Source organism: Pseudomonas sp. SIMBA_068, assembly GCF_046534705.1.
Taxonomy (GTDB): Bacteria; Pseudomonadota; Gammaproteobacteria; order Pseudomonadales; family Pseudomonadaceae; genus Aquipseudomonas; species Aquipseudomonas putida.
Window position 1 is genome coordinate 114,499 of the sequence record NZ_JAWRYI010000008.1, and the last position, 115,343, is coordinate 229,841.

104 protein-coding genes, 1 tRNA gene and 2 pseudogenes (2 of these 107 only partly in view) are annotated in these 115,343 nt (G+C 60.7%); 43 read left to right on the plus strand and 64 right to left on the minus strand.

What is annotated here, in order from left to right:
- Positions 1-510: the 5' portion of a spermidine synthase gene (locus SB756_RS18905; RefSeq protein ID WP_341797919.1), read on the minus strand. Its footprint begins 246 nt before the window's first position; only the first 510 of its 756 coding nucleotides appear in the window; its start codon is at positions 508-510; its stop codon lies beyond the left edge, outside the window.
- Positions 511-626: 116 nt separating this feature from the next.
- On the opposite strand from SB756_RS18905, the gene SB756_RS18910 reads away from it, so the two are divergent.
- Complete coding sequence (locus tag SB756_RS18910; RefSeq protein ID WP_341797918.1) at positions 627-1,973, plus strand: class II 3-deoxy-7-phosphoheptulonate synthase; 1,347 nt, start codon at positions 627-629, stop codon at positions 1,971-1,973.
- Positions 1,974-2,017: 44 nt separating this feature from the next.
- Here the strand turns inward: SB756_RS18910 and SB756_RS18915 are convergent, their stop codons facing one another.
- Positions 2,018-2,236: a DUF1127 domain-containing protein gene (locus tag SB756_RS18915; RefSeq protein ID WP_410911391.1), complete on the minus strand. Its 219-nt coding sequence runs from the start codon at positions 2,234-2,236 to the stop codon at positions 2,018-2,020.
- Between the two features lie 97 nt (positions 2,237-2,333).
- Between SB756_RS18915 and SB756_RS18920 the strand changes: the two genes are divergently transcribed.
- Positions 2,334-3,185, plus strand: coding sequence for a LysR substrate-binding domain-containing protein (locus SB756_RS18920; RefSeq protein ID WP_016500935.1), 852 nt, complete (start codon positions 2,334-2,336; stop codon positions 3,183-3,185).
- A gap of 54 nt (positions 3,186-3,239) precedes the next feature.
- Here the strand turns inward: SB756_RS18920 and SB756_RS18925 are convergent, their stop codons facing one another.
- Positions 3,240-3,989 carry a sulfite exporter TauE/SafE family protein gene (locus SB756_RS18925; protein ID WP_410911392.1) on the minus strand — a complete coding sequence of 250 codons (750 nt, stop codon included), beginning with the start codon at positions 3,987-3,989 and terminating at the stop codon, positions 3,240-3,242.
- A 112-nt stretch (positions 3,990-4,101) separates the two neighbouring features.
- Here SB756_RS18925 and SB756_RS18930 point away from each other — a divergent pair, with 112 nt between their 5' ends.
- The 3 genes from SB756_RS18930 (at position 4,102) to SB756_RS18940 (ending at position 6,138) form a co-directional block, all read left to right on the plus strand.
- Complete coding sequence (locus SB756_RS18930) at positions 4,102-5,055, plus strand: LysR family transcriptional regulator (RefSeq protein ID WP_341797916.1); 954 nt, start codon at positions 4,102-4,104, stop codon at positions 5,053-5,055.
- A gap of 58 nt (positions 5,056-5,113) precedes the next feature.
- On the plus strand, positions 5,114-5,569 hold the full coding sequence (locus SB756_RS18935; protein ID WP_341797915.1) for a MarR family winged helix-turn-helix transcriptional regulator: 456 nt from the start codon (positions 5,114-5,116) through the stop codon (positions 5,567-5,569).
- 140 nt (positions 5,570-5,709) lie between these two features.
- Entirely contained in the window at positions 5,710-6,138 is a 429-nt protein-coding gene (locus SB756_RS18940; RefSeq protein WP_410911394.1) for an organic hydroperoxide resistance protein, read from the plus strand.
- A 254-nt stretch (positions 6,139-6,392) separates the two neighbouring features.
- Here the strand turns inward: SB756_RS18940 and SB756_RS18945 are convergent, their stop codons facing one another.
- Positions 6,393-6,965, minus strand: a complete 573-nt coding sequence (locus tag SB756_RS18945) for an elongation factor P (protein ID WP_172222905.1) — start codon at positions 6,963-6,965, stop codon at positions 6,393-6,395.
- A 48-nt stretch (positions 6,966-7,013) separates the two neighbouring features.
- A complete protein-coding gene (gene earP / locus SB756_RS18950) occupies positions 7,014-8,147 on the minus strand; it encodes an elongation factor P maturation arginine rhamnosyltransferase EarP (protein ID WP_410911396.1) in 1,134 nt (377 codons plus the stop codon).
- Positions 8,148-8,276: 129 nt separating this feature from the next.
- Between earP and SB756_RS18955 the strand changes: the two genes are divergently transcribed.
- A complete protein-coding gene (locus SB756_RS18955) occupies positions 8,277-8,675 on the plus strand; it encodes a hypothetical protein (RefSeq protein ID WP_410911397.1) in 399 nt (132 codons plus the stop codon).
- 2 nt (positions 8,676-8,677) lie between these two features.
- Entirely contained in the window at positions 8,678-9,148 is a 471-nt protein-coding gene (locus SB756_RS18960; RefSeq protein WP_410911398.1) for a GreA/GreB family elongation factor, read from the plus strand.
- Positions 9,149-9,262: 114 nt separating this feature from the next.
- On the opposite strand, the gene SB756_RS18965 is transcribed toward SB756_RS18960, so the two are convergent.
- On the minus strand, positions 9,263-10,201 hold the full coding sequence (locus SB756_RS18965) for a LysR family transcriptional regulator (RefSeq protein ID WP_410911399.1): 939 nt from the start codon (positions 10,199-10,201) through the stop codon (positions 9,263-9,265).
- A 118-nt stretch (positions 10,202-10,319) separates the two neighbouring features.
- On the opposite strand from SB756_RS18965, the gene SB756_RS18970 reads away from it, so the two are divergent.
- The 4 genes from SB756_RS18970 (at position 10,320) to SB756_RS18985 (ending at position 15,124) form a co-directional block, all read left to right on the plus strand.
- Entirely contained in the window at positions 10,320-11,069 is a 750-nt protein-coding gene (locus tag SB756_RS18970) for a 3-oxoacyl-ACP reductase family protein (protein WP_410911400.1), read from the plus strand.
- A gap of 168 nt (positions 11,070-11,237) precedes the next feature.
- Positions 11,238-12,410, plus strand: coding sequence for an MFS transporter (locus SB756_RS18975; RefSeq protein WP_341797909.1), 1,173 nt, complete (start codon positions 11,238-11,240; stop codon positions 12,408-12,410).
- A 113-nt stretch (positions 12,411-12,523) separates the two neighbouring features.
- Positions 12,524-12,904, plus strand: coding sequence for a hypothetical protein (locus tag SB756_RS18980; protein WP_341797908.1), 381 nt, complete (start codon positions 12,524-12,526; stop codon positions 12,902-12,904).
- Positions 12,905-12,991: 87 nt separating this feature from the next.
- Positions 12,992-15,124 carry a TonB-dependent siderophore receptor gene (locus SB756_RS18985; protein WP_410911402.1) on the plus strand — a complete coding sequence of 711 codons (2,133 nt, stop codon included), beginning with the start codon at positions 12,992-12,994 and terminating at the stop codon, positions 15,122-15,124.
- 188 nt (positions 15,125-15,312) lie between these two features.
- On the opposite strand, the gene SB756_RS18990 is transcribed toward SB756_RS18985, so the two are convergent.
- Positions 15,313-15,402: transfer RNA gene (locus tag SB756_RS18990), tRNA-Ser, on the minus strand.
- Positions 15,403-15,600: 198 nt separating this feature from the next.
- On the opposite strand from SB756_RS18990, the gene SB756_RS18995 reads away from it, so the two are divergent.
- From SB756_RS18995 to SB756_RS19005, 3 genes are all read left to right on the plus strand, one after another.
- A complete protein-coding gene (locus SB756_RS18995; RefSeq protein WP_341797906.1) occupies positions 15,601-16,290 on the plus strand; it encodes a crotonase/enoyl-CoA hydratase family protein in 690 nt (229 codons plus the stop codon).
- A gap of 115 nt (positions 16,291-16,405) precedes the next feature.
- Complete coding sequence (locus tag SB756_RS19000; protein WP_341797905.1) at positions 16,406-17,119, plus strand: lysophospholipid acyltransferase family protein; 714 nt, start codon at positions 16,406-16,408, stop codon at positions 17,117-17,119.
- Positions 17,120-17,188: 69 nt separating this feature from the next.
- On the plus strand, positions 17,189-18,160 hold the full coding sequence (locus SB756_RS19005; protein ID WP_024717731.1) for a magnesium and cobalt transport protein CorA: 972 nt from the start codon (positions 17,189-17,191) through the stop codon (positions 18,158-18,160).
- Between the two features lie 116 nt (positions 18,161-18,276).
- Here SB756_RS19005 and SB756_RS19010 read toward each other — a convergent pair whose 3' ends face one another.
- Positions 18,277-19,008 (minus strand): amidotransferase, encoded by a 732-nt coding sequence (locus SB756_RS19010; protein ID WP_341797904.1) that lies wholly within the window; start codon positions 19,006-19,008, stop codon positions 18,277-18,279.
- A 528-nt stretch (positions 19,009-19,536) separates the two neighbouring features.
- Between SB756_RS19010 and SB756_RS19015 the strand changes: the two genes are divergently transcribed.
- Positions 19,537-20,337, plus strand: coding sequence for a c-type cytochrome (locus tag SB756_RS19015; protein ID WP_410911404.1), 801 nt, complete (start codon positions 19,537-19,539; stop codon positions 20,335-20,337).
- A 107-nt stretch (positions 20,338-20,444) separates the two neighbouring features.
- Here SB756_RS19015 and SB756_RS19020 read toward each other — a convergent pair whose 3' ends face one another.
- The 4 genes from SB756_RS19020 to SB756_RS19035 form a co-directional block, all read right to left on the minus strand.
- Complete coding sequence (locus tag SB756_RS19020) at positions 20,445-20,777, minus strand: ribonuclease E inhibitor RraB (RefSeq protein ID WP_016500954.1); 333 nt, start codon at positions 20,775-20,777, stop codon at positions 20,445-20,447.
- A 180-nt stretch (positions 20,778-20,957) separates the two neighbouring features.
- Complete coding sequence (locus tag SB756_RS19025) at positions 20,958-21,194, minus strand: hypothetical protein (protein ID WP_016500955.1); 237 nt, start codon at positions 21,192-21,194, stop codon at positions 20,958-20,960.
- A 193-nt stretch (positions 21,195-21,387) separates the two neighbouring features.
- On the minus strand, positions 21,388-23,445 hold the full coding sequence (locus SB756_RS19030; RefSeq protein ID WP_410911406.1) for an LTA synthase family protein: 2,058 nt from the start codon (positions 23,443-23,445) through the stop codon (positions 21,388-21,390).
- 169 nt (positions 23,446-23,614) lie between these two features.
- Positions 23,615-23,806: a PLD nuclease N-terminal domain-containing protein gene (locus SB756_RS19035; protein ID WP_258655678.1), complete on the minus strand. Its 192-nt coding sequence runs from the start codon at positions 23,804-23,806 to the stop codon at positions 23,615-23,617.
- A gap of 127 nt (positions 23,807-23,933) precedes the next feature.
- Between SB756_RS19035 and SB756_RS19040 the strand changes: the two genes are divergently transcribed.
- Positions 23,934-24,872 carry a ZIP family metal transporter gene (locus tag SB756_RS19040; protein WP_410911408.1) on the plus strand — a complete coding sequence of 313 codons (939 nt, stop codon included), beginning with the start codon at positions 23,934-23,936 and terminating at the stop codon, positions 24,870-24,872.
- Between the two features lie 63 nt (positions 24,873-24,935).
- Here the strand turns inward: SB756_RS19040 and SB756_RS19045 are convergent, their stop codons facing one another.
- Entirely contained in the window at positions 24,936-25,466 is a 531-nt protein-coding gene (locus tag SB756_RS19045) for a hypothetical protein (protein ID WP_410911409.1), read from the minus strand.
- 60 nt (positions 25,467-25,526) lie between these two features.
- Positions 25,527-26,051, minus strand: a complete 525-nt coding sequence (locus SB756_RS19050; protein ID WP_341797901.1) for an ankyrin repeat domain-containing protein — start codon at positions 26,049-26,051, stop codon at positions 25,527-25,529.
- 265 nt (positions 26,052-26,316) lie between these two features.
- On the opposite strand from SB756_RS19050, the gene SB756_RS19055 reads away from it, so the two are divergent.
- Positions 26,317-26,589 (plus strand): DUF3509 domain-containing protein, encoded by a 273-nt coding sequence (locus tag SB756_RS19055; RefSeq protein ID WP_016500960.1) that lies wholly within the window; start codon positions 26,317-26,319, stop codon positions 26,587-26,589.
- Positions 26,590-26,713: 124 nt separating this feature from the next.
- Here SB756_RS19055 and SB756_RS19060 read toward each other — a convergent pair whose 3' ends face one another.
- The 3 genes from SB756_RS19060 to aroC all read right to left on the minus strand — a co-directional run bounded on the left by SB756_RS19060 (position 26,714) and on the right by aroC (position 29,646).
- A complete protein-coding gene (locus SB756_RS19060) occupies positions 26,714-27,250 on the minus strand; it encodes an oxidase (RefSeq protein ID WP_410911411.1) in 537 nt (178 codons plus the stop codon).
- The gene (locus SB756_RS19065) at positions 27,250-28,404 is read right to left on the minus strand and encodes an MFS transporter (protein WP_341797899.1); all 1,155 of its coding nucleotides are present in this window, start codon (positions 28,402-28,404) and stop codon (positions 27,250-27,252) included. Before SB756_RS19065 ends, SB756_RS19060 begins: the two co-directional genes overlap by 1 nt.
- Before the next feature lie 150 nt (positions 28,405-28,554).
- Positions 28,555-29,646, minus strand: a complete 1,092-nt coding sequence (gene aroC, locus SB756_RS19070; protein WP_016500963.1) for a chorismate synthase — start codon at positions 29,644-29,646, stop codon at positions 28,555-28,557.
- Between the two features lie 236 nt (positions 29,647-29,882).
- Between aroC and SB756_RS19075 the strand changes: the two genes are divergently transcribed.
- Both SB756_RS19075 and SB756_RS19080 read left to right on the plus strand, forming a co-directional pair.
- Positions 29,883-30,845: an alpha/beta hydrolase gene (locus tag SB756_RS19075; RefSeq protein ID WP_341797898.1), complete on the plus strand. Its 963-nt coding sequence runs from the start codon at positions 29,883-29,885 to the stop codon at positions 30,843-30,845.
- A 62-nt stretch (positions 30,846-30,907) separates the two neighbouring features.
- A complete protein-coding gene (locus SB756_RS19080; protein WP_341797897.1) occupies positions 30,908-31,690 on the plus strand; it encodes a hypothetical protein in 783 nt (260 codons plus the stop codon).
- Positions 31,691-31,739: 49 nt separating this feature from the next.
- Here the strand turns inward: SB756_RS19080 and prmB are convergent, their stop codons facing one another.
- Positions 31,740-32,648: a 50S ribosomal protein L3 N(5)-glutamine methyltransferase gene (prmB, locus tag SB756_RS19085; RefSeq protein ID WP_016500966.1), complete on the minus strand. Its 909-nt coding sequence runs from the start codon at positions 32,646-32,648 to the stop codon at positions 31,740-31,742.
- Between the two features lie 179 nt (positions 32,649-32,827).
- Between prmB and SB756_RS19090 the strand changes: the two genes are divergently transcribed.
- The 5 genes from SB756_RS19090 (at position 32,828) to SB756_RS19110 (ending at position 35,545) form a co-directional block, all read left to right on the plus strand.
- Positions 32,828-33,418: a cysteine hydrolase family protein gene (locus SB756_RS19090; RefSeq protein ID WP_012271080.1), complete on the plus strand. Its 591-nt coding sequence runs from the start codon at positions 32,828-32,830 to the stop codon at positions 33,416-33,418.
- Positions 33,419-33,504: 86 nt separating this feature from the next.
- Positions 33,505-33,825 carry a hypothetical protein gene (locus tag SB756_RS19095; RefSeq protein ID WP_114942694.1) on the plus strand — a complete coding sequence of 107 codons (321 nt, stop codon included), beginning with the start codon at positions 33,505-33,507 and terminating at the stop codon, positions 33,823-33,825.
- A gap of 112 nt (positions 33,826-33,937) precedes the next feature.
- Positions 33,938-34,498, plus strand: a complete 561-nt coding sequence (locus SB756_RS19100) for a Smr/MutS family protein (RefSeq protein WP_341797896.1) — start codon at positions 33,938-33,940, stop codon at positions 34,496-34,498.
- A 70-nt stretch (positions 34,499-34,568) separates the two neighbouring features.
- Positions 34,569-35,114 carry a GTP cyclohydrolase I FolE gene (gene folE / locus SB756_RS19105; RefSeq protein ID WP_003252789.1) on the plus strand — a complete coding sequence of 182 codons (546 nt, stop codon included), beginning with the start codon at positions 34,569-34,571 and terminating at the stop codon, positions 35,112-35,114.
- Positions 35,115-35,173: 59 nt separating this feature from the next.
- Positions 35,174-35,545 (plus strand): glutaredoxin family protein, encoded by a 372-nt coding sequence (locus SB756_RS19110; protein ID WP_016500969.1) that lies wholly within the window; start codon positions 35,174-35,176, stop codon positions 35,543-35,545.
- Between the two features lie 49 nt (positions 35,546-35,594).
- On the opposite strand, the gene SB756_RS19115 is transcribed toward SB756_RS19110, so the two are convergent.
- On the minus strand, positions 35,595-36,197 hold the full coding sequence (locus SB756_RS19115; RefSeq protein ID WP_410911414.1) for a glutathione S-transferase family protein: 603 nt from the start codon (positions 36,195-36,197) through the stop codon (positions 35,595-35,597).
- 278 nt (positions 36,198-36,475) lie between these two features.
- Between SB756_RS19115 and SB756_RS19120 the strand changes: the two genes are divergently transcribed.
- The gene (locus tag SB756_RS19120; RefSeq protein ID WP_019471938.1) at positions 36,476-37,666 is read left to right on the plus strand and encodes a benzoate/H(+) symporter BenE family transporter; all 1,191 of its coding nucleotides are present in this window, start codon (positions 36,476-36,478) and stop codon (positions 37,664-37,666) included.
- A gap of 146 nt (positions 37,667-37,812) precedes the next feature.
- On the opposite strand, the gene SB756_RS19125 is transcribed toward SB756_RS19120, so the two are convergent.
- The 3 genes and pseudogenes from SB756_RS19125 to SB756_RS19135 form a co-directional block, all read right to left on the minus strand.
- Entirely contained in the window at positions 37,813-38,694 is an 882-nt protein-coding gene (locus SB756_RS19125; RefSeq protein WP_410911519.1) for a methyl-accepting chemotaxis protein, read from the minus strand.
- A pseudogene (locus SB756_RS19130) lies at positions 38,674-39,753 on the minus strand (HAMP domain-containing protein); the annotation flags it as partial. The gene SB756_RS19125 and the pseudogene SB756_RS19130, both read right to left, overlap by 21 nt.
- A gap of 117 nt (positions 39,754-39,870) precedes the next feature.
- Entirely contained in the window at positions 39,871-41,268 is a 1,398-nt protein-coding gene (locus tag SB756_RS19135) for a PLP-dependent aminotransferase family protein (RefSeq protein ID WP_410911416.1), read from the minus strand.
- Between the two features lie 164 nt (positions 41,269-41,432).
- Here SB756_RS19135 and SB756_RS19140 point away from each other — a divergent pair, with 164 nt between their 5' ends.
- On the plus strand, positions 41,433-42,602 hold the full coding sequence (locus SB756_RS19140; protein ID WP_341797892.1) for an MFS transporter: 1,170 nt from the start codon (positions 41,433-41,435) through the stop codon (positions 42,600-42,602).
- 72 nt (positions 42,603-42,674) lie between these two features.
- On the opposite strand, the gene SB756_RS19145 is transcribed toward SB756_RS19140, so the two are convergent.
- On the minus strand, positions 42,675-43,436 hold the full coding sequence (locus SB756_RS19145; protein WP_410911418.1) for an SDR family oxidoreductase: 762 nt from the start codon (positions 43,434-43,436) through the stop codon (positions 42,675-42,677).
- Between the two features lie 176 nt (positions 43,437-43,612).
- Here SB756_RS19145 and SB756_RS19150 point away from each other — a divergent pair, with 176 nt between their 5' ends.
- Positions 43,613-44,614: an NADP-dependent oxidoreductase gene (locus SB756_RS19150; RefSeq protein WP_410911420.1), complete on the plus strand. Its 1,002-nt coding sequence runs from the start codon at positions 43,613-43,615 to the stop codon at positions 44,612-44,614.
- Positions 44,615-44,777: 163 nt separating this feature from the next.
- Positions 44,778-45,803 carry an acyltransferase gene (locus SB756_RS19155; protein ID WP_410911421.1) on the plus strand — a complete coding sequence of 342 codons (1,026 nt, stop codon included), beginning with the start codon at positions 44,778-44,780 and terminating at the stop codon, positions 45,801-45,803.
- A gap of 84 nt (positions 45,804-45,887) precedes the next feature.
- Here the strand turns inward: SB756_RS19155 and pyrF are convergent, their stop codons facing one another.
- Entirely contained in the window at positions 45,888-46,589 is a 702-nt protein-coding gene (pyrF, locus tag SB756_RS19160; protein WP_059395257.1) for an orotidine-5'-phosphate decarboxylase, read from the minus strand.
- Between the two features lie 183 nt (positions 46,590-46,772).
- On the opposite strand from pyrF, the gene SB756_RS19165 reads away from it, so the two are divergent.
- Positions 46,773-46,940 (plus strand): DUF2897 family protein, encoded by a 168-nt coding sequence (locus tag SB756_RS19165; protein WP_016500979.1) that lies wholly within the window; start codon positions 46,773-46,775, stop codon positions 46,938-46,940.
- Between the two features lie 255 nt (positions 46,941-47,195).
- Here SB756_RS19165 and SB756_RS19170 read toward each other — a convergent pair whose 3' ends face one another.
- Positions 47,196-47,531 (minus strand): ComEA family DNA-binding protein, encoded by a 336-nt coding sequence (locus SB756_RS19170; protein ID WP_410911423.1) that lies wholly within the window; start codon positions 47,529-47,531, stop codon positions 47,196-47,198.
- Between the two features lie 685 nt (positions 47,532-48,216).
- Here SB756_RS19170 and wecB point away from each other — a divergent pair.
- From wecB to SB756_RS19215, 9 genes are all read left to right on the plus strand, one after another.
- Entirely contained in the window at positions 48,217-49,359 is a 1,143-nt protein-coding gene (wecB, locus tag SB756_RS19175; protein WP_341797886.1) for a non-hydrolyzing UDP-N-acetylglucosamine 2-epimerase, read from the plus strand.
- Positions 49,356-50,618 (plus strand): UDP-N-acetyl-D-mannosamine dehydrogenase, encoded by a 1,263-nt coding sequence (gene wecC / locus SB756_RS19180; RefSeq protein WP_341797885.1) that lies wholly within the window; start codon positions 49,356-49,358, stop codon positions 50,616-50,618. Before wecB ends, wecC begins: the two co-directional genes overlap by 4 nt.
- A 13-nt stretch (positions 50,619-50,631) precedes the next feature.
- Positions 50,632-57,087: a glycosyltransferase gene (locus SB756_RS19185; RefSeq protein ID WP_410911425.1), complete on the plus strand. Its 6,456-nt coding sequence runs from the start codon at positions 50,632-50,634 to the stop codon at positions 57,085-57,087.
- Positions 57,088-57,244: 157 nt separating this feature from the next.
- A complete protein-coding gene (locus SB756_RS19190; RefSeq protein ID WP_410911426.1) occupies positions 57,245-59,455 on the plus strand; it encodes a heparinase II/III family protein in 2,211 nt (736 codons plus the stop codon).
- A 16-nt stretch (positions 59,456-59,471) separates the two neighbouring features.
- On the plus strand, positions 59,472-59,858 hold the full coding sequence (locus tag SB756_RS19195; RefSeq protein WP_410911428.1) for a hypothetical protein: 387 nt from the start codon (positions 59,472-59,474) through the stop codon (positions 59,856-59,858).
- 54 nt (positions 59,859-59,912) lie between these two features.
- Positions 59,913-61,664, plus strand: coding sequence for a hypothetical protein (locus SB756_RS19200; RefSeq protein WP_410911429.1), 1,752 nt, complete (start codon positions 59,913-59,915; stop codon positions 61,662-61,664).
- Positions 61,661-62,884 carry a glycosyltransferase family 4 protein gene (locus SB756_RS19205; RefSeq protein ID WP_410911430.1) on the plus strand — a complete coding sequence of 408 codons (1,224 nt, stop codon included), beginning with the start codon at positions 61,661-61,663 and terminating at the stop codon, positions 62,882-62,884. The genes SB756_RS19200 and SB756_RS19205 overlap by 4 nt, the downstream gene beginning before the upstream one ends.
- On the plus strand, positions 62,881-64,095 hold the full coding sequence (locus tag SB756_RS19210) for a glycosyltransferase family 4 protein (RefSeq protein WP_410911432.1): 1,215 nt from the start codon (positions 62,881-62,883) through the stop codon (positions 64,093-64,095). The genes SB756_RS19205 and SB756_RS19210 overlap by 4 nt, the downstream gene beginning before the upstream one ends.
- Positions 64,096-64,167: 72 nt before the next feature.
- On the plus strand, positions 64,168-64,917 hold the full coding sequence (locus SB756_RS19215; RefSeq protein WP_410911434.1) for a CatB-related O-acetyltransferase: 750 nt from the start codon (positions 64,168-64,170) through the stop codon (positions 64,915-64,917).
- A gap of 42 nt (positions 64,918-64,959) precedes the next feature.
- Here SB756_RS19215 and SB756_RS19220 read toward each other — a convergent pair whose 3' ends face one another.
- A complete protein-coding gene (locus SB756_RS19220; RefSeq protein ID WP_410911435.1) occupies positions 64,960-66,192 on the minus strand; it encodes a hypothetical protein in 1,233 nt (410 codons plus the stop codon).
- Positions 66,193-66,802: 610 nt separating this feature from the next.
- Here SB756_RS19220 and SB756_RS19225 point away from each other — a divergent pair.
- A complete protein-coding gene (locus SB756_RS19225) occupies positions 66,803-67,894 on the plus strand; it encodes a DUF6270 domain-containing protein (protein ID WP_410911437.1) in 1,092 nt (363 codons plus the stop codon).
- 187 nt (positions 67,895-68,081) lie between these two features.
- Here the strand turns inward: SB756_RS19225 and rfbA are convergent, their stop codons facing one another.
- From rfbA to mtnA, 29 genes and pseudogenes are all read right to left on the minus strand, one after another.
- Positions 68,082-68,963: a glucose-1-phosphate thymidylyltransferase RfbA gene (gene rfbA, locus SB756_RS19230; RefSeq protein ID WP_341798861.1), complete on the minus strand. Its 882-nt coding sequence runs from the start codon at positions 68,961-68,963 to the stop codon at positions 68,082-68,084.
- A gap of 5 nt (positions 68,964-68,968) precedes the next feature.
- Positions 68,969-69,865 (minus strand): dTDP-4-dehydrorhamnose reductase, encoded by an 897-nt coding sequence (rfbD, locus tag SB756_RS19235; RefSeq protein WP_410911439.1) that lies wholly within the window; start codon positions 69,863-69,865, stop codon positions 68,969-68,971.
- Complete coding sequence (rfbB, locus tag SB756_RS19240; RefSeq protein WP_341797875.1) at positions 69,862-70,932, minus strand: dTDP-glucose 4,6-dehydratase; 1,071 nt, start codon at positions 70,930-70,932, stop codon at positions 69,862-69,864. Before rfbB ends, rfbD begins: the two co-directional genes overlap by 4 nt.
- A gap of 102 nt (positions 70,933-71,034) precedes the next feature.
- A complete protein-coding gene (locus SB756_RS19245) occupies positions 71,035-73,032 on the minus strand; it encodes a polysaccharide biosynthesis protein (protein WP_341797874.1) in 1,998 nt (665 codons plus the stop codon).
- Between the two features lie 58 nt (positions 73,033-73,090).
- On the minus strand, positions 73,091-74,104 hold the full coding sequence (locus SB756_RS19250; RefSeq protein ID WP_410911441.1) for an MraY family glycosyltransferase: 1,014 nt from the start codon (positions 74,102-74,104) through the stop codon (positions 73,091-73,093).
- Positions 74,101-75,090 carry a UDP-glucose 4-epimerase family protein gene (locus SB756_RS19255; RefSeq protein WP_410911443.1) on the minus strand — a complete coding sequence of 330 codons (990 nt, stop codon included), beginning with the start codon at positions 75,088-75,090 and terminating at the stop codon, positions 74,101-74,103. Before SB756_RS19255 ends, SB756_RS19250 begins: the two co-directional genes overlap by 4 nt.
- Complete coding sequence (locus SB756_RS19260; protein ID WP_341797871.1) at positions 75,090-76,199, minus strand: DUF1972 domain-containing protein; 1,110 nt, start codon at positions 76,197-76,199, stop codon at positions 75,090-75,092. The genes SB756_RS19255 and SB756_RS19260 overlap by 1 nt, the downstream gene beginning before the upstream one ends.
- Positions 76,189-77,280, minus strand: coding sequence for a glycosyltransferase family 4 protein (locus SB756_RS19265; RefSeq protein WP_410911445.1), 1,092 nt, complete (start codon positions 77,278-77,280; stop codon positions 76,189-76,191). The genes SB756_RS19260 and SB756_RS19265 overlap by 11 nt, the downstream gene beginning before the upstream one ends.
- Positions 77,277-77,984, minus strand: coding sequence for an acyltransferase (locus SB756_RS19270; protein WP_016500998.1), 708 nt, complete (start codon positions 77,982-77,984; stop codon positions 77,277-77,279). Before SB756_RS19270 ends, SB756_RS19265 begins: the two co-directional genes overlap by 4 nt.
- A complete protein-coding gene (locus SB756_RS19275) occupies positions 77,981-78,829 on the minus strand; it encodes a hypothetical protein (protein ID WP_410911447.1) in 849 nt (282 codons plus the stop codon). The genes SB756_RS19270 and SB756_RS19275 overlap by 4 nt, the downstream gene beginning before the upstream one ends.
- A complete protein-coding gene (locus tag SB756_RS19280) occupies positions 78,789-80,054 on the minus strand; it encodes a hypothetical protein (protein WP_410911448.1) in 1,266 nt (421 codons plus the stop codon). Before SB756_RS19280 ends, SB756_RS19275 begins: the two co-directional genes overlap by 41 nt.
- A gap of 2 nt (positions 80,055-80,056) precedes the next feature.
- Positions 80,057-81,490, minus strand: a complete 1,434-nt coding sequence (locus tag SB756_RS19285; protein WP_410911449.1) for a hypothetical protein — start codon at positions 81,488-81,490, stop codon at positions 80,057-80,059.
- 3 nt (positions 81,491-81,493) lie between these two features.
- Complete coding sequence (locus SB756_RS19290; protein WP_410911451.1) at positions 81,494-82,765, minus strand: O-antigen translocase; 1,272 nt, start codon at positions 82,763-82,765, stop codon at positions 81,494-81,496.
- Positions 82,766-82,774: 9 nt separating this feature from the next.
- On the minus strand, positions 82,775-83,881 hold the full coding sequence (locus tag SB756_RS19295; protein WP_410911452.1) for a DegT/DnrJ/EryC1/StrS family aminotransferase: 1,107 nt from the start codon (positions 83,879-83,881) through the stop codon (positions 82,775-82,777).
- Positions 83,874-84,344 (minus strand): acyltransferase, encoded by a 471-nt coding sequence (locus tag SB756_RS19300; protein WP_341797864.1) that lies wholly within the window; start codon positions 84,342-84,344, stop codon positions 83,874-83,876. The genes SB756_RS19295 and SB756_RS19300 overlap by 8 nt, the downstream gene beginning before the upstream one ends.
- On the minus strand, positions 84,337-84,711 hold the full coding sequence (locus SB756_RS19305) for a sugar 3,4-ketoisomerase (RefSeq protein WP_410911521.1): 375 nt from the start codon (positions 84,709-84,711) through the stop codon (positions 84,337-84,339). Before SB756_RS19305 ends, SB756_RS19300 begins: the two co-directional genes overlap by 8 nt.
- Before the next feature lie 57 nt (positions 84,712-84,768).
- Positions 84,769-85,308, minus strand: a pseudogene (gene rfbC, locus SB756_RS19310) (dTDP-4-dehydrorhamnose 3,5-epimerase); the annotation flags it as partial.
- A 130-nt stretch (positions 85,309-85,438) separates the two neighbouring features.
- Complete coding sequence (locus SB756_RS19315) at positions 85,439-86,485, minus strand: LPS O-antigen chain length determinant protein WzzB (RefSeq protein ID WP_410911453.1); 1,047 nt, start codon at positions 86,483-86,485, stop codon at positions 85,439-85,441.
- Positions 86,486-86,706: 221 nt separating this feature from the next.
- Complete coding sequence (locus SB756_RS19320; protein ID WP_410911455.1) at positions 86,707-88,137, minus strand: MBL fold metallo-hydrolase RNA specificity domain-containing protein; 1,431 nt, start codon at positions 88,135-88,137, stop codon at positions 86,707-86,709.
- Between the two features lie 102 nt (positions 88,138-88,239).
- Positions 88,240-88,503 carry a lipopolysaccharide assembly protein LapA domain-containing protein gene (locus SB756_RS19325; protein ID WP_059395294.1) on the minus strand — a complete coding sequence of 88 codons (264 nt, stop codon included), beginning with the start codon at positions 88,501-88,503 and terminating at the stop codon, positions 88,240-88,242.
- Positions 88,504-88,522: 19 nt separating this feature from the next.
- The gene (ihfB, locus tag SB756_RS19330) at positions 88,523-88,819 is read right to left on the minus strand and encodes an integration host factor subunit beta (protein WP_003252675.1); all 297 of its coding nucleotides are present in this window, start codon (positions 88,817-88,819) and stop codon (positions 88,523-88,525) included.
- A gap of 189 nt (positions 88,820-89,008) precedes the next feature.
- Positions 89,009-90,073: an acyltransferase family protein gene (locus SB756_RS19335; protein ID WP_410911456.1), complete on the minus strand. Its 1,065-nt coding sequence runs from the start codon at positions 90,071-90,073 to the stop codon at positions 89,009-89,011.
- A gap of 81 nt (positions 90,074-90,154) precedes the next feature.
- A complete protein-coding gene (gene rpsA / locus SB756_RS19340; RefSeq protein WP_003252673.1) occupies positions 90,155-91,831 on the minus strand; it encodes a 30S ribosomal protein S1 in 1,677 nt (558 codons plus the stop codon).
- A gap of 124 nt (positions 91,832-91,955) precedes the next feature.
- Positions 91,956-92,642 carry a (d)CMP kinase gene (gene cmk / locus SB756_RS19345; RefSeq protein WP_016501010.1) on the minus strand — a complete coding sequence of 229 codons (687 nt, stop codon included), beginning with the start codon at positions 92,640-92,642 and terminating at the stop codon, positions 91,956-91,958.
- Positions 92,639-94,891, minus strand: coding sequence for a bifunctional prephenate dehydrogenase/3-phosphoshikimate 1-carboxyvinyltransferase (locus SB756_RS19350; RefSeq protein ID WP_410911458.1), 2,253 nt, complete (start codon positions 94,889-94,891; stop codon positions 92,639-92,641). Before SB756_RS19350 ends, cmk begins: the two co-directional genes overlap by 4 nt.
- Positions 94,892-95,042: 151 nt before the next feature.
- Positions 95,043-96,137 carry a prephenate dehydratase gene (pheA, locus tag SB756_RS19355; protein ID WP_410911460.1) on the minus strand — a complete coding sequence of 365 codons (1,095 nt, stop codon included), beginning with the start codon at positions 96,135-96,137 and terminating at the stop codon, positions 95,043-95,045.
- Positions 96,137-97,222: a 3-phosphoserine/phosphohydroxythreonine transaminase gene (serC, locus tag SB756_RS19360; protein ID WP_059395297.1), complete on the minus strand. Its 1,086-nt coding sequence runs from the start codon at positions 97,220-97,222 to the stop codon at positions 96,137-96,139. Before serC ends, pheA begins: the two co-directional genes overlap by 1 nt.
- A 247-nt stretch (positions 97,223-97,469) precedes the next feature.
- Positions 97,470-100,235 carry a DNA gyrase subunit A gene (gyrA, locus tag SB756_RS19365; RefSeq protein WP_410911462.1) on the minus strand — a complete coding sequence of 922 codons (2,766 nt, stop codon included), beginning with the start codon at positions 100,233-100,235 and terminating at the stop codon, positions 97,470-97,472.
- Positions 100,236-100,597: 362 nt separating this feature from the next.
- Positions 100,598-101,674 carry an S-methyl-5-thioribose-1-phosphate isomerase gene (gene mtnA, locus SB756_RS19370; RefSeq protein ID WP_410911464.1) on the minus strand — a complete coding sequence of 359 codons (1,077 nt, stop codon included), beginning with the start codon at positions 101,672-101,674 and terminating at the stop codon, positions 100,598-100,600.
- Between the two features lie 110 nt (positions 101,675-101,784).
- On the opposite strand from mtnA, the gene ubiG reads away from it, so the two are divergent.
- From ubiG to SB756_RS19385, 3 genes are read left to right on the plus strand one after another with little or no spacing between them, the layout of a single operon-like run.
- Positions 101,785-102,483, plus strand: coding sequence for a bifunctional 2-polyprenyl-6-hydroxyphenol methylase/3-demethylubiquinol 3-O-methyltransferase UbiG (ubiG, locus tag SB756_RS19375; RefSeq protein ID WP_016501016.1), 699 nt, complete (start codon positions 101,785-101,787; stop codon positions 102,481-102,483).
- 2 nt (positions 102,484-102,485) lie between these two features.
- Positions 102,486-103,157, plus strand: coding sequence for an N-acetylmuramic acid 6-phosphate phosphatase MupP (gene mupP / locus SB756_RS19380; RefSeq protein WP_016501017.1), 672 nt, complete (start codon positions 102,486-102,488; stop codon positions 103,155-103,157).
- A gap of 21 nt (positions 103,158-103,178) precedes the next feature.
- The gene (locus tag SB756_RS19385; RefSeq protein WP_341797857.1) at positions 103,179-103,919 is read left to right on the plus strand and encodes a YciK family oxidoreductase; all 741 of its coding nucleotides are present in this window, start codon (positions 103,179-103,181) and stop codon (positions 103,917-103,919) included.
- Positions 103,920-104,056: 137 nt separating this feature from the next.
- Here the strand turns inward: SB756_RS19385 and SB756_RS19390 are convergent, their stop codons facing one another.
- From SB756_RS19390 to SB756_RS19420, 7 genes are all read right to left on the minus strand, one after another.
- Entirely contained in the window at positions 104,057-104,842 is a 786-nt protein-coding gene (locus tag SB756_RS19390) for a TenA family transcriptional regulator (protein WP_059395300.1), read from the minus strand.
- Positions 104,843-104,872: 30 nt separating this feature from the next.
- Entirely contained in the window at positions 104,873-107,329 is a 2,457-nt protein-coding gene (locus SB756_RS19395; protein WP_341797856.1) for an EAL domain-containing protein, read from the minus strand.
- 154 nt (positions 107,330-107,483) lie between these two features.
- A complete protein-coding gene (locus SB756_RS19400; RefSeq protein ID WP_341797855.1) occupies positions 107,484-109,316 on the minus strand; it encodes an ABC transporter ATP-binding protein in 1,833 nt (610 codons plus the stop codon).
- Entirely contained in the window at positions 109,309-109,941 is a 633-nt protein-coding gene (locus tag SB756_RS19405) for a DsbA family protein (RefSeq protein ID WP_341797854.1), read from the minus strand. The genes SB756_RS19400 and SB756_RS19405 overlap by 8 nt, the downstream gene beginning before the upstream one ends.
- A 3-nt stretch (positions 109,942-109,944) precedes the next feature.
- The gene (locus SB756_RS19410) at positions 109,945-110,877 is read right to left on the minus strand and encodes a rhodanese-related sulfurtransferase (protein WP_019473004.1); all 933 of its coding nucleotides are present in this window, start codon (positions 110,875-110,877) and stop codon (positions 109,945-109,947) included.
- Between the two features lie 220 nt (positions 110,878-111,097).
- Positions 111,098-111,394 (minus strand): BolA family protein, encoded by a 297-nt coding sequence (locus SB756_RS19415; RefSeq protein WP_016501024.1) that lies wholly within the window; start codon positions 111,392-111,394, stop codon positions 111,098-111,100.
- 10 nt (positions 111,395-111,404) lie between these two features.
- Positions 111,405-111,929: a DUF2059 domain-containing protein gene (locus SB756_RS19420; RefSeq protein WP_016485344.1), complete on the minus strand. Its 525-nt coding sequence runs from the start codon at positions 111,927-111,929 to the stop codon at positions 111,405-111,407.
- 154 nt (positions 111,930-112,083) lie between these two features.
- On the opposite strand from SB756_RS19420, the gene SB756_RS19425 reads away from it, so the two are divergent.
- The gene (locus SB756_RS19425) at positions 112,084-113,478 is read left to right on the plus strand and encodes a class II fumarate hydratase (protein WP_410911466.1); all 1,395 of its coding nucleotides are present in this window, start codon (positions 112,084-112,086) and stop codon (positions 113,476-113,478) included.
- A gap of 50 nt (positions 113,479-113,528) precedes the next feature.
- On the opposite strand, the gene SB756_RS19430 is transcribed toward SB756_RS19425, so the two are convergent.
- Both SB756_RS19430 and pap read right to left on the minus strand, forming a co-directional pair.
- Positions 113,529-114,491, minus strand: coding sequence for a DMT family transporter (locus SB756_RS19430; RefSeq protein WP_410911468.1), 963 nt, complete (start codon positions 114,489-114,491; stop codon positions 113,529-113,531).
- A gap of 193 nt (positions 114,492-114,684) precedes the next feature.
- Positions 114,685-115,343, minus strand: partial view of a polyphosphate:AMP phosphotransferase gene (pap, locus tag SB756_RS19435; RefSeq protein ID WP_410911470.1) — the 3' end only. It continues 835 nt past the right edge of the window; 659 of the gene's 1,494 nt are visible here — the last part of the coding sequence; its start codon lies off the right edge, out of view; it ends in the stop codon at positions 114,685-114,687.

The following is a 115,343-nucleotide window of genomic DNA, read 5'->3' on the forward strand; positions in this document are numbered from 1 at the left end:
GCCGCCCGGGTTCAGCTGTTGCTGGCAGTTCTCCAGAAACTTCCACGCCAGGTGCCCCACGCCCGGCCCGTGGTCGGTGTACAGGTCGACAAACAACAAGTCAGCCTTTTCTGCCGTGGGCAACAACTCAATGGCGTCACCGATGCGCACGTACAACCGAGGGTCGTCATCCAGGCCCAGGTGTTCCATGGCCAGGCGCGGTACGTCCGGGCGCAGTTCGATGGCCTCGATGTCTTCAAGGGGCAGAAACTTCATGCACGCCTGGGTCAGCGTGCCGGCACCCAGGCCGAGAAACAACGCGCTCTCCGGCTGTTCATGGCACAGCGCCCCCACCAACATGGCGCGGGTGTAGTCGTACTCCAGCCAGCTGGGGTCGGCCGTGAACACGCAGCTCTGCTCGATGGCATCGCCGAATTCCAGAAAGCGGTAGTCGTCTACTTCATACACGCTGATGACGCCAAAAGCGTCCTCTACCCGTGCCAGTAGCCGCTCTTCCCGTTCCGCCGTCATGCTGACCACCTACCCGCGCAAAAACGCGCATTGTCCGTCAACGCCCTTGATGCAACAAGCGCAGCGCCAACTGTTACCATGGCCTATAGCCTATAACCTACAAGACCGAGCCCGAGATGAACCAACCGTGGAGCCCTGACAGCTGGCGCGCACTGCCGATCCAGCAGCAACCGACCTACCCCGATGCCGCGCACCTGCTGAAGGTCGAACAGACCCTGGCCAGCTACCCGCCGCTGGTGTTCGCGGGCGAGGCGCGCGAACTGCGCAGGCAGTTTGCCGAGGTTACCGAAGGCCGCGCCTTCCTGTTGCAAGGGGGCGACTGCGCCGAGAGCTTCGCCGAGTTCTCTGCGGCAAAAATCCGCGACACCTTCAAGGTGCTATTGCAGATGGCCATCGTCATGACCTTTGCTGCCGGCTGCCCGGTGGTCAAGGTCGGCCGCATGGCCGGGCAGTTTGCCAAACCACGCTCCTCGGGCGATGAAACCATTGGCGACATCACCCTGCCCGCCTACCGCGGCGACATCGTCAACGGCATCGGCTTCGACCCGAAAAGCCGCATCCCCGACCCGGACCGCCTGCTGCAGGCCTACCACCAGTCCACTGCCAGCCTCAACCTGCTGCGCGCCTTCGCCCAGGGCGGGTTTGCCGACCTGCACCAGGTGCACAAGTGGAACCTGGACTTCATCGCCAACTCGGCGCTGGCCGACAAGTACCACCAACTGGCCAACCGCATCGACGAAACCCTGGCATTCATGCGTGCCTGCGGCCTGGACAGCGCGCCGCAACTGCGCGAAACCAGCTTTTTCACTGCCCACGAAGCGCTGCTGCTCAACTATGAAGAAGCCTTCGTGCGCCAGGACAGCCTGACCGGCGACTACTACGACTGCTCGGCGCACATGCTGTGGATCGGCGACCGCACCCGCCAGCTCGACGGCGCCCACGTGGAGTTTTTGCGTGGGGTGCACAACCCGATCGGGGTCAAGGTTGGCCCCAGCATGAACCCCGAAGAGCTGATCCGCCTGATCGACACGCTGAACCCGGCCAACGACGCCGGGCGCCTGAACCTGATCGTGCGCATGGGCGCGAGCAAGGTTGGCGACCACCTGCCGGGGCTGATCCGCACCGTCGAGCGCGAGGGGCGCAAGGTGCTGTGGAGCTCCGACCCGATGCACGGCAACACCATCAAGGCCAGCAGCGGCTACAAGACCCGCGACTTTGCGCAAATCCTCGATGAGGTGAAGCAGTTCTTCCAGGTGCACCAGGCAGAGGGCAGCCATGCCGGCGGCATTCATATCGAGATGACCGGGCAGAACGTCACCGAATGCATCGGCGGCGCCCGGCCGATCACCGAAGATGCGTTGTCTGACCGGTATCACACCCATTGTGACCCGCGGATGAATGCCGATCAGTCGCTGGAGCTGGCGTTTTTGATTGCCGAGACGTTGAAGCAGGTACGGCGGTGAGGCTGGGGCGCATGCCTTGAGAGGCCAGGCGCCCCGGCCCTCACTCACTTCCTCAGCGGATCATCCCAGAAATGCCGCTCGGCCTCTTGCTGGATATCCGCCCGACTCAACCCCAGGTCGTGCAAGGTTGCATCGCTGAGGCTGGCAAGCTCCTGGCGCTGGCGGTACAGCTGCAGCCAGCGCGCCGGGCGTTGCAGGGCCGCATGCCACAGGTGGTTCAGGGAAAAGGCAGGTTGCTGGGTGCTGCTGACATGACCTTTCATCGTGAAGCCCTCCGTGTTGGATGGCCTCAGTCTCGCGCCGGGCTTAAGATCAATCCAACGAATGTTTCTGATGCCATGCATCTCGGAGATTGATGCAATGTCCCAGTACCAGAGCCTCGATGCGGACGTTTTGCGCACCTTCGTCGCCATTGCCGAGCAAGGCGGTTTCACCCGCGCCGGCGAAGTGGTCAACCGCACCCAGTCGGCGGTGAGCATGCAAATGAAACGCCTCGAAGAAGACATCCTGCAGCGCCAGCTGTTCGAGCGCGACGGCCGCCAGGTACGCCTGACCGCCGAGGGCCAGGTGCTGCTGGGCTATGCACGGCGCATCCTCAAGTTGCATGGCGAGGTGTTCAACACCCTGCGTATGCCGCACATGGTCGGGCTGGTGCGCATTGGCACGCCCGACGACTATGCCATGCGTTTTCTGCCGACCATCTTGTCGAGCTTTGCACAGGCCTACCCGTTGGTGCAGGTAGAGGTGCATTGCGATTCGTCCAAGCAACTGATGCTGCGCCAGGACCTGGACCTGACCATCGTCACCCGCGAGCCAGGTAACGAGGTTGGCCAACTGCTGCGCCAGGAGCGCCTGGTATGGGCCGCCGCCGAAGGTTTTTGCCCACAGGAACAGCGACCGATGCCGGTGGCGCTGTTCAACACCGACTGCTTCTGCCGGGCCTGGACCTGCAATGCCCTGGAAGCACAAGGTATCGACTACCGCATTGCCTATACCAGCCCCAGCCTGGCCGCGATCTTTGCCATTGTCACGGCAGGGTTGGCCGTGACGGCGCAGCTGCAAAGCCTGATTACCGGGAACATCCGCATACTGGGTGAACAGGACGGCCTGCCGCAGCTGCCGGTGGCCAATGTGATGCTGGTACGCAGTACGCAGAACCCTTCGCCAATTACCGACTGCATGGCCGGTTACATCATCGAAGGGTTCAAGTAATTACCGTGTGGGAGCGGCCTTGTGTCGCGATGGGCCGCAAAGCGGCCCCAAATCTCACAACTTGAATCCCAGCATCACCGCACACACCACCAAAAACACACAGAACATCGCCCGCAACACCTTTTCCGGCAACGCATGGGCCAGCTTCACCCCCCAGCTGATGCTGAGCAAGCCCCCCACCGCCAGCGGAATCCCCACGCCCCAGTCAACACTGTGGTGCACCCCATAGGTCACCAACGTCACCAAGGTACTCGGCGCAGCCAGCGCCAGCGAAAGCCCCTGCGCCACCACCTGGGTGGTACCGAACACACTGGTCAGGATCGGCGTGGCCACCACCGCCCCGCCCACACCGAACAAGCCGCCCATGGTGCCGGCAAAGCTGCCCAGCACGCCCAGCCATGGCCAGGCATGACGCAGCTCGGCACTGGGCGGCGACACTTTCATGAACATCCGCGCCACATTCCACACCGCCAAGGCCACCAGAAAGCCGACAAAGCCCAGGCGCATGGAGTGCGCATCCAGCCCCACGGCCCAGATCGACCCCAGCCAGGCGAACAGGAAACTGCACGCTGACAACGGCAAGGCATGACGCAATTCGATGCGGTTGCGCTGGTGATAGCGCCATAACGCCAGCAGCACATTCGGCACCACCATCACCAACGCCGTACCCTGCGCCAACTGCTGGTCCAGGCCAAACAGCACACCCAGCGCGGGAATCGCGATCAGCCCGCCACCAATGCCGAACAAGCCCCCCATGGTGCCCAGGGCAGCGCCCAGCACGATATACAACAACCACTCGATCATCAGGGCCTCGTTCGCCTGTACAGATAATGCGAGCATGCTAACGGCTGGGTGCTGGCGGGGAAACGCACAGCAGCGCACAATGGCTGTGCGTTTTTCGCAAAACAAGGCAGCCATGAGCCCCGATACCCTCACCGACCAGTTGAGCCTGTTCCTCGATGTGCTGGAGACCGGCAGTTTTTCCGCCGCCGCCCGGCGCCATCCGCTGACCCCGTCCGCGGTGGCCCGACGCATCGATAACCTGGAAAATGCCGTCGGCAGCCGCCTGTTCACCCGTAGCACCCACGCGGTGCGCGCCACACCCGCCGGCAATGCCTTTGCCGAACGGGCCAGGCGCATCATCGAGGAGCTGCGCCTGGCCCGGGCCGAGGCGGTATCGCTGAGCAACGCCCCTGAAGGCCTGATCCGCATCGACGCCCCCGCCGCGTTCGGCCGTCGCCACCTGGCCCCGGCCATCGCCGACTTCCTGGTGGCCTACCCAGGCCTGGACGTGCAACTGCGCCTGATCGACAGCTTCGTCGACCTGCATGGCAGCCACTTGGGCGAGGTCGACCTGGTGCTGCGCGCCGGCCCCTTGGCCGACACCCGGCTGGTCGCCACGCCACTGGCCTACATGGTGCGCATCGCCTGTGCCAGCCCGGCCTACCTGGCCAGCCGCGGTGTGCCCACATGCCCCAGCGAACTGCCCGGGCACGACGGCCTGGACTGGGACGGCCTGGCACCGCCGTTCGCCTGGCGCTTCAACGTGGCCGGGCAAAACCGCCTGTACCGCCCCGCGCGCATGCGCATGGCCGCCAACAATGCCGAAACCCTGCTGTTCGGCGCCCTCGCCGGCTTAGGTGTTGCCCACCTGCCCACCTGGCTGATCAGCGAATACCTGCTGCGGGGCGAGCTGGTGCCGCTGTTTTGCGACGGCGGCCTGCCCGAAGCCGAGACCAGCGGCATTTATGCGCTACGCCTGGAACATGAAACGAACTCTCGCAGCCGTTTGCTGCTCGAATTCCTCAAGAGCCGCTTCAGCCCGATTCCACCCTGGGACCTGGCCTTGCGCAGTGAACTGCGCGAGTAATGCGCGCACTAAAAACAAGCGTGCCAGAATTCCCCATTGATCAATTTCAAGGACCTGCATGAACGCCGACACCCAAGCCTCCTGTGACGAGCTGCTGCTGGACAACCAGGTCTGCTTCGCCCTGCACTCCACCTCGTTGCTGATGACCAAAGTCTACAAACCGCTGCTGCAGGCCCTGGGCCTGACCTACCCGCAGTACCTGGCCATGCTGGTGCTGTGGGAGCGCGACGACCTGACCGTGGGCGAAATCAGCCAGCACCTGCTGACCGACCCGGGCTCGCTCACCCCGCTGCTCAAGCGCCTGGAAAGCGAAGGCCTGCTGCAGCGTAACCGCAGCCGGGAAGACGAACGGGTGGTGATGGTGCAACTGACCGACAAGGGCCGCGCCCTGCAACAGCAAGCCAAAGCAGTGCCGCCGTGCATCCTCAAGGCCAGCGGGCGCAGCCTGGAGCAGTTGCAGCAACTGCAAGCCGACCTGCTGAACCTGCGCGAGAACCTGCAGAAAAACCTCTGACAGCTATGCTGTGCAATGGCCGTTCGGACGAGCGGTAATGATTTATCTTGCGCGCTAATTAATTGCGCGCTAATTTAAGTCCCACACCAACCCGCGCCCTCCTTCAACCGGGAGCGCACAGCACATTAGCGAGGCTCAAGATGCAAAAGGTCACTCCGCTGTACATCGCAGAAGCTACCTCCACCGGTGGGCGCGACGGCAAATCCAAGTCCAGCGACGGCAAGCTGGTCGTCAGCCTGAGCACCCCCAAGGAACTGGGCGGCGCTGGCGGTGACGGCACCAATCCCGAGCAACTGTTCGCCGCCGGTTACTCGGCGTGCTTCATCGGCGCCCTCAAATTTGTAGCCGGGCAAGAGAAAAAAGCCCTGCCGGCCGATGCCTCGATCATCGCCAAGGTGGGCATTGGCCAGATCCCGGGCGGTTTCGGCCTGGACATCGACCTGCACATCAGCCTGCCGGGCTTGGCCCAGGCCGATGCCGAAGGGCTGGTGGAGAAGGCGCATCAGGTGTGCCCTTACTCCAATGCCACACGCGGGAACGTGGATGTGCGCCTGCACGTAACCGTCTAAGGCGGTAAATCTGACGGTTTGCGCGATTCCCTGTAGGAGCAGCCTTGTGCTGCGAAGGGGCCGGTAGGGCTAAAGATCATCTCGGCTGCAATGGCCTCTTCGCAGCACAAGGCTGCTCCTACAGGGTGCTGAGTTAGCCATGGGTCATGGTGCAAGACAGTTGCTCCCGTCAGAGCAAGCATCGAGAACTGGCGAAAACACAGGCACAAAAAACCCGGCCGAGGCCGGGTTTTTTGTGCTCATTGCAAGAAGGATTACTTCTTGGAACGGCCCTTGTACACGCCACCTTCGCGAGTGTCGATGTCGATCCACTCGTCGATGTTGATGAAGTCGGCAACCTGGAGTTCGGTACCGTTCTTCAGTTTGGCAGGCTTCATGACCTTGCCCGAGGTGTCGCCGCGAGCAGCGTTCTCGGTGTAGACAACCTGACGGCTGATGGTGGTCGGCAGTTCAACCGATACCAGACGGCCTTCGAAGAACACGGCTTCGCAGATGTCTTCCATGCCTTCTTCGATGAACGGCAGAACGGCTTCGATGTCCTCGGCGTTCAGCTCGTACATGGTGTAGTCGGTGGTGTCCATGAAGGTGTACGAGTCACCGCTGATGAACGACAGGGTCGCTTCTTTGCGATCCAGGATCACGTCGTCCAGCTTGTCGTCCGCACCGTATACGGTTTCGGTCTTGTAGCCGGTCAGCAGGTTTTTCAGCTTGGTCTTCATGATCGCGCTGTTACGGCCCGACTTGGTGAACTCAGCTTTTTGAACCAGCCACGGGTCGTTGTCGATCCGCAGGACGGTACCGGGTTTCAGCTCTTTACCAGTTTTCATTACGAAGTATCCGAATCTGGATGGATTTATAAAAATCGAGGCCGCGTATCATAGCGAATTTCGGTAAAAGTGTACTAGCGCTGTGGCAAGGTCCAGCTGAGCGGCCTGTCGAACCGCCCACAGCCGGGCATGCCGTTGCAGTTCTGGCCAGTGCTGGCGGGCTGCCTGCCACGCCTGGCCCATGTCACGGTCCATGTTCCAGGCACGCCACAGGCCCAGCAGGGCGGCATCGGCTTCATCTGACAGGCCGCGTCGATAATGCGCCAGAAACGCTTCGAGCTTTTCCCAGTGGGCGTTCTCGTCCTGCACATAGATGTGCCACAGCATCGGCTGCCCGGCCCACTGCGCACGCAAGAACGAGTCCTCGCCGCGCACCGCGTTGAAGTCGCAACTCCACAACAGCCGGTCGAAGTCGTCCTGGCTGACGAAAGGCAGCACCTGCACGGTCAGCGCCCCGCGCTGGCGCACGCTGCCCACTGGCAGCGGCGCCTCGCCAAGCCACTGGCTCAGCCCCGCGACGATGCGCCCTTGGGGCACCATCAGGTGGCACGGTTGCGCGCCTGTGGCCAGGGCATCGAGCCAACTGGCCAATTGCGGGTTTTCGTAGGCAAACAGCGAGAGCAGCAATGCCCCCTGCTCGGGCTCTACACCAAGCCCCTGCAGAAACGACTGGCGTGCCTCGGCCGATTGCTGGAACGCGTCGCGCCGCGCCAGCAGCGAGCCCTCGCGCAGCAGCCCGCCGGTTTTCTCGGTAAAGCCGGGGAAGAAAAACACCTTGCGCAGGCCGTTGGGCTGCGGCGAAGGCAAGCCATGGCAGCCCTCCACCCAGTCCTCGGCGCTGAGGTATTCAAGGTTCAGCCACAGCGGCGGCGTGGCGCGGGCACGCATTGCCTCTACGTAAGCCGCCGGCAACTGGCAGGCGAAGGCACCGATCACCACATCCGCCGGTGCCACCGGCAGCCAGGCCGCCGGCCACTGACGCACATCCACACCGTGCTGCCACTGCTGCGCAGCGCTGGCATCCGCCCCTGGGCACATGGGCGTGAATGCTTGCAGGTCGTCTACCCACAGGCGTACCGCCAAGCCATGCTCAGCCACCAGTTGCCGGGCCAGGCGCCAGGTCACACCGATATCGCCGTAGTTGTCGACGACACTGCAGAAAATGTCCCAGGTGGCTTTCATGCGCCCCTCCCGTTCTGGTGCAAAAACCGCGAATTCTGCGGATAAATTGTCGCCGACAAAAGCACCCGCACGGAAAAATGCCCAAGCGCATGCGACAATGCACCCGACCTACCCTGCCAGGAGGCTGCCATGGCCCGCCACCGTGAACTGAAAATCACCCTCAAGCCGCTGCCGTTGATTGTATGCGTTGCCTTTGGCCTGTGGCTGGGCGCCGTGGCCATTGCCGCAAGCCTGTGGCTGGCGCTGCAACTGTGGCCACAGCAGGTGCAGCCGCTGGCCCATGCCGTGGCCCCCAGCGTGTACCGGCCTGCCGCCCCCTCGGCGCCAGCCCCGGCACAAGACGCCCAGGCCGAGATGTTCGAGCACTACAAGGACATGCTGCGCAAACAGGAACTGCAACAGGCCGCCGAGGCCGCCCAGGGCAACCCGCGCAACCTCAACAGCCCCAAATGCCAGTTCTGGATGCAGCAGAACCGTACCGCCCCCACCGACAAAAGCCAGGCCAATGTGCTGGAGTTCTGCTACTGACCATGGACAAGACCCGCCTGCTGGCGCAGATCGTCGCCACCCTCGAGCATGACCTCGACGTGCTGACCCGTGCGGCGCAAAGCGCCTACGAAACTGCCACCGCCGAAGAGAACATTGCCGAGAACAAGTACGACACCCTGGGCCTGGAAGCTTCGTACCTGGCCACCGGCCAGGCCCGCCGCAGCGCCGAAATCCGCCAGGCGCTGCTGATCTACCAGCAATTGCTGCTGCGCGACCATGACCCGGCCCGCGGGGTGCAGATCAGCAACCTGGTGACCCTGGAAGATGACGCTGGCGGGCAGCGCCGGTTGTTCCTCGGCCCTGAGGCGGCGGGGTTGAAGATTGGCGAGGGGGATGAATTGGTGACCGTGATCACCCCGCGCTCACCGCTGGGGCAGCAATTGATGGGCAAGCGGGTGGATGATGAGGTGAGCCTGGGGGCGCAGGCATTGTTCATTACCGGTATTGCCTGATCGAGCCCTATCGCCGGCAAGCCAGCTCCCACAGGTTCACCACAGGCTGGAATACTGCGGGGTCCCCGTGGGATCTGGCTTGCCGGCGATAGGGCCACTACAGGCAATACACACCTAAAGGGCTTGCACGGCATCGAACCGCCCCGCCAACCCCTGTTCAGCAAACTGCTCCACCACAAAATCGATGAACGCCCGGGTCTTGCCCGGCATCAGCTTGTGCTCGGCAAAATACAGGCTGATATGCCCGTCATCCACGTACCAGTCCGGCAACACTCGCCGCAGCCGACCACCCTGCAAGTAAGGCACGGCAAACGGCAGGCTCACCAGGGCAATCCCCAGCCCCTGCTCCGCCACCGCGCAAGCCGCGTCCGAATCGCTCATGGTCATCGCCTGGCGCAGTTGCATCGGCTGTTGCACCTGCCAGCGGCTGGTCAACGGCCACGAGCGGACTCGCCCGGTCTGCGGTGAGCGGATCAGGATGCCATCGTGCCGCTGCAGCACCTGCGGGTCGTCGATCGGTGCGTGCCGCTCCAGGTAGGCCGGTGCTGCCACCAGCACCCGGTGGGCCGGGGTCAGCTTGCGCGCCACCACCCCCGGCGGCAGATCGAAACCACCGCCAATCGCTGCATCGAAGCCTTGGCCGATCAGGTCGACCTGGCGGTTGTCGAAATGCCAATCCGGGGTAATGGCCGGGTAGCGGCGCAAGAACTCGCCCAGCAAAGGCAACACATACAAACGCCCGAACACCGTGCCCATGCTCACCCGCAACAGCCCGGCTGGCTGGCCTTCGGCGCTGGCCAGGTTGGCCACGGCGTACTGGATAGTGCGGAAGCTGTCGCCGACCTCGCCAAGAAAACGCTGCCCCGCCTCCGTCAGGGTCAGCTTGCGGGTACTACGCTGGAACAACCGCACGCCCAGGCGCGCCTCCAGCTGGGCCACATGCTTGCCCACGGCGGCGGGCGTAATGCTCAGGCGCCTGGCAGCCTCGGCAAAACTGCCAACTTCGGCACTGCGGATGAAGCATTCCAACGCGTTGAACGATTCCATGGCCATGATTAGCAACCAAAGGTTTACTCTGCCGATAGTGATTGCCATCTTATCAGCAGGTAATCAAGCGCCGATACTTTGCCCATCCAAGGCATTTCGGCCTGGCTTCCAGCAGGAGATCAGCATGTCCAAGCAACTTTCACTCGAAGGCAAAGTGGCCCTGGTTCAGGGCGGTTCCCGCGGCATAGGCGCAGCCATCGTGCGGCGCCTGGCCCGCGAAGGTGCGCAGGTGGCCTTCACCTATGCCAGCTCCGCAGGCCCGGCAGAAGAACTGGCCCGCGAAATTACCGAAAACGGTGGCAAAGCCCTGGCCCTGCGGGCCGACAGCGCCGACGCAGCCGCCGTGCAACTGGCAGTGGATGACGCCGTGAAGGCCTTCGGCAGGCTGGATATCCTGGTCAACAACGCCGGTGTGCTGACGGTGGCACCGGTGACCGAATTCGACCTGGCCGACTTCGACCGCATGCTGGCGGTAAACGTGCGCAGCGTGTTTGTCGCCAGCCAGGCCGCAGCGCGCTACATGGGCCCGGGCGGACGCATCATCAATATCGGCAGTACCAACGCCGAGCGCATGCCCTTTGCCGGTGGAGCGCCTTACGCCATGAGCAAGTCGGCGCTGGTTGGCCTGACCCGTGGCATGGCGCGTGACCTGGGGCCACAGGGCATTACCGTGAACAACGTACAGCCGGGGCCGGTGGACACCGACATGAACCCCGCCAGCGGCGAGTTTGCCGAGAGCCTGATCCCGTTGATGGCGATTGGGCGGTATGGCGAGCCGGAAGAGATTGCCAGCTTTGTGGCGTACCTGACGGGGCCGGAGGCGGGGTATATCACCGGGGCAAGTTTGACGATCGATGGCGGGTTTGCAGCTTGATTTGATGGGTTGCATGTTCTGGCCCCATCAGGAACACCACAGGCCTTGAACCTGTGGTGTTCCTGATGGGGCCAGAACAGGATGGTTGATTGAGAACTAAACATTGGTGTCATGCCTGATACTTCTTGATAATTCCCCCGCTTGACTACTGCCCGCCACGAGATCCCCATGAACGCCCCCACTCTCAGCCGCGCCATGATCCTGCTGATGGCCACTGCCACCGGCCTGGCCGTGGCCAGCAACTACTACGCCCAACCGCTGCTGCACAGCATCGCCCAGCAGTTCGGCCTGAGCACTGCCAGCGCCGGCAGTATCGTCATCGCCGCGCAGCTCAGCTATGGCGCCGGCCTGTTGCTGCTGGCGCCACTGGGTGACCTGTTCGAGCAGCGCCGGCTGATCACCGTGATGACCGCCATTGCTACCCTGGGCCTGGTGATCAGTGCCTGTGCGCCGAGCCTGCCTTGGCTGCTCCTCGGCACGGCGCTGACCGGGTTGTTCTCCGTGGTGGCGCAGATCCTCGTGCCCATGGCTGCGGCCCTCAGCGAGCCGCATCAGCGTGGGCGCGCAGTCGGCACGCTGATGAGCGGCCTGCTGCTGGGCATCCTGCTGGCACGTACCGCTGCCGGCTTCATGGCCGAGCTGGGCGGCTGGCGCAGCATCTACGTGCTCGCCGCTGTGCTGATGGCGATCACCGCCGTGGCGCTGTACCGCAACCTGCCGCAGCACCACAGCCATGCCGGGCTGAAGTACCCGGCGCTGATAGGCTCGGTGTTCCGGCTGTTTATTGAAGAACCGGTGCTGCGCCTGCGCTCGCTGCTCGGCCTGCTGGCGTTCAGCCTGTTCGCCCTGTTCTGGACGCCCCTGGCGTTTCTGCTGACCAAGGGCCCGTACCATTATTCGGATGCGGCGATCGGCCTGTTCGGCCTGGCCGGTGCGGCCGGTGCGCTGTCGGCCAACTGGGCCGGGCGCCTGGCCGACCGCGGCAAGGGCGCGCTGGGTACTACCGTGGGCCTGGTGGTGTTGCTGCTGTCGTGGGTGCCGCTGGGCTTTGCCGAGCACTCGTTGCTGGCCCTGCTGCTGGGTGTGCTGTTGCTCGACCTGGCGGTGCAACTGGTGCACGTGAGCAACCAGAACGCGGTGATCGCCCTGCGCCCCGAGGCACGCACGCGGCTGAACGCCGGGTACATCACCTGCTACTTCATTGGCGGGGCGCTGGGGTCGTTGCTGGGCACGCAATTGTTCCAGCACCAGGGCTGGATGGGCATTGTGGTGGCGGGCTTGGTGATTGGCGGGCTGGCGTTGCTGGTGTGGCTTGTATCTGCCCGCAAAACCACCGTGTAACCCCAGTGGGCGACAATGCACCGCACTACCCTCCGTCGCATGGTCGTTGACTTGCCTGGCCGGGCAGCGCTCATTAGGCGCTGGTCAATGCCCTTTCCCGACAGGACGACGTTATGACAAGACTCACGGTGCAATCCGGCGATTTCTTGCAAGGTGAAGGCGAGTATCGCAATGGATCGCTCACACTCAAGACCCCGCGTAGCCCTTCCCCGGGTGAGCGGATTTCCCTGTCCCGCATCAGCGACCTCAGGCTGGCCAGCCTCGAAACCAACCGCAGCCTGGGCAGCGCCCTGGGCTGGGGCGTCGCCGGGGCCCTGGTGGCCGGGCCGGTGGGGCTGCTTGCCGGGCTGTGGCTAGGCGGCAAGGAGCAAGAAGCCACCTTCCTGGCCACCTTCAAGGATGGGCGCAAGCTCATGGCCATTACCGACGGCAAGACCTGGTCGAAGATCGATGACAGCTGGCGCCAGCACAAGCGCCCCGCCAACCAGGGCTGAATATCGCGGGGCCTGGATCGTTTTATGCTGAAGGCGGCTGCTAAGATGCCGCCTTTTTCATGGCCTGTGCCCATCCAGGAGCCCCGCATGCCCCCGTGTCACCCCCGCCTGCCCCTGAGCCTGCTCAGCCTGGGCCTGGCCCTGCATTGCCCCCATGTGCTCGCCGAAGACAGCGTGGTGCTGGCCCCACTGCAGGTGTCCGACACCTATGCCAATGACGGCTACCAGGCTCGCCAGGCAGCGGTGGGCAGCTTCCAGCCCGCGCCCTTGCTTGATACCCCGGCCGCCATCAGCGTGTTCAGCCAGCAACTGCTGGAAGACCGCCAGGTGCGCAAGCTCAGCGAAGTGCTGCAAAGCGATGCCTCGGTTGGCGAAAGCTACGCCCCCATCGGCTACTACGAAAACTTCAACGTCCGAGGCTTCGAGCTGAATGCCGCCAGCAGCTACCGCATCAACGGCCAGACCATCGCCGGCGAGCAGAACGTGGCTTTGGAGAACAAGCAGCAGGTGGAGCTGCTAAAGGGCTTGTCGGGGCTGCAAAGCGGTGTGTCGGAGCCGGGCGGCCTGATCAACTACGTAACCAAGCGCGCCGAGGATGTGCGCAGCGTGACGGTGTCGACCAACGAACAAGGCGAACGCTACCTGGCCACCGACCTGGGTGGCTGGTTTGGCAGCGAAAAACAGTTCGGCCTGCGCGCCAACCTCGCCCATGAAGACATCCGCTCCTACGTCGACCACGCAGATGGCAAACGCGACTTCGCTTCGCTGGCATTCGACTGGCAGATCAGCCCGGATGCCACCCTGCAGCTGGATGCCGAATACCAGCACCGCGAGCAGCGCTCGGTGCCGGGTTACCAACTGCTGGGTGGCACCGAAGTGCCCCACGGCATCGACCCGGACGACCGCCTGGCTTACCAGGATTGGGCAAAGCCCGTGCAAAACGACTCGCTGAACCTGGGCGGGCGCTTCGAGTACCGCTTCAACGAGGCCTGGACCGGCACCTTGAGTGCCTCGCGCAGCAAGGTGGTGATCGACGATTACAGCGCCTTTGCCTGGGGTTCGAGCGAGGGCGCGTTCTTTGGCAGCAATGGCGACTACGACATCTACGACTTCCGCAGCCCCGACGACACCCGCCGCACCGATGAAGCACAGGCCATGCTCAACGGGCACTTCGATGCGCTGGGCGTGGGGCATGAACTGACCATGGGCACCAGTGCGCAGCGACGCACGCTGGATCAGCGCCCGTACTACAACGAGTGGCTTGGCACCGGCAACATCTACACCGGGGCCCCTGCCTTCGAGCCGTCCGACAAACCCGTCGGCGCCAGCGAACGCCGACTGGACAGCCGTCAGTACGGCTTGTTCGTCAGCGACCGCATCAGCTTCAACGACCAGTGGCAGACCGTGCTGGGCGCCCGTGAAGTGCGCCTGGATGAAAAGACCTGGGACGAGAACGGTGTTGCCGGGCGCCATACCCGCCAATACGAGTTACTGCCCAATGCTGCACTTATCTACAAGCCGCAGCCAGACACCACGCTATACGCCAGCTACGCCAAGGGCCTGTCTGCCGGCGGCACGGCACCCTGGTTTGCCAGCAACGCCGCCGAAATCCTCGCGCCCACGACTTCGCACCAACTGGAACTTGGCCTCAAGCACGACTGGCAAGGCGTGAGCTTCAGCGCCGCGCTGTTCCAGATCCGCCAGGCCTACCAGTACGCACGCCCGGACGGTGCTGGCAACTTCACCTACGTACAGCAGGGCCAGCAGAAAAACACCGGCCTGGAGCTGGGCGCCAGCGGCTGGGTGAGCCAGAACCTGCAAGTGCAGGCCAGCGCCGCAGCCATTCGTGCGCGGGTGAAAAACAGCGGTACCGATGCCTATGAAGGGCACCAGGCGATCAACGTGCCCAAGTTCCGGGCAGCACTGCACGCGCAATACTCGCTGCCGGTACCGGGCTTGGCACTGTTGGGCGGGGCGCGTTACAGCGCCAGCAAGTATGCGAGCCAGGCGGGCAATGTGGAGGTTGGCGGGTATACCGTGTTCGAGGTAGGGAGCCGGTATCGTACGCGCATTGGCGGGTATGACACGGTGCTGCGCCTGACCGTAGATAACGTGTTCGACAAACGCTATTGGCGCGATGTGGGGGATTACCTGGGGGATAATTACCTGTTCCAGGGCGCGCCACGCACGGCTCGGCTGTCGGCCTCCGTCAGCTTCTAGGTTTGTTGGGGCTGCTTTGCAGCCCATTCGCAGCACGAGGCTGCTCCTACAAGGGACTGCGCCAGTTGCAAGGCTCGCGCCCTCCTGTAGGAGCAGCCTTGCGCTGCGAATGGGCCGCAAAGCGGCCCCAATGGCCCTGAAAACAAAAAGCCCCCGTGCTTTTCAGCGCGGGGGCTCTTCGTAGAATGTGGCGGTGAAGAAGGGATTTGAACCCTTGATACGATTTCTCGTATACACACTTTCCAGGCGTGCTCCTTCGACCACTCGGACACTTCACCGTTTCTCTTCAAGCCTTGCGGCCCGTCGAGGTGCGCTAATTTAGTGAAAGACATTCCCTTTGGCAAGCACTTTTTTCAAATTTTTCATGTATTTGCATTTGGACCGCGGTGAACACTGACCGACCAGTCAGCCTTGCTGCTTTACCTGGCCTCTGGCGCTGGGTAACGTCGTCGCCACGCCAACAAAAGGACTCTGCCATGAGCGAGCTGATTACCTACCACGCCGAAGACGGCATCGCCACCCTGACCCTGAACAACGGCAAGGTCAACGCCATCTCGCCAGACGTCATCACCGCCTTCAACGCCGCGCTCGACCGCGCGATCGAAGACCGTGCAGTGGTGATCATCACCGGGCAGCCAGGCATCCTGTCGGGTGGTTACGACCTCAAGGTGATGACCAGCGGCCCGAAAGAGGCCATCAGCCTGGTCACTGCCGGCTCCACCCTCGCCCGCCGCCTGCTGTCGCACCCGTTCCCGGTGGTGGTTGCCTGCCCGGGCAATGCCGTGGCGAAGGGTGCCTTCCTGCTGCTATCGGCCGATTACCGCATTGGCGTCGAAGGCCCGTACAAGGTGTGCCTGAACGAAGTGCAGATCGGCATGACCATGCACCATGCCGGTATCGAACTGGCCCGCGACCGCCTGCGCCGCTCAGCTTTCCACCGGTCGGTGATCAACGCCGAGGTGTTCGACCCGCACGCGGCGGTTGATGCCGGCTTCCTCGACAAGGTGGTGCCGGCTGAGCAACTGCAAGAAGCGGCACTGACGGCGGCGCGTGAATTGAAGAAGCTGAACATGCTGGCGCACAAGAACACCAAGCTGAAAGTGCGCAAAGGCCTGCTGGAGGCGCTGGACAAGGCGATCGAGCTGGACCAGCACCATATGGGCTGATAATCGACTCACCCCTGCGCTCACGCTCCTACAGGGAAAGTGGGCGCAGCACCTGAATTTGCCCGAACCAGTGCACACCCGTACACTCCGGCGACCGTCTGGTGTGAGTCGTACCATGCTTTATTCCTTGCGCATGCTTCTGCTGGCGCTGCATTTCCTTGTGGTTGGCGTCGTGGGCCTGGTCATTGGCCTGTGCCGCCCTTTCAACCCCGACAACAGCCGGGTATTCGCCCACCTCTACAGCCGGCCGGCCACCTGGCTGATGCGCATCAAGGTCAAGGCCGAAGTCGGCCCGCTGTGGGACCAGCCCCCCGGTTGCGTAATCATCGCCAACCACCAATCCAACTACGACCTGTTCGTGGTGGGCCAGGCGGTGCCACGACGCACCGTGGCCATCGGCAAGAAGAGCTTGGGCTGGGTGCCGCTGTTCGGCCAGCTGTTCTGGCTGGGCGGCAACGTGCTGATCGACCGCAAGAACAGCTACCAGGCCCGCAAGGCGCTGCAGGAAACCACCCGCGTGCTGCAGGATGACACCTCGATCTGGGTATTCCCCGAAGGCACGCGTAACCCTGGCGAACACTTGCTGCCCTTCAAGAAAGGCGCGTTCCACATGGCCATCGAGGCAGGTGTGCCGATTGTGCCGGTGTGCGTCAGCCGCTACGCCACGCGCATGAACCTGAACAGCTGGCGCCAGCGCACGGTGGTGGTGCGCTCGCTGCCGCCCATTGCCACCACCGGCATGACTCAAAAGGACATTCCGGCGCTGATCGAGCAGTGCCGGGTGCAGATGCAGCAATGCATCGACCGCATGGAACACGAGCTGGCCTGAAGCGGGTTGCTCTTGGGCCGGCTACGGCCCAAGCTGTACCCCGTGTTCAACCGGAATAAGCGGGCAACCATGGGTCGAGTCGTGGCATCGGCGGTGTACAGCGCCGGCAGAAAGGTCACCAACATCAGCATCGACGAAGGCAGCGAGTGGGCGCGCAAGCCGGGGCACTTTGTGTGGATCGGCCTGGAAGAGCCCAATGCCGAGGAGCTGGCCAACCTGCAATGCCAGTTCAACCTGCACGAACTGGCCATCGAAGACGCCCTGGAAAAGCACAGCCGGCCCAAACTGGAAACTTTCGGCGACGCGCTGTTCATCGTCACCTATTCGCCAGTGCGCCACGAAGGCAAGCTGGAGTTCATCGAAACCCATATCTTTGCCGGCAACGGCTACATAATCACCTGCCGAAATGGCCACTCCAAGTCCTACGCCCTGGTGCGCCAGCGCTGCGAGGCCCGGCCGCTGCTGCTGGAGCACGGTGAAGACTTTGTGCTGTACGCCCTGCTCGACTTCGTCACCGAGAACTACCAGCCGGTCAGCGAGGCCATTCATGGCGAGATCGAAGAGCTGGAACAAAGCGTGCTCGGCGGTTCCTTGCAGGAAGACGACATCCGCCGCCTGCACAGCCTGCGTCGCGACATCCTGCGCCTGCGCCGCTATGTGGCGCCGATGGTGGAAGTGAGCGAGGAGTTGCAGCGCCTGAGCTTCCCGTTTATCGACAAGAACATGCGCCCGTACTTTCGTGATGTGCAGATCCACGTGACGCGGCAGATGGAAGACCTGGCCGGCATCCGTGACATCGCCAGCCAGACCATCGAGATCGGCATGCTGCTGGAGTCGTCACGGCAGAGCATCGTGCAACGCAAGTTCGCGGCCTGGGCGGCGATCCTGGCGTTCCCAACGGCGATTGCCGGGATTTACGGGATGAACTTTCAGAACATGCCGGAGCTGGGGTGGCACTATGGGTATTTCGGGGTACTGGGGGTGATCGTGCTGGGGTGTACGGGGTTGTTTGCCAGCTTCAAGAAGTCTGGCTGGCTCTAAGATTGCCAGGGCCGCTTTGCGCCCCATCGCGACACAAGGCCGCTCCCACAAGGTATCACGATCAATCTGTAGGAGCGGCCTTGTGCCGCGATGGGCTGCGCCGCAGCCCCCGGTCATCACGCTGCGTTATCTTTACTCGCCGGCTGCTGGATAAAGCGCATCATCCACTCCCCAACCAGGTCGCCCTGGTGCTCGCTGGCCAGGCTGGCCACGGCCTTGTGGTACACCTCATCCCCCAAATACTCCTGGCGGGCATCCAGCAGCGCGCGGGAGTAGTCGTGCACGAACTCCGGGTGGCCCTGGAAGCACAGCACCTGGTCACGAATGTGGTACGCCGCATTCGGGCAGAAATCGCTTGAAGCAATGACCGTGGCGCCTTCCGGCAATTCGGTGACCTGGTCCTGGTGGCTGATCAGCAAGGTCAGCTCCGACACCTCCGGGTCCATCCACGGCGCATGGGCCGCCAGCGAGTAGCGATGGATGCCCACGCCCCAGCCCTTCTCTGCCCGCTCGGCCTTGCCACCCAGGGTCAACGCCAGCAACTGATGGCCAAAACACACACCCAACAGCTTCTCGCCACGCTCGTACAGTTTCAGCAAGTAGGCCTTGAGTGTCTGGATCCAGGCATCGGTACCGAACGAATCGGCCTTGCTGCCCGTCACAAGGTAGGCATCAAACACTTCATTGTCGGCGGGGTAGTCGCCGTGCATCACGTTGTAGACACGAAATTCGGCGGCGATCGGCTGACGCGAGAAGAGCTGCTCGAACATCCTGCCGTAGCCCTGGTACTGCGCCGTCAACTCCGGTCGCAGGACATCGGTTTCAAGGATGCAGATGCGTAACGACATAGGGGTAGTCCTGAACGACATGGGTGGGAATCTGCTGTAGAGACTGACGCGAAAGGCACGTACAAGCAAGTAGGCTGCACTGACGAACGGTCACATTTCGTCGGTACGTGCCTGGCAGTTGCGCCACTGTCTAGCCAGAGCATGCCAGCCAGATGGCACATGGCCTCATAGCGAATGGAAATCACCGGACCAGACAATTAGAACAAAGGGTTCTCAAACATGGATCACACACCCCCTACTGTTGGTTGTATATCCACTTTCAAGAGGCAGGCAGTTCTGGCACCACGCGGTGCCACTGTGATCGACCCGAAGCGCGACAAGGAAGCCAACGGGTATTCAGGAATAACAACAAGAAGGCGGTCCGCCATGTTCAGACAATCAAAAATTCGCCAAGCTGGGCTCATTCTGTTTGCCACGACTTTGCTGTTGATCTTGCCGAACCTGACACGTTTGTTCGGCTGACAGCGGCGGTGGCGCCAACAGGCAGCGCACAGGTAACCTGCCGGCCTTGATGGTCGGAGATTGCCCATGCGCCACTGCCTTGCCCTGTTTGCGTTGTTCCTGAGCCTGCCGCTGTCGGCGGCGCAACTGCACCTTGAACTGGGCACCAGCGCGCGCGAGTGGAGCAGCGCCGAGTTGCTCGGCCACCCACAGGCCCAGGATATCAGCGTCGATCAGGATGTTTCCTACAAACGCCCCATGCACTATCGGGCGGTGCCGTTGGCCACGCTGCTTGTAGGCGTGAGCCCAAGCGATCACCTGCAAGCCGTGGCACTGGATGGCTTTGCCGCCGAGATGCCCGCCGCACCGCTGCTGCAGCAAGGGCCGGCACGGGCCTGGCTGGCCGTGGAAGACCCCGACAAGCCGTGGCCCGCACTGGGCAAGGGCAAACCCAGCGCGGGGCCGTTCTATCTCGTGTGGACTGAGCCCCGGGCCAGCGGCATCCGCCCGGAGCAGTGGCCATTCCAGATTTCTACCCTGCGTAAACTGGCGGCTGTCGAGACGCGGTTCCCGGCATTGCTCCCCGACCCGAAGTTGCCAGCTGACAGCTCCGTGCGCCAGGGCTTTGCCTTGTTCCAGCAGAACTGCATGGCGTGCCACCGCCTGAACGGCGCCGGGGATGCGCAGATGGGGCCGGATTTGAATATGCCGCACAACCCGACCGAGTATTTTCAACCAGGTTATTTGCGCAAGTTGATTCGCGACCCGCAAAGCCTGCGGCAGTGGCCACAGGCAAAGATGCCGGGGTTTACTGAAAGTGTACTGAGTGAACAGGAACTGGATGCGTTGCTGGCCTATCTGGGGCATATGGCCGGGCGCAAACCGTAAGCGCAGCGTGTGCTTTTTCGCGGGCTTGCCCGCTCCCACAGGATCACCACAGGGCTAAACATTGTGAGATATCTCTGGGAGCCCCGCGAAAAAGGCAACGGATACCTTCAGGCAGTCTGCCGTTCGTGCTTGACGCCCCACCCTTCCACCTCCCCCCCATAAGGTGTCACCAGTTGCTCAAAGGTCTCTTCAAAGTCGCCAATACCGCCATAGGTGGCGTACATGACCTTGCTCAGTTCCAGGTGCCAGGCACCGTCGCCCAGCTCTTTCACCTGGGCATTGAGCGATTCGCCACGAAACTGCCCGGCGGCACGGCGTGCCCCTGCTTCGTCGGGGAATACGGCATAGAACTCGATGGGGTGGATCTGGGTGAAGTCGAAACCGCCTGCTTTCATCTGGCGCAGGACGTTGGTGCTGATATCGTCGTTCTGGCTGCTCATGAATCGTCCTCCTGAATAAAGCAATGGATAGACTTTCCGTGCACTACGCACCTGCCGGCAATCAATGGCCGAACAGTCCGAGCTGATGCAAGACGCGAATTGAAACGGCGCCAACCCGCAGAATAGGCGGGCACCTTTCATCATCGTAGCGCCTGAACAGGCGCCACGCAAACGTGTGGGTCAAGGCGCTTCGTGGATGCTGGTGATGGTCACCCCACTATGCTCCTTGAGCCAGCGGGCGGTCGGGGAAATGGTGCGGTCCTGGAAGTCGTTGAGGTCCAGCTCGTCCATCACCGGGAACAGCTGCGAACGGATGGCCCTTGCAGCTTCCTCTTCGCTGGGACGATGCTCAGCCCGCAGCATCATGGTGGACGGTTCGCCTTTTTGATCGGCAAAAGTGACTTCCCACTCTTTCATTGAACAAGTCCTCCCAATCCAGAGACACCAAGGTGTGATGCCTGATCAACTGACCTTGGGGCTGGGAGAATGTTCAGTCTGTTGGTGCCTCATCACGCGGCAAGCCCGCTTCCACAAGGTAATCCACTGGCCTAAAGCACGGTGCAGCACCTGTGGGAGCGGGCGAGCCCGCGAATGGGCCCCTTTTGCAGCCTTACTTCGGTGTGCCGTGTACCACACCGGCCGTGTTATCCAGCAGGCTCTTGGTCGCCGTCTGGATATACGCTTCCAGCTTTTTCAGCATTTCCGGCTGGTCCGGGCTTTCGATCAGTTCGGCCTTGAACTCGCTGCCCAACTGATAGCGGTACATGCGCGGTGTCATGTCCTTGGACTCGATCAGGATGCGGTCGCCTTGCACCAGGCCGACGATCTGCTCGCTGCCCGACGGCTTGATCATGCCCACGCCCTGGTCGCCCTCAGGCAGGTTGAGCAGGTCACGGCCCCAGCACTGGTGGCGGGCCTCGCCACCCAGGCGGCCCATGATGGTCGGCACAATGTCGACCTGGGTACCCACGGTGTGGTTCACCGCACCAAACTTCTCCTGAATGCCCGGGGCAATCAGCAGCAGCGGCACGTTGAAACGGCCCAGGTCCAGTTCGGTGACTTGCTGGTGGTTGCCAAAGCCATGGTCGCCGACGATGACGAACAGGGTTTCCTTGAAGTAAGGCTCTTTACGCGCCTTCTCGAAGAACTGGCCCAGCGCCCAGTCCGAATAACGCATGGCAGTGAGGTGCTCGTCCAGGCGGCCTTGCCCGGTGACCTTCTCGACCGGCAGGTCTTTGGGCAGCGCGTACGGGGTGTGGTTGGACAGGGTCTGCAGCAGCGCATAGATCGGCTTCTTGCCGTCGTGCTTGGCCAGTTCCTCGTTGCCGCGGTCGAACATGTCCTGGTCGGACACGCCCCAGGTCGGGTCGGAGAACACCGGGTTGACGAAGTCGTTACGGCCGATGAAGGTGGTCATGCCCTGGTTGCCGAAGAACCCGGACTGGTTATCCCAGGCAAAATCGCCGTTGTAGACGTACACGTCGTCGTAATCACGGGCGCTGAGCAGTGCCGGCAAGCCAGACAGCTTGTGGCCACCTTCCGGGGTCTGCATCAGGTATTCGAAGCCTGGCAGGTTGGGGAAGCAGGCCATGGTGGCGAACATGCCCTGGTGGGTATGGGTGCCGTTGGAGAAGAAGCGGTCGAACAGCAGGCCTTCTTTGGCCAGCTTGTCGAAGTACGGGGTGATGTTGTTGGGGCTGCCCAGCGCGCCCACCGAGTGGCCGGCGAAGCTTTCCATCAGGATCACCACCACGTTCTTGATCGGCAGGGTGCGCTCGGCCGGCGGCACGAAGTCGCGGCGGATGGCAGCCTCGTCGGCATCGACCAGGGTGTCGTGGGGGGTCAGCAGCTGTTCGCGCACGCTTTGCGTGGCCACGTTTTGCTCCAGCACCGGCTTCCAGATATTGGCGCGGTCTTCGCCAAAGCGGCTCTTGGCAGCGTCGATCAGGGTCAGGGTGCCGTTCAGGCCCAGCTGGTTGACGAAGTTGGAGTCGGTGGTGAAGGCATCACCCCAGCGCATTGGCGGGCCTTGACGCAGGGTGCCACGGGCAGCGACCACGGCCACCAGCAGAATCACCATGAACACCGCCACGCGTTTGTACCACGGCGCAACGCGGTGCAGGCCATCGCCACGGGTGGCGCGGTCGATCCCTTTGAACAGCAGGCTCAGCAGCCAGGTGCCGAATGCCCAGGCCAGCAGGTAGCGCACCACCGGGAAACCGTACCAGAGCATGCTCATGACGGTTTTAGGGTCTTCCTTGATGTACTGGAACACCAGGCCGTTGAGGCGCTGGTGGAACTCGCGGTAGAAGTCCATTTCCATCAGGCCAAGGAACATCACCACGCTCGAGGTGAGGGTCAGCCAGAAGCGAAACACGCCCCGCCGGGCCATGGCCCAGGGGCTGAGGATGGCCAGCAGCAGCGGGATGCTGAGGTACACCACCACCCGCAGGTCGAAGCGCAAGCCGTTGAGGAAGCCTTCGGCGACAGTCGAATAAGGGGTATCGCCGATCATGTCGCTGTTGTAGACCAGCAGCGCCAGGCGCACCAGGCTGAGCATCAGCATGATCACCAGGCCGCTGAGCAGCGTGTAGGCCAAATGGGATTTCAGGGTCGGCGAAAACGACGTTCGCGCGCCCTGTTGCTTCAAGGCGTCCGTGTTAGCCATGAATGGGAAGGTCCTAGGATTGCGGTTTGCGAAGAGGCGCTGGCGCTAGACCAACGCAGCATTGTGCGGGTGCGGATTCTGTTTAAACCAATGTGAAAATTTTGTCACGGCCCCATTACCGCTTATACCTGTTACACCGGCCGCTTCCACAATGAGCACCTCGCAGGGTTCAGATGCGCACATTCCCCCGCGGCCCGGCAATCGCCCAGATCACCAGCCCCACCACCGGCAGCAGTGCGATCAACAAGATCCACAACACCTTGATACCCACCTCGCGGCCACTCTTGATCACATTGAGGATGGCCCAGATATCCAGCGCCAGAATGATCAGCCCGACCAGGCTGTTGAATGTAGACCCCATGCTTAAACTCCTTGCCCAGAGGCTTTGCTGCACAGCATAGCCAGCTATCGCACCAATAGAAGGGAATCCTTGGCCGTTGGCGCAGGTCCCTGAGTAGACTGACTGCAATAATTGATTCGAGGTTCGCATGCCCCCCGCACACAGCCAAAGCGCCGCCCCATCGTCACTGCTGCACGCCTGGCGCCAGCAGGTAGCCAACACCCCCTGGCTCAGTGCCGGCCTGGGCCTGAGCCTGCTGGCTGTGGTCGCACTGCTGGCGGCCAGCTTCTGGAACGCGGTGAACGGCGACCATGCCGATAACCTGCACCTGGCCGTGCTGGGTGGGTTGTCCGGCTTTGGCGCCACCGCGCTGGGTGCGGTGCTGGCAGTGGTGCTGCGCGACGTCAGCGCCCGCAACCAGGATGTGATGCTTGGTTTTGCCGCCGGCATGATGCTGGCCGCCAGTTCGTTTTCGCTGATTCTGCCGGGCCTGGACGCCGCCCGCGAGATCACCGGCAACGGCCCCGCTGCGGCCTTTACCGTGGTGCTGGGCATGGGCCTGGGCGTGCTGCTGATGCTGGGCCTGGACCGTTTCACCCCGCATGAGCACGAAAGTACCGGCCCGTGCGGCCCTGAGGCCGAGCGCATCAGCCGGGTGTGGTTGTTCGTGCTGGCGATCACCCTGCACAACCTCCCCGAAGGCATGGCGATTGGCGTGAGCTTCGCCAATGGCGACATGAACATCGGGCTGCCACTGACCAGCGCCATCGCCATTCAGGACATCCCTGAGGGGCTGGCCGTCGCGCTGGCCCTGCGCGCCACCGGGCTGTCGAACATGAAAGCCGCACTGGTTGCGATAGCGTCCGGGCTGATGGAGCCGCTGGGGGCGGTGATCGGGCTGGGGATTTCGACCGGCTTTGCCCTCGCCTACCCGATCAGCATGGGGCTGGCGGCGGGGGCGATGATCTTTGTGGTAAGCCACGAGGTGATCCCCGAAACCCACCGTAACGGGCACCAGACGGCGGCGACCCTGGGCTTGATGGGTGGGTTTGCGGTGATGATGTTTCTGGATACCGCGCTGGGCTGAGGTTTTGAGGTTGCCAGTGCCGGCCTCTTCGCGGGCTTGCCCGCGAAGAAACAAACGATGAAATCAGACGTGTACAGCGACTTTCAGGGCTTCCAGGGCCGGCTCGACCTTGATGCCCAGCTCGGCACCCAGCTCTAGCACCCGCGCCAGGTCGTTCTGGCCCACCATCACCACCTGCAGCTCGTCATCCAGCAGCTGGCTGAAGTTCAACAGCACATAACCACCGGCTTCTTTGTTCAACGCGCCCATCTGTACCTGGATGCGGTTGAGCGCGGTGAGTGGCTCGGTGCGGGCCAGCTGCTTGGGCTTGAGGGTAAACGGCACGCTGTTGTCGAACGAGTCTCTGATCTGCTGGAACAGGTCCTGGTAGCTGTCGGCCTGGAACACCACCGTGTCCGGCAGGCTGCCCAGCACCACCCATTCGCCCAGGGGGATGGGGAAGCTGTCGTCGTAGTTGATGTCCGGGTTGGCTGCCAAGAAAGCGGCCGGGTCGGCGTAGGCCTGGGCGGCCTCGTCGGCGATGCGCTCGATGTCGGCCTCACGCATGCAGCCGGCGCCAATGAGGCTGATGAATTCGAGCAACTGAGTTTTCATGAAAGGGGGCCTGCGACGGGTGAAAAGTCGCCAAGGATAGCCGCAAATGCCCCCTTGCGGTTAGCCGGCCAGCGTTTGCAAGCGTGCAGCAGCGTCCACCGCACCCATGGTTTGCGCCGCCATCAGCGCGGTGGCGCCGCGGGCATCCTGGCGCGCCGGGTCGGCGCCTTGGGCCAACAGGTATTCAAGGATTTCGCTGCGGTTGAACATGGCCGCCAGCATCAACGCGGTGCGCCCGTCCTGCGCAGCGGCGTCCACCGGCACGCCGTGCTCCAGCAGCAGGCGGATCATCGCCAGGTCCCCCTTGAATGCAGCACCGGCAATGGGCAACTGGCCGTTGTCGTTGGCAATCAGCGGGTCGGCGCCCTGCGCCAGCAGCACCCGCACTGCGTCGTGGTGGCCGTGGTAGCTGGCCAGCATCAGCAGGGTGTCGCCCTTGTGGTTGCGCAAGTTGGCCGGCAGGCCACTGGCAAGCAAGCGCCCAAGCATTTCGGCATCGCCCTGGCGGGCACGTTCGAATACCTGCTCTGCGAATGCAGCGGTTTCGTCATCGGTCATGGTGGCGGGCGCGGTTTGGCTGGACATCGGGAACCTCCTGGCATAAATGATTGCCCAAGTCTTTGTCAGGCACGCCATTGCGGTCAAAGGTTCAGATTCTATAGGGCCGATAGGTAAAGCCGGATCCGTGCAAAATGCACTGTGCAAAATGCACGACCATGCAACCTGCACGGTGCCGCCTCTGAAAACAACACATAAGTTCCTGTATTTACTGGTTTTTTTTACAATCAAGTTCTGGCACGGTCGCTGCAACCATCAACTCATGTCTGCCACATAACAGCCAGGAGTTGATATGGACCTCATCCAGCAAAAGTTCGTCTCGGTATTTTCGGCCTATCAAGTGAACACCCAGGCGCGTCCTGATGGCGGGGTGTTGCTTACCCTGCGCGCGACGGATGGCAAGGTGACCCGCCGGGTGTTGACCTATGGGCAACTGCACAGCGCCGAACAGCTGTCCTGGGCAATCAGCGCCATCCGCCGTGACTTGGCTGAACAGGCCAGTGAATTGCCAGTGATTGGCATGCTGCAAAGCCAGCAACGGTTTGCCCTGCCGACCTACCGCTGAGTTTTGTGTTGCCTGATCTGCCTTCTTCGCAGCACAAGGCTGCTCCTACAAGTGAACGCGACCGCCGACCGGACGCGATCCCCTGTAGCAGCAGCCTTGTGCTGCGAAGAGGGCGGCAAGGCCGTCAGAATTGGTCAATCCCCAGAAACGCTCGCGCAGTCGCATCCCCGGTAAACTGCGCCTGCACGCCTTGCTCGCTGCCATACAGACGCAGCGCCAGGCAAAACGGCGTATCGCCCAGCTCTACCCAGCGAGGCGTGCCCGCTGGCACCACTAGCTGGTCACCCTTCTCGCACAGCACCGAATAGACCCAGCCCCCCAACCGCAGGCCAACCTGAGCACGTCCACTGACCACGGCAAACACCTCTTCGGCGCCATGCACATGCTCATCGCGTACATCGGCCTGCACCGGGGCTTCACCGTCACGGTTCAATAACACGTAGGCCTTGCTGCCGTGTGCCGTCATCAACTGGTCCAGATGCTCACGGCATACGTCCAGCACCTCGTCTTGTGCTGTGCCGGGCCGCACCCGCAGGCCATGCTCGCGGTGGGTAAAACGCACGCCCTGTTCAGCCAGGGTGGCGGCGATGTCCTCGTGGTGGGTCAGCACCTTGTTCGGCAGTTCCGGGCTGGCGGGGTGGAAAACGCTGAGAATGCTCATCAGGGGCGGGTCCTGGTCGGTTGCGAACAAAGGGCAATGATAACGGCTGCAGCCAAGGCTGCGGCACTGGCCATACCAAAGGTGAAGGTGGGGCCCAGCAGTTTCCAGCTGTAGCCCGAATACAATGCCCCCAGCGCGCCGCCGGTGCCCGACAGCGCCGCGTACAATGCCTGGCCTTGGCCCTGCTGGCGGGCGCCGAAACTGGCTTGCACGAACGCGATGCTGGCAGCGTGGAAGCAGCCGAAGGTGGCCGCGTGCAGCAGCTGGGCGAAGATCAGCACGGCCGGTTCATGGGCCAGATTGCCCAGCAACAACCAGCGCAGCGCCGCCAGCAGGAAGCTGACCAGCAATACGCGTTGCACACTGAAGCGCGCGAACAGCCGGCTCATGACCATGAACATCAGCACCTCGGCCACCACCCCCAGCGCCCACAGCAGGCCGATGGCACTGCGGCTGTAGCCCAGGTGCTCCAGGTGCAGGGTAAGGAAGGTGTAGTACGGCCCGTGGCTGAGTTGCATCAGCGCCACACAGGCGTAGAACGCGATCACACCCGGGGCACGCAGCTGCTGCACAAAACCACCCGCCCCGCTGCGCTCGCCCTGCTCCACCGGCTGGGCATTGGGCACCCACAGGCTGGCGGCGACAATGCCGGCCATGATCGTGACCAGGGCCACCGGGTAGATGTCCAGGCTCAGCCATTCGAACAGGCGGCCCAGGCCAACCACCGTCAGGATGAAGCCGATCGAGCCCCACAGGCGCACCTGGCTGTAGCGCGCTGTTTGCCCGTGCAGGTGGGCCAGGGTAATGACCTCGAACTGCGGCAGCACGGCATGCCAGAAGAACGCGTGCAGGGCCATCACCAGCGCCAGCCAGGCGTAGCTTTTGCCGAAGAAGATCAGGGCGAAGGTGGCCAGGGTAGACAACGCGCCCAGGCGCACGATCAGCAAGCGCTGGCCGGTACGGTCGCCCAGCCAGCCCCACAGGTTGGGGGCGATGCAGCGCATCAGCATGGGGATGGCCACCAGCTCGCCGATGCGCGCCGGGGAGAAGCCCAGGTGGTCGAAGTACAGCGCCAGGAAGGGGGCGGTGGAACCTAGCAGGGCGAAGTAAAAGAGGTAGAAGCTGGACAGGCGCCAGTAGGGGATGGGTTGCATGGATTTACCGTCTGAACCGGCACCCACCTGTAGAAGCAGCCTTGTGCTGCGAAAGGGCCGGTGTCGCCATAGAGATGTGTGCTTGCTGCACCGGCCCTTTCGCAGCACAAGGCTGCTCCTGCAAAGAGCGGGCCGGCGCAAGCAACACGGTCAGAGCTGGCCCAGCACCGGGGTGGTTACCTTCACATCGGCATTCTGCGCGCGGTGGCGCAGCAGGTGGTCCATCAGCGCGATGGCCATCATCGCCTCGGCGATCGGCGTGGCGCGGATGCCCACGCACGGGTCGTGGCGGCCTTTGGTGATGACGTCCACCGGGTTGCCGTCGACGTCGATCGAGCGGCCCGGGGTGGTGATGCTGGAGGTCGGTTTCAGCGCCAGGTGGGCAACGATTGGCTGGCCCGAAGAAATGCCGCCCAGGATGCCGCCGGCGTTGTTGCTGAGGAAGCCTTCCGGGGTGAGCTCGTCACGGTGCTCGGTGCCGCGTTGGGCCACGCTGGCGAAGCCGGCGCCGATTTCCACGCCCTTGACCGCGTTGATGCTCATCAGCGCGTGGGCCAGTTCTGCGTCCAGGCGGTCGAAGATCGGTTCGCCCAGGCCCGGCATCACGCCCTCGGCCACCACGGTGATCTTGGCACCCACCGAGTCCTGGTCACGGCGCAGTTGGTCCATGTACGCCTCCAGCTCCGGCACCTTGTCCGGGTCGGGGCTGAAGAAGGCGTTCTGCTCCACCGATTCCCAGGTCTTGAACGGGATTTCGATAGGGCCCAACTGGCTCATGTAGCCACGAACGGTGATGCCCTGGGTGGCCAGGTACTTCTTGGCGATGGCACCGGCGGCCACGCGCATGGCGGTTTCGCGGGCCGAGCTGCGGCCACCGCCGCGGTAGTCGCGGATGCCGTACTTGTGGTGGTAGGTGTAGTCGGCGTGGGCCGGACGGAACAGGTCCTTGATGGCCGAGTAGTCCTTGGACTTCTGGTCGGTGTTGCGGATCAGCAGGCCAATCGAGCAGCCGGTGGTGCGGCCTTCGAACACGCCGGAAAGGATTTCCACCTCATCGGCTTCCTGGCGCTGGGTGGTGTGCCGGCTGGTGCCGGGCTTGCGCCGGTCGAGGTCGTGCTGCAGGTCGGCCAGGGAAATTTCCAGGCCCGGTGGGCATCCATCGACAATGGCGACCAACGCCGGGCCATGGCTTTCGCCAGCGGTGGTGACAGTGAACAGCTTGCCGTAGGTATTACCGGACATGGACGCTCCGCGAGTTCTGCCTGAAATGGACGAAAGCGGCAGTATACAGATGGATTGGTTGTCTGTACTGGCCCTATCGCCGGCAGGCCAGCTCCCAGAGGTAATCTACAAGGCCTGGGCCTGTGGTAGACCTGTAGGAGCTGGCTTGCCGGCGATGGGGCCGATCCTGCAACACACCACCCTAGAACCTTCCCGCAAACACTGTGTCAAACCTTCATCTTTCCATGTAGTACCGCATGATGTCGCGCCTCGTCGCCTTGCTCTTCCTGCTGTGCACCGGCCTGGCCCAGGCCGCCGCCCCTACTGTGCTGCAACGCCCGATCGACCTGGACACTGGCCAAGGCGTGCTGCACGGCAGCCTGCTGCTGCCGCAACAGGCCACCCCGCCGCCGGTGGTGCTGATCATCGCTGGCTCCGGCCCCACAGACCGCGACGGCAACAACCCGGCGTCGGGCCGCATCGACAACCTCAAGCGGCTGGCGCTGCTGCTGGCCAACGAGCATATCGCCAGCGTGCGCTACGACAAACGTGGGGTGGCTGCCAGCCAGCCGGCCACGCCCGATGAGCGCGACCTCAGCGTGGAGCGCTACGTGGCCGATGTGATCGCCTGGAGCCACAAACTCAAGGCCGACCCGCGCTTCGGCCCGCTGATCCTGGTCGGCCATAGCGAAGGCGCGCTGATCGCCAGCCTGGCCGCCGAGCAGGCCGGCGCCAGCGCAGTGATCACCTTGGCCGGCAGCGGCAGGCCGCTGGCCGACGTACTGCGCGAGCAACTGGCCCAGCGCCTGCCCCCGGCGCAACTGGCCGGTGGCAGCGCCCTGCTCGACCGCCTGCAGGCCGGGCAAACCAGCCTGGAAGTGCCCGCGCCACTGCGCCAGGTGTTCCGCCCCAGCGTGCAGCCGTACCTGATCTCGCTGTTCCAGCAGAACCCGGCGGCAGCCTTCGCCCGCCTGCCCATGCCCGCATTGATCGTGCAGGGGCGCAACGACGTGCAGGTGGACGTCACCGACGCCGAACGGCTGAAGGCGGCCAAGCCGGATGCGCAGCTTGTGCTGATCGACGGCATGAACCACATGCTGCGCATCAGCCCCAGGGGCATGAGCCAGCAGCGCGACAGCTACCTCAACCCCGAGCTGCCGCTGGCGCGCGAGCTGGGGGAGCGAATTGTGACGTTCATCCAGCATTTGCCTTCGGCGTGAGGTAAGGGCTCAGGTCCGTGGCAAGCCTGCCGATACAGCAGGCATAGCCGAGGACAAGCCTGATGACCACCGCCCCCGCCGCCGTAGAGCCGGCCGATGAACCCCAGGAAAGCCCTGCCCTGCCTTGGGCCGAGCTGGCCGCCGAACACTTCCAGCTGCTGCGCCTGGCCGCTCTGCCCACCGACCGCAGCACCGGCGCACGGCCGCTGCGCTTTGTGCAGTTCGGTTATGCCGAGCGCCACGACAAGGCCCACAGCCTGCTGCGCATGGAAATCCAGTTGCCTGGGCAAAAGGTGCACAAAGAGCAAAACCGCCTGGATATCCGCGTCGACCATGCCGAGCGACTGGTGCGCATTGGCAGTGAACATGGCCTGCAACTGGAGCCGGTGAACCGTGGCATCGGCCGCTTCATGCTGGCCCAGGCCGCACAGTGGCTGCAGCGCAAATGGCCGCACTACCGGGTGGAAGGCATGGCGCTGCCGAACAAGGATTCCCTCAACGAGGACTCGCGCCTGCGCCGTGACCACTGCTTGCGCGGGGTGGGTATCGAGGTGGAGTACGAGGACGGTCAGCACCTGAAGGGCCGTACCGTGGACATGACCGTCGGCCAGCTGAAGGCCGCCTGGAGCAACGAGCGCCTGCAGCGGGTGGACATTCTGGATGCTGCCAACCTGCTGCAGCAGGCGGACCAGCAGTTGCAGGAAAAGGAAGGGCAACTGCGCGAGCGCGATGAACGGGTGGCCAAGTACCACCGCGAAGACAGCGGCCTGCGCTTTACCATTACCTGCCTGGTGGCGTTTGCGGTGTTTCAGGCGGGGTTGTTGATCTGGATAGCCACCCGCTGATATCGCGTGAGCGGGTGGATATTGGGGCCGCTTTGCGGCCCCAAATAGCCTAAACGCGGGCCTTGAACAACTCCTGATGCTGGCGGCACTGCTCCGCGGTGAGCATGAACACCCCATGCCCGCCACGCTCGAACTCCAGCCAGGCAAAGTCCACCTCGGGGTACAACGCCTCGACATGGATCTGGCTGTTGCCCACTTCAACAATCAGCAAGCCCTTGTCGGTCAGGTGGTCTGCAGCTTCCGCCAGCATGCGCCGCACCAGGTCCAGGCCGTCGTTGCCGCAGGCCAGGCCCAGTTCTGGCTCGTGGTGGTACTCGGCCGGCATGTCGTCGAAGTCTTCGGCATCGACATACGGCGGGTTGGACAGGATCAGGTCGAAACGCTGCCCCGGCAAACCGCCAAAGCCATCGCCCTGCACGGTGTACACACGGCCGTCCAGGCCATGGCGCTCGATATTCTGGTTGGCCACTTCAAGGGCCTCGAACGACAGGTCGGCCAGCACCACCTCGGCCTCGGGGAACACGTCGGCCGCGACGATACCGATGCAGCCCGAACCCGTGCACAGGTCGAGAATGCGCGCGGGCTCGCTCGCCAGCCACGGCTCGAAGCGTTTTTCGATCAGTTGGCCAATGGGCGAGCGCGGCACCAGCACACGTTCGTCGACGATGAACGACATGCCGCAGAACCAGGCTTCGCCCAACAGATAGGCGGCTGGCACCCGCTCTTCGATACGGCGCTTGAGCAAATGCTGCAGGCGTACCCGCTCGTCGTCCTCGAGCATGCAGTCCAGGTAGCTGTCGGCCACCTCCCATGGCAGGTGCACTGCGCCCAGCACCAGCAGGCGGGCCTCGTCCCAGGCGTTGTCGGCACCGTGGCCGAAGAACAGGTCGTGCTCGTGGAAGCGGCTGACCGCCCAGCGGATGTAGTCGCGCAGCGTGCGCAGACGGGATGTGATCACGGGGTACTCCTATTTCAGACAGGACAAAAGTCTAACAGCCCCACCCGCACATTTGTTCGTTTGCAGCGCCCAAAGGCTAGCCACAGGCCAGTAACCATGCCGCTTGCGTTGTCAACCATTCCCATTGGCGTCAAGGCAGGGGACAATAGGTATACAAAAGCCCTTCCAAGGAGCCCTTGATGTCCGTTCCAACCACGATGTTCCGCCTCACTGGCCGCGACTACCCGCCGGCCAAGCTGAGCCACGCCAGCCTGATCATCATCGATGCGCAAAAGGAGTACCTCAGTGGGCCCCTGCAGCTGTCGGGCATGGACGAGGCCGTGGCCAACATCGCCAGGTTGCTCGACGCCGCCCGTAAGAGCGGCCGTCCGATCATCCATGTTCGCCACCTGGGCACAGTCGGTGGCCGCTTCGATCCACAGGGGCCTGCCGGCCAGTTCATTCCGGGGCTGGAGCCGCTGGAAGGTGAAATCGTCATTGAAAAGCGCATGCCCAACGCATTCAAGAACACCCAACTGCACGAAACGCTGCAGGCGCTTGGCCATCTCGACCTGATTGTTTGCGGCTTCATGAGCCATTCCAGCGTCAGCACCACCGTTCGCCGCGCCAAGGACTATGGTTACCGGTGCACCCTGGTGGAAGACGCCTCGGCAACCCGCGACCTGGCCTTCAAGGATGGTGTCATCCCGGCGGCGCAGATTCACCAGTGCGAAATGGCCGTCATGGCCGACAACTTCGCTTGCGTGGCCCCCACCGCCAGCCTGATCTGAGCGGCAGGGCTTGACCGCCCGGCAGCCGGGCGGAACCCGATGGGCGGCGGCAGGTCGAATTCCGGATATCCACAGAGGAGAGCGGAATGAAGCTTAAAGGCAGTTTCGACGCCAAGCGCCTGCGCACGCGCCAGCCGCGTAACTGGGGCGCCCGCCTGGCGGCCGGCCTGTCGGCGCTGCTGGCGACCCTGGGCGTGCTGCTGGCCATGGCCGGCGTCGCAGGCCTGCTGGGCAACTACCCTGCCCTGCAAGAACTCAATGCCAACAAGCCATTGTCCAGCATCCTCACCGGGGCTGGCTTGTTGCTGCTGTGGCTGGGCGTGCGCTTCTGGCGGCGCAGCCGCATTCGCTTGCGTCGCGGGCGGGAATTGAACCTGTCGCCGCATCTGATGAAAAAGCACGACTGATGATTTTATGTCGCCTGTGCGGGCCTCTTCGCGGGTGAACCCGCGAAGAGGCCCGCACAGGCTGCACTTGGCCCCACAGTCGCGTAAACTACGCCGCCCACGTGGAGGCATCATGCAAGACGACGATTTTTCCCTGTTCAAGGCCGAAGTGCGTGGCGTAAAGCAAATTCGCCACGACCGCGCCGAAGTCGGCAAGCCCAAGGCCGACCGCCAGAAGCTGGCCGGGCTGCGCCACGCTGCAACCGTGCGCAGTGACAAGGCCCTGGTCATCGACGGCATGTCCGACCAGTTCGTCATCGACGTTGGCGCCGAAGACGAGCTTATGTGGCGCCGCGACGGCGTGCAGGAAGGCCAGCTGCGCAAGCTGAAGCTGGGCCAGATCCCGTTCGAGGGCAGCCTCGACCTGCACGGCATGACCGTGGAAAAGGCCCGCGAAACCCTGTGGGACTTCATAGCCGAAGCCACCAAGCTGGAAGTGCGTTGCGTACGGGTTACCCACGGCAAGGCGGCACGCCTGGACGGCAAGCGCCCGATGATCAAGAGCCACGTCAACACCTGGCTGCGCCAGCACCCGCAAGTGCTCGGTTTTGCCTCGTGCAGCGCCCGCCACGGCGGCACTGGCGCGGTGTATGTGATGCTCAAGCGAACCATGCTCGAAGGCCGCGACGAGTAACGCCGCGCTTGCAGCGCCGCCCTCACCGCCGTAACCTTCGTTTTTGCGATTTTTTCCCACAGGTAGATCCATGTCCCTGGAACAGAACTACACCGAGATCCTCAGCCAGATTGGCGAGGACGTCTCCCGTGAGGGCCTGCTCGACACGCCCAAGCGGGCTGCAAAGGCGATGAAGTACCTTTGCCGCGGTTATGAGCAAACACTGGAAGAAGTCACCAACAACGCTTTGTTCAGCTCTGACAACAGCGAAATGGTGCTGGTCCGGGACATCGAGCTGTATTCGATGTGCGAACACCACATGCTGCCGTTCATCGGCAAGGCACACGTGGCCTACCTGCCCAAGGGCAAGGTACTGGGCCTGTCGAAGGTAGCGCGCATCGTCGACATGTATGCCCGTCGCCTGCAGATCCAGGAAAACCTCAGCCGCCAGATCGCCGAAGCCGTGCAGCAGGTCACCGGTGCCGCCGGTGTAGCCGTGGTCGTCGAGGCCAAGCACATGTGCATGATGATGCGCGGTGTCGAGAAGCAGAACTCGACCATGATCACCTCGGTGATGCTGGGTGAGTTCCGCGATAACGCCGCCACCCGCAGCGAGTTCCTCAGCCTGATCAAGTGATTGGCTGCTGACCCCAAGCCGACCCAGCCGGGTCGGCTTTTGCATTTCAGGAGTTGCCCATGATCGTCAAAGCCCTGCGGGTTGGCCTCGGCCAGCTCATCGTGTTCGCTGACTGGATCAGCCGCCCGGCCAAGCGCAAGCGCGACGCCGCTGCCCAGGCCCGCGTCGAGCAAGCGGCCAAGGGCCTGGAGCTGTACCAGTTCCATGCCTGCCCGTTCTGCGTCAAGACCCGCCGTACCCTGCACCGGCTGAACGTGCCGGTGGCGCTGCGCGATGCCAAGAACGACCCGGTGCACCGCCAGGCCCTGCAGGAAGGTGGCGGCCGGGTGAAAGTGCCGTGCCTGCGCATTGAAGAAGCCGGCAAGGTGACCTGGATGTATGAGTCCAAAGCCATCATTGCCTACCTGGATGAGCGGTTCGCGTCGGCCTGACAGATTCTAGTCATCCTGTGCCGGCGATAGGGCCGGTCCAGGATGAAGATCAGCCCACCATCGGCACATGCCGCGGGTGGCTGCTGACACGCTCCAGCCAGGCGCGGACCGCCGGGTAATCGGCCAGGTCGAACCCGCCCTGCTGCGCCACATGGGTGTAGGCATACAAGGCCACATCGGCAATCGAGTACTGCTCACCTACCAGGTAAGGCGTCATCTGCAGCTGTCGCTCCATCACCCTCAGTGCCTTGTAGCCGCCCTTGTGCAGCTTGCGGTACTCATCTAACCGCTCATCCGGCAGCCCCAGGTAGAACTGGATAAAGCGCGCCACGGCAATGTACGGCTCATGGCTGTACTGCTCGAAGAACTGCCACTGCAACACCTGCGTGCGCAGGCGCGGTTCGCTGGGCAGGAACTCGCTGCCATCGGCCAGGAAGTTGAGAATGGCATTGGACTCCCACAAATAGCTGCCGTCCTCCAGCTCCAGCACGGGCACCTTGCCGTTGGGGTTCATCGCCAGAAACTCGGGCGTTTCGGTCTCGCCCTTGAGGATGTCCACCGGGTGCCATTCATACGGCCGGCCCAGCAGGCTCAACATCAGCTTGACCTTGTAGCAGTTGCCCGACTGGTAGTCGCCATAGACCTTGTACATCGCCCCTCTCCCCTGTCGCCGTATCTGTATCGCCCTTGTAGGAGCAGCCTTGCGCTGCGAAGAGGCCTTTTCAGCCCATGCATTTGCTGCGCCTGTAAGGGCCTCTTCGCAGCACAAGGCTGCTCCTACAAAAGGCAGGTGCCAAACCGTGCAGTTTTTTAATTGCGCCCAATAGTTGGCGACTGTACGGCTAAAAGCAATGGCCGCTGTATGGCAAGGATCAATCTTGCTCGCTGTAGTCTGAAAAAACTGCTTACACCTTTACAAGGACTTTGTTCATGACCGATGCCACTTCCGCACGCCTGCGGCCCCTGGCAGATACCTCCCCGTCGGCGGTGGTCGCCGGCTTCATCGCCATGCTCACCGGCTATACCAGTTCGCTGGTGCTGATGTTCCAGGCTGGCCAGGCGGCCGGGCTGACCACCGCGCAGATTTCGTCATGGATCTGGGCGCTGTCGATCGGCATGGCGGTATGCAGCATCGGCCTGTCGCTGCGCTACCGCACCCCCATCACCATCGCCTGGTCTACCCCCGGCGCCGCGTTGCTGATCACAAGCCTGGGCGGGGTGAGCTATGGCGAGGCCATTGGTGCCTATATCACCTGTGCCGTGCTGGTGCTCATCTGCGGCCTCACTGGCAGCTTCGAGCGCTTGGTCAAGCGTATCCCGGCATCGCTGGCCTCGGCGTTGCTGGCGGGCATCCTGTTCAAGATCGGCAGCGAAATCTTCGTTGCGGCGCAGCATCGCACATTGCTGGTGCTGGGCATGTTCTTCAGCTACCTGTTGGTCAAGCGGTTGTCGCCGCGTTACTGCGTGCTGGCGGCGCTGCTGGTGGGCACGGCACTGTCCGGCGCCCTGGGCCTGCTGGACTTCAGCGGCTTCCACCTGGAAGTGGCCAAGCCGGTGTGGACCACTCCGAGCTTCTCGCTGGCGGCCACCATCAGCATTGGCATTCCGCTGTTCGTGGTGGCCATGACCTCGCAGAACATGCCCGGCGTGGCCGTGCTGCGCGCCGACGGCTACCAGGTGCCAGCCTCGCCGCTGATTTCGGCCACCGGCTTTGCCTCCCTGCTGCTGGCGCCATTCGGCTCGCACGGGGTCAACCTGGCGGCGATCAGCGCGGCGATCTGCACCGGGCCGCACGCCCATGAAGACCCGAGCAAACGCTATACCGCCGCGGTGTGGTGCGGGATTTTCTACGGCATTGCCGGGGTATTCGGCGCGACGCTGGCGGCGCTGTTTGCAGCGTTGCCGAAAGAGCTGGTGCTGTCGATTGCCGCACTGGCACTGTTCGGCTCGATCATGAACGGGCTGACCGTGGCCATGAGCGAAGCGCGCGAGCGGGAGGCGGCAGTGATTACCTTCATGGTCACCGCCTCGGGGCTTACGTTGTTCTCGATTGGCTCGGCGTTCTGGGGGATTGTGGCGGGGGTGCTGGCCTTGATGATCCTCAACCCGCGCAAGGCCTGAGGTTTATTGGTGCCTGTGCGGGCCTCTTCGCAGCACAAGGCTGCTCCTACAAGGGCACCACAGCCCTAAGGCCCAATGATATTCCTGTAGGAGCAGCCTTGTGCTGCGAAGAGGCCCGCACAGGCAACAGATATTCCGGGTCAGGCTCACAACCTGAAATGCCCCACCATCCCCTTCAAATCGGTGCCCAACTGCGCCAGTTGCACACTCGACCGGGCATTGTCCTGCATCGCCAGCGCCGCCTGGTCCCCACTGCCACGAATCTGCGTGACACTGCGGCTGATCTCTTCAGCCACCGAGCTCTGCTGCTCGGCTGCCGCGGCAATCTGCTGGTTCATCTGCTGAATCAATGAAACCGCAGCCGCAATGCTGCCCAGCGCGCTTTCCGTCTGCAGCGCATCAGCCACTGCCAGGCGAACCAGTTCAGTGCTGCCACGAATCTGCGCCACCGACTGCTGGGCGTTACCGCGCAGGCTGGCAACCAGGACCTCGATCTGCTCGGTAGACTGCCGGGTACGCCGCGCCAACGCACGCACCTCGTCGGCCACCACGGCAAAACCACGCCCTTGCTCGCCAGCGCGGGCAGCCTCGATGGCGGCGTTCAGCGCCAGCAGGTTGGTCTGCTCGGCCACGCTCTTGATCACCTCCAGCACGTCGCCGATGGTGTGGATTTCGGCACTGAGGCTGTCAATGCCGGCGCTGGCGGTTTCTGCCGCCGCCGCCAACTGCTCGATGCGCTGCATGCTCTGGCGCACCACCTGTTGCCCCGACTCAACCTTGTCGTCCGCCGCCTGGGCCGCCTGCGCCGCTTCCTCGGCATTGCGCGCCACATCGTGCACGGTGGCAGTCATCTGCTGCATGGCAGTGGCCACCTGCTCGGTTTCCTCCTTCTGGCTGCCCACCTCGCGATTGGTCTGCTCCGTCACTGCCGACAACGCCTGAGCGCTACCCGCCAGCTGTTCGATGCCTTGCTGCAAGCCGCTGACAATGCCTGAAAGGCCCGCGGCCATCTGCTGCATGGCCTGCATCAGCTGCCCCACCTCGTCACGACGCGGTGCCTGGGCGTCAAAACCCAGCTCGCCAGCGGCAATGCGCTGGGCGCGGGCGATCACATGCTTGAGCGGGCCGACCACCGCGCGGGTGATCAGCCAGGCGGCCAGCACACCCACCAGCAGTGCCAGGCCGGTGGCCAGGGCAATGGCCACGGCATTGCGTTGCAGCTCACCCTGCAGCGCCTGCTCCTGCCCCAGGTAAGCCTGGTCGACCCTCCCGGTGACTTGCTCGGCACTGGCCTGCAACTGGGCTTTCAGCCCTTGCTCGCGGGCCAGCTGGTCGGTGTATTCATTGAGTTTTTCCGAGAAGCTGCCGATGTGCCCGGCCACCTCGCCCAGCACGCTCTGGTAGCCGGCATCACTGACCGCACCCTGCAACTGGCCAACCAGGCTGGCGGCTTCCACGGTCTGGGCGATACGCTCCTGGCTTACGCCCTCTTCGCCCTTGCGGCTTTTTTCCAGGCGCACCCGCGCTTCGTCCATGGCCTGCAACATCAGCCGCGACACCTGCGCCACTTGCGCAGCCTGCTCAAGAAACTCGCCCCCCTGCTGACCTTGGGACTGCTTGAGTGTGTATACGCCGTCGTCGGCCAGGCCGGCCTGCAGCACATCAAGGTTATTGGCGACGCTGGACACCGACCAGCTGGCCATGTCCAGCGCCAGCTCCTTGGCCTGCACCGCCGCCACATAAGCTTCGAACGCCTGGCCGTAGGCAGCCAGATCGGTTTCGGCCGCCACCAGCGCCGGCAGGCCTCGGGCGCGCTCGGCCAAGCCCTGCAAGCCGCTGCGCAAGGCCTCGGCCTGCTGGATGTCGGAGCGCAGGGCAAACGCCTGCTCATGCTGACGCAAACGCAGCAGGTCGGTATTGAACTGTGCCAGCTGGCGCAAACTGTCGAAGCGCTGGCCCACGCTGTGCAGCGCGGCGATGCCGATGGCCGCCACCGCCAGGGTCAGCACCAGCACCAAGGCAAAGCCCAGGCCGAGTTTGCGGGCCATGCCCAGGTTGGCCAGCACACTGTGCTTGCTCGCGCCCATCGCCGATTCCCCTTCTGCGTGCGAGGTTATCCCGAAGGCCAAGGGTGGCAACGTTGCCTGCCGATGAACAAGGGCTTGGCGTCAGGATAGTGTCAAATAGCTATGAGCGTGTCGTTTTCAGCTTGGCAGAGGTCGCCCTGCATGCTGGAGGAAGGCCTGGGCACGGGAATCCTGCCCATAGGCGACATTGATGCGCAGCCAGCTGCTGGGCGTGCCTTGGTAATCGAACGCGCTGCCCGGGGTAAGCAGCACCGCATGCTCCCGCGCCATCTGCTCAAGGCTGGCGAAGTCCCGGCCGGGCACGCGCGCCCAGACGAACATGCCGCCACAAGGCTCACAAAATACCTGCCAACCCGCCTGCTCCAACTGGCCCAGCAGCTTGGCCATGTGCTGGCCAAGGCGTACGCGCAGGCGTTGAACACTCTTGCGGTAGCTGCCATTGGCGAGCATCTGGCCCACCACCTGCTCGGCAAAGCGTGACGTGCCGATACCGCTGACCATCTTCAGCTCGGCCAGACGCGCCAGCAACGCAGGGTCGGCGACCAGGTAGCCGACCCGCACCGAACTGCTGAGGGTTTTCGAAAAGCTGGCCATGTAGATCACCCGTTGCTCGCTGTCGAGGGTGGCCAGGCGTGTAGCCGGGCCCTCCTGGAAGTCGGCGTAGATATCATCCTCGACAATGCGCAGATCATGTTCACGGGCCAGTTCGAGCAAGCGGTAGGCGACTTTGGGTGTCAGGCTGGTGCCGGTAGGGTTCTGGTAAAGGCTGTTGATGAACAGGCAGCGCGGCTTGTGCGTGGCCAGCAGGGTTTCGACGGCCGCCAGGTCCGGGCCCTCTGCGGTACGCGGTACCGGCAGCATATGCACCTGGTGCTGACGCAGCAGGTTGTACAGGTTGTAGTAACCAGGGTTTTCCACCAATACCGTGTCGCCTGGACGCAGCAGGGTACGCACCAGCAGGTCTAGACCGTGACTGGCGCCGTGGGTGGTGAGGATGTGCTCGGGGCCGGCAGCGATGCCCAGCTGCGCCAGGCGCTTGTGCAATTGCTGACGCAGGCTGGCCAGGCCCAGGGGTGGGCAGTAGTCGAACAGGTCCTGCGGGGCGCCGCGGCTTACCTGCCGCACCGCCTGGGCCAGCTCGGTTGCAGCGCGCCAATTGCTGGGCAGCCAGCCGCAGCCCAGTTTCAGCAACTCGTCATGGCCCTCGCGAAACTGCCGCCAGTTGCCGTCGCCAGACTCACCCCAGGGTTGCGTATCGTCAATCGGGGGCCCGGGCTTGCGCTCGGCGACAAAAAAACCGGTGCCGTGGCGGGCCTCCAGCCAGCCGCTGGCGACCAGGCGGTCGTAGGCCTCGATCACACAGGACGCGCTGACCGCCTGGCTGCGGGCCAGCGCGCGGATCGATGGCAGACGTGCGCCGGGGCGCAGGCGGTGCTGGACGATCCAGGCTTGCAGGTGGTCGGTGAGTTGCTGCACCAACGGGGTGGGGCCGGTGCGATCGAGGGAGAAGTGCATGGGTAAGTGTTCGCAGATTTTGAGCGAACAGTTAAGCATAAATGGAGTGACGGTGTGTCTGGCAGGTGGAATAGGCTGGCATCAGAGTGAGCAGGCCCGGCCCTTTCGCGGGTGAACCCGCGAAAGGGCCGGTACAGCCACTAGAGAAACCAGGATCCCTACCCATGCCCTCCGCCCCGGCCCGCTTGGCCTTCGCCCTCTGCCTGATCACCCTGGCCGTCAACCTGCAGGCCCCGCTGTACATCACCTACGCCGACCTTTCCGGCCAGGGCGCCGCTGCCACTGCGGTGGCGTTCTCCGGCTATGTGCTGGGCGTACTGCCCGTGCTGCTGGCCCTGGGCGGCCTGGCCGACCGGGTCGGGCGCCGGCCATTGATTGTGGCGGCACTTGCCCTGTCGATGATCGCCACCGTGCTGATGCTGCTGGCCCCCAGCCTGCAAACCCTGGGCCTTGCCCGGCTGTTCCTGGGCCTGGGCACCGGGCTGGCTTCGGCCACGGCCACCGCTTACATGGGCGAGCTGATGGGCGGTGAGCACACCACCCGCGCGGCCAACTGGGTCACCGCCAGCACCTCGCTGGGCTTTGGCCTGGGTGCGGCGCTGACCAGTGTGTTCCTGCTAAGCGGCCCAAGCCTCACCCCCGGCAGCTTCCACCTGCAACTGCTGTTGGCAGCCTTGGCCATCCTGCTGGTATGGCGCCTGCCCGACCCCCGCCCGGCACAACACAACCCCATGCTGCGCCTACCCTGCTACCCGCGTGGCAGCGTGGCCTATGGCCTGGCCATTTTGCTGGCATGGGCCTGCGTGGGCCTGGTGATCGCCTTGCTGCCAAGCATCCTGCGCCAGCATGGCCTTAGTGACTGGTCAGGGTTTTCGACTTTCTGCGTGATCAGCTGCGGGCTGTTGTTCCAGCCGATGGCCCGGCGCCTGAGCAGCCGCACGGCCACACTACTGGGGCTACTGATACTGCCCTGCAGCTATGCCGTGCTGGCTTGGGGCGCGGACAGCGGGCAGCTGAGTGCGGTATTGCTGGGTGCTGTGGCGGCCAGCAGTGCGTGCTACGGGTTTATCTACCTGGGTGGGCTGGCGGCGGTGAACCAGTTGGCTGGCAGTGAGAAAACACGGGCCAGTGCCGGGTTCTTCTTGCTGGCGTACCTGGGGTTCAGCTTGCCGGTAATCTTTACCGGGTTGCTGAGTGACCGGTTGGGGTCACGGATGGCGTTGCTGGTATTCGGTGGGGTGTTGGTGGTGGGCTGTGCAGCGGTTGGGCTGGCATTGTGGTGGTCTGGCCGGGCCCTATCGCCTGCAAGCCAGCTCCCACAGGGCTCGCGTTAACTTCGGGTACCCGCGGGCCCTGTGGGAGCTGGCTTGCCGGCGATAGGGCCAGAACAGGCTATCTGAGTTGGCTCAGATCGCCGTGGCCCCGCCATCAACCGTCAGGCAATGCCCGGTGGTAAACGCCGCGCCATCGCTGCACAGATACAGCACGGCGCTGGCGATTTCCTCGACCTTGCCAATGCGCCCCACCGGGTGCATGGCGGCGGCGAACTCGGCCTTGCGTGGGTCGGCCTCGTAGGCGCGGCGGAACATGTCGGTATCGATTACCGCCGGGCACACGGCATTCACGCGGATACCCTTCTTCGCGTATTCGATGGCTGCCGACTTGGTCAGGCCGATCACCGCGTGCTTGCTGGCGCTGTAGATACTCATCTTCGGCGCCGCTCCCAGCCCCGCCACCGAGGCTGTATTGACGATCACCCCACCGCCTTGGGCCTGCAGCAAGGGCAACTGGTACTTCATGCACAGCCATACGCCCTTCACGTTCACGCCCATGATGGCATCGAACTCCGCCTCGCTGCCTTCAGCCAGGCGGTGCTGCTCAATCTCGATGCCGGCGTTGTTGAAGGCATAGTCCAGCCGGCCAAAGGCGCCGATCAGGCGCTCGTGCAACTGGCGCACCTCGGCGTCGCGGGTGACGTCACAGGCAATGAACAACGCCACGCCGCCTGCGGCGTTAATCTGCGCGACGGTGGCCTCGCCACCCAGCGGGTCGAGGTCGGCCACTACCACCTTCAGGCCCTCGCGGGCGAACGCCAGGGCCGTTGCCCGGCCTATACCGGCAGCGCCGCCGGTGACCAGCGCTACCTGGCCGGAAAAGGTCATGCTCATTGCGTGCTCCTGAAGGGGATGCTGGGGTTCAGAGCATAGTCAGCCACTGCCTCGCCGGGCAGCATCATCACACCAACGGTTGGGCTACCATGCTTGTCAGTGATGTTAACCACCTGCCTACATCAACAAGGTAGATTGAACACCTAGCATCCTCCACTGCCCACAAGGACCCCGCCATGACCCAGACCAACCGCCGCTTCCTGCTCGCCAAACGCCCGGTCGGCGCCGTATGCCGTGACGACTTCACCTTTGAAAGCGTGCCTGCCGAACAACCCGGCGAAGGCCAGGTGCTGGTGCGCAACCTGTACCTGTCGTTGGACCCGGCCATGCGCGGCTGGATGAACGAAGGCAAGTCCTACATCCCTCCTGTGACCCTGGGCCAGGTAATGCGAGCCCTCGGCGTGGGCGAAGTGGTTGCCTCCAACCACCCGGCATTCAAGCCGGGCGACCACGTTAGCGGCGCCCTTGGCGTGCAGGACTACTTCACCGGCGAGCCCCAGGGCCTGCACAAGATCGACCCCAACCTGGCGCCCCTGCCCCGCTACCTGTCGGCACTGGGCATGACCGGCATGACTGCATACTTCGCCCTGCTGGAAGTTGGCCAGCCCAAAGCCGGCGAAACCGTGGTCATCTCCGGCGCGGCCGGTGCAGTGGGCAGCATTGTCGGGCAAATTGCCAAGGTCAAAGGCTGCCGCGTGGTCGGCATTGCCGGGGGCGCCGAGAAGTGCCAGTACCTGAAGGACGAACTGGGCTTTGACGGGGTGATCGACTACAAGGCCGAAGACGTGCTGGCTGGCCTGAAGCGCGAATGCCCCAAAGGCGTGGACGTGTACTTCGACAACGTGGGCGGCGACATCCTCGACGCCGTGCTGACGCGTATCAACTTCAAGGCCCGCATCGTGATTTGCGGCGCGATCAGCCAGTACAACAACAAGGAAGCGGTGAAAGGCCCGGCCAACTACCTGTCGCTGCTGGTGAACCGTGCGCGTATGGAAGGGTTTGTGGTGATGGACCACGCCAAGGACTACGGCAAGGCCGCGCTGGAGATGGCCGGGTGGCTGGCCAGCGGGCAGGTGAAGAGCAAGGAAGATGTGGTGGAGGGGCTGGAGACGTTCCCCGAGACGCTGCTGAAGCTGTTCAATGGGGAGAATTTTGGCAAGTTGGTGCTGAAGGTCTAACCCCTGCAGGCCTGCGCCGCACCATGAAGGGGCGGCGCAGCCCGTGAAATCGGGCGCCAGCCCTTGTTGTGGCACTTTCGCCGCTTGTAGTTTTCCCCTCCCACCGTACATTCAGGCATCGACAAACACCCATTACGCAAGGTAGCGACAAGGTGGGCAACCGATGCAGCAGCGCTTGAATGCCGGACTCGACTTTTGCAGGATCGCCGCCTGCTTCATGGTGGTACTCCTTCACATCGCGTCAGCCGGGGCGATCCAACTTGATGACAACTGGATGTCCTCCAACATCTACAACTCCTTGGTCAGGTCTTGCGTCCCGCTGTTCCTGATGTTGTCCGGTGCCCTGTTGTTGAACCGAACAGACGGTGCAATCACGTTCTACCAGAAGCGCTTCTTGCGCATACTGCCGCCGCTGCTGTTCTGGTCAGTGTTCTATGCACTGTGGCGGGACACCATGGGCGCCGGGTATGGCAGCCTGTGGCAAGCGACCGTGGCGATGCTTCACGGCCCCGTGTACTACCACCTCTGGTACCTCTACGCGATCATCGGCATCTACCTGTTCATGCCGTTCATGGCCAAGGTCTACCAACACTGCGGGCCGCAAGAGAAGCGGGTGTTCCTGGGCCTTTGGCTGGTAATCAGCTGCCTGCTGCCCACCGCCGCCCAGTTCAGCCCTGCACTGGCCAGCATGGTCCATACCTATGAGTTGTTTTCGTTCATGGGGTTTGCGGGTTATGCATTCCTGGGGGCTTACGTCTACGAACAGATTCGGCAGCACGGCGCTGGCAACCCTTGGGTAAACCTTGGCGGCTTCGCCATCACCGGCGCCCTGACCGCCGCCGCCACGCACACCCTGTCCCTGCAGCAAGGCGAGCCCAGCCAGATTTTCTATTCCTACGTATCCCCGTTCGTGGTACTGGCCGCCATCTTCGCCTTCCGCCTGCTGCTTGCGCTCGGCGGGCGACTGGTACAGCACAGCAAGCTGCTGGCCGAGCTGTCTGGTTGCACGTTGGGCCTGTACTGCTTGCACGTTTTCGTCATGAACAGGGCCAGTATCTTCTACGGCCCGCTGATCGAGGGGCATTCGCTGGCGTGGTTAATACCCGTACTGGCGGTGGCTGTGTTCGTGCTGACTTTACTCCCGATCTACCTGATCAGGCTGTTGAAACCGATGCGCACCGTGATCTGACTGCGGTAGCACCAATGAGGGAGCGGACGGATATAAAAAAAGGCCAGCACACTCGGGCTGGCCTTTCTAAATAACGCGGGTTAATTACCCACGAATCTCCGCCACCACCGCAGCCAGCGCCTGCGCCGGGTCTGCGGCCTGGCTGATCGGCCGGCCGATCACCAGGTAATCCGAACCCGCATCCAGCGCCTGGCGCGGGGTGAGGATACGGCGCTGGTCGTCCTGCGCGCTGCCCGCCGGGCGAATGCCCGGGGTTACCAGCTGCAGCGACGGGTGCGCCGCCTTCAGCGCCGGGGCCTCCAGCGCCGAGCACACCAAACCGTCCATGCCCGCTTTCTGTGCCAGTGCCGCCAGGCGCAGCACCTGCTCTTGCGGGTCGACATCCAGGCCGATACCGGCCAGGTCTTCACGCTCCATGCTGGTCAGCACGGTCACGCCAATCAGCAATGGCTGCGGGCCGCTGCGCTTGTCCAGCACTTCACGGCAGGCGGCCATCATGCGCAGGCCACCGGAGCAATGCACGTTCACCATCCACACACCCATCTCGGCGGCAGCCTTTACCGCCATGGCCGTGGTGTTGGGGATGTCGTGGAACTTGAGGTCCAGGAACACTTCGAAGCCCTTGGCACAAAGGGTTTCGACGATGCCCGAAGCGCTGCTGGTGAACAGCTCCTTGCCAACCTTCACCCGGCACAGCGCGGGGTCTAGCTGGTCAGCCAGCTTCAGGGCGGCCTCACGGGTAGGGAAATCCAGGGCGACGATCAGGGGCGTCTGGCAGGCGGACATGGGCAGGGTCTCTTGGCAAGTCGAAAACGGCGCGCATTGTAAACGAAGTGGCGCAGGCTTTGGGGCCCGCGGGTCACGGAATTGGCCCGGCGGCAGCTGGCTCCTATAATTGAACCAACGGAACGGGTTACTGCTCAAATTTCGTACAAGCACTGCCCCACCACCCGTTTAAGGAGAACGACAATGCCCTGGTATGCCTGGCTGATCCTCATCATAGCCCTCGGCTCCATCGTCGGTGGGCTGATGATGCTGCGCGATACGGCAAAAAAACTGCCACTGACTGACGAGCAACTGCGCAAGGTGCATGAGCGCAATGCCGAAGCGGATGCCAAGGATGCGCAAGACCGCTAAAAGGTTTAAGCATTGAGTTTACAGCCATTTTTTCAGGCGGCTTTTTGACGAAAACCGAATAGTACTTTTAACCCATTGTTTTATGGGATTTTTACCTCATTAAGCTTTATCCCTTCCAAACAAAAACCGCCCCTGCCCCAATCACTCTTCAACAAGGAAGGTGGTCCAGGCAGGAGCGGCCTTGAGTCGCGACGGACTGCAAAGCAGCCCCGTCTTCTAAAAGGCAACCCCACCCGCAGGCTGCCTTGCTGCCCCTTACTCCACCATCACCTTGTCCCGGTTACGCTCCAGCAACGCGTTCCCGATCCCCTTGATCTCCAGCAGTTCATCCACCGAAGCAAACGGCCCATTGGCCTCGCGGTAAGCCACGATGGCCTCGGCCTTGGCCTTCCCTATCCCGTTCAGCTCCTTCTGCAAAGTCAGCGCATCGGCCTTGTTCAGGTCCAGCCGCAGCCCTTGCTGGGCCTGGGCTTGAGCCACTACCGGCACCGGCTCGGGCACCGCCGTGGCGCTGGCCGGGGCCGCGCTAAGGGAAAAAGACAGGCTGGCGAACAGCGGCAGCAGCAGGTACGACAGAACGTTGTTACGCATTGATGAACACTCCTTGGGTTGGTCATTTTCCAGCAGCCGTTTTCCTTCGGCTGCGCAACAAACCCTAGCGGTTCTGCGATTTTGCAAACAGCGACTCGGCCCATTTAATCGTTACCGAATCCAACAGTAAAAAAAGCAACTTGGGCCACACGAAAATGATGGCGTTACGCCATATTTCAAGTTAACTTCATGAAAAAAAAGCGATAGCAAATCGCCGCCAGGTAAATTCCCGTTTAACCTGGGTTTCATTCAGACCAAACGCTGTTGTTTTTCCTACGAGCCTTGCCGGACAAGGCCCCCACCCGTTCGTCGTATACCCGAGTGATATCGACTTCATTGGCATGATGTCTGAATAACATCAAACAATCGTTTTTGTTGATCGTTTAAATATAAATAGGATCCAATCCATCGATACTTGTCGGCATTTTCCTTCGATCAGGGGAAAAAAACGTGCCAGATGGGATGTCATAGTGATGACGAAATGATAAATTTGCGGACTTAGGACAACCGCTTCGCTTGAAGGATCCGAGCAGAATGAATTTTTTTTCACCTCCCCCCTTGGCCGTGCCCGATTTCCGTCGTGCTGCGCCACCAGGCCACCCCAGGCCGATCTGAGTAACACCCGAGATCCTTACCGTTAGCGCCAGTTCCAACCGCCTTCACTCTCATACAGAAGACCGTCGCCGTGTCCCTCAAGACCCTCATCGTATTTGGCACCCGCCCAGAAGCCATCAAAATGGCACCGCTGGCCCTCAACCTTGCCCAGGACGACCGTTTCGAGTCGCGCGTCTGCGTTACCGGCCAGCACCGGCAGATGCTTGACCAGGTACTGGAACTGTTCGAGATCACGCCCGACTACGACTTGAACATCATGAAGCCCGGCCAGGACCTGACCGATGTGACCACTGCCATCCTGCAGGGCCTGAAACCTGTGCTGGCCGAGTTCAAGCCCGACGTGGTGCTGGTGCACGGCGACACCGCAACAACCCTGGCCACCAGCCTGGCCGCCTACTACCAGCAGATTCCGATCGCCCACGTGGAAGCAGGCCTGCGCACCGGCAACCTGTATTCGCCTTGGCCAGAAGAAGGCAACCGCCGCCTGACCGGCGCCCTGGCCGCCCTGCACTTCGCGCCTACCAGCAACTCGCAGGACAACCTGCTGCGTGAAGGCACCGACCCCGCGACCATCTACACCACTGGCAACACGGTGATCGATGCGCTGCTGGAAGTAGTCCGCAAGCTGGAAAGCCCAGCACTGAAAAACCAGTTCGAAGCCCAGTTCAGCTTCCTGAACCCGGAGCGCCGCATGGTTCTGGTCACCGGCCACCGCCGCGAGAACTTTGGTGGAGGCTTCGAGCGTATCTGCCAGGGCCTGGTACAGACCGCGCGTCAATTCCCTGACGTGGATATCGTCTACCCGGTCCACCTGAACCCGAACGTACGCGAACCGGTTAACCGCTTGTTGGCCGACGTCAACAACATCCACCTGATCGAGCCGCTGGACTACCTGCCGTTCGTCTACCTGATGACCCGCTCGTACCTGATCCTCACCGACTCCGGCGGCATCCAGGAAGAAGCCCCTGCACTGGGCAAGCCGGTACTGGTCATGCGTGACACCACCGAGCGCCCTGAAGCCGTGGCAGCAGGTACCGTCAAGCTGGTGGGCACCGATGTGGCATCGATCACCGAAAACCTGGCGAAACTGCTCACCGACGAGTCGACCTACCGCGAGATGAGCTTCGCCCACAACCCCTACGGCGATGGAAAAGCGTGCGCGCGAATCCTCGACGCACTCTCCGCATTCTCTAACTCCAAGGACGCAGCATGAGCTTCAACAAGATTTCCGTCGTCGGCCTGGGCTATATCGGCCTGCCAACCGCTGCCGTTTTCGCCGCCCGCAAGAAGCACGTGATCGGTATCGATGTTAACCAGCACGCGGTCGACACCATCAACCGTGGCGAAATCCACATCGTCGAGCCTGAGCTGGACATGGTGGTACACGCCGCCGTAACCGAAGGCTACCTGCGCGCCTCCACCGTGCCGGAAGCAGCCGATGCCTTCCTGATCGCCGTGCCGACGCCGTTCATGGATGACCACCAGCCGGACCTGAGCTACATCGAGTCCGCCAGCAAGGCCATCGCGCCTGTGCTGAAAAAGGGTGACCTGGTCATCCTGGAGTCCACCTCCCCGGTCGGCGCTACCGAGCAGATGGCGTTCTGGCTGGCCCAGGCCCGCCCAGACCTGAGCTTCCCGCAGACCCACGGTGAAGACTCCGACGTGCGCATCGCCCACTGCCCTGAGCGCGTACTGCCGGGCCACGTGCTGCGCGAGCTGGTGGAAAACGACCGCATCATCGGTGGCATGACCAGGAAGTGCTCCGAAGCAGCCGTACGCCTGTATCGCACCTTCGTCGAAGGCGAGTGCATCATCACCAACGCCCGCACCGCCGAAATGTGCAAGCTGACCGAAAACAGCTTCCGTGACGTGAACATTGCCTTCGCCAACGAACTGTCGATCATCTGCGACAAGCTGGATATCGACGTGTGGGAGCTGATTCGCCTGGCCAACCACCACCCGCGCGTCAACATCCTGCAGCCTGGCCCAGGCGTGGGCGGCCACTGCATCGCCGTGGACCCATGGTTCATCGTCAGCCAGACCCCAGAGCAGGCGCGCCTGATCCGCACCGCCCGTGTGGTCAACGACAGCAAGCCTGAGTGGGTGATCGACAAGGTCAAGATGGCCCTGGCCAACTTCCTGATCAAGAACCCGGGCAAGTCGGCCCAGCAAGTGAAGATCGCCTGCTACGGCCTGGCCTTCAAGGCCGACATCGACGACCTGCGCGAAAGCCCGGCACTGAGCATTGCCGAGCGCCTGGGCAACGAACTGGAAGCCACCCTGCAACTGGTCGAGCCGAACATCGAAGCGCTGCCACAGCGCCTGGCGCATCACGAGCACGTGGACTTCATCTACGCCCTGGACAGCGCCGACATTCACGTGCTGCTGGTGAAGCACCGCGAATTCCGCGGCACCTTCAACGTACGCGATGCAGCGTTCGTGATCGACGCCGCTGGCGTAACCCAGGGCTGATGGACCAAACCGCATGAATAACCCCACGCTTGAGAAACCTACCGTGAACACAGAGCTGCCTTCACCTTTGGCCGATATTCATGATCGCGTGATGGAAGCCTATTACGGCAAGCTGGGGGATCAGTTCATGCGCGAAACGCAGTCCCGCATCCATTGGATCTGCGCCCAGGTCAAAGGGCGCCGGATCCTGGATGTGGGCTGCTCGCAGGGTATCGTGCCCCTGCTGCTGGCGCGTGAGGGTTGCCAGGTTACCGGTGTGGACACCAGCCCGCAGGCCATTGAAGAGGCCAAGGATTACCTGTCTGCCGAACCTGCCCACATCCAGCAGAACGTCACGTACATCAATTCAGACTTCCTCGCGCTGGATACGCTCGAGGTTGAGCCGGACACCGTTGTGATCAGCGAAGTGCTCGAACACCTGGTACGCCCGGAGCTGTTCGTCGAAAAGGCCTACGACCTGCTCAAGCAGGGTGGTCGGCTGGTGATCACCGTACCGTTCGGGGTCAATGACTTCATTGACCACAAGCACACGTTCTACCTGATGGAACCGTTCCGCCTGCTGGCGGAGCACTTGCAGATCATTGAAGTCAAGATGCTTGGCAAGTGGCTGGGCATTGTTGCTGTGAAGAGCGAGTCGCATAAGCCTGGGACCATCGACTCGCTGACTGTCGAGCGTGTGCGTGAACTGGAAAAGGCGTTTGAGTCGATTGAGCGCACGCTGCGCGAAAACCTCGGGTCGATCGGCACCCGGCTGGCAGACGCAAACAAGAAGTATCGCAGTGCTACTGAGCAAATTGCCCAATTGAGGCCAGAGGCACAGAAAGCCGATGCGCTCGCCAAGCAATTGCAAACGCGTGATGCTGACATTGCGACATTGCAGCAAGCCAACCGCGAGATCCTCGACGCCAAAGCGAAGCGAGTGCAAGAGCTTGAGGAAATCAAGGAGCGTCTGGACGACGCCAACAGAAAGTATCGCCTGGCCACTGAACAGCTCTCCCTGCTGAAGCCCGAAGCTCAGAAGGCCGAGGCTCTGGCTCGTCAGCTTCAGGATCGCGACGCGCATATCGTCGCTATCGAGCAAGCGAACCGGGAAGCCCTCGAAGCCAGCGCGCGTAGCATTCAAGAACTGAATGCGGAGCTGGACTTGCTCAGGTCCCAGCTGGGTGAGGCCAACGAAAAATGCCTCGCAACCGCAGAGCAATATGCCCAGCTGCAACAGCAGATTGCTGCGCTTGAAGAAGCTCAGGTGCAACGCGATCAAGAAATGGACGCACTGCAGCAATCCTTGATCTCTCTCGAAGAACAATTGCTGGCGACCGATCAGCAACGCGCGGCCACTGAAGAGTTGGCAGCCAATGAGACGGCGAAGATTGCTGCACTGCAGGCCGAACATGAAGCCCTGGAATACCAGCTTCTGCAGATGTCTGAGATTCAAGCCAAAAGCCAGGCTGACAACACTGCACTGAGCGAAACGGTAGCAGGGCTGCAAAAGCATCGTATCGAGCTGGAAAGCCAGCTTGAAGTGCTATCTGAGCAGCTTGCCCAAGCTCAGCAGATCAATGATGGTCATGTAGAAACCATCACGATGCTCCGTGCGCAGCAGGCTGCACTGCAAGCCAAACTGGAAAACCAGCGACAGGCTGCAGATGAACAGCAGTCGCAAGCTGAGCAGACCAATGCAGGCCTCGTAGACACCATCACTGCGCTGCGCGCCCAACAGGCCGCGCTGCAAGCTGCACTGGAAAACCAGCAGCTGGCTTCAGCCGATATCCAGGCCAAAGCGGATCAGGCAAATGCAGCGCATGAAGGCACCATTGCAGACTTGCTGGCACAACAAGCAGAACTGCAAGCAGCACTTGAGCGCCAGGCCGAGCTGCAGGCTCAAGCAGAACAGACGAACACCGGCCATGTAGAAGCAATCACCGCCTTGCGCGCCCACAAAGCAGCATTGGAAGCTGAATTGGAAGGCCAGGCACAAGCCATGATTGAGCTTCGTGAACAAGCCGGGCAAGCCGATGCCTCCCGCCTCGAAACCATTTCCTTACTGCAATCCCGTGTCAATGACCTGGATACGCAGCTAGGCGCCGCTGTCGAGTCGAGAGACGAGGCTCTCGAGGCCAACACGGATTACACCGAGACCATTGCAAGCTTGCGCGAACTCCAAACGGCGATGGAGACCGCGCTAGAGAGTCAGAAGCAGGCATTGAGCATGCTGCAAACCGAGAGCAGCCAGGATGTTGCCGAGAAAGACGAATGCATCGCCACGCTACGCAAGCGCCAAGCGGAACTGGAAGCCGAACTTGAAAGCGAGTTGGAGTATATGAACGAATTGCAGGCCCAAACCCAACGGGCCGACGCTGCACAGGCCGAAACCATTGCCCTGTTGAAAGCACGTCAAGCTGAACTGGAAGCAGATCTGGGTAATCAGCGCCAAGCGATGAAACAGGCTTACGCAGCCCATGCGGAAACAGTAACCGCACTGCAAAACCGCCAAGCTGAACTGGAAAGCCAGTTGCTGGAAATGAGCGAAACACAAGCACGCGCCGAACGCGAGCATGCCGCACAGGCCAACACCATCAACACACTGGTGGAACTGCGCAACGGCTTTGAGGTGCAAGTGCAGGCACTGACCCACGCTAACGCCAAGGCGCAAGAAGCTCAGGCTGAACAAACGGAAACGATCGCGTCGCTGAATCAGGCCAAGGACGCACTGGTCGAACAGTTGATGCTCGAAACTGCCAGCCGTCAGGCCGCAGAAGCAAGCCTTGCAGCCACCAATGAGCAGTGGCAAGGCCTGCGCATGCAGCTGGAGAACGAGCTCAACTCCTCGAAAGCAGGCCTGGGTGCGGCGAACTTGAAGTACCGTACGGTCAGCACTGAGCAGATCCCTCAGCTGAAAGCCAACCTCAATCAGCTGCTGGAGCGCAGCGCTGCGCAGCAGCGCAAGATCGACGAGCTCAATGCCAACCTGGAGCGAGCAAACACGCAGCGCCATCTGGCCGAGCAGCGCCTAGTTAAAACGCGCACCAGCATGACCTATCAGTTGGGCTATCAGATCAAGAACAGCGCCAACTCTCTGGGCGGACTGGTCAAACTACCCGTGCGTTTGCTGCGCCTGTACCGCAAAGCCAACCTACAGCGTCAGCAGAGTGAACAAAAGCGGATCAGCAATGAGCCGATGAAGGCACTACTGCCTCCTGCGCCAGTCGTGCAGGATGAGAACTACCTGAAACTGCCAGAAGCCCTGCCGACTAGCGAGCAGAGCCGTTCCTCGCTGCTGCGCCAAGCCGACCACCCTGTAAGCCGCCTGAAAGTGGCGTGCGTAATGGATGAGTTCACGTTCGGCTCGTATCGCTATGAATGTGATCTCATGCAGCTCACGCCTAGCAGCTGGAAAGCAGAACTGGAAGGTTTCCGCCCTGAACTGCTGTTCATCGAGTCCGCCTGGCGCGGCAAGGATGAACTGTGGGGTAGCAAGGTAGGCCACAACAGCCAGGAACTGCAGGACATCCTGAACTGGTGCCGTCAGAACAAGGTGCCGACCGTATTCTGGAACAAGGAAGACCCGGTTCATTTCGAGACCTTCCTTACCACTGCCAAGCAGTTCGACCACGTGTTCACCACCGACATCGACTGCATCCACCGGTACAAGGGTGCGCTCGGTCACGACCGTGTCTACCTGCTGCCGTTCGCCTGCCAGCCAGCGCTGCACAACCCGATCGAGCTGTACGAGCGCAAAGACGCCTTCTGCTTCGCCGGCGCTTACTACGCCCGTTACCCGGAGCGTACCCGCGACCTGGGCAACTTCGTCTGCGAGCTACCGAAGTTCCGCCCGCTGGAAATCTTCGACCGCAACTATGGCAAGAACGACGCCAACTACCAGTTCCCCGAGGAATACCAGCCGTACATCGTCGGCACCCTGCCCTTCGAGAAAATCGATACGGCTTACAAGGGCTACCGCTACGCGATCAACCTGAACTCGATCAAGCAATCGCAATCGATGTTCGCACGTCGCGTGTTCGAACTGCTGGGCTGTAACACCATTACCGTCAGCAACTTCTCGCGCGGTGTGCGCCTGCTGTTCGGCGACCTGGTGGTCACCACCGACAACGGCGAAGAAATGCTGCGCCGTCTGCAACTGCTGGCCGAAGACCCGCTCAACAGCGACAAGCTGAAGCTCGCCGCCCTGCGCAAGGTGATGCAAGAGCACACCTATACCCAGCGCCTGGAATATGTGCTGAGCAAGGTCACTGGCACCGTGAAGGCTCAACGCCTGCCAGAAATCGTGGTCGTTGCTGAAGCACAAGACCGTCAGCAGTTCGACATGCTGCGCGCTCACCTGAACCGCCAGACCTACAGCCAGGTACGCATGGTCATCATCACCGATGCTTACCAGAGCAGCATCGTGAGCGACGACCCGCGCATTCTGGTGCTTAAACCTGCACAGCTGAAGAAAACCAGCCTTGGCGAGCTGGTCGGCAATACGCCTTGGGTAGCCGGCTTTGTACCGGGCGACTACTACGGCCCTAACTACCTGTTGGACCTGGCCCTCGCTACTCGCTACAGCCAAGCACAGGTCGTGGGTAAAGCCGCACACTTCACCAGCGAAGGCCAAAATGCCCAGCTGCAGTCGAATGGACTGGCGTACCGCCCGGCTCAATCATTGAGCGCACGTCGCTCGCTGGTGGCTACTGAAAACGTTGCCGGCCAACCGCTGCGCACTTGGTTGAAGAGCCTGCCATCGCTGCAATACACCCATGAACAAGGCCTGGCGATAGATCCGTTCAACTACTGCGAAAACGGCGCCGCACAGCACGAGGCTATCAGCGCCAAGGTGGACGACCTGGAGCTGAACCTTGGCATGACCATCGACCAGCTTCAAGCGCGTGCCCAGGCCATTGCCCCCCTGGAAGACAGCCACGATTCACCAGAAATCACCGGCCGCGAACTGGCGGAGATGTTTGGTGCCAAGCACAGCAAGTTCCTGAACCTGGCGGTGGATGTAGATAACTGGCGCGTCAGCTCCACGTTGGCAGATGGCAAGCATGAGTACGTGTACGCCCTGAAAGAAGTAAGCCTGGATCAACTGAATCTCGAAGACCGACAGCTCAAGCTGTACCTCGACTGCACACCCGGCCTGAACTTGCAACTGGTGGTCTTGTTCCTGGATGCTGAAAAGCAGCGGATCAGCCACGTCATGCAGCATGCCAACCGCAACCAGACATCCGAGGTACCACCGGAAGCCGCCTTCGTGCGTTTCGGCCTGCGTGCCTACGCAGCCGGCAATACCGAGATCAAGGCGCTGGTGCTTGGCCATCGCGACTTGCAGCCTTCGGAAATGCTGGGGCGTTCGCAACACTTGGTCGTCACCAACCACTACCCGGCTTACGCGGACCTGTACCGCAACGGCTTTGTGCACAGCCGAGTGATGGCCTATCAGGAGCAGAACCTGAATGTCGACATCTTCCGCCTGCGCAAGAACGAGGCTGTCAGCTATCACGAGTTCCAAAACGTAGATGTAGTGACTGGGTGCCAGACCACCCTCACAAAAATGCTCGAAAGCGGCCAGTACAAGAGCGTGTTGGTGCACTTCCTGGACCCTGAAATGTGGGAGGTGCTCAAGCGCTTCACTCACATGGTCAAGGTAGTGGTTTGGGTACACGGTGCAGAGGTTCAGCCTTGGTGGCGTCGCGAGTATAACTACTCGGATGAAAGCCAGTTGGCTGTGGCAAAAGTCGAAAGCGAAAAACGTATGGCGTTCTGGCGCGAAACGTTGAGCAACATGCCAGCCAATCTTAAGCTGGTCTTCGTTTCCCGCTACTTTGCTGAAGAAGTAATGGAGGACGTGGGCTTCCGCATTCCTGAAGACCGCTACGAGATCATCCACAACCCAATTGATACAGAAACCTTCTCGTACAAGGAAAAACCGGAAGAACAGCGCATGAAGCTGCTGTCTATCCGACCTTATGCATCGGCCAAGTACGCTAACGACCTGAGTGTCAGAGCGATTGAGTTGCTGGCGGAGAAACCGTACTTCAAGGACCTTGAGTTCCGCATGATCGGTGATGGCGTTCTGTTCGAAGACACCCTCGCCCCTCTGCGCAAATTCAGCAACGTGACGATTGAACGCGGGTTCCTCAAGCATCAAGAGATTGCTGCGCTGCATAAACAGTACGGCCTGTTCCTGTGCCCAACACGCATGGACGCCCAAGGCGTATCCCGTGACGAGGCGATGGCTTCCGGCCTCATCTCGGTGACAAATGCTGTTACAGCGATCCCCGAGTTTGTCGATGATGAATGTGGGATTCTTGCGGCCGGCGATGACGCCCAGGGGATGGCTGACGGCATCGCACGGGTGATCGAATCACCGGAGCTGTTCCGCAAGATGTCCGCTGCTGCGCGTGCGCGTGTTGAAAAGCAAACCGCCAAGCAATCAATCATTACCCGTGAAATCGAGCTGATTCGATAAGCATGATCCTGGTGCCATGTTAATGGTTGGCACCCTTGGCCGCGCGGCAGCGTAACTGCCGCTGCGGTTATTTGATCATCCATTGGCGAGCTTATTGAGTGCTTTTCAGCCCCAACAGGGCTGAGCACTTTTCACCTTTTAGAATATTTGCGAAGACATGCTCAAGATAATCCGCGATCGCTTCTTCAAGGAAGACGAAATCGAGGCCACACCCGTACCTGTGGTTGATAAGCCGGCGTTGGACTTCCTCTCCGACCGGGAGATTCTCGACTACAGGTCGTACTGCAATCACGGCAGCGAAACCGACGAACCCTTGACCCTTCAGGGCTTCAGTGGCAACGCGCGGGCTGCAATGGAAAATGACAATCCAGTATTTACCTTTAACGGTAATGCTGGCGTCTACCAGGTTCGCTTCAAGCTGCCGCGTAGCTTCCACGGCAACGGCCTGCACCTGCGCTTCCGTCTTTCCGATTGGGAAACACTGAACTACATCGGGGTTGGTTACACCTTCGAAGGCACCTACCGCCATGTGAAGATCGTGAATGCCGCCAGGGGCCAATGGGTTGATTTCACCATCGGCCACAACGACCTCGCGTTCGGCATTCAGAATGACTGGGACGCGCCACCTGCTTGCGACCTGGAAGAGATCAAGCTCTATTTCAAAGGGCACCCCAGGGCAGAAGGCTCCACGCTGGAAATCGAGCGGCTGACCTGCTGGCATGAAAGCGAGGCTCCAACGGCGTGGCTGACGGAGGGCTTTGCAAAGGAGCCTCTTCCCGAAGCGCTTTGCGACTCTCTGTATGCCTACATGGAGAAGTGCTTCAAGGATGTGCCGGCTCAGGCTAATGACTATCTGCAGAAAGGCGTTTGCCCGCTCTACGGAAACATTGGTCTGGAATGGGACTGGCAACAGACTCTGCCAGATGAGTTAGATGCTGTTGGCACCTACCGCTTCTCATGGCATTCGCTGCACCCCGCGATCATTCTCATGCTGCATGCACGGCACGAGGCAAGCGTTGCGCCTCTCTTCCCCGCCCGGGAGTTCATCAGTAACTGGCTGGAGCGCAGCTACTTCAACGCCGATGAAGACCGCAAATTTGCCTGGTATGACCACGGTACTGCCGAGCGGCTGCTGGCATTCCTGCTGATCTGGGATATCGGTGTGCGACAGCAGTTCGAGCACCGTTTCATGGTTCGCCTGCGTTCGGCCATCTTCAAGCATGCCCAGTTGCTGGCATCGGAGATGTTCTACGCGTCCCACCAGGCTTCGCGCTACCACAACCATGCATGGTTCCAGGACATGGCGTTGCTGGCGACCAGCCTGGCCATGCCCGACTTCCCGTGCTCCGAGCGCTGGCAAACGCTGGCCCTGTCCCGCCTGACCGATCAGCTTGATACCCTGATTGTTCGTGACAACGGCTATGCAGTCTTTGTTGAAAACTCCATTGGGTATCACCAAGGTGTTCAGCGCCTGATTGCTTTCGCCGGCGAACTGGCACAGCAGAGCTCGCACGACACAACCATTCCAACGGTTGCTGACGAACTGCTCAAGTTCTCCGACTTTTTGCGCTACCCGGATAACCGCTCCCCAGCACAGGGCGACACCTTCCGTCGCGCCAACCCGAACCTGGAGACGGTACGCAACAGTAAGAATTACCCGACAACATCGGCGACTATTCTGCCGACAGCTGGCTACGCCATCATCAAAGGTAATCACGCACAAACTGCGTACATGCTGACCATGTTTGCAACGTCGTTGTGCAAGACGCACAAGCATCAGGACAACTTGTCCTTCACGTTGTTCATGGATGGCATTGAGTGGCTCATCGACCCAAGCTTCTACTCACACGAGTATGTCAAGCCGATTCAGAGCTTCTTGAGAGGCGCCTACTCGCATAACAACCCCGTTATCGGTGATGTGCCTTACAGCATTGAACCTGGTCATGCCCAGTTGTCCGGGGAAGTCATTGAGAATGGCTTTAACCTGAATGGCTCGCATGACGCGTTTGAAGGCACGCTCATCAAACGTAGCATCTCCGGTTACCTCGACCGTCTGCAGCTCGACATCAGCGATGAAATCCAGGCGACGCTGAAAGACAAGCCTATGTTCAGCTTGTTCCACTGCGGTGACGGCACCGAGGTTACCAAGACTCCGGAAGGCGTGGAGATTCGTCACCCGGCCTCCAGCTATCGAATTACCATCGCTTCGAACTGCCCCTGCGCGATCATCACTGGCTGGAACGATGATCAACTCGTGAAGGGCATCAGCGGCGTTGGATTCATGCAACAAATTGACACGTCGATGGTTGCATTTGAGATGAAGAACGCTACGAAAGCGCAATTCACCATTACTGCTCACCACAACTGAAAATTACGGATTAAACATGAAAAAGATTGCACTGTACTCGGTCCTGGCTCTCTTCCTGACTGCTTGTGATGCACCTAACGTTGCCAAGGTAGATCTGAAAGAAGGCAAACAAATTACTTTCAACAACATCAAAACCACCAAAAGCTATACAGCGACCAAGGACGATCAAGATCGTCAATTGCACTTTTTCGAAACATCGACCGACCTAAACACCACGTATCAAGACTTCAACAAGACATTCGAAACAAATGGCTACAAGGCAAATGTTAGAACTCAAAACGAGTCCTTGATTCAGGTATATTACAAAAAGCCAAACGCAGCACTAATTGTTGCAAACTTCAAACAAATTCAACCTAAGGAAGGCGCTGCAAGCCAAGCAGTAATTTCCTGGCAGTTGAACTAAGCACGAAAGCCCCGAAGATTAACTCAGGCCTAGCCTGAAGCAAGGCAAGTTATTATGAGCGATGTTAAATCTGCAAACTTCAACGCAGGCCGCTGGATGTACTCCGTAGCCAATAAAATAACTCGCATAATCCCGGGGCTAACTCTCACCATTATACTCTTGACGTTAGCAGCACAAATTAGCCTGCTAGCTGCATCATTTCTCCCCCTGAAAGCGATCATACTAATTGGATCGCCAAACATCCCTTCGTACTTCCCAGAATATCTCAAAGAGTTTGAGCGTAAAGATCTTTTTCTTTTACTATGCAGTACCGCAGCACTTTTTTACGTTCTTTACCTGCTGTCCGAAGCACTTATTAAAAAACTGACAAAACTCGGTAGCGAACGGCTAATCCTGAACAGCCGTAAACTGATTCTTTTTGACGGCCAGAATGAAGTCGCTAGCAAAGCATATCTAAGGTTTACGCGAAGCCTGGCTGCGATCGTCTTCCTCAGCCTGACTATCGCTGCTCTTGGGTACATCTATCTTGAGCTCACCATTGCCACAATAGCATTCTGGCTGTGCTGGGCAGTCATTACAAAGCTGAAAAAAGAAATTAAGCAAAGCCGCAACACGCAAGCCAACGAAATCAACTACGAATCACTCAACCCAATTGGCTCCATTGGTTTCTTCGCTGCATTTTCTTATCTCGCATACGATTTACTCTCTGACACTCCACCTAAATTACTCCCCGCAATTATTGGCATTCTTCTTACTCGCCAGATCATGCAGCGAGCAACGCTACTCATACAAGATTTGACCTCACTGAAAGAACAGCACCTTCAAATTTCTGCGTTGTTTTTTAAAGACCACAAGCTACCAAGTGAGTCCCGAGGAAAACCAGAAAAGTTCTGGAGTCTGTTCACAGATGACAGCGCAAATCGGTGGGTAAGTGACTTGCTCGAAGAAGCGTCGTCAACGCGGTATGTAAAGCATGATATCAAATGGCACCAGACAGGCATTCATGACGTTTTTGCTATTGAGGTAACGAGCGAATCAAGCTCAGGTCAGAAAGACACTTATCTTGTAAAGGTCTTTAATACCAATAGGACTACATTGGCAATCAACGAAGCAACTCTCCTGATGGAGCCAAACCTGGACGGCATACCCACAGCTCGCCTCATCCAGGCTACGCTTCTGGACGGCTTCCATTGCCATATTTTCTCAGTTCACTCGCTTAATAAAATTCCTCCAGTAGAAACTGGAATTCACCAAGCAGCCTCTGCAAAAATTTTGATGCGTCACGCTCCACCACAGAGCTTGATTCAAAAATACTCTCGCTCGCGTCCACTGCTTTGGGACCGCCTTAGTGATAAAGCTCTCAATGGGTTTGGAACTGCGCTGGGTGGTAATGAGCACGCGCACGTATTTATAAAATTCATGAAGCTAAAACACCAGATTCGTGAAACTCTTCGCTGCACGCCTCTTTTCATTAGTAACAGTCAGATTGGCAAAGACCAAATACTCATTTCTGACAATGGTAAATTGAGCATAAGCTACTGGGGTAATTGGAGCCTAGAGCCCATAGGTGCTTCCCTGCAAATCAAGAATCTTTCCGCTAGCCTACCTTCATTGATGGCAGATTTGCAGGAACATCGCCAAGATACCCACCAGATGAGTGAAGAGCATCTCATGCTAGCTGCACTTTGCTTCAATCTCGATCAACTTTTATCCAGGCAGCACTACCTTTCCGCAGCCGAGTTACTCCCTGAAATTACGGCACTAATAACTTCAATTGAGACCAAAAGTCTTGCGGTGATCAAATGAAGCGCATAGCAATGGTTGTGTGGAACGAATTCCTCAACGACGCACGTGTTCTTAAAGAAGCAGAAACACTTCAGCGTTCGGGTTATCAGGTGTGTGTTTTTGCCCTGCATACGCCAGGAGTAACCAAAGCGAACGAGCGTCTAGCCGTTGGAATAGAAGTTATTCGTGTAGCACGAAGCCCATTATGGAAGTGGCGTAAGTCAGCGACTCGAAACATGCCTAATAACGGCTCTAGTTTTACAAAACCCAAAATAGGCCTAAAGCATCAAATTCTTCGAGTGATCACTAGAGCTTGGACCCATCTATGCTTGATGATTCAGATGCTTCGCTATAAAGCTGACGTAGTACATGCACATGACGTAAATACATTGCCTACAGCCTGGCTAGCTGCGAAACTCGGCAAGTCACACTTGGTTTATGATGCACATGAAATAAGCACCAGTCGCGAGGGCTACAGCAGCTTTCGCCGCCTAGTAGCACTTGTTGAAAAATGGCTTATGCCAAAAGCTGACGGCACCATAACTACAACCGACGCCAGGGCTAAGTTTTTTGCGCGTGCGTACCAAGTCAAACGTCCTACTGTTTTACAAAATCGGCCGCGCTTTACGACCTCCGATGCAACAGACCGCATTCGGACAGAACTTGGTCTCACTGAATCTTGGCCGATCATTCTATACCAAGGGGGATTGCAGCAAGGGCGTGGCTTGGAAAAGCTAATTGATACTGCTTCGCTGGTTCCAAATGCCTACTTTGTCTTTATTGGCGGTGGACGCCTGACCCAAATTCTAACTCAACTCAGCCGTGATCGCGGCTTAGAGGAGCGTGTCTATTTCATCCCCACCGTCAGCCTTGCAGACTTGCCAAGTTATACAGCGTCAGCAGACATTGGCGTGCAACCTATCGAAAATACTTGCCTCAACCACTACACTACAGACTCAAATAAGCTCTTTGAGTATTTGACCGCAGGTTTACCAGTGGTCGCGACGAACTTTCCTGAAATTCGAAAAATTGTACAACACAATGAAGTAGGCATACTTGTCCCCCATAATGATCCGCTAGCGTTAGCTGCCGCTCTTAATGCGTTAGTTTCAGATGCTGCACTGAGATCCAAGTTTGCCAGTAACGCTCGGGCAACCGCTTACCGATTAAACTGGGAGGAACAGGAGTCACGCCTGGTTGAGTTGTATGATTGCGTTCTTAAAGCGCAGACCAAACAATGATTTCAAAAATTCTTTTACTAACCTTCTACTATCCTCCGGACTTATCGGCAGGTTCGTTTAGAGCTGGCGCCCTAGTCAAAGCCTTGCGTGAAGAACTCGGCCCCAATGTAGAAATTGAAATCATCACTACGCAACCTAACCGCTATCATTCGTTTACAGCAAACGCAGTTAGCGTAGAGCGTTCGGAAAACCTCACCATTCGCCGGATACAAATTCCGGCACACCGTAGTGGCATAAGAGATCAAACTTGGGCTTTTGCGTGTTTTGCTATCAACACGCTGAAACTTACTTATGGCAGACGTTATGACTTGGTCTTTTCAACATCTTCGCGCTTAATGACAGCCTCACTAGGAGCATTGGTTTCAAAGCGCAGCCATTGCGTTCTATATCTAGATATTCGAGATATTTTTGTTGATACTATTCGAGACTTATTACCTTCCCACTGGGGGCGATTAGCAGCCTCAATCTTTTCTCCACTAGAACGCTGGACTATAAACGCTGCCGCACGAGTAAATCTCATCTCTCCTGGTTTTTTGCCCTATTTCTCTACTCGTTATCCAGGGCGATCGTTTGCATTTTACACAAACGGTGTCGATGAGCTGTTCATAAAAGATTCTCCTGCTCAACTTGTACCGCCGCAGGAATCAAGCCAACGTCGATTAAAGGTCGTCTATGCCGGAAATATTGGAGCAGGTCAAGGCCTTCATCGGATAATACCTGAGCTAGCTCAACGCCTCGGAGACAGTGTTGAGTTTCACCTCATAGGCGCAGGTAGCGCGCTTTCAACGTTGATGCGCACACTGGAAGACGCTGGCGTTAGCAATGTAAGAATATCTACGCCTATGAAAAGGGACCAGCTGTTACGCGCATACCAAGAAGCTGACATTCTTTTCTTACACCTTAACGACCAAAAAGCTTTTCGGCGCGTACTCCCCTCAAAATTGTTTGAGTACGCCGCCACTAATAAACCTATATGGGGCGGCTTGTCAGGTTATGCGAATCGCTTTGCTAAAAAGCGCATAAAAAACGTCGCACTGTTTTCTCCTTGCGACGCGGATGAAGCTATCACTGCATTGAAAGAGCTAAAACTACAAAATACATCTCGACTGGATTTTGTAGAAGAATTTTCACGCACCACAATTAAAAAGCAAATGGCACAAGACATAATCAAAGCTTCAAAGAGAAAAAACACAGCAGCATTTAGAGTTTGAATCAACACATAAAATTTTTCGCCTTAAACCATCCGAACGATACACAAAACACAACACATAGAGCGAATTGAAGTGAACAAGTACGCAGCCATTCCGACAATTACTGCACTTGCCCAGCATAAAATTGGGATTTGGCGCAAGCCTGCTACTGCCACTCCAACAGCAGTGCCAAGCAAAGAAATTATTATTCCATTTAATTTTGCGATTGAGCCTCATTGCCGGCTGGCCGTTCATGACAACCTGTATTCCGCTGGAAGCTTTACTTATTGTATGTCTTCAATGCCAGTATCTGTCTCAATAGGGCGCTACTGCTCAATTGCAACGGGGGTTCGTGTATTAGGACCTCGCCATCCTCATGAAAGAATTTCGTCCTCACCGTTTACATATGACAGGAAATTTTTTGAGATTCACTCTGAGCTCGATGACGAAGAAACGTTTTCACCTACGCCCTATAAAGGCACCGGCAAATACGGAATAACCATCGGTAATGATGTCTGGATCGGTGAAGGCGTTACGATTGCAGGAAGCGTCAAGATTGGAGATGGCGCAGTGGTGGCAGGAAACTCCCACATCGTCAAAGATGTTGAACCTTACACCATAGTCGGCGGAAACCCGGCAAAGTTTATCAAGATGAGGTTTGAATCCGAATCCCTGCTCGATGATCTTAAAGAGATTCAGTGGTGGAAGTACAAGTTCTTAGACTTTGGCGGATTCGACCTGGAAAACCCAGAAATCTTTGTGTCCCAACTTAAACAAAAAGTATCAGAAGGTTCGATAATAGAATACAGCCCCAAAAAAATCAGGCTGCAGGACTTTGCATAGTAAATCATGGCAAGCCTTCAAGTGAAGGCCTGCCACCGCAACTCAGACTACCTGACTTTTCACACCAACCTTCAATTCCATGGGGACATTAAACAACTGAGGCCCTGCAACTTCCGAGAACGAAGCAAAATTCAAATGCGACTTAGTACGGCTGTACTCGAGAACAGAGGTCAAAAGATTTTGATCAATACCCCAGTTAAACCAGTGAGCGTTATAACAAGAAGTAAAGCCAAGCTTTATTAACTTGAAAAACTCTCTAGCCGCATCAGTATTGTTAACCCATACACTACCAGCCATGCTTCGCAACCACGGGAATGCCCACTGAGCGCTTTTATTCTTATGCTGAAGAAAACTCACATCAATAAAGCTCAACTTCTTGATCGCATCAGATGGATCCTGACTCAATTGGAAATCTAGATCCGTAATCAGCAAAGGTTGGCGGTAGTGCTCGCTGAGGCGCCTAGCAACGAGGAATCTGGCCTGAGCAAAATAGGACTTTTTATCCAATACTTCATCAATTTCTTCAAACGTCACATTCAAGTCAGGGCAAAACTGTCTCGACTTATCTAGCGTCAAGCCGATAAAATCTGGAGCCTCATTCTTCTCTTTTACCCAGTGGACATGAATACCGCTAAAAGAATTAGATCCTTTTTCAGCTATCGACCGAGCATAATTCTCCAAGAACCGATTAATATACAGTGCATTCCCTGCAACTACTGCAACTGGCCCAACTTCAAAGCTGCGCGCTTCGTTAAGAAAAGCTAGCGAAGTTTCACTATGCTCAGCAGACGCCTGCTCAAACGCCGCAAGCGCTGGTAGAGCCCGCGACAAGCTCATAAATGCCGTTATGCAATTATTGCGACCCACTATGCTATTCGATTTATTAAAATAATAAACACCTAGATCATAGCGGCCACCAGCTATATGAGACGCTCCAAGCATCGCATAAGCGGAAGGAGTGTTAACTCCACTCTCTACATCCGCATTTAATTCTGCAATAAGTGGATCAAGCTCGGAACCGGAACTGAGTATAATATCAAGCTTTGCAATTTTCGCTAACTCATATAGACGCTGGCGACCATGAGGCTTGTCGGCAAAGTGCAGATGCATTGACAACTCCTCAATTTTTCGAATCTCAGCGTCTGATAATTTCTTCCCTCGGACCACACGCCACTGCTCAGCTGTAAGCTGGTCGCAGAATGGCTTCCCTGCTGGTGATAAATCTGCTTCGCCTTTGGCTATAAGTTCCTCAGCGGCACTCAGAACGGCTTCCATTAACGGCCCTCGGCATAAAAGAGAACATGATATCGCATTCCCGCAGAAAATTACCATTACTATCAACAATGCTCTACGGTCAGAAAAATCCGCCCCCTACATCGACACATCATGAGACCCAGGATTTGTTCACCCCGTAACAACCTATGCATCGCTGTTTAATTTATTACAACAAATTCACCAGATCGCATTCCGGATACCCCTTCAAATAACACAACTACACCACAGCAATCGAATTAACACCCCAACATCAATTTGAAAGAGGCTCATCACGGCTGGGCAGTCGAAAAATATGTGAGCAAACTCGCCTGGCATCGGAAAAAACTTGATATCCCCTAAAAAAAATGATAATAGATTCGGTGATTCTTGCCCAGAAATTTCACAAAGCGTTGATCGCTGTTGAGGGCATTTGGATGATGGCGCCTCTTCAAAGCGGCATCAACCACTCGCTAAGGAGAACCTTCACCGAAGGTATCGCAAGGAGCATGAATCAAAAATGAATTTTCGACAAAAAAGCTGTCTGCCGAATGCATTGACTTAACGTAATTTGTGAGCTTGCCGATGCATGGAACTCCGGCATAGAGGTTCACTTAAGAAGGCTTAAAAAATAGTGATCAAAAACTTACTAATATATGGTAGCTGCGTATCCCGGGACATATTCAACCTAGAAGAAAGCCGGAATTTTAAGCTAACCGATTACTATGCACGCTCGTCTATGGCATCATTATGCAGTGAGGCCTATGAGAACGATAATGCTTTGAGCCGCATTCCTTCAGCATTTCGCCGTCGCATGGTCGCGTGCGACTTCTCAAAAGAAATTTTATTCAACAAAGATAACTTCTCCAACGCTGACGTCATTTTGATTGACTTAATTGACGAACGATTTGACCTTATATCTCTGCCCTCTGGACAGTTACTCACGAACTCTAACGAACTAGCCGAGAGCGCACTTCTAAAAGATGACAGCGTAGCTGGATACACAACTATTAAGCAGGGCACAACTGAGCGCCGCAAACTTTGGCTTCAAGGAATGCAGAAGTTTTTTGATTTCTTAAGGGAAATTGACAAGCTCGACCAGGTTATTATCAACAAGGTTTTCTGGTCATCCAAATTTGAAAACAAAACGGACACTCCTTTTCCGGTAGCTCAATCATTTATTGAAAAAGCCAACCAAGAACTTAGCTGGATGTATGAGGCTTTGAGAAATTTATTGCGTGAAGATCAGTTTCTCGACTTCAGTCCATCTCTTCTGACCGCTGATGAACAGCACCGCTGGGGGCCTTCGCCATTTCATTACTGCAAGAATTACTATAGAGAAGCGCTTGCACAAATCATCACCAAAACTATGGCCCCCAGCGAAACCACTGATCATCGCACAACAGGCTATCACTCTCCATTAGTTTCTTCTGGTGTTAAACTAAATGTTGCCGCCTACAGGACTAATGAAGAGATTTTCGCGCACTGCTCACTTGTCAAAGACGGGGTAATTCACGACACCGGATGCTTTGCTTTTTATTTGGTTGCAAATGGTTCACGCCATAGTGTGCGTTGGTACGACACCTCTCCCAATGCAAGATTCGAAGTCCCAAACAACACCTCAAATCTTGAAGTAGTTGCATTTTATAAAGACATATTAGAAGAACAGATGTCCACCAAATGCACTGTAAAACTTTTAGACAGCTTACAAAAACGCGACACCTGATAACGCCAGATATCTCCCAATCAAAAAATCGTGACACATATTTAATGTGTCACGACCATATGCAGTCCAGCCCATTAAACCCGAAGCAACAGCCATGAAGACAAAATCAATATAAACTGTATATTTATGATGTTTCAGCGCCGCTGGATTTAACTTAGTATTGAAAATCTAGGTAAGGGCTACCGACTCAGTAAACCCTATCCCCCACCAACCGCTTCAAATACTGCCCATACCCATTCTTGGCCAATGGCTCAGCCAGCTTCAACAGCTGCTCCGCCCCAATCCACCCCTGCCTGTACGCTACCTCTTCCGGACAAGCCACCTTCAGCCCCTGCCGACGCTCGATCGTAGCGATATACCCGCTAGCCTCTAGCAACGAGTCATGCGTCCCGGTATCCAGCCAGGCATACCCGCGCCCCATGATCTCCACCGACAGCCGGTTCTGCTCCAGGTACACCCGGTTCAAATCGGTAATCTCCAGCTCGCCACGGGGAGACGGTTTGATGCCCTTGGCAATCTCGACTACGTCCTTGTCGTAGAAATACAACCCGGTCACGGCATAGCTGGACTTCGGCTTGGCGGGCTTTTCTTCCAGGCTGATGGCCTTGCCCGTGTCATCGAACTCGACCACGCCATAACGCTCCGGGTCGTGCACGTGGTAGGCGAACACGCTGGCGCCGTCGTCTCGGTCCATGGCGTTGCGCAGCAACTGCTGGAAGTCATGGCCGTAGTAGATGTTGTCGCCCAGCACCAGCGCCGACAGGTCGTTGCCGATGAAGTCTTCACCGATCAGGAACGCCTGTGCCAGGCCGTCCGGGGAGGCTTGTACGGCATAGGTGATGTTGATGCCCCACTGGTGGCCGTCGCCAAGCAGTTGCTCGAAGCGTGGGGTGTCTTGTGGGGTGGAGATGATCAGGATGTCCTGGATGCCCGCCAGCATCAGCGTGGTCAGCGGGTAGTAGATCATCGGTTTGTCGTACACCGGCAGCAGCTGCTTGGAAATTGCCAGGGTCGCCGGGTGCAGGCGGGTACCCGACCCGCCCGCCAGAATGATGCCTTTACGGTTCATAGTGGTCATTTCTCGTGTATTTCCGTGAGCATGCGGGCCACTCCCTGGCGCCAGTCTGGCAGGGTCAGGGCAAAAGCCTTCTGCAGTTTTTGGGTATCAAGACGTGAGTTGAATGGCCGCTTGGCAGGCGTCGGGTAGGCGTCGGTGGTCAACGGGTTGACCTGTTCGGCGTGGGCTTTCAACGCTACCCCTTGTGCCGCCGCCTGCTCGAGCACGAAGCGGGCGTAGCCGCACCAGGTGGTTTCACCGCCGGCCGCCAGGTGGTACAGGCCGGCCAGGGCCGGGTTGCGGCGGGTGGCGGTGATGGCGTGGGCGGTGATGTCGGCGATCAGTTCGGCACCGGTCGGGGCGCCGTGCTGGTCGTCGATCACGCCCAGGCTGTCGCGTTCGGCGGCCAGGCGCAGCATGGTCTTGGCAAAGTTGTTGCCGCGGGCGGCATACACCCAGCAGGTGCGGAATATCAGGTGCTGGCAGCCGGCCGCCTGGATGGCTTGCTCGCCAGCCAGCTTGCTTTCGCCGTAGGTGTTCAGCGGGCCGACGTTGTCGTCTTCGCGCCAAGGCTGGGTGCCCTGCCCCGGGAACACGTAGTCGGTGGAGTAATGCACCAGCAGTGCGCCGCAGTCGGCGGCGGCGCGGGCCAGCACGCCGACGGCTTCGGTGTTTACCTTGAAGGCTTGATCGCGGTCGCTTTCGGCCTTGTCGACGGCGGTGTAAGCGGCGGCGTTGACGATGACATCAGGGGCGTAGGCGCGCACGGTTTCGGCCAGGCCTGGCAGGTTGGCCAGGTCACCGCAGTGCACCTGGCTGCGGCTGTTCAGCGCCAGCACCTGGCCCAAGGGGGCCAGGCTGCGTTGCAGCTCCCAACCTACCTGGCCGTCCTTGCCCAGTAGCAGAATCTTCATGCCGAACGCCCTGCGTAGTTTTTCTCTACCCAATCGCGGTAGTTGCCGGACTGTACGTTCTGCACCCAGTCCTGGTTGTCGAGGTACCAGGCTACGGTTTTGCGAATGCCGGTCTCGAAGGTTTCGGCGGGTTTCCAGCCCAGCTCGCGCTCCAGCTTGCGGGCGTCGATGGCGTAGCGGCGGTCATGGCCGGGGCGGTCGGTCACGTAGGTGATCTGGTCGGCGTAAGGCTTGCCGTCGGCGCGGGGGCGCAGCTCGTCCAGCAGGGCGCACACGCGGTTGACGATTTCCAGGTTGGGCTTTTCGTTCCAGCCGCCCACGTTGTACACCTCACCGGTGGTGCCGGCTTCCAGCACACGGCGGATGGCGCTGCAGTGGTCCTTGACGTACAGCCAGTCACGGATCTGCTGGCCGTCGCCATACACCGGCAATGGCTTGCCAGCCAGGGCGTTGACGATCATCAGCGGGATGAGCTTTTCCGGGAAGTGGTACGGGCCGTAGTTGTTCGAGCAGTTGGTGGTCAGCACCGGCAGGCCGTAGGTGTGGTGGTAGGAGCGCACCAGGTGGTCACTGGCGGCCTTGCTGGCCGAGTACGGGCTGTTGGGCTGATACTGGTGGGTTTCGGTGAAGGCCGGCTCGTCGGCAGCCAGCGAGCCATACACTTCGTCGGTGGACACGTGCAGGAAGCGGAACGCCCGGCGGGCCTGTTCATCCAGGCCGCCCCAATGGGCGCGCACGGCTTCCAGCAAGCGGAAGGTGCCGACGATATTGGTTTCGATGAAGTCTTCCGGGCCATGGATCGAGCGGTCGACGTGGGACTCGGCAGCGAAGTTGACGATGGCGCGCGGCTGGTGCTCCTTCAGCAGGCGGGCTACCAGCTCGGAGTCACCGATATCGCCGTGCACGAAGATGTGGCGCTTGTCGCCTTGCAGGCTGCTCAGGGTTTGCAGGTTGCCTGCATAGGTGAGCTTGTCGAGGTTGACCACGGGCTCGTCACTGGCGGCCAGCCAGTCCAACACGAAGTTCGCGCCAATGAAGCCCGCACCACCAGTTACCAGAATAGTCATCGTTCAGTTCTTCCCAATTGCCGCTTTCAAACTTCACTGCGTTTGAAGTTCATGTGGGCGTTGCTTTGCCGGCAACGCCTGTTCTATTTATCAGTTCAGCGTTCAGGGCTCCAGGCGCCGCCGCTGGTACAACCAGTCAACAATTTCCCCGCCCGGCACATAGCCGCTTACGGTGTCGCGCAGCAGCTGGCGCACGGTGGCAAAGTCATCGGCCGCGGTCGCGGTACGCAGTGCATCCAGGCGCTGCTTCAGCACATCCCAGGTCAGGTAGTCTTCGTTGGCGCTCATGATCATGGGGTGGCGCGTGGCAATCACGTTGTCGCCGATCAACAATTCTTCGTACAGTTTCTCGCCGGGGCGCAGGCCGGTGAAGTTGATGGCGATGTCGCCCAGCGGGTTGCGCTCGGAGCGGATGCTGAAGCCGGACAGGTGAATCATCTTTTCGGCCAGTTCCACGATTTTCACCGGCTCGCCCATGTCCAGCACGAACACATCGCCGCCCTGCCCCATGGAGCCGGCCTGGATCACCAGTTGCGCAGCCTCGGGGATGGTCATGAAGTAGCGGGTGATTTTCGGGTGGGTCACCGTCAGCGGCCCGCCGTTCTTGATTTGTTTGTGGAACAACGGAATGACCGAGCCCGACGAGCCCAGCACGTTACCGAAACGCACCATGGTGAAACGGGTCTTGTTCACCTGCGACACATTGCCGGTATCGCCCATCAGTACCGGCGCCAGCTCGTTGCTCAGGGCCTGCAGCACCATTTCGGCCAAGCGCTTGGTGCTGCCCATCACATTGGTGGGGCGTACGGCCTTGTCGGTGGAGATGAGCACGAAGTTCGACACGCCAGCCTGCAGCGCCGCCTGGGCGGTGTACAGGGTGCCGAACACATTGTTCGACAGGCCTTCGGCAATGTTGTGCTCGACAATGGGCACATGCTTGTACGCGGCGGCATGGTAGACGGTGTCTACCTGCCAGGCGCGCATCACGTCGAGCATCTTGGCCTGGTCGCGGACCGAGCCCAGTATCGGGATCAACTGCACGGCCAGGCCTTCGCGCAGGATGCGCTGCTCCAGCTCGCCAGCGATGGTGTACAGGTTGAATTCGCTGTGTTCGAACAACAGCAGGGTACGCGGCGCCTGCCCCAGGATCTGGCGGCACAGCTCGGAGCCGATCGAGCCACCGGCACCGGTCACCATCACGGTCTGGTCGATGATGCAGTGCTGCAGCAGGTCACCTTGTGCAGGCACCGCGTCGCGCCCCAGCAGGTCGGCGATGTCCACTTCCTGGATATCGTCCACCTTGACCCGGCCGCTGGCCAGGTCCATGAAACCGGGCACACTGCGTACGTGCAGCGGGTAGCCTTCGAGCAGGTTGAGGATTTCGCGGCGGCGGCTGCGGCTGACCGAGGGCAGCGCCAGCAGGATTTCTTCGGCGCCGGTGTCGTCGATCATGCGTTGCAGTTGTTCTGGCTGGTACACCTGCAGGCCGGCGATCACCCGGTCGGTGATGCTGCCATCGTCGTCGATGAACGCTACCGGGCGCATGGCCTTGCCCATGCGCAGGGCCGCAACCAGCTGGTTACCGGCCGAGCCGGCGCCATAGATGGCAACCCGTGGCAGGCCATCGTTGCGGTTGGCAAAGGGCACATGCTGTACGGCGGTGGCAAACCAGTCACCGAGGAAGTACTGGCGCATGGCCAGGCGCAGGCCGCCGACCATGATCAGGCTCAGCCACCAGTAGTTAAAGGTGATCGAGCGTGGCACCACGTTTTGATGGTTGCTGGCCCAGTAGATGATGAAGCCCAGGATCAGCGCCGACAGTGTCACGGCCTTGATGATGGCGATCAGTGCGTCATTGCCGAAATAGCGCATGACTGCCCGATACAGGCCAAAGCGGATGAACAACGGGATCGAGATGATCGGCGCGGTGATGAACAACCAGGTGTGGTCCACAACAGGGTTGGCCAGGTCGTCGATGCCCAGGCGCACGACAAACGCCAGCCACAGCGCGAACCAGACCAGAATCACATCAGCCGCTACCTGAATCAGCCGTTTGTGGCGTCTAGGTAGTCCAAGCAGTCTTGAGCGCAGCTTATCCATAGAACCTCTTAGGGCTTTCCAACCTGACATGTCTACTGTCTTCGTCCTATCACTTTAGCTAGTGTTCGAGCTCACCGGCGCGCCAGCGCACGGCCAGATATGCCAATGGCAGGTAGGCAATGATCACACCCCACACGCCGTCCAGGCCCAGCATCAGCACACACAGGGCAACTGGCAGCAGCCAGAACAGGTTGATCGCAGCCACCGCCAGGGTTACCGGCAGGTGCTTGCCATAGTGACGAGAAGCAAACTGGTAGGCGTGGCTGCGGTGCGCTTCGTACACCTTGTCACCGCGCAGCAAGCGGCGGATCAGGGTGAAGGTGGCATCTACGACAAACACGCCCAGCAGAATCAGCCAGCACCAGAACAATTGCGGCGAAGCCCAGGCAGCCTGCAGCGACAAGCCCGCCAGTACAATGCCAAGGAAACCACTGCCGGCATCGCCCATGAAGATCTTGGCCGGCGGGAAGTTCCAGAACAGAAAACCCAGCGTTGCCGCAGCCAGCAACAGCGGCAGTGCCATCAATTGCGGCACACCGGCCAGGGCCGATAACAGCACCATACCCAGGCAGGCGGTGACCGCTTCGACGCTGGCAATGCCGTCGATGCCGTCCATGAAGTTATACAGGTTAAGCATCCACACGGTGTAGAACGCCGCAAGAATGAAGCCGAACCACTGCAGGTCGAGGGTAAAGCCGAACACCTGCAACGGCGCCAGGCCGCCCAGCCAGTACAGCATCCACGCGGCGGCGGCGAAGTGGCCAAGCAGGCGCCAGCGGGCAGCGATGTGGCCGTGGTCGTCCATGAAGCCGATTACCGCGATCAACGCCCCTGCCCCACCAATGGCGACCAGCGGCGCCAGCGGCACGGCACCGGCCATGCCCAGTAGCGGCAGGCAGGCCAGGAAGCTCAGCACAATGGCCACGCCACCGCCCCGGGGGGTGGGCACGGTGTGCGAACTACGCGCGTTGGGCACGTCGATGATCTGCTTGTTCAGGGCGTAGCGCCGTAGCGCAGCAGTCAAAAGCAGGGATGCCCCTGCGACGAGGGGAATAAGCCACCAAACCGTCATTTGTCTTGCCCTTTCAAAAAATTGAGTGCCGTGGCCCGCAGAGCCTGGTCCACATCCAGCGGGGGCTGCCAGCCCAGCAGTTCACGGGCTTTGCCACTGTCTACCTGCAGCGACCCGCACAGGCGCTGCGCAAGGCCGCCCTTGCCGGCGAGGGTCGCCGCCCCCTTCAGCCAGCTGGCAGGTACGGGCAGCAACCTGGCGGGCTTGCCCAGTGCCTTGCCCAGCCGCTGCAGCAACTCGGTGGTGGACAGGTCGTGGCCATCGCTGGCCAGGAACGTCTGGTTGGCGGCGGCCGGGTGGTCGATGCAGGTCACCAGCAAGTCCACCAGGTTATCCAGGGCCACCAGGCTGCGCTTGTTGTGGATGGCGCCAAACGGCAGCGGCACGCCTTTACTCAGCCAGTTCATCATGCTGCGGAAATTGGCTTTCACCCCAGGTCCATACACCAGCACCGGGCGTACGATCACCACTTCCAGCCCGCTTTGCGCTGCCAGCTGGCGCAGCCCGTCTTCGGCTTCGCGCTTGGAGATGCCGTAGGGGTCTGAAGGCGCTGGCGCCTCGTCCGCGCTGAAGGGCTGGCGGCCGTCGGTGGTCTCGCCATTCACCTTCACCGAGCTGACAAAGATGAAGCGCCGTACACCTGCCTGGACCGCAGCCCGAGCCAGGTTCAGGGTGCCTTCAACGTTTACCCGGCGGAACTCGGCCAGTGGGTCGGTGGCGGTTTCGTGCATCACGTGCACGCGGGAAGCCAAGTGGATAACGGTGTCCACCTGGTCGAAGTGCCCGGACGCAACGTCCACCGCCGACAGCTCGCTGAATGCACGGTAATCCACGCCCTCCAGCGGCTGCCCGGGCAACTTCCGCACCAAGGCCCGTGGCGCCCGGCGCTCGTCTGCAGCAAGCCGCTGCAGCAGCACCTTGCCGACAAAACCGCTACCGCCGGTGACCAGGATGCCTGGGCATTGTGCGTTGCCTTGCCCGGCCATCAACCTCTCCCCGCCCGGCCCAGCAATCGGGTGAACACGCTGCGATACTGCTCCGCTACCACCGACCAGCGGTAACGGCGGTTGGCAATTTCATGCAGGTGCGTCGACAGTTGCGCACGAGCGTCAGCATCGCCCAGCAGCGTCTGTACGTGGTTGCGCAGCGACGTACTGTCGGCAAAGTACAGCGCCTGGTCTTCGGTAGTGGCACGGTTGAACGACACATCGAAGGCCACTACCGGCAAGCCCAGCCACATGGCCTCGACCAGCGACGGGTTGGTACCGCCGGCGCTGTGGCCATGCAGGTACACCGTGGCATTGCTGCGCAGTGGGCTCAGTTGCTCTACGTCGTAGATCGGGTCCAGCAGGTGAATGTTGCTCACCCCTTCATACTGCTTGCGCAGTTGCACGCCGTATTCGCTGTGGTTCCAGTTGCCGATGATCGCCAGCGGCATGCCAGACCCGGCAAAGGCCTCGAGAATGACGTGGATGTTGTTCTCCGGCTCGATGCGGCACACCGTGAAGGCGTAAGGCGCACCAAGGAACGGGTACGCCTGGCGGGCTTGCTCGCTTGGCTGGCCGGCCCGGGCCTGGTCACCACCGTAGGCAATCAGTTCGCTGGGCTTGTTGTATTCGGCGGTCACATACTCCTGCAGCACCTTGTTGTCGGTGATGACCGCGTGGGCAAAGCGCACGGCCACGGCTTCAGACAGTTTCAGGAACCAGCGGGCGAAGTTGGACCATTTGGCGCGCTTCCATTCGTAGCCGTCGATGTTCACCACGATCGGCTTGCGCGTCAGCAGGCGCATGAATGGCAGGGCGATGCAGCCGGAAACCCCCAGGATCAGCATCAGGTCATGCTTGCGGTAGGCGTGCAGCATGCTCAGCACGTCGTACGGAATGCTTTGTACGCCATTGGCCTTGAGGTTCAGGTAGACCAGGCGGGCACGTTCGAAAAACTTCGGGCGCTCGGGGTAATGCGGCGCGCTGCAGTACACGGTGAGCTCGCAGTCACCCGGCAGGTTGCGCACCAATTGTTCGGTCAGTGTTTCCCAGCCACCGTATTGGGCGGGCAAACCTACCGTACCAATTACTGCAATCTTATAGGTCATCAAACACCATCACGATATTTTTCTGGAAGTTGGCGGTGGAAAACTCACTCGCTTTCATGCGTGCGCGCTCAGACAATGCCTGGCACAGCTGTGGGTCCTGCGACAGGCGCGCAACCGTGCGCACCAGCTGTTGGTTGTTTTTCGAGTCGATCTGATAACCCTCTGCCCCATCACTGACCAGCTCCACCGGGCCGCCTACCGGGGGCACGATGGTCGGGATACCAAAGGCCATCGCCTCGAGAATGGTCAGGCCAAAGGTTTCGACCCACCCATCCACATGGGACAGGTTCAGCACCAGGCTGGCTTCGCGGTAGAACCTCGCCACATCGGCGCTGGCCGGGCTGAGGGTGAGGTTTTTCGGCAATACCTTGCCGGCGAAATAAGTGTCCACTTCCTGGGCGCTGGCATTGAGCACCAGGTTGAACTTGAGCACCGGGTCCGCAGCCAGTGCCGTGGCCAGTGCGACGAACTCGTCAACGCCCTTGTAGCCCTTCAGCGACGCCAGCATCAGCACATTGAAGCGGCCGCCATGAAGATGCTGGTACGCCGTGGCCATCGCCTGCTGCTGGAAGCCCTCGGCCAGGCCGTTGTAAACAGTCACCGCTGGCACCCCGGCAACGCCCTCTTGTGCCTGCAAGTACTTCGACACGTAGACCACCTTGCTGGCACAGCCGGCAATCACCCGCCGCAGAAACGCCTTGAGCAGCGCAGGCCGAATGGAGGTTTCGTGCACGTGGTAAACCACTTTGGCACCGCGCAAGCGGGCAGCCAGCGCCGCACCGAAGGGCAGCATGGTATTGATCAGCACAACGTGCCCGGGGCGCACCTTGCGCAGCAGGCTGAAAAACAGCGCCAGTTGGGAACCGGCATACGCCAGCAGTGTCAGCCAGCGGTTGTCGAAACGCTTGTAGGCAAACTTGCACGTGCGCACCTGCAGTTCGTCGAGCACGCCGTGGCCGCTGCTGCCCACATGCAGGGTGCAGTCGGCCCCACTTTGCTGCAGCGCGGTGATGGTCTGGTTAAGTACCCGGGGGCTACCACTGTAATCATTCAGCAAATGAACAAAGTGCAACGTTTTCATGCCACCCCTTCTTCTGCGATGCGCGCCTTGATGAACTTGGCCGGCACACCGCCATAAATCGAGTTCTTGCGGTACACACCCGCAGCCACCACGGCCCCCGCGGCAAACACGCAACCGTCTTCGATCACCGCGCCATCGAGCACGGTCACCTTGGCGCCGATCCAGCAGTTGCGGCCAACCTTGATGCCTTGACGGGTCACGCCCTGCAGGCGGATGGGTTGCAGCGGGTCTTCGAAGTTGTGGTTTTCAGAATGAAAGCTGACAAAGTTGCCGATGATGGTGTCGCTGCCAATCTCGATACCGCCGGCGCAACCCAGGAAGCAACCGGCGCCCAGGCCGACGTTGTCGCCAATTACCAGGCCCTTGCCGATGTTGGCCAGGCTGCCGGTGCACTCGATGATGATGTGCTTGTTCAGCGATACCGCAGTGCCGAAGCGAATGCCGTCATTGGACAAGGCATCGACGAAGCAGCCCTGGTCGATCACCAGCCCAGGCCCGTACTGGATCTTGCCCACTTCCTTCAGTGTCACTCCCGAGCCGATGAACGCCAGCCGCCGCTGGCGAAGCCGGATCACCCCGCGACAGGCCATTACCAGCTTGCTCACGATCAGCCCCAGCAGGTAGCCCGACGAGATGCGCCGGTCGATCACCATTGGGCGCTTTTTAACCACCAACACCAGTTTTTCGAGCAAGGCATGCATCATTTCACGGCCCTCACCTGGGTAAACAAGGCCTTGATGAAAGCCGGGCGACGATAGGCCAGCGCTTTGCGAAAGGCAGCATAGACCAGGTACAGGTCCAGCAGGCCCCGCTGCAGCAGGCTGTGGGAATGAAAGCTGATTCGCAGGCCGTGGATCATTTCCTCGAAGCGGAACAAGGCACGCTCCGGGGTATCGGCGCTGTGTTCGGACAGGTCGTGGGCAATTTCCACATCCAGCACGCAGGCCTTGGGGAAATACCCCTCGTAGCGGATGAAAAAATCGGTATCGGTGGCATAGAAGCGCAACCGCTCGTCATAGAAAGGCGTCATGCGCTGGAAGCACTGGCGGGTGAAAATCAGGCCGCTATTGATACCCAGCAGGTTTTTCGAGTCCACCAGGCCAGGGGCCACATCGGGGGTAAGACGGCCCATGAACAACCAGCGCTGGCCGGGGCTGACCAGTTGCCCATGGCTGACCAGGCGGGGCATGAACACGCCCACCTGATCGCCACCCGGCGCACTGCGCACCTGGCCGATCTGCGTCAGGCAACTGGACAGGCGAATGTTCGAGTAGTTGGTGTCGTCGTCCGAGATCATGAACAGCTCGACCCCGGCGGCAAATGCCTCTTTGGCCACCTGATTGTAGATGACCGACAGCCGCTGGTTGTCCGCCTCGTACCAACGTACGCCCGGGCACGGCTGCGCCATGCCTGGAGAGTTGTTCCAGACATGCAGTTGCAGGTCGACACCCTCATCCTGCAGCAGTGCCTTTTGTGCGAGCAGCGACTGCAGGGCAATCGAGTCCTGGCTAGCTTTCCGATACAGAACGATCAGTACGGCCAAGCTCAACTTTTGTTCTTCTGTTTTCACCAATGATCACCATCACCACGATCGCGAATATGTAAAGGACCACACTGTTCGTATAGGACTGGAAAAAGAACGAGCTCAGGAAGAACGGGTAACTGGCAATCACGAAGTTGCCCAAACCGTTCTTCCATGCGCTGGCATGCGGCCTGTCCCGGACGATGATCGTCACCAGCTTGTGATACCACAGAATCAACCCGGCCATGATCAGCCCGCCAACCCAGCCGCAGGTGGCCAGCAGGTTGAGCCAGAACGAATCGAACCAGTACGGCTGGCCCGGGCCCACCGAACCAAAGCCATAGCCCATGGGGTGCGCGCTCAGCACCTCGTACATGTGCAGCCACTGGCGCTCACGGTCCAACGCAGACAAGTCCTGGGTGTAACCCATCGACAGGTAGGCAAAGATCGCCACGGTCAGGCCAACGAACTGCAGGTAACCCAGCAGCGAAATCAGCCAGGCCGTACGCAGCACCCGCGCCACCACCAGCATCGCGCAGATGCATACCAGGCCGATCATGGCCGTGCGCACCGAACCGATCGCAATCAACCCGCACAGCAGCACAAACGCGGCGCTCAGCAACAGGCGCCGGGTAAGCGACCAGTGGCGCCCGCTGAGCAACACGGCCAGCGTCATGGCGGCGGTGTTGAGAATGACGGCGGAAAACTCCAGAGTGCCGGTGAAGAAGCCGGAAACCCGCGGCAGCCCGTCACGCATCGAGTTGTACGGCTGCAGTTCATAACCTTTGGCGGTAAGCAGCGGCCAGTACCAGAACTGTTCGGCCGAGGCGATGGTCAGGTATTGGTACAGCGCATACACGCCGGTGAGCACGCTCATGGCCAGCACCGACCAGTACACATGGCGCAGCTTCTTCTCGGTCGACACCGCCTGTGCCCAGATGGCCACGGCCATACCGATAAACACCGGCACGGCCAATGCGCGGAACATGCGCAACGACCCTGCGCTCAGGTCACCGAACAGCAGGTACAGGAAAGCGAAGAACAAAAGGATCAGCAACGACCGCCCCACCTCGAGGTTGACCACACCCCGCGCCGTGATGCTGGCCAGTGCCCGTAACAGCAGCCACATGATCATCAGCAGGCTGATCATTTCGCGCCAACCGGCAAAGGCACTGCCCAGGCCGAGCGTCAGCACTGCAAAGTCGCTGAAGAACAGCAGGCCGAACAACACGCCGATAAAGATCTTGATCACACTCACCCTCGCGCTTTGGCAAACCTGGCCAGCCGCAACAGCGTGACCTTGATGAGGATCTTGATGCGCGGCACCCAGGCGTAGGAAAGCAGCGCTCGCAACGCCAGCTTTGTGTCCATACGGCACAAGGCGTCGAAGACATCCGCAGGCACCATGCTAGTGACCTTACCTGTCGGTTTCATGAAATCGAGGTTGCCCGACCACGGCAGCATGGTCGCCAGCTGGTTTTCGCTGTATTCGCCACGCTCGATGCAAGCCAGGTAGCGCGCTTTCACGGCTTCTAGCGAGTTCACCTGCTTCACGGCTTCGACCACCGGTGCACTGGGCCGCGGTTGCTCGATGCTGGCCAGCAGTTGGTCGACGCTGGCTACCTTCAGGCTGTCTGCGGGTGAATAGCCCTGAATGGGCGCAACCAACCCGACACAGCGCCGGCCCTTGAGCAGTTGTTCAGCGAACGCCGTGCCGCCGGGTATAGGGTAGCTGTCCAGATAAAAGTCGGCTTTTTCCGCAAACGCCAGGTAGTCCTTGTACGGCAGGTGACGGCGGATGAAAAAGCGCGTGGGGTAACGCAGCTTCACTGTCCACCACCAAGTGTTGGTCAGCGGGTTGGCACCAATGATCCAGCACTCGGCGTTCGGGAACCTGTCGAGAATAGCCGTGATCGACGGGCGCATGTCCAGGCCGCCATGGGGCTTGTACTTGGCCGCCGAGGCGGCACTGAACACCTTGATCCGCTCATGCGCAGGCGCGGCGTCCGGCACTTTTGCGCCGCTGGTTTCGATCGGTATCGCCAGGAAGCTCTTCTGGCAGGCGAGGTGTTTTTTCTTGTCGAGGTGGTGCCCGTAGGCGCTGATCTCGAAATACACATCAGCCACTGAAGCGCCGAAACTGAACACATGGTCGGCGTGGTTGACGAAATACACTGTCACCGCGGCGCCACGCTGCTGCTTCAGCAGGCCACAGGCGACCGTGGTGATGATGTCGTCAGGGTGAATGTGCAGCACCACCTTGTCGTACTGGGCAAGGGTGTCGACGATGGATTGCAGCCGCGCGCACGGGTCATCACCCCGCGCCACTTCGATGTGGGCGAAGTAGTCATTCAGGCGTTCGATTACCTGGGGTTTGGCGCTGCGCGCCACCAGCAGGTCCACGGAGCCCTCGTGCATGTGCGCCAGGCGCTCCATCAAACGGGTGTGCCCGCCTTGCAGGTAGGGTTCGCTGACCACGTGCAGGCAGCCCCGGGATGTGCCGCTGGCGACCGGTACCGTGACCAGGCTGGTGCACTGGGCTACCAGATGGCGCTCCAGCGCTGCGGCCTCGTAGATGTCCAGGTCCACGGCCCACAGCAGTGCACCATAAACTTGCGCCTGAGCCAAAGCCGGCCCTGGTGCTGCCTTCAGTATGCGGGCGTGCAGCTGCTCAACCACTTGCTTCATTGCTCAGCTCCGTGCCGAATCAGCGACAATCGACGACAAACGCCGGAAAACCGTGAAATACATGACGATTGCGTACAACAGGTAATTAACCGCGTAGGCAAGTGTGACCTTCTCATACCCCCAGAGTTGCGTGAGGTACACGGTCAGGGCGTAAAGCGACAAAGTGGCGAGGATTTCCGTCACCAGGTACAGCCGCGTCAAGGCCTTGCCCAGCATCAGGTAGGCCATCAGCCAGCTGGCGATCTTCAGGCTGTCGCCCACCATCTGCCAGGCGAACAGCTCGCGCATGGGTAGGAACGATTCGGAGAACAGCACCTGGATGATGAAGTCGCGCAGCAGGTAGATGATCAGCCCGGCCACTATGGTCATGGGCAGGATCAGCTTGTAGCCCTGCAGAATCTCCCTGCGCAGCTCACCGGCATCCTTCAGTTCGGACAACCGCGGCAGGTAATACACCGCCAAGGTGGTGGTGATCAGCATGAGGTACGCCGAACTCAGGCGCCACATGGCTTCCCAGTATCCCGCTTGCTCCCAGCCAAAGGTATTGCCCAGGTAGTCCCGCAGGAACACGTGGCAAACCGGCAGGGAACAGGCCGTGACCACGGCCATCAGCGCAAACTTCGACAGCCGCCTCAGGGCCTGACGGTCCAGCCCGCCAAAAAAGTCGCCAAGGTGGAACCAAGGCGTGCGCATGCAGATAACCAGGGTGGCCACGAAGCTCAGCGACTGATACACCGCCAGCGCCACAAGCGCACCGTACAGCCCAAGCTGGATGGTCAGCGCACAGGTGACCACCAGCGAAATGAGGCTGCCGAGGATATTGGCCAGCACATAGCGGGGCACATCCTTCTTGCCGTTGAGCACGCCAAGCAATAACGAGTTGAAGGCAAAGAACACCAGCGTGGCGGCAAACCAGACCAGCACCGACGCCAGCGATTCGTCATTGAAAAACCAGCTGGCCAAGGGCTTGCGCAGTCCCATGATCAGTACTGCGAGCAGCAGCGAAACCATCACCGACAGCGTGCCGGCGGTTCTCCATATCTTGCGCTGCTCGTCGGGCTGTTCGGCGAATTCCGCCGTGTACTTGGTAACGCCGGTGCTGACGGCACCACTGGCCAGGGTGGTGAACATGGTCACCGCATTCTGCAGCTGGCCGATGGCCGCGTAACCGGCCGGCCCCACATACAGGGCCAGCACTTTGTTAAGGCCAAGCAAGGTGGCCATCTTTACCGCAACCGCTATCGCATTGAGAAGACTAGTTCTGATCAGGGTCATACCTGGCACTCAAGGACGCGAAAAGCTGTTGCAGGCGTCAATGACGTGCTGGATAGAGGCCACAGTCAGGGTCGGGTCCATGGGCAGGCTCAGTACCTGCTCATGCAGCCGCTCGGTCAGCGGTAGCGAAAGGTCGGCCAACTGCGGGTAGGCCTGCTGCCGATGCGGCGGTATCGGGTAGTGCACCAGCGTTTGCACGCCCTGTTGAGCCAGATGCTGCTGCAACTGCTCACGGCATTCACTTCTCACCACAAAAAGGTGCCAGGCGTGCTGGCCGGCGACGCCCGGGTCGGGCAACTGGATCGCCGGGTTGTCGATGCCGGCCAGGTACTGCTGCGCAACTTGCTGGCGCAGGCGGGTTTCGTTGTCCAGGTACGCCAGCTTGACGCTCAACAACGCAGCTTGCAGTTCGTCCAGGCGGCTGTTGACCCCTTGGTACATGTTCATGTACTTCACATGCGAACCATAGTTGCGCAGCGATTTCAGGGTGTCGGCCAGCGCATCGTCGCTGGTGGTGACTGCACCGGCGTCACCCAGCGCGCCAAGGTTCTTGCCTGGGTAGAAGCTGAAGCCCGAGGCATCGCCCCACGCCCCTGCCCGGCGCCCATCCAGCTCGGCACCGTGCGACTGGGCAGAATCCTCAAGCACCAGCAGGCCATGCTCCCCGGCGAATGCGTTGATCGCCGGCATGTCGGCCAGCCGGCCGTACAGGTGCACCGGCATGATCACACGGGTACGCGGGGTCAGCGCTTGCGCCAGGTTGTGCGCGCCCAGGTTGAAGCTGCCTTCATCAGGCTCCACCAGCACGGGTACCAGTTTGTTCTCGGTAATCGCCAGGATGGTTGCAATGTAGGTGTTGGCAGGTACCAGTACCTCGTCGCCCTCGGCGATACGCCCCAACAGCTTCCAGGCCCGCAAGGTCAGGGTCAGCGCGTCCAGGCCGTTGGCCACGCCGATGCAGTGCTTTACCCCGCAGTAGCTGGCGAACTGGGTTTCAAACTGCTTGAGCTTCTCGCCCATGATGTACCAGCCCGAGTCGATGACCTCGGTGCAGGCATCGATCAACGCCTGACGGTATTGCGCATTCACACCTTGCAGATCGAGAAACTTAACCATTGCGGTCTATCACCCTGATAATTTTTGCTGGATTCCCTACAACAACGGCATAAGGCGGGACGTCTTTGGTCACCACTGCCCCTGCGCCCACCATCGCGTACTCGCCAACGACAATGCCTGGCAGCAAGGTCGCATTGGCACCAATGCTGGCGCCACGCTCCAGCGTAATACCGCTGAATTGCTCCGGGTAAACCTTGGAGCGCGGCATCGCGTCATTGGTAAAGGTGGCATTGGGGCCGATGAACACGTCATCGGCAATGCGGGTACCGTCCCACAGGTAAACACCGGACTTCACCGTCACGTTATCACCCAGCACCACATCACCTTCAATAAGGGTATGCGCACAGATGTTGCAATTACGCCCGATCTGCGCACCTTTCATGATCACCACGAATTGCCACACCCGGGTGCCTTCACCGATGAAGTCGCTTTTCACATCGGCCAGTTGATGAATGCTAGGCATTGCGCTTCAGCTCCATGAACGAGGTGTAGTCACGAATGTAGTCGGCCTCGTCGTAATGGGCGTCGGCCAGTACCAGCAGCACGCAGTCCGGGCTGAAATCATGCATTTCGTGCCAGACCATGGGCGGAATCAGGATGCCCTTGTTGAACGCGTCCAGCCAATGGTCTGTGCGGGTAGTGCCATCATCCATGACCATCCGGCAACGCCCTGACACGCAGATTGCCAGCTGATTGAGTGCCTTGTGGGCGTGGAAGCCACGGGAAACCCCAGGCAGCGTTTCGGTCAGGTAATACACGCGCTGTATGGCGAACGGTACGTTATCCAAGGCTTGCAGGGCTACCAACTGGCCACGATGATCACCCAGCACCTTGAACAGCTCGGTCTGGGCAAGCGCCCCTTCCTCCGCAACGTTCAGGTGGTGGCGGAACGACGGGGCCTGGTTATCCTTCTCGCTGACAATGAGGCCGTCGCGCATTGGCCATTCAATCGCCAGGTCGGGGTCATCCCAATGGATACTGCCTTCGGCGTCCTTGTTGTACACATCCGTTGTCTTGTACAGAAAATGTGTTTCGTCCTCGAGGGCAATAAACCCGTGCGCGAACCCTTCGGGAATCCACAGCATGCGGTTATTGTGTTCGGTCAGCTCAACACCTACCCACTGCCCGAACGTCGGAGAGCCAGGGCGGATATCGACCGCCACGTCATAGGCCGCACCACGCACTACCCTCACCAGCTTGCCCTGGGCATTCGGCGAACGCTGGAAGTGCAGCCCGCGCAGCACACCGCGATGGGACATCGAGTGGTTGTCCTGGACGAACGCACGGGGCTTGCTCAAGCCCAGCTCAAGCAATGCGCCATGAAAGCGTGTTTCATTGAAGGTTTCCGTGAACCACCCGCGATCATCCTCGTACACGGCGGGCTCGACTATGACTACATCGGGAATGTTCGTTTGAACAAGCTTCATCGGTAAACCTTTGGCATGATTTTTTGTCGGGGCCAGTCGCGCCGCCCCCCTTTATTAGTGCAGTTTCACCGTTTGCACGGCAAATGTCTCGCGCAAAATGTGGCGTGCGCGATGCTGTTCGTTTCCCGGGTCAGGCCCGGCGTCTTTGCAAATTCTGTACGGCATATCTCAGGGTAGCGATCAGGCAACCCAGGCCCAGGCCAACAATCACACCCAAGGCAACGATCAAGTTCCGCTTAGGTTTAATCGGTACATCTGGTTGTTCTATCGTGCCGTCAAGCTGATACACACTTACATTACGCTTCGCGGCAACCAACCCTTGGTAAAACTGCTTTCTGGTTTTTATTTCGCTGAGTTCAGGAATGAACGGGTCTTCACTTTTACGTTGCTGCAAATTGGCAATCTCGGCAGCCAACGCCTTGCTGCCACGCATGTAAGTCAGCTCGCCATCCATTTTTGACGACAACGCCTTGGAGATTTCGCCGTTTATCAGCGGGGGGTTTTCCAGGCCAATGGCATTTGCAATACGCAGTGCCTCTTGCAACCGGGCAATCTTGTCTTCACGTTGTCGCTGGCCGTTTTCACGCAGGTTGTCGAGTTCCAGCTGCAAGGCGTTTGCGCGGACATCGGCCTCTCGGGTGGCATCCTGCAACAGCTCGGCCTTGGCGGCGGCGCTGGCCTTCTCGACATAGGCAGCAGCCCACTGTGAAGCCACGACAGGATCACGCCCACGGAAGGCGACATAGGCACGCGGCGGCTCACCTGCCAGTTGCACGACATCAAAGGAGCCATTGAACGCGGCATACAATGCACCTTGCGTCCCCTGCCCCGCATCTGCGGAAGGCAAGTAAACTTCCTTGAAGAACTGACGACGCAGGGTTTCACCGTTCAAATGTTCGACGAAGATATCAAAAACCTTACGCGACGTGAAAGGCTCCAACCCGGTCTGGCTGGTACGGCCATAGTTGAGATCGGCGATATCACTGGTCGCCGGTGCCGCCAGAAATACTTTGGCCTCGTAAACCGGTTTCGCCAACAGTGCATAAGCCAGTGCAACTGCAGTGACTACAAGCGCTACCAGAAAGATGAGAAGCTTTTGCCGCCACACCCCTTCCAGAAACTCCAACAGGTCAACTTCTTCACTTTCGTTACTGCGGCGCTCAAGGTCATTGCGCATTTCTTGTGTTTTTCCTTGGGTCTGACTGTGTACACGGTTTCTGGCATACCAAAACATCACGAGCGACTGCCCGGAACCCGACCAGGCGCACGCCTCTTGAGTGTAGCGGCATTATGCCAACATCTTACACATCCAGCGCCAGGGTTAGTCGCAGTAGATAAACGCTAGCGTGATTAGTTCCCGCCTTGCGTCGGCCAGCACTCCATAGTCAGACCAAGGGTTCAGGGTATGCACACCTCCAGCCCAGCACCCTCGCGCGCGGCGCGCTGCATCAGGGCTTTTTTCAACGTGGTTTTCGCGGCTTTTTCGCCATGCACCAGCAGCACCTTGCCTGGCTGCACCGGGCCACCGAGCGCGAACTGCAGCAAGCCTGCCTGATCAGCGTGCGCCGAGTACCCTGACAGCGTCATGACCTTCGCCCACACCTCATACATCTGGCCATCCAGATCGATCTGCACAACCCCCTCTGCGCCTTCGCCGGCCTGTATCATCGCCCCTGGCGTGCCCTTGGCCTGATACCCCACAAACATCACCTCATGTCGCGCATCCGCCAGCATGGCCTTGAGGTAATTGACAATACGCCCACCCGAGCACATGCCATTGCCGGCAATCACGATCGCAGGCCGGCCGGTGCTCTTGAGGTAGTTGACCACCTGCTGGTGTCGGGCATGGGAGTCCACGCTGATCAGCTGGCTGAAGCCCAGGGGGTCGCGCCCTTCTGCAAGGCGCGCCCTGGCTTCGACATTCCAGTAGTCGTGCAGCTCCCGGTACACGCTGGTGATGCGTTGGGCCAGGGGTGAGTCGAGGATGATGGGCAACTGCGACCAGTCGAGCAGGTCGCCATCAGGCCCGGGACCAGCGCCGCCCAACAAAGCCTTGCGATGAAGGATGTCTTCGAGCTCGTATAACAGCTCCTGGGTGCGCCCCAGGCTAAAAGCCGGGATGAGGATGGTACCTTTGTCGGCCAAGGCGCGATCGATGGCGGCTTCCAGCCGCTGCCTGCGGTCGCCGGCCTGCGCATGCAGGCGGTCGCCATAGGTGCTTTCAAGCACCAGTACGTCGGCACGCTCCGGAGGCTGGACCGGGCGCAGCAACGGGTTGCCACAGGCACCCAGGTCGCCCGAAAACACATAGCGGGTATTGGCTAGCTCATGCTGCATGTCGCACTCGACATAAGCCGAACCCAGCAGATGCCCGGCGCGCTGCAGGCGAATACGGCAAACCAGGCCAGGGCGCTCGACCACCGCGTGCCACCGCTCAAAAGTCAGCGGCACGATAAGCTCACGGATGAAATCGATGTACCGCGACACCTGCGCAGGCTCGCTGCTGATGCTTAGCTTATAGGCATCTTCCAGTACCAGCGGCAGCAGCCGGGCGGATGGCTCGCTGCACAGGATAGGGCCGCGATAGCCGGCGGCCAGCAGCGCAGGAATGCGGCCAACGTGGTCGAGATGAACATGGGTAACAACCAGGGCCTGGATGCCCTGTATGTCGAAACCGAGCGCCGCGCTTTCGGCACCCGGTGCAGCCTCGCTCCCCTGCTCAAGCCCGCAGTCGATCAGCAGACTGGTGGCTGAATCAAGGTGCAGCTGGTGGCAAGACCCGGTGACACCACGGGTACCACCGTGATGGGAAAGGCTGGGGTATTCCATGCTGCGCACACTCGCCGGGGCCGAAAATGAAGTGGGCTATTACTCCATGACGGCCGGTGCATGCATAGGTGAGACTTTCCTAAGTAGGTGCAGGAAACTTCCTTAGTTGCTGCTCAGTGCCGCCTGACGGGCAGACTCCCTGATCTTGCGCTTGCTGCGCTGCACGCCGTAGGCCCCCAGCAACGGCCCTACTGCCAAGCCAATGACCAGGGCGGCCAACACCAGCACGGCCACCGGCATTTCCGGTGCAGCCCAACCGAACAGGACCAGCGACACGGCTTGCTGGTTCTCCAGTACGAAGAACAGCACCACAGCCGCCAACAGCAGCACGAACACCGCCGCCAGGGCGCGCTTGAGGTTACGCATCAGAATGCTCCTTGATTGCTCAGGCTTCAGCCTCGTCTTCTTCGTTGACCCGGTCACGCAGCTCTTTGCCGGGTTTGAAGTGCGGCACAAACTTGCCCTCGAGGCTGACCGACTGGCCGGTCTTCGGGTTACGACCCACGCGCGGGGCGCGATAATGCAGCGAGAAGCTGCCAAAACCGCGAATCTCGATGCGATCACCAGTGGCAAGGCATTGTGACATCTGCTCAAGCATGGTCTTGATGGCCAGCTCCACATCCTTGGACGAGAGCAGCCCCTGATGGGTGACAATACGTTCGATCAGCTCCGACTTCGTCATATTTTTCCCTTCGTTATCAAGCAGCTAGATCATTGCTTAACCAGTTTGTAGCACGCCGGGAGGGATTTGAACAGGGCGGTTCTTGACTTAATAAAAAAATTCAAGATTGAAGTTTTACAAGAATGGTCTAGCCGATGGGGTTACCAGGAACCGCCCCATCGCTGGCATGCCGGCTCCCGGCCCCCTCTCTCACGCCAATTGCTGCCGAGGACTTTCCTGCGAAAAGCGCTTTCGTATCGCCAGCGCAGGCTTCTCCACCAGCTGCCACGACGCATACCCCGCCACCCACGAGGCCGGCACTGCAACCAGCATTAGCCAATATGGCCCGGCCCACGGCATCGCCCCCGCCAAAATCTGCTGAATCGGAAACGCATACAGGTAGATACCGTAGGAGTAGTCCTGCACCACCGAAGGCAGCTTCAACTGCGGGCAATACGCAAAATAAAGCGTGGCGTAAATCGTCAGGATGGCGAACGCGAACACCTCAAAACGCCCTCCCTTGCTCAGCAAGAACAACGCGACGCAGCCAAGCAACAGCCACCCGGTGTGCGGTATCACCGCTCGGCACGAATAGAATGCCGACCCCGCCAGGAAACACACCACCAGCTTGAATGGGTACGCTGCAAATGCCGGATGCCAGGCATGCAACCCCAACGCAACCACGAGTGCCGCAAGCGTCAGCCCCGACATTGGCCACCGGAAAAGCCTGGCTACAAGCACCACCACTCCCAATACCAGGTACATGCGCATTTCCAGCGGAATGGTCCACAAACTGCCATTGACCGAAACCCCTTGGAAACGCGGGGTAAAGGTCACCCCAGGCAGTACGAACTGGGCATCTTTGAAAATCAGCAGCGGGCTGTAGAAGTATTTGTATACCTGGGCTTGCGAAAAATACTCTGCAAGCGGCAGCGAGGTAACGGCAGGCCCTAGCACAAAGGCCATGAGCAACAGGCACATCACCAGACCAGGCAGGATTCTGAGCGCGCGTGCCAGGTAGAAATCCCTGGCGCTATTGCGCTCACCGCTGGCAGCGATCAAGAACCCACTGACCACGAAGAACACTTCCACCCCAAGGCTGTGGACGGGCACCGGCATGCCCAGCTGCATCGCCGGGTCCGCGCAACTCAGGCACTCCAGATAGGAAAGCGCAAAAGAATGCCCAATCACCACAGCGGTCGCCGCCAGCAACCGGATGATCAGAAAATTATTATCACGCCCGCGACCTTTCATAACGTCGCCAAACATCAACATGAACACCCCCACGGCTGACGCATTTCAGACATAAAAAAAGGGCGACCCGAGGGTCGCCCTTTTTTACCGATCAAACAGAACTCAGTTCTGCTTGGCCATTGCTTCGCGCAGCAGCGCAGCCATGGTGGTGTCGGCAGCCGCTTCCGGAGCGTTTTTCAGGCTCTGGATGGCTTCACGCTCTTCAGCGTCGTCTTTCGATTTGATCGACAGGCTGATAACGCGGGACTTGCGGTCAACGCTGATGATCTTGGCTTCGATCTCTTCGCCTTCCTTCAGAACGTTACGCGCGTCTTCAACGCGGTCACGGCTGATTTCGGAAGCTTTCAGAGTAGCTTCGATGTCGTCGGCCAGGGTGACGATGGCGCCTTTGGCGTCAACTTCTTTCACGATGCCCTTGACGATAGCGCCCTTGTCATTGACAGCAACGAAGTTGGAGAACGGATCGTCTTCCAGCTGCTTGATGCCCAGGGAGATGCGCTCGCGCTCTGGGTCGACCGACAGGATGACGGTTTCCAGCTCGTCGCCCTTCTTGAAACGACGTACGGCTTCTTCGCCGGTTTCGTTCCAGGAGATGTCGGACAGGTGAACCAGGCCGTCGATGCCGCCGTCCAGGCCGATGAAGATACCGAAGTCGGTGATCGACTTGATGGTACCGGTGATCTTGTCACCCTTGTTGAACTGGCCGGAGAAGTCTTCCCATGGGTTGGACTTGCACTGCTTGATGCCCAGGGAGATACGACGACGCTCTTCGTCGATGTCCAGAACCATGACTTCCACTTCGTCGCCAACCTGAACGACTTTCGACGGGTGGATGTTCTTGTTGGTCCAGTCCATTTCGGAAACGTGTACCAGACCTTCAACGCCTTCTTCCAGCTCAGCGAAGCAGCCGTAGTCGGTCAGGTTGGTAACGCGAGCTTGTACGCGAGTACCTTCTGGGTAACGGGCAGTGATAGCTACCCACGGATCTTCGCCCATCTGCTTCAGACCCAGCGAAACGCGGTTACGCTCGCGGTCGAACTTCAGAACGCGTACGTCGACTTCGTCGCCAACGTTAACGATTTCCGAAGGGTGCTTGATGCGCTTCCAGGCCATGTCGGTGATGTGCAGCAGGCCGTCGATACCGCCCAGGTCCACGAATGCGCCGTAGTCGGTGAGGTTCTTGACGATACCTTTGACTTGCTGGCCTTCCTGCAGGGTTTCCAGCAGGGCTTCGCGCTCGGCGCTGTTCTCGGCTTCCAGCACGCTGCGACGCGAAACAACAACGTTGTTGCGCTTCTGGTCCAGCTTGATGACCTTGAATTCCAGCTCTTTGCCTTCGAGGTGGGTGGTGTCGCGCACAGGGCGGACATCAACCAGGGAGCCCGGCAGGAACGCACGGATGCCGTTAACGTCGACAGTGAAGCCGCCTTTAACCTTACCGTTGATAACGCCCTTGACCACTTCTTCAGCGGCGAAAGCTGCTTCCAGAACAATCCAGCACTCGGCGCGCTTGGCTTTTTCACGGGACAGTTTGGTTTCGCCAAAGCCGTCTTCGACCGCGTCCAGCGCAACGTGAACTTCGTCACCGACCTTGATGGTCAGCTCGCCAGCTTCGTTGTAGAACTGCTCGAGCGGGATGACGCCCTCGGACTTCAGGCCAGCGTGTACGGTAACCCAGTCGCCGTCGATGTCGACAACGATACCGGTGATGATGGCACCCGGCTGAAGATTGAGGGTTTTCAGGCTTTCTTCAAAGAGTTCTGCAAAGCTTTCGCTCATTTTAATTCCTGTAGATTCGGGCGAAACAAACGCCCATAACCACATTCCAGACAATGTGGGTTCGTTTTAAGTAAAGGAAAGCTGGCAGGACGTTGACTGGTGCCCCTGCCTGCTTTCCTGGCGATCAGGCGAGGTCGCGCAGGGCGATCTCGCTTCTGATACGTTGCAACACCTGCTCGATGGACAACTCGGTAGAGTCCAACTGAATGGCATCGGCCGCTGGCTTCAGCGGGGCCACTGCACGTTGGGTGTCGCGCTCATCACGCGCACGAATCTCATCCAGCAGACTCGACAGACTAACATCTTCACCCTTGCCCTTCAACTGGAGGTAACGGCGACGTGCGCGCTCTTCTGCGCTGGCGGTCAGAAAGACCTTCAACGGCGCGTCAGGGAATACCACGGTACCCATGTCGCGGCCGTCGGCGATCAACCCCGGCACATCGCGAAATTCGCGCTGACGCACCAGCAGGGCATCACGCACTGCCGGCAGGGAAGCCACCATCGACGCGCCGGCGCCGACGGTTTCGGTGCGGATGACATTGCTGACGTCCTCACCCTCAAGGATGATCTGTTGCAGCTTACCGGGCTGGGCAGCGATGAACTGCACATCCAGATGGGCGGCAAGCCTGGTCAGCAGCTCTTCGTTGGTCAGGTCGACGCCATGATTGCTGGCGTTGAACGCCAGCAAGCGGTACAGCGCGCCGGAGTCCAGCAGCTTCCAGCCCAGCTCGCGGGCCAGCAGGCCGGCGACCGTGCCCTTGCCCGAGCCGCTCGGCCCGTCGATGGTGATGACCGGTGCCAGCGAATTCACGACTTACCCTCTTCGGCCACGCGGATACCCACTTCGGCGCACAGCGCCAGGAAGTTGGGGAACGAGGTGGCGACGTTGGCACAGTCGTGGATGCGGATGGGCGCGCTGGCGCGCAGCGAGGCGACGCTGAAGGCCATGGCAATACGGTGGTCACCGTGGCCATGCACTTCGCCACCGCCCAACTGGCCGCCGTCGATGATGATGCCGTCCGGGGTTGGTTCGCACTTGATGCCCAGGGTGATCAGGCCATCGGCCATCACCTGGATACGGTCGGACTCCTTCACCCGCAGCTCTTCGGCGCCACGCAGCACGGTACGCCCTTCGGCGCAGGCGGCAGCCACGAACAGTACCGGGAATTCGTCGATGGCCAGCGGCACGAGCTCTTCAGGGATGTCGATACCTTTCAGCCTGGCACCGCGCACGCGCAGGTCAGCCACTGGCTCGCCGCCGACTTCGCGCTGGTTTTCCAGGGTGATGTCGCCACCCATCAGGCGCAGGATGTCTATTACACCGGTGCGGGTCGGGTTGATGCCAACGTGTTCCAGCACCAGCTCGGAACCTTCGGCAATGGAGGCCGCCACCAGGAAGAAGGCTGCCGAGGAAATGTCGGCCGGCACTTCAATGCGGGTAGCGGTCAGCTTGCCGCCGGACTGCAGCGAGGCCACCGGGCCGTTCGACTCGACCGCATAGCCAAAGCCGCGCAGCATGCGTTCGGTGTGGTCACGGGTAGGCGCAGGCTCGGTAACGGTGGTCTTGCCTTCAGCGTACAAGCCGGCCAGCAGCAGGCAGGATTTGACCTGGGCGCTGGCCATCGGCAGCGTGTAGGTCAGCCCTTTGAGCTTGTGGCCACCGCGAATGGTCAGCGGCGGACGGCCTTCCGGACCGGTTTCGACCACAGCACCCATTTCACGCAGCGGGTTGGCCACACGGTTCATCGGGCGCTTGGACAGCGAAGCGTCGCCGGTCATGGTCACGTCGAACGACTGACCGGCCAGCAGGCCCGACAGCAGGCGCATCGAGGTACCCGAGTTGCCCACGTACAGCGGCCCGGGCGGCGGCTTGAGGCCGTGCAGGCCAACACCATGAATGGTCACGCGACCGTGGTTGGGGCCTTCGATGACCACACCCATGTCGCGGAATGCCTGCAGGGTCGCCAGTGCGTCCTCACCTTCGAGGAAGCCTTCGACTTCGGTGGTGCCTTCGGCCAGCGAGCCGAGCATGATCGAGCGGTGGGAAATCGACTTGTCGCCCGGTACGCGGATCCGCCCGTTCAGGCGGCCACCCGGTTGGGCCAGGAAAATCAGATCGTTGGCGTTCATAGCGTCCACATAGGCCCGGCGGGCCAGGATTTTACTGAAATGCTCGCGGGCAACACGCGCACGGGTGAATACACCCAGCAACTGGTGCCCGTCCCCTTCTGCGATCGCGTCGCGCAAGGCGTCGAGATCGCTGCGATATGTATCAAGTGTGCGCAGGACAGCGTCGCGGTTGGCGAGGAAGATGTCGTGCCACATGGTCGGGTCGCTGCCGGCGATTCTTGTGAAATCGCGGAAGCCTCCCGCAGCGTACCGGAAGATCTCGAGGTTTTCATTGCGCTTGGCCAGCGAATCGACCAAGCCAAAGGCCAACAGGTGCGGCAGGTGGCTGGTGGCTGCCAGCACCTCGTCATGACGCTCGACCGACATGTGCTCCACATCGGCACCCAGCGCACGCCACAGGCGGTCGACCAGGGCCAGCGCGGCCGGGTCGGTTTCGGCCAGCGGCGTGAGGATCACCTTGTGCCGACGGAACAGGGTGGCGTTCGAGGCCTCCACCCCGCTCTGCTCGGAACCGGCGATCGGGTGGCCGGGGACGAAGCGCGGCAGGCGCTGACCGCTCTCGTTTACAAAAACAGAACGCGCCTCACGGACGACATTACCCTTGGCACTGCCGACATCGGTAATGATCGCATCGCCCAGGTCGAGCCGGGCCAGGAGGGCCAGGACTTTTTCCATGGCCAGGATCGGCACGGCCAGCTGGATGACATCGGCACCGACACAGGCTGCGGCGAGGTCTTCTTCGCAGCGGTCGACCACGCCCAGAGCCACGGCCTGCTTGCGCGAAGGGGCGTCCAGGTCGACACCGACCACTTCGCGGCACAGGCCACTTTCACGCAGGCCCTTGGCGAACGAGCCACCGATCAGACCGAGGCCGACCACGACCAGGCGGTTGATGATTGGCGCGGGTTTGGTTTTTGCTGCTTTTACCACTGGTGCGAACCCTGTTCTGAAATCTGGACAGCCTGCTGGACCCTATGGGGCCGCTTCGCGACCCTTCGCGGCACAAGGCCGCTCCTACAAGGACCCTGTAGGAGCGGCCTTGTGCCGCGAAGGGCTGCAAAGCAGCCCCAAGGGCCTTGAATCAAAGCACCGCCTTCGGATAAGAGCCCAACACCTTCAGCGCCACAGCCTCCTGGCTGATCCGCTCGAGGACCGCCTTGATCAGCGGGTCGCGGTGGTGGCCAACGAAGTCGATGAAGAACACGTAGGTCCACTTGCCACTGCGCGACGGGCGGGTCTCGATGCGGGTCAGGTCGATGCCGTTCTGGTGGAACGGCACCAGCAACTCGTGCAAGGCACCTGGCTTGTTGCTCATCGAGACAATGATCGAGGTCTTGTCGTCGCCGGTCGGCGGCACTTCCTGGCTGCCGATCATCAGGAAGCGCGTGGAGTTGTCCGGGCGGTCTTCGATCTTTTCTGCCAGGCGGGTCAAACCATACAGGTTGGCCGCCATGTCGCCGGCAATCGCCGCCGAGTTCCACTCGCCCTTGACTCGCTTGGCCGCCTCGGCATTGCTCGAAACCGCCACGCGCTCCACGTTCGGGTAGTGCGCGTCCAGCCACTTGCGGCACTGGGCCAGCGACTGGGCGTGGGAGTAGATGCGCGTGATGCTGTCGGTCTTGGTGCTCTCACCTACCAGCAGGTGATGGTGGATTCGCAGCTCGACTTCGCCGCAAATGACCATGTCGTGCTCAAGGAAGCTGTCCAAGGTGTGACTGACAGCGCCTTCGGTGGAGTTTTCCACCGGCACCACGCCAAAGTTGACGGCACCGGCCGCCACTTCGCGGAACACTTCATCGATGGCCGCCATCGGCCGGCTGATCACCGCGTGGCCGAAGTGCTTCATGGCCGCAGCCTGGGTGAAGGTACCCTCAGGGCCGAGGTAGGCGATTTTCAGCGGCTCTTCAAGGGCCAGGCACGACGACATGATTTCGCGGAACAACCGCGCCATCTCTTCGTTGCCCAGCGGGCCCTTGTTGCGTTCCATGACGCGCTTGAGCACAGCAGCTTCGCGCTCAGGGCGGTAGAACACCGGCTTTTCGCCTTCTTTCAGCGAGGCGGTCTTGACCCGGGCGACTTCTTCAGCGCAACGGGCACGGTCGCTGATCAGCTCGAGAATCTTCTCGTCGAGGCTGTCGATGCGTACACGCAGCGCCTTGAGTTCCTGTTCGGACATCAGCCGTGCTCCTTCTCGAATTCGGCCATGTAGCCCACCAAGGCTTCTACAGCCTCAAGGCCCAAGGCGTTGTAGATGGAAGCGCGCATGCCGCCCACCGAACGGTGGCCCTTGAGGTTGAGCAGGCCGCGGGCATCGGCGCCGGCGAGGAAGGCCTTGTCCAGGCGCTCGTCAGCCAGGCGGAACGGCACGTTCATCCACGAACGGGCGTTGACGCTGATCGGGTTGGTGTAGAAATCGCTGTTGTCGATGAAGCCGTACAGGCGCTCTTTCTTGGCGCGGTTGCGCTGCTCCATGGCGTCGACGCCACCCTGCTCTTTCAGCCACTCGAAGACCAGGCCCGAGAGGTACCAGGAATAAGTGGCCGGGGTGTTGTACATCGAGCCGTTGTCAGCCGAAACCTTGTAGTCGAGCATGGTCGGGCAGCTGCTGCGGGCATGGCCCAGCAGGTCTTCGCGCACGATGACCACCACCAAGCCGCTTGGGCCGATGTTTTTCTGCGCGCCGGCGTAGATCAGGCCAAACTGCGACACGTCAATGGGGCGCGAGAGAATGTCGGAGGACATGTCGACCACCAGCGGCACATCACCAGTCTGCGGCACCCAGTCAAACTGCAGGCCACCGATGGTCTCGTTGGACGCATAGTGCACGTAGGCAGCGTTCTTGGTCAGGTTCCAGTCGTTCTGGCCGGGGATATTCAGGTAGTCGTAGGGCTTGGCACTGGCGGCGACGTTGATGTTGCCGAAGCGGCGCGCTTCCTCGATGGCCTTTTTCGACCAGATACCGGTTTCGATGTAGTCGGCAGTGCCACTTTCAGGCAGCAGGTTCAGCGGAATCTCGGCGAACTGCTGGCTGGCGCCGCCCTGCAGGAACAGCACCTTGTAGTTGGAGGGGACGGACAGCAGGTCACGCAGGTCCTGCTCGGCCTTTTCGGCGATGGCCACGTAGTCGTCGCTGCGATGGCTCATTTCCATCACCGACAAGCCCTTGCCGCGCCAGTCCAGCATCTCTGCCTGGGCGCGCTGCAAGACAGCATCAGGAAGCGCGGCAGGGCCTGCGCAGAAGTTAAAGGCTCGTTTGCTCACATCCACTCTCGCTCTGCCAAATAGAACACATTCGTTATTGCATGCTGCTCGCCGCTCTTTGTAGGAGCAGCCTTGTGCTGCGAATGGGCCGCAAAGCGGCCCCGGCTATTCATGTGCTATCTCTGAACCCCAGGGGCCGCTTCGCGCCCCATTCGCAGCACAAGGCTGCTCCTACAGGGCCAGGCGTTGCCTGCCGTAATCAGTCAAACGGGGCGACCTTGGTCGCCCCGTTCGGGTTTACGCTTGCTTACTCCTGCGGGGCCTCTTCGGCACCCGCAGCCTCTTCATTGTCTGGCGCTTCAGCCTCGACGCCCTCCTCGTCCATCTCGATCACATCATCGAGTTCGTCCTCGGACGGCTCCTGGATACGCTCCAGGCCCACCAGGGTCTCGTCAGCCGCCAGCTTGATCAGCGTAACACCCTGGGTGTTACGGCTCAGGCTGGACACCTCGCCAACCCGGGTACGCACCAGCGTGCCCTGGTCGGAAATCAGCATGATCTCCTCGCCGTCCTGCACCTGGATAGCACCGACCAGCAGACCGTTGCGCCCCTTGGTCCCCATGGCGATCACGCCCTGGCCGCCACGGCCGCGACGCGGGAACTTGGACAGCGGGGTGCGCTTGCCGAAGCCACGCTCGGAGGCAGTGAGGATCTGCGCGCCGGACTCCGGGATCAGCATCGAAATGATCTGCTGGCCTTTGCCCAGTTTCATGCCGCGCACACCGCGGGCCGTACGGCCCATTTCACGCACGACGCTTTCGGCGAAGCGGATGACCTTGCCGGCGTCGGAGAACATCATGACTTCTTTGGCGCCGTCGGTGATGGCCGCCGCAATCAGGGTGTCCCCTTCCTTCAGCTTCAAGGCGATCAGGCCGTTGGAGCGCGGACGGGCGAACTGCACCAGCGGGGTCTTCTTGACGGTACCGGAAGCGGTGGCCATGAAGATGTAAGCGCCAGTAGGCTCTGCCACCCATTCTGCGGTGTCGCCGTCTTCTTCGTCGATTTCCTCGGTCTCTACCAGCTCACCCTCGAGCACGGTGTCATCAGCGTCTTCCAGTTCTTCGTCGAGGTCGGCGTTCTGCTGCAGCGCTTCGAGGTCGATCTGCAGCATGGCGGTGATGCGCTCACCCTCCTCCAGCGGCAGCAGGTTGACCAGCGGGCGACCACGGGCAGCGCGGGACGCTTCGGGGATTTCGTAGGTCTTCTTCCAGTACACCTTGCCCTTGCTGGAGAACAGCAACAGGGTGGCATGGCTGTTGGCGACCAACAGGTGCTCGATGTAGTCCTCGTCCTTCACGCCGGTTGCCGACTTGCCTTTGCCGCCACGGCGCTGGGCCTGGTAAGCGGACAATGGCTGGGTCTTGGCATAACCACCGTGGGAGATGGTAACCACGCGCTCTTCTTCCGGGATCATGTCGCCGTAGTTGAGGTCGTGGCTGGCATTGAGAATTTCGGTACGGCGCACATCGCCGTACTCGGTACGGATGGCTTCCAGCTCTTCGCGGATCACTTCCATCAGGCGCTCGGCGCTGCTGAGGATGCGGATCAGCTCGCCGATCTGCTCAAGGATTTCCTGGTACTCGGCCAGCAGCTTCTCGTGCTCCAGGCCGGTCAGGCGATGCAGGCGCAGGTCGAGAATGGCCTGGGCCTGCTCCGGCGACAGGAAGTACTTGCCATCATGCAGGCCGTACTGCTCCGGCAGGTCTTCAGGGCGGCAGGAATCGGCGCCGGCGCGCTCGACCATGACCTGCACGGCACTGGATTCCCACGGCGTGGAAACCAGGGCTTCCTTGGCCTCGGACGGGGTCGGCGAAGCCTTGATCAGGGCGATGACCGGGTCGATGTTGGACAGCGCAACCGCCTGGCCTTCAAGGATGTGGCCACGCTCACGGGCCTTGCGCAACTCGAATACGGTGCGACGGGTCACCACTTCGCGGCGGTGACGGACGAACGCTTCGAGCAGGTCCTTGAGGTTGAGCAGGCGCGGACGACCGTCGATCAGGGCGACCACGTTGATGCCAAACACGCTCTGCAGCTGGGTTTGCTGGTAGAGGTTGTTGAGCACCACCTCCGGCACCTCGCCGCGACGCAGCTCGATGACGATGCGCATGCCGTCCTTGTCGGACTCGTCGCGCAGCTCGGTGATGCCTTCGATCTTCTTCTCTTTAACCAGCTCGGCGATCTTTTCGATCAGGCGCGCTTTGTTCAGCTGGTACGGCAGCTCGGTGACGACGATCTGCTGACGGCCGCCCACCTTGTCGATGTCTTCGATCTCGGAGCGGGCGCGCATGTAGATGCGGCCACGACCGGTGCGATAGGCCTCGATGATGCCTTGGCGACCGTTGATGATGCCGGCAGTCGGGAAGTCTGGCCCAGGGATGAACTGCATCAGTTCATCGATGGTGACTTCCGGATTGTCGATCAGCGCCAGGCAGCCGTCGATGACTTCACCGAGGTTGTGTGGCGGAATGTTGGTCGCCATGCCCACGGCGATACCGCTGGAACCGTTGACTAGCAGGTTGGGAATACGGGTCGGCATGACCGCCGGGATCTGCTCGGTGCCGTCGTAGTTGGGCACCCAGTCGACGGTTTCCTTGTGCAGGTCGGCCAGCAGCTCGTGCGCCAGCTTGGTCATGCGCACTTCGGTGTATCGCATGGCTGCGGCGTTATCGCCGTCCACCGAACCGAAGTTGCCCTGGCCGTCGACCAGCAGGTAGCGCAGCGAGAACGGCTGGGCCATACGCACGATGGTGTCGTAGACCGCAGTGTCGCCGTGCGGGTGGTACTTACCGATCACGTCACCGACCACACGGGCGGATTTCTTGTACGGCTTGTTCCAGTCGTTGCCCAGTTCGCTCATCGCATAGAGAACGCGACGATGCACGGGCTTCAAGCCGTCACGCGCATCGGGCAGCGCTCGCCCGACAATCACGCTCATCGCGTAGTCGAGGTAAGACTGTCTCAGTTCGTCTTCGATATTGACCGGGAGGATTTCTTTGGCCAGTTCGCCCATGAGAAGCCTGATTCCTTTTTCTGGTGAAACTTCGCAGCTCCATCAAGGGCCGAACGAAGCTCGCCGCCGCAGCGTACAAGCGTGCGACGACTTACGACAAATCAATGAGTTGTGCCATGGATCTGCGCAATGAAGGCCGCCGTGATGGGCGGTCTTGGAAACTGCCGGATGTTATCACAAAGGCGGGGGCGGTGGGGAGATCTGAACGGCAGTACACGGTCATTGTGGGAGCGGCCTTGTGTCGCGAAAGGGCTGCGCAGCAGCCCCGGCAATTTTTGCTTCTTCGTCAACATCCCGGGGCCGCTTTGCGGCCCTGTCGCGACGCAAGGCCGCTCCCACAAAGTGCGCGCTCCACCGAGGTATCAGTGCAGGCGCTTGCGGCAAATCAACTGGGCCAGTTTGGCGGTATCCGGGCGCTCGACAACACCCCGCTCGGTCACGATAACGTCAATCAGGTCGGCCGGGGTCACGTCGAACACCGGGTTGAATACCTGCACATCCCGTACCGCCGGGGCACCGCCAAAGTCCAGCCACTCGTCGGCGTCACGCTCTTCCAGCGGGATATCCTCGCCGGTGGCCAGGTTCAGGTCGATGCTGGTGCTCGGCGCCACCACCATGAAGCGCACACCATGGTGCATGGCACTGACCGCCAACTGGTAAGTGCCGATCTTGCTGGCCATGTCGCCATTGGCAGCGATGCAGTCCGCGCCCACCACCACCCAGGTGATGCCCTTGGTCTTCATCAGATGCGCCAGCGCCGAGTCGGCGCACAGGGTCACCGGAATTCCCTCGTTGGCCAGCTCCCAGGCCGTCAGGCGCGAGCCTTGCAGCCAAGGGCGAGTTTCGCCGGCATACACCCGCTCCACCATGCCCTCCAGGTAGCCGGCGCGGATCACCCCCAGCGCAGTGCCGAAACCGCCACTGGCCAGGGCACCGGCATTGCCGTAGGTAAGCAGCGTCTGGGCATTGCCCTGATGACGACGGATCAGCTCGATGCCTTGCTGGGCCATGGTCAGGTTGGCTTCACGGTCGCTTTCGTGGACGGCCACTGCTTCTGCCTCCAGCGCTGCCAGCACGTCTTCATCCGGGCGCAGACGCAGCAGGCGCTCACGCATGCGGTTCAGTGCCCAGAACAGGTTGGCCGTCGTGGGGCGTGCTTCGGCAAGGGTGAGAAAGTCCTCTTCGAGGTCCATTTCCCAGTCGCCACCCTCTGCCAGCCGCTCTTCCAGGGCCAGTACCAGGCCGTAGGCGGCAGCAATGCCGATGGCCGAGGCGCCGCGCACTGCCATGTCGCGGATTGCCGCCGCCACCTGCGCGACATTGTCGCAGGCCAGCCAGCGTTCTTCCGACGGCAACAGGCGCTGGTCGAGCAGGTGCAAGATGCCGCCCTGCCAGCGGATCCCGGTCACCTTCTCCGCCGCCAAAAGTCGCTCGCGCATCGCCTCTCCCCGTGGTTCGCATGTCAAAAGCCGGCGATTATAGCGAGCCTGGGGGCCGAGCGCTCGGGTATACTCCGGCGCAATTTTGCGAAGTTTCAGAGGACTGTTCAATGAGCAACGTCGACCGCGCCGAAATCGCCAAGTTCGAAGCGCTGGCCCACCGCTGGTGGGACCGCGAAAGCGAGTTCAAGCCGCTGCACGAAATCAACCCGCTGCGCGTCAACTGGATCGACGAGCGGGCCAACCTGGCCGGCAAGAAAGTGCTGGACGTAGGCTGCGGCGGCGGCATCCTCAGCGAAGCCATGGCCCTGCGCGGCGCCACGGTCACCGGTATCGACATGGGCGAGGCCCCCCTGGCCGTGGCCCAGCTGCACCAGCTGGAGTCGGGCGTACAGGTGGAATACCGGCAGATCACCGCCGAAGCCCTGGCCGAAGAAATGCCTGAACAGTTCGACGTGGTCACCTGCCTGGAAATGCTCGAGCACGTGCCCGACCCATCCTCGGTGATTCGCGCCTGCTACCGCATGGTCAAGCCTGGCGGCCAGGTGTTCTTCTCCACCATCAACCGCAACCCCAAGGCCTACCTGCTGGCCATCGTCGGCGCCGAGTACATCCTGAAGATGCTGCCGCGCGGCACCCATGACTTCAAGAAGTTCATCCGCCCTTCCGAACTGGGCGCCTGGAGCCGCGATGCCGGCCTGCAGGTGAAGGACATCATCGGCCTCACCTACAACCCGCTGACCAAGCACTACAAGCTCAACAGCGACGTCGACGTCAACTACATGATCCAGACCCTGCGCGAGGAATGAGCATGCGTTTGCGAGCAGTACTCTTCGACATGGACGGCACCTTGCTCGACACGGCGCCGGACTTTATCGCCATCTGCCAGGCCATGCTCGCCGAGCGCGGCCTGCCGGCCATTGACGACAACCTGATCCGTGGCGTGATCTCTGGCGGCGCCCGCGCCATGGTTGCCACCACGTTTGCCATGGACCCGGAAGCCGAAGGCTTCGAGGCCCTGCGCCTGGAGTTCCTGGAGCGCTACCAGCGCGACTGCGCGGTACACAGCAAGCTGTTCGACGGCATGGCCGAGCTGCTGGCCGACATCGAGAAAGGCAACCTGCTGTGGGGCGTGGTCACCAACAAGCCGGTGCGCTTCGCCGAGCCGATCATGCAGCGGCTGGGCCTGGCCGAGCGCTCGGCACTGCTGATCTGCCCGGACCACGTGAAAAACAGCAAGCCTGACCCCGAGCCACTGACCCTGGCCTGCACGACGCTGGGCCTGGACCCTGCCACTGTGCTGTTCGTCGGCGACGATCTGCGCGACATCGAGTCTGGCCGCGACGCCGGCACCCGCACGGCAGCGGTGCGCTACGGCTATATTCATCCAGAGGACAACCCCAACAACTGGGGTGCCGACGTGGTGGTGGACCACCCGCTGGAACTGCGCAAAGTGATCGACAGCGCGCTGTGTGGCTGCTGAACTAGAGACAGGGAATACACAATGTTCGACTACACCGCCCGTCCCGACCTGCTGCAAGGCCGGGTCATCCTGGTTACCGGCGCCGGCCGCGGCATCGGTGCTGCGGCCGCCAAGGCTTACGCGGCAGTGGGCGCCACCGTGCTACTGCTGGGCAAGACCGAAGCCAACCTGAACGAGGTCTACGACGAGATCGAAGCCGCCGGGCACCCGCAACCGGTGGTCATCCCGTTCAACCTGGAAACCGCCCTGCCCCACCAGTACGACGAGCTGGCCGTGATGATCGAAGACCAGTTCGGCCGCCTGGACGGCCTGCTGAACAACGCCTCGATCATTGGCCCGCGCACGCCGCTGGAGCAGTTGTCGGGCGACAACTTCATGCGCGTGATGCACATCAACGTCGATGCTACCTTCATGCTCACCAGCACCCTGCTGCCACTGCTGAAACTGTCGGAAGACGCCTCGGTGGTGTTCACCAGCAGCAGCGTCGGGCGCAAGGGCCGGGCCTACTGGGGCGCTTATGGCGTGTCGAAGTTCGCCACCGAGGGCCTGATGCAGACCCTGGCCGACGAACTGGAAGGCGTGGCACCCGTGCGCTCCAACAGCATCAACCCGGGCGCCACGCGCACGGCGATGCGGGCCCAGGCTTACCCCAGCGAAAACCCGCAGAACAACCCGCTGCCTGAAGAGATCATGCCGGTGTACCTGTACCTGATGGGGCCGGATAGCAAAGAGGTGAACGGGCAGGCGTTGAACGCCCAATAAGCCTTGAGATTGCCAGGGCTGCTTTGCAGCCCATTCGCGGCACAAGGCCGCTCCTACAGAGGAATGTACAACCCGCCAGGAACGCTATCCCTGTAGGAGCGGCCTTGTGCCGCGAATGGGCCGGTACAGGCGGATGATCAGCCCGCCGCCAACGCCGGGCGCAAACGGCCTTGCTGGCGCCCTTCCAGCTGCATGCACCGCTCCAGGAACAGGTACATGCAGTCATAACTCTTGCAAATCGCCCTGCGCAACTCGGTACGCAGCCCCAGGGTCGGGTTCTCGCCGGCCAAGGTACAGATGATTTCCAGCGCCTCCCACGGGTGCGCATCGTCATACTGGGCATGCATCTTCAGCCATTTCATCGCCCGCTTGCGCTGGTCTTCCGGGAAGCCCTGGGCGTAGGTATCGGTCGAGCACACCACCGCCGACCATTCCCCGGTCGCACCTTCGATGGCGTAGTTGGTCGCCGCCATGGAAATGGCCAGGTTCTCGGTGGCGCACACGCGCCAGCACCAGTCGTTCAGGCCGTTCAGCTCGGGGGGTACTTCCTGGGCCTGCAGCTCATGCAGGTGCACACCATGGGCCTGGCACCAGTTCACCCAGTAGTCGGCATGGTTGAGCTCAACCCGGATATTGCGCATCAGCCAGCGCCGCGCCATGTCTTCGCCCTGATGGCGGCCATAGCGGGTCTTGGTCAGGTTGTGGGCCATGTACAGCGAGAACTGCTCCACCACCGGCCAGCCACCGATCAGGTACTGACGAATGGTCGACTGCTTGAGCTGGCCATCGCGCAGGCGCGCGTAGAACTCATGCTCCACCACCCGGCGCTTGCTCTCGCGGCAGTCTTCAATCAGTTGCTGGGCCCATTGGGGATAGCTGGCGGGGTCCATCAAAGGCCCGATACGAACGAATGCATCAATCACTTTCAGCTCCTTGATCCTTGTGATTTCTCGCTAGCGAAACGTGCCAGGCGCCCGCTGCAACAGAGGCCGGGCGGCGATCCGTTGGCGCTGCAGACTGTCACAGGTGAACACCTGGGGGCGTTCGATCAGGTAACCCTGGGCGTAATCCACGCCGATTTCCTGCAGGGCCTGCTCGATCAAGGGTGTTTCGACGAACTCGGCTATGGTGCGTTTGCCCATGACATGGCCGATGTGGTTGATGACCTCTACCATGGCCCGGTTGACCGGGTCATCGAGCATGTCCTTGACGAAACTGCCGTCGATCTTCAGGTAATCCACGGGTAAATGCTTGAGGTAGGCGAACGACGACATGCCGGCGCAGAAGTCATCGAGCGAGAAGCGACAGCCCAGCCCCTTCAACTCGTTGATGAAGCGAATGGCACTGCCCAGGTTGGCAATCGCGCTAGTTTCGGTAATTTCGAAACAGATCATCCGCGGCGGAATGGCGTACTCGACAAACAACCGCTGCAGGTAATCGAGGAACTTGTCATCGCCGATGCTCGACCCCGACAGGTTGATCGCGCAGATCGACAGCGGCCCTTCGCGGCCTTCGTCCAGGCATTGGCGCACAACCTGGAACACATTGCGCACCACCCAGCGGTCCAGCGCAGTCATCAGGCCGTAGCGCTCGGCTGCGGGGATGAAGCTGCTGGGCAGGATGGTGCGGCCACTTTCGTCGTGCAGGCGCAGCAGGATTTCGATGTGGCCTGGGCCTTCGAAGGTTTTCAGCGGGGCAATTTCCTGTGCGTACAGGCAGAAGCGGTTTTCTTCCAGCGCCACATGCAAGCGCTGGATCCAGGCCATTTCGCCAAAACGCATGGACAGCTCGCTGTCGTCGGCGTGGTACACCTGCACGCGGTTGCGCCCCTTCTCCTTGGCCATGTAGCAGGCCATGTCGGCAGCACGCAGCGAGGTTTCCAGGGTGCCCGGGGTTTGGGCGATGTGCACCAGGCCGATACTGACGGTGGTGACGAACGGCCGCCCCTTCCACACGAAGTGCAGGCTCTGCACCATCTGGCGCAACTGCTCGGCGATGCGCTCGGCCTGGTCTGGCGGGCAGCTTTCCAGCAGCACGCCAAACTCGTCGCCACCCAGCCGGGCCAGCGTGTCACCTTCGCGCAGGCCGGATTGCAGCACGGCGCAGATGTGCCGCAGCAATTCGTCACCCGCGGCATGGCCGCAGGTGTCGTTCACCAGCTTGAACTGGTCGAGGTCCAGGAACATCAGCGAATGCCGCCCGGCCTGGCGCGCAAGGCCGTTCAGCGCCTGCTCCAGGCGGTATTCGAACTCACGGCGGTTGGCCAGGCCGGTCAGGGCGTCATGGGTGGCCTGCCAGGACAGGTTGGCGATGTACTGGCGCTCCTGGGTCATGTCATGCAGCACCAGCACGATGCCACTGAGCTGGCCGTCACTGACGATCGGCGAGCCCACCAGATTGATCGACACGGTGCTGCCGTCCAGCCGCTGGATCAGCCGGGCATGCTCGGCACCGCCCTTGAGGCTGCCGCTAAGCACCTGCTCGACCAGGCTGCGGCCATCTTCCTCGGCCTGCTCGTCCACCAGGCTGAACAGCGCCGACAGTGGCAGGCCCTGGGCCTGGCCAGACTGCCAATGGGTCAGTTGCTCGGCGGCCGGGTTCATGTAGCCGATGCAACCATCCACGTCGGCAGTAATGACCGCATCGCCAATGGCCTGCAAGGTGGTCTGTGCCCGCTCTTTTTCTGCCTGCAGGGCGGTGGCGAAAGCCTGACGCTGGGCCAGCAGCTTGCTGGAGCGGCGCCAGGCAATGGTAATGAGGAACATCGCTGTCAGCAGGTTGGTGATCAGCAGCACCCGCAGCAACATGCGCGAGCCTTCGCCCAAGGCATCACTGAACGCTTTGGCAGCGGGCGTGACCCCTTCGTTGATGGTGACGATGCGCGCCTTCCAGGCATTGACGGCCTGGGCGTCGACCGGGCCACTGGCAAAGCTCTGGCGCATCTCGCCGGCCAGCACATCCAGCTTGGCCAGGTAGTCGTCGCCGATATCCCAGTAGTCGATGGCTGTCTGCATGTAGCTGATGTTGCGGAAGTTACGGTAGAACCAGATGATCCGCTCGACATCGTCGGGGTGGTTGCCGCCTTGCAGAACGGCCTGGCGAGCAGCCTCCAGGTCGGGGCTGGGCTGATCGAGCACCTCGCGCAGCTGGTGGTCGCCCTGGGGCACCGTAATGGCCTGGCGATAGCGCTGATAGGTGCTTTCGTCGCGGGTGTCGGCGTACAGGTTCAGGTAATAGATGGCGTCTTTCTGCGCCTTCGACCACAGGCTTTCGCCCGCGACATAGGCGCGCACGGCCGAGAGCGTATAAAGGCTGAGGCTGCCCAGCGCCACCTGAAAGACCACAACGGCGATGAAGGGCCAGGTGATGCCGAGCAACTTCGGCGCTTCGAGTGTGCGATGTCCCTTCATGGAGTCCCTGTCACAGAGCAGATAAGGCGCAAATCGACCCAGACAAGCACAGCGTAGGCCATCTGCCATCAACGTGACGGGGTTTTTTTAGGGGCTGGCTTGAGGTAGGTGGCGACTGTTGGATCGAGCGCCAACACACGATCAAGCCTGAACGTCAGCTTTGCTGCAAGTGCCCATAAAGCTTGGCGTACAACCCACCCTCGGCAATCAGCTGCTGGTGGTCGCCATCTTCGGCTACATGCCCGCCATCGAACACCAGCACCCGGTCGGCCTGCTTCACCGCCGACAGCCGGTGGGCGATGATCAGCGTGGTGCGGCCGCTGAGGAAGCGCGCCAGGGCCAGGTGCAGGTTGTACTCGGTGGCGGCGTCCAACGCCGAGGTGGCTTCGTCGAGAATGACCACCTTGGGCTCGGCCAGCACCATGCGGGCGATGGCCAGGCGCTGCCGCTGCCCGCCAGACAAGCGCACGCCGGAGCGCCCCACCACACTGTCCAGGCCCTGCGGCAAGGCGGCGATGGTGGCGTCCAGCTGGGCGATGCGCAGCGCCTGCCAGCAGGCGTCGTCGCTGCTGTCGCGGCCCATGGTCAGGTTGGCGCGTACGGTGTCATTGAACAGCGACGGGTGCTGCAACACCACCGCGACGTTTTCGCGCAGGGTTTCCAGGCCGATTTCCTGCAGGCTGGCACCGCCAAAGCGGATGGTCCCGGCCTGGGCGCTGTAAAGGCCCAGCAGCAGTTGCACCAGGGTGCTCTTGCCGCCACCACTGGCGCCGACAATCGCCACCTTTTCGCCCGGAGCGATAGACAGGTCGAGGTTTTCCAGCACCGGCTCGTCGGCATAGGCAAAGCGCAAGTCGCGCACTTCGATGCCCACCGTCTCACGGCCGGCGAACGGGTCGCTGGCGGCCGGGTACTGCGGTTCGTCATCGCGCGCCAGCAGCTCGTTGAGGCGGCTCAGCGCACCGCCGGCCGCGTAGTAGGCATATTGCAGGTTGAGCAGTTGCTCCACCGGCCCGATCATGAACCACAGGTAGCTGAACACCGCCAGCATCTGGCCGATCGACAAATCGGAGAACAGTACGGTCAGCATGGCTGCGGCGCGGAAGATATCGATGCCGAACTGGAACAACAAGCCGCTGGCACGGCCACTGGCATCGCTCTTCCACTGCGAATCCACGGCGTAGTCACGCACTTCGCGGGCGCGCAGGCCCAAACGGCCAAGGAAGTAACCCTGGCGGTTGCTGGCACGGATTTCCTGGATGGCATCGAGGGTTTCCGTCAGCGCCTGGGTAAAGCGCGCGGTGCTGTCGTTCTCAAGCTTTTTCAGGTGTTTGACGCGTTTGCCCAGCTGCACGGTGAAATAGATCACCAGCGGGTTGAACAGCAAGATCAGCAAGGCCAGCTGCCAGTGCATCCAGATCAGGATCGCCGCTGTACCGGTCAGGGTCAGCATGGCCACCAGGAAGCGGCTGAGGGTTTCGCCCACGAACTTGTCCAGGGTGTCCAGGTCGGTGACCAGGTGGGTGGTTACCGTGCCGCTGCCCAGGCTTTCGTATTCCTTCAGCGAAATGCGCTTGAGCCGCTCGATCAGGCGGATGCGCAGGCGGTAGACGATATCCTTGGCCAAACCGGCAAACAGCTTGGCCTGGATCACGTTGAACGCCAGGGCAGCCACGCGGAGGCACAAGGTGAGCGCCAGCATCAGCCCGATATAACCGGCTGCCACCTGCCAGTTGGAGGGCAGCAGGTGGTTCATCCACTTCAGCGCAGCATCGCCATGACCGAGCAGTACTTCGTCCACCAACAGGGGCAGCAGCAACGGAATGGGCACGCTGCAGCAAGCCGCCAGCACGGCGATGAAGTTGGCAGACCAGAGGTTCTTCTTGTGATGCAGGGCCAGGCGGCGGATTTCCGCCCAGCTCAGTCGATCACCCGCAGCGTGAGGCTTGCCCGGCACCGGGTCGGGTGACCCAGGCACATCAAGCACAGGCGGCCTGCTGCAGCCAGCGGCCAAGCAAGGGTTGCAGGCGCTCCAGCGGCTGGTAGCCGTTGGTCAGCAGGGCCAGTTGGCCATTGCGCTCGGCCAGCAGGGTCGGAAAGCCGGCAATACCCAGGTCCTGGGCCCAGCTGAAATCGGCTGCGGTGGCGGCGCGGGTATCGGCGCGGGCGAAGGTTTCGGCAAACACGGTGCGGTCGAAGCCGCACTGCGAGGCCAGCTCGACCAGCTGCGGCGCCGTGGTCACGTCCACGCCCTGCTCGTAGAACGAACGCTGGATCAGCGCCAGCAGCGGCCAGACGCGTTCGGCGTCCAGCTCACGGGCAGTGACCAGGGCGCGGCAGGCCGGCTCGGTGTCGTAGACGAAGCCCTCAGGCATGGCCCCTTCGAAACGAAATGTCTGGCCGGTGGCGTCGGCCACCGCCTGCCAGTGTTCGAGGATGTACTTGCGGGTGGAGCTGTCCAGGGCGCTGCCGCCGGTGCGCAGCCCGCCCGGCACCACGCGGGTGACAACGCCCGCCTCACGCGCCTGGGCGATCAGGGCGGCGGCTACCGGCGCGAAACCCCAGCACCAGGAGCACATCGGGTCCATCACATAAATCAGGCGTGCAGGCATGCATCAGGCCTCGGCTTTGTAGTTGTAACCGATCGGGTGCGGCAGGTTGCGGGCCTTGGCCAGCTCGATCTGCTTCTGCCGGTCGATGGCACTGCGCCGGGTTTTCTCGCTCAGGGTGTCCCAGCAATGCGGGCAGCTGACACCTGGCGAATAGTGCTCGGACGCGCGCTCCTCTGCGTTGATCGGGTGGCGGCAGGCGTGGCACTGGTCGTACTCGCCTTCGCTCAGGTCATGGCGCACCGTAACGCGGTTGTCGAAGACGAAGCAGTCGCCGTCCCACAGGCTTTCTTCCTGAGGCACTTCCTCGAAGTACTTCAGCACGCCACCCTTAAGATGATAGACCGCCTCGAAGCCTTCACCGAGCATGTAGCTGGAGGCTTTTTCGCAACGAATGCCGCCGGTGCAGAACATGGCCACTTTCTTGTGCTTGCTGGGGTCGAAGTTGGCCTTGATGTACGCCGGGAACTCGCGGAATGTTTCGGTCTTCGGGTCCATCGCGCCCTTGAAGGTGCCGATGGCCACTTCGTAGTCGTTGCGGGTATCGATCAGCAGCACTTCCGGGTCGCTGATCAGCGCGTTCCAGTCCTTGGGCTCGACATAGGTGCCGACCGCCTGGTTCGGATCCACGCCCGGCACGCCGAGGGTGACGATCTCTTTCTTGAGCTTGACCTTGGTGCGGTAGAACGGCTGCTCGTCGCAGTACGACTCTTTATGGTCGACATCAGCCAGGCGCGGGTCGTTGCGCAGCCAGGCCAGCAGGCCGTCGATGCCTTCGCGGGTGGCCGACACGGTGCCGTTGATGCCTTCGTGGGCCAGCAGCAGGGTGCCTTTGACGTCATTGTCGAGCATGGCCTTGAGCAGCGGCTCGCGCAGCTCGACGTAGTCTTGCAGGGTGACGAACTTGTACAGCGCCGCGACGACGATAGGTTGTGACATGAAGCGGGTTCTCCAGGTGGTTGCCCTCGTAAGGGGCGGACCGGGTTTGACAAAAAGCAGGGGGCGCTTTGCGCCCCATTCGCGGCACAAGGCCGCTCCTACAGGGAAATACACAACCCAACGGGTGGTGCAATCCCTGTAGGAGCGGCCTTGTGCCGCGAATGGGCCGCACAGCGGCCCCCTTGGATGGTACGGATTCTACCAGAACAACAAAAAGGTTTCAGTGCCCGCCGCCGGCGCACACCGGCGAGGCCGGCGCAACGCCGACCTTGGCCCACTCTTCCGCGGTGTAGGTATGAATGGCCAGGGCATGGATCTGGCCCATCAGCTCACCCATGGTGGCGTACACCTTCTGGTGGCGCTTGACGCTGTTCAACCCGGCAAACTGCTCGCTGACGATCACTGCCTTGTAGTGGGTCTCCTGACCACGACTGTGCATGTGGCTTTCGTCGAGCACTTGCAGGTGCTGCGGCGCCAGGGCGCCCAGCTGTTGTTCAATGCGCTGTTGCATGGTCATTGCGGCGTGCTCACTTCTTGGCAGGGACGGCAGCCTTGCCAGCGTTAGGGTCCAGTTCCTTGGTCATGTCTTCCAGCAGCTTGTTCACCACCGGCACTGCTGGCTCCAGGCTCTGCTGGGTCAGCTGGGCCGACTGCTGGGTAACCTTGGGCATTTCACGCAGGACTTTCTTGCCCAGCGGCGATTCATAGAACTTGACCAGGTCTTTCAGCTCTTGCTCGGTGAAGGTCTGGGTGTACAGGTCGACCATCTTCGGCTTCAGCTTGTTCCAGCCGATGGCGTTGTCCAGCGCGGCGTTGGCTTTGGCCTGGTAGCTTTCCAGCACTGGCTGTTTGGCGGCCGGGGCCTTGGTTTGCGCGAAGCGCTGGGCGAACATCTGTTGGACCTGCATGTACACCGGGGTGCCCAGCTTGTCGGCGTTGGCCAGGGTCAGGAATTTCTCGGCAGCAGCGTTGTGGCTGGCGGTGGCAGCGAGCACCTGGCCGCTGGCGCAAGCCAGGGCAACGGCGGCACAAAGGACACGGAGACGGGTCATTGCATTTCCTTCAAGAAGAGGGAGGCGGGTACCTCAGAGTAGAGCATTCTGCGCCGTGGTGGCGATGTGCTCAAGTGGCACGACGAGCGACGGAACCGCTCGGTCGAATCAGGGCCTAAACTGCGATTTCGAACTACACAGGAGTGAGTACAGAATGAGCCGTATCGAGACAGACAGCCTGGGCCCGGTCGAAGTTCCTGATGGCGCCTACTGGGGTGCGCAAACCCAGCGTTCGCTGATCAATTTCGCCATTGGCAAGGAACGCATGCCCCTCGCGGTGCTGCACGCCCTGGCGCTGATCAAGAAAGCCGCGGCACGCGTCAACGACCGCAACGGCGACCTGCCGGCCGACATCGCCCGACTGATCGAACAAGCCGCCGACGAAGTGCTTGATGGCCAGCACGACGACCAGTTCCCGTTGGTCGTGTGGCAGACCGGCAGCGGCACGCAAAGCAACATGAACGTCAACGAAGTGATCGCCGGGCGCGCCAACGAACTGGCCGGCAATGGCCGTGGCGGCAAAGCGCCAGTGCACCCCAACGACCACGTCAACCGCTCGCAGAGCTCCAACGACTGCTTCCCCACAGCCATGCACATCGCTGCGGCGCAGGCGGTGCACGAGCAGCTGCTGCCGGCAGTCGCCGAACTGTCGTCGGGGCTTGCCGAGCTGTCGGCCCGCCACCAAAAGCTGGTGAAGACCGGCCGCACGCACATGATGGACGCCACGCCGATCACTTTCGGCCAGGAGGTGTCCGCCTTCGTCGCCCAGCTCGACTATGCCCAGCGCGCCATCCGCGCCACCCTGCCGGCGGTATGCGAACTGGCCCAGGGCGGCACCGCTGTGGGCACCGGGCTCAATGCCCCGCATGGCTTTGCCGAAGCCATCGCTGCCGAGTTGGCGGCGGAGTCCGGCCTGCCGTTTGTGACGGCGCCAAACAAGTTCGCGGCGCTGGCCGGCCATGAACCGCTGACCAGCCTGGCAGGCGCCTTGAAAACCCTGGCCGTGGCGCTGATGAAAATCGCCAACGACTTGCGCCTGCTGGGCTCCGGCCCACGCGCAGGCTTTGCCGAAGTGCGCCTGCCGGCCAACGAACCGGGCAGTTCGATCATGCCCGGCAAGGTTAACCCGACCCAGTGCGAGGCGCTGTCGATGCTGGCTTGCCAGGTGCTGGGCAACGATGCCGCCATCGGTTTTGCCGCTAGCCAGGGGCATCTGCAGCTGAACGTGTTCAAGCCGGTGATCATCCACAACCTGTTGCAGTCGATCGAACTGCTGGCCGATGGCTGCCGCAACTTCCAGTTGCACTGCGTGGCGGGCATCGAGCCCGATGCCGAGCAAATGGCCGCGCACCTGGAGCGGGGCTTGATGCTGGTGACAGCGTTGAACCCGCATATCGGCTATGACAAGGCGGCGGAAATTGCCAAGAAGGCTTACAGCGAAGGCAAGACCTTGCGCGAGGCTGCGCTGGAGTTGAAGTACCTGACCAATGAGCAGTTCGACCAGTGGGTGCGGCCGGAGAACATGCTGGCACCGGGTGGCAAGGGCTGAGCTCTTCATTGCCTGCTCCGGCTTGCCGGCGATAGGGCCGGAGCAAGCGATCAATGAACCTGGGCCAGCCGCGCCCGCCTCGCACGCCAACTGGCCACCAGCGAGGGCCCCAGCGCCACCAGCGCCGAGCCGGACACCACGGTCACCGCCCCTACATAACCCAGGGCATTGATGTCCTCGGCCTGCACATATTCCGGCCACACCAGTGCCGCCAGCGCCACCGCGACAAAGGTCACCAGCGGTGTCAACGCCAGGGTGGCACTCACCCGCGACGCCTCCCAGTGCGCCAGCGCCTCGGCAAATGCGCCGTAAGCCACCAGGGTATTCAGGCAGCAGGCCAGCAGCAGCCAGCCCTGCACCGGAGTCAGTTGTAACGCCTCCAGCGGGTGTACCCAAGGCGTGAGCAGCGCAGCACAACTGAGGTAGATCACCATCATCACCTGCTGTGAATGCCACACGGTCAGCAGTTGCTTCTGGCTGAGGGCGTAGAACACCCAGATGCTGGTGGCCAGCAGAATGGTCAGCACGCCGGTGGTGTAGGTGCCCAATGAAGTCAGCAGCTCTTCGAGGCGCTGGTTGAAAAACAGGCCAAACCCCGCCAGCAGAATCACCAGGCCCACGCCCTGCCCCAGGCTGAAGCGCTCGCGGAACACGAACACGCTGGCCACCAGCAACAGCACCGGGCCGACCTGTACCACCAGTTGCGCGGTCCCAGGGCTGAGCAGGTTTAGGCCGATCAGGTACAGCACGTAGTTGCCCATCAGGCCCAGCACGGCCACCACTACCAGGCCTTTGCCCCTGGGTGCCAGCCGGGTGAATGACGGCAGGCGCCGCCTGGCTGCCAGCCAGGCGAACAGCAGGCCACCGGAAACCAGCAGGCGGTACCAGGTGACGGTGATCGGGTCGACCACCTGCAGTACCTGTTTGAGCTTGATCGGCAAGATGCCCCAGAGCAATGCGGTCAGAAGTGCCAGGAACAGGCCATAGCTCCAGCGGCCGGAAGTGGTGTGCATAGCGTCCTCGATCAAGCCCGTGGTGGGGGTGACTGAATTCTACGGGCTTGGAGGGCAGTGACGGGGAAGAGTGCCAAGAAAAGAATTCATCAGGTCATTCTTGTGTGGCATGGCTTGGCAGGTGTGCAGCCTGTTCTGGCCTCTTCGCGGGTTCACCCGCGAAGAGGCCAGAACAGGCAATCAAGAGCCCTGGCTATTTCTTGTCCTTGGCAAACGCCGCTTCAAGCGCCTGGTTGATGGTGCGCAGCACCTTGACCCGCGCCCAGCGCTTGTCGTTGGCCTCCACCAGCGTCCATGGCGCAATCTCGCTGCTGGTGCGGTCGACCATGTCGCCCACCGCCTGGGCATACTCGTCCCACTTGTCGCGGTTGCGCCAGTCGTCCTCGGTGATCTTGTAGCGCTTGAACGGGATCTGCTCACGCTCCTGAAAACGCTCCAGCTGGGTCTGCTGGTCGATCGCCAGCCAGAACTTCACCACCACCACACCGGCGTTCACCAACTGCTCTTCAAAGTCGTTGATCTCGCTGTAGGCACGCATCCAGTCGGCCGAACTGCAAAATCCCTCGACCCGTTCCACCAGCACCCGGCCATACCAGGAACGGTCGAAGATGGTGAACTTGCCGCGTGCCGGAATATGCCGCCAGAACCGCCACAGGTAGGGCTGCGCCCGCTCTTCTTCGGTGGGCGCGGCAATCGGCACGATGCGGTACTGGCGCGGGTCCAGCGCCGCCGCCACGCGGCGGATGGCACTGCCCTTGCCGGCAGCATCGTTGCCTTCGAACACGGCCACCAGGGCGTGCCGGCGCATGCGCTTGTCGCGCAGCAGGCCGGCCAGGCGGGCCTGTTCGGTGA

Coding starts and splice junctions, on each gene's coding strand:
- SB756_RS18910 (WP_341797918.1), top strand. CDS start 627: ATGAACCAACCGTGGAGCCCTGACAGCTGGCGCGCACTGCCGATCCAG.
- SB756_RS18915 (WP_410911391.1), bottom strand. CDS start 2,236: ATGAAAGGTCATGTCAGCAGCACCCAGCAACCTGCCTTTTCCCTGAAC.
- SB756_RS18920 (WP_016500935.1), top strand. CDS start 2,334: ATGTCCCAGTACCAGAGCCTCGATGCGGACGTTTTGCGCACCTTCGTC.
- SB756_RS18925 (WP_410911392.1), bottom strand. CDS start 3,989: ATGATCGAGTGGTTGTTGTATATCGTGCTGGGCGCTGCCCTGGGCACC.
- SB756_RS18930 (WP_341797916.1), top strand. CDS start 4,102: ATGAGCCCCGATACCCTCACCGACCAGTTGAGCCTGTTCCTCGATGTG.
- SB756_RS18935 (WP_341797915.1), top strand. CDS start 5,114: ATGAACGCCGACACCCAAGCCTCCTGTGACGAGCTGCTGCTGGACAAC.
- SB756_RS18940 (WP_410911394.1), top strand. CDS start 5,710: ATGCAAAAGGTCACTCCGCTGTACATCGCAGAAGCTACCTCCACCGGT.
- SB756_RS18945 (WP_172222905.1), bottom strand. CDS start 6,965: ATGAAAACTGGTAAAGAGCTGAAACCCGGTACCGTCCTGCGGATCGAC.
- earP (WP_410911396.1), bottom strand. CDS start 8,147: ATGAAAGCCACCTGGGACATTTTCTGCAGTGTCGTCGACAACTACGGC.
- SB756_RS18955 (WP_410911397.1), top strand. CDS start 8,277: ATGGCCCGCCACCGTGAACTGAAAATCACCCTCAAGCCGCTGCCGTTG.
- SB756_RS18960 (WP_410911398.1), top strand. CDS start 8,678: ATGGACAAGACCCGCCTGCTGGCGCAGATCGTCGCCACCCTCGAGCAT.
- SB756_RS18965 (WP_410911399.1), bottom strand. CDS start 10,201: ATGGCCATGGAATCGTTCAACGCGTTGGAATGCTTCATCCGCAGTGCC.
- SB756_RS18970 (WP_410911400.1), top strand. CDS start 10,320: ATGTCCAAGCAACTTTCACTCGAAGGCAAAGTGGCCCTGGTTCAGGGC.
- SB756_RS18975 (WP_341797909.1), top strand. CDS start 11,238: ATGAACGCCCCCACTCTCAGCCGCGCCATGATCCTGCTGATGGCCACT.
- SB756_RS18980 (WP_341797908.1), top strand. CDS start 12,524: ATGACAAGACTCACGGTGCAATCCGGCGATTTCTTGCAAGGTGAAGGC.
- SB756_RS18985 (WP_410911402.1), top strand. CDS start 12,992: ATGCCCCCGTGTCACCCCCGCCTGCCCCTGAGCCTGCTCAGCCTGGGC.
- SB756_RS18995 (WP_341797906.1), top strand. CDS start 15,601: ATGAGCGAGCTGATTACCTACCACGCCGAAGACGGCATCGCCACCCTG.
- SB756_RS19000 (WP_341797905.1), top strand. CDS start 16,406: ATGCTTTATTCCTTGCGCATGCTTCTGCTGGCGCTGCATTTCCTTGTG.
- SB756_RS19005 (WP_024717731.1), top strand. CDS start 17,189: ATGGGTCGAGTCGTGGCATCGGCGGTGTACAGCGCCGGCAGAAAGGTC.
- SB756_RS19010 (WP_341797904.1), bottom strand. CDS start 19,008: ATGTCGTTACGCATCTGCATCCTTGAAACCGATGTCCTGCGACCGGAG.
- SB756_RS19015 (WP_410911404.1), top strand. CDS start 19,537: ATGCGCCACTGCCTTGCCCTGTTTGCGTTGTTCCTGAGCCTGCCGCTG.
- SB756_RS19020 (WP_016500954.1), bottom strand. CDS start 20,777: ATGAGCAGCCAGAACGACGATATCAGCACCAACGTCCTGCGCCAGATG.
- SB756_RS19025 (WP_016500955.1), bottom strand. CDS start 21,194: ATGAAAGAGTGGGAAGTCACTTTTGCCGATCAAAAAGGCGAACCGTCC.
- SB756_RS19030 (WP_410911406.1), bottom strand. CDS start 23,445: ATGGCTAACACGGACGCCTTGAAGCAACAGGGCGCGCGAACGTCGTTT.
- SB756_RS19035 (WP_258655678.1), bottom strand. CDS start 23,806: ATGGGGTCTACATTCAACAGCCTGGTCGGGCTGATCATTCTGGCGCTG.
- SB756_RS19040 (WP_410911408.1), top strand. CDS start 23,934: ATGCCCCCCGCACACAGCCAAAGCGCCGCCCCATCGTCACTGCTGCAC.
- SB756_RS19045 (WP_410911409.1), bottom strand. CDS start 25,466: ATGAAAACTCAGTTGCTCGAATTCATCAGCCTCATTGGCGCCGGCTGC.
- SB756_RS19050 (WP_341797901.1), bottom strand. CDS start 26,051: ATGTCCAGCCAAACCGCGCCCGCCACCATGACCGATGACGAAACCGCT.
- SB756_RS19055 (WP_016500960.1), top strand. CDS start 26,317: ATGGACCTCATCCAGCAAAAGTTCGTCTCGGTATTTTCGGCCTATCAA.
- SB756_RS19060 (WP_410911411.1), bottom strand. CDS start 27,250: ATGAGCATTCTCAGCGTTTTCCACCCCGCCAGCCCGGAACTGCCGAAC.
- SB756_RS19065 (WP_341797899.1), bottom strand. CDS start 28,404: ATGCAACCCATCCCCTACTGGCGCCTGTCCAGCTTCTACCTCTTTTAC.
- aroC (WP_016500963.1), bottom strand. CDS start 29,646: ATGTCCGGTAATACCTACGGCAAGCTGTTCACTGTCACCACCGCTGGC.
- SB756_RS19075 (WP_341797898.1), top strand. CDS start 29,883: ATGATGTCGCGCCTCGTCGCCTTGCTCTTCCTGCTGTGCACCGGCCTG.
- SB756_RS19080 (WP_341797897.1), top strand. CDS start 30,908: ATGACCACCGCCCCCGCCGCCGTAGAGCCGGCCGATGAACCCCAGGAA.
- SB756_RS19090 (WP_012271080.1), top strand. CDS start 32,828: ATGTCCGTTCCAACCACGATGTTCCGCCTCACTGGCCGCGACTACCCG.
- SB756_RS19095 (WP_114942694.1), top strand. CDS start 33,505: ATGAAGCTTAAAGGCAGTTTCGACGCCAAGCGCCTGCGCACGCGCCAG.
- SB756_RS19100 (WP_341797896.1), top strand. CDS start 33,938: ATGCAAGACGACGATTTTTCCCTGTTCAAGGCCGAAGTGCGTGGCGTA.
- folE (WP_003252789.1), top strand. CDS start 34,569: ATGTCCCTGGAACAGAACTACACCGAGATCCTCAGCCAGATTGGCGAG.
- SB756_RS19110 (WP_016500969.1), top strand. CDS start 35,174: ATGATCGTCAAAGCCCTGCGGGTTGGCCTCGGCCAGCTCATCGTGTTC.
- SB756_RS19115 (WP_410911414.1), bottom strand. CDS start 36,197: ATGTACAAGGTCTATGGCGACTACCAGTCGGGCAACTGCTACAAGGTC.
- SB756_RS19120 (WP_019471938.1), top strand. CDS start 36,476: ATGACCGATGCCACTTCCGCACGCCTGCGGCCCCTGGCAGATACCTCC.
- SB756_RS19125 (WP_410911519.1), bottom strand. CDS start 38,694: ATGCAGGCCATGCAGCAGATGGCCGCGGGCCTTTCAGGCATTGTCAGC.
- SB756_RS19135 (WP_410911416.1), bottom strand. CDS start 41,268: ATGCACTTCTCCCTCGATCGCACCGGCCCCACCCCGTTGGTGCAGCAA.
- SB756_RS19140 (WP_341797892.1), top strand. CDS start 41,433: ATGCCCTCCGCCCCGGCCCGCTTGGCCTTCGCCCTCTGCCTGATCACC.
- SB756_RS19145 (WP_410911418.1), bottom strand. CDS start 43,436: ATGAGCATGACCTTTTCCGGCCAGGTAGCGCTGGTCACCGGCGGCGCT.
- SB756_RS19150 (WP_410911420.1), top strand. CDS start 43,613: ATGACCCAGACCAACCGCCGCTTCCTGCTCGCCAAACGCCCGGTCGGC.
- SB756_RS19155 (WP_410911421.1), top strand. CDS start 44,778: ATGCAGCAGCGCTTGAATGCCGGACTCGACTTTTGCAGGATCGCCGCC.
- pyrF (WP_059395257.1), bottom strand. CDS start 46,589: ATGTCCGCCTGCCAGACGCCCCTGATCGTCGCCCTGGATTTCCCTACC.
- SB756_RS19165 (WP_016500979.1), top strand. CDS start 46,773: ATGCCCTGGTATGCCTGGCTGATCCTCATCATAGCCCTCGGCTCCATC.
- SB756_RS19170 (WP_410911423.1), bottom strand. CDS start 47,531: ATGCGTAACAACGTTCTGTCGTACCTGCTGCTGCCGCTGTTCGCCAGC.
- wecC (WP_341797885.1), top strand. CDS start 49,356: ATGAGCTTCAACAAGATTTCCGTCGTCGGCCTGGGCTATATCGGCCTG.
- SB756_RS19185 (WP_410911425.1), top strand. CDS start 50,632: ATGAATAACCCCACGCTTGAGAAACCTACCGTGAACACAGAGCTGCCT.
- SB756_RS19190 (WP_410911426.1), top strand. CDS start 57,245: ATGCTCAAGATAATCCGCGATCGCTTCTTCAAGGAAGACGAAATCGAG.
- SB756_RS19195 (WP_410911428.1), top strand. CDS start 59,472: ATGAAAAAGATTGCACTGTACTCGGTCCTGGCTCTCTTCCTGACTGCT.
- SB756_RS19200 (WP_410911429.1), top strand. CDS start 59,913: ATGAGCGATGTTAAATCTGCAAACTTCAACGCAGGCCGCTGGATGTAC.
- SB756_RS19205 (WP_410911430.1), top strand. CDS start 61,661: ATGAAGCGCATAGCAATGGTTGTGTGGAACGAATTCCTCAACGACGCA.
- SB756_RS19210 (WP_410911432.1), top strand. CDS start 62,881: ATGATTTCAAAAATTCTTTTACTAACCTTCTACTATCCTCCGGACTTA.
- SB756_RS19220 (WP_410911435.1), bottom strand. CDS start 66,192: ATGGAAGCCGTTCTGAGTGCCGCTGAGGAACTTATAGCCAAAGGCGAA.
- rfbA (WP_341798861.1), bottom strand. CDS start 68,963: ATGAACCGTAAAGGCATCATTCTGGCGGGCGGGTCGGGTACCCGCCTG.
- rfbD (WP_410911439.1), bottom strand. CDS start 69,865: ATGAAGATTCTGCTACTGGGCAAGGACGGCCAGGTAGGTTGGGAGCTG.
- rfbB (WP_341797875.1), bottom strand. CDS start 70,932: ATGACTATTCTGGTAACTGGTGGTGCGGGCTTCATTGGCGCGAACTTC.
- SB756_RS19245 (WP_341797874.1), bottom strand. CDS start 73,032: ATGGATAAGCTGCGCTCAAGACTGCTTGGACTACCTAGACGCCACAAA.
- SB756_RS19250 (WP_410911441.1), bottom strand. CDS start 74,104: ATGACGGTTTGGTGGCTTATTCCCCTCGTCGCAGGGGCATCCCTGCTT.
- SB756_RS19255 (WP_410911443.1), bottom strand. CDS start 75,090: ATGGCCGGGCAAGGCAACGCACAATGCCCAGGCATCCTGGTCACCGGC.
- SB756_RS19260 (WP_341797871.1), bottom strand. CDS start 76,199: ATGACCTATAAGATTGCAGTAATTGGTACGGTAGGTTTGCCCGCCCAA.
- SB756_RS19265 (WP_410911445.1), bottom strand. CDS start 77,280: ATGAAAACGTTGCACTTTGTTCATTTGCTGAATGATTACAGTGGTAGC.
- SB756_RS19270 (WP_016500998.1), bottom strand. CDS start 77,984: ATGATGCATGCCTTGCTCGAAAAACTGGTGTTGGTGGTTAAAAAGCGC.
- SB756_RS19285 (WP_410911449.1), bottom strand. CDS start 81,490: ATGAAGCAAGTGGTTGAGCAGCTGCACGCCCGCATACTGAAGGCAGCA.
- SB756_RS19290 (WP_410911451.1), bottom strand. CDS start 82,765: ATGACCCTGATCAGAACTAGTCTTCTCAATGCGATAGCGGTTGCGGTA.
- SB756_RS19295 (WP_410911452.1), bottom strand. CDS start 83,881: ATGGTTAAGTTTCTCGATCTGCAAGGTGTGAATGCGCAATACCGTCAG.
- SB756_RS19300 (WP_341797864.1), bottom strand. CDS start 84,344: ATGCCTAGCATTCATCAACTGGCCGATGTGAAAAGCGACTTCATCGGT.
- SB756_RS19315 (WP_410911453.1), bottom strand. CDS start 86,485: ATGCGCAATGACCTTGAGCGCCGCAGTAACGAAAGTGAAGAAGTTGAC.
- SB756_RS19320 (WP_410911455.1), bottom strand. CDS start 88,137: ATGGAATACCCCAGCCTTTCCCATCACGGTGGTACCCGTGGTGTCACC.
- SB756_RS19325 (WP_059395294.1), bottom strand. CDS start 88,503: ATGCGTAACCTCAAGCGCGCCCTGGCGGCGGTGTTCGTGCTGCTGTTG.
- ihfB (WP_003252675.1), bottom strand. CDS start 88,819: ATGACGAAGTCGGAGCTGATCGAACGTATTGTCACCCATCAGGGGCTG.
- SB756_RS19335 (WP_410911456.1), bottom strand. CDS start 90,073: ATGTTGATGTTTGGCGACGTTATGAAAGGTCGCGGGCGTGATAATAAT.
- rpsA (WP_003252673.1), bottom strand. CDS start 91,831: ATGAGCGAAAGCTTTGCAGAACTCTTTGAAGAAAGCCTGAAAACCCTC.
- pheA (WP_410911460.1), bottom strand. CDS start 96,137: ATGTCCGAACAGGAACTCAAGGCGCTGCGTGTACGCATCGACAGCCTC.
- gyrA (WP_410911462.1), bottom strand. CDS start 100,235: ATGGGCGAACTGGCCAAAGAAATCCTCCCGGTCAATATCGAAGACGAA.
- mtnA (WP_410911464.1), bottom strand. CDS start 101,674: ATGCGCGAGCGACTTTTGGCGGCGGAGAAGGTGACCGGGATCCGCTGG.
- ubiG (WP_016501016.1), top strand. CDS start 101,785: ATGAGCAACGTCGACCGCGCCGAAATCGCCAAGTTCGAAGCGCTGGCC.
- mupP (WP_016501017.1), top strand. CDS start 102,486: ATGCGTTTGCGAGCAGTACTCTTCGACATGGACGGCACCTTGCTCGAC.
- SB756_RS19385 (WP_341797857.1), top strand. CDS start 103,179: ATGTTCGACTACACCGCCCGTCCCGACCTGCTGCAAGGCCGGGTCATC.
- SB756_RS19395 (WP_341797856.1), bottom strand. CDS start 107,329: ATGAAGGGACATCGCACACTCGAAGCGCCGAAGTTGCTCGGCATCACC.
- SB756_RS19405 (WP_341797854.1), bottom strand. CDS start 109,941: ATGCCTGCACGCCTGATTTATGTGATGGACCCGATGTGCTCCTGGTGC.
- SB756_RS19410 (WP_019473004.1), bottom strand. CDS start 110,877: ATGTCACAACCTATCGTCGTCGCGGCGCTGTACAAGTTCGTCACCCTG.
- SB756_RS19415 (WP_016501024.1), bottom strand. CDS start 111,394: ATGACCATGCAACAGCGCATTGAACAACAGCTGGGCGCCCTGGCGCCG.
- SB756_RS19420 (WP_016485344.1), bottom strand. CDS start 111,929: ATGACCCGTCTCCGTGTCCTTTGTGCCGCCGTTGCCCTGGCTTGCGCC.
- SB756_RS19425 (WP_410911466.1), top strand. CDS start 112,084: ATGAGCCGTATCGAGACAGACAGCCTGGGCCCGGTCGAAGTTCCTGAT.
- SB756_RS19430 (WP_410911468.1), bottom strand. CDS start 114,491: ATGCACACCACTTCCGGCCGCTGGAGCTATGGCCTGTTCCTGGCACTT.